Here is a 115343-nt window from a genome sequence, read left to right as displayed (position 1 = left end):
GCACCCGGGCGCCGTCGGCGACCCCGGTCCGCAGCCCGAGGTAGGGGTGGATCTCGACGTACGCCTCGGGCACGAGCCGGTACAGCTCGGGCACGCGACGCGTCTGCGCGCCCGACTGGTAGTGCTGGAGCACACGCCCCGTGACGAGGTAGGTGGGGGCGTCGGCGCGGACGTCGTCGGTGGGACCGAGGTGGTCGACCGTGACCATGCGGGCCCGCCCGTCCGGCGTCGGGAAGCCGTCGAGGAAGGCCCGGGGCGTCCCGGGGTGCTCCGCCCCGGTGGCGTCCCCGCCGGCGGGGCACGGCCAGAACAGGCCCGGCCCGCAGGAGGCCTCGTCGGCGTCGAGGCGCGCGTGCGACAGGCCCGAGTAGTCGGCCGGGCCGCCCCGGGAGGCGCGGGCGAGCTCGTCGAAGACCTCGGCGGGGTCGGTGGAGAAGGTGACGCCCGACCCGAGACGGCGGGCGAGCTCGGCAAGGATCCACAGCTCGGAGCGGGTCTCGCCCGGCGCGGTCGTCGCCCGGCGGCGGCGGATGACGCGGCCCTCCAGGGACGTCATCGTGCCCTCCTCCTCCGCCCACTGGGTGACGGGCAGGACGACGTCGGCCATCTGCGCGGTCTCCGACGGCACGAAGTCGCACACGACCAGCAGGTCCAGGGCCTCGAGCCGGTCACGGACCCGGTCGGCGTTCGGGGCGGAGACGAGCACGTTGGAGCCGTGCACGAACAGCGCCTGGGGGCCGCCGGGCGTGCCGAGCGAACCGAGGAGCGCGACGGCGGGCCTGCCCGGCCCGGGGATGGTGTCGGGGTCCACGCCCCAGACCTCGGCGACGTGCGCGCGCGCCGCGGGGTCGTCGATCTTGCGGTACCCGGGCAGCTGGTCCGACTTCTGGCCGTGCTCCCGCCCGCCCTGGCCGTTGCCCTGACCGGTGAGGCAGCCGTAGCCGCTGCCGACCCGGCCCACCAGGCCGAGCGCGAGCGCCAGGTTGATCGTCGCCGTCACCGTCGCGGTCCCCTGGGCCGACTGCTCGACCCCGCGCCCCGTCAGGAGGTAGGCGCCGCGCCCGCCGCGGGACGGCGAGGCCGCCGCCAGCCGGCGCGCCACGCGACGCAGCTCCTCGGCGGGGACGCCGCACACCGTCTCGGCCCGCTCGGGCCACCACGCGGACACCGACCGCACGACGTCGTCGTAGCCCTCGGTCCGCTCGGCGAGGAACGCCGTGTCCGTCAGCCCCTCGGCGACCACCACGTGCAGCAGCGCGAGCAGGACGACCATGTCCGTGCCCGGCACGGGCTGCACGTGGACGCCCTGGCCGTCCTCGGTGAGCCGCGCCGTGGCCGACCGTCGCGGGTCCACCACGACGAGCCCGCCGGCGTCGCGCGCCCCGGCGAGGTGCTGGACGAACGGCGGCATCGTCTCGGCCGGGTTGGAGCCGAGGAGCAGCACCGCCTCCGCCCCGCCGAGGTCCGTCAGGGGGAACGGCAGCCCCCGGTCCAGGCCGAACGCCCGGTTGCCGGCGGCCGCCGCCGACGACATGCAGAACCGTCCGTTGTAGTCGATGAGGGAGGTGCGCAGCACCGTCCGGGCGAACTTGCCCAGCGCGTACGCCTTCTCGTTCGTCAGGCCGCCGCCGCCGAAGATCGCCACCCCGTCAGGACCGTGCTCGGCCTGGATCGATCGCACCCGCCGGGCGATCAGGTCGAGCGCCTCGTCCCACGACGCCGCCGCGAGCTCGCCGTCGGCCCCGCGGACCAGCGGCGTCGTGATGCGGTCCGGCACACCCAGGACCGTCGCGCTGGTCCACCCCTTCTGGCACAGGCCGCCCGCGTTCGTCGGGAAGTCCCGCGGCGTGACGGTCACGGGCAGGGGCTGACGCCCGTCGGGGGCCGTGCTCGGCTCCCCGGCGGGCGTCAGCTCCATGCCGCACTGCAGCGCGCAGTAGGGGCAGTGGGTCTTCGCCGTGGTGGCGAGGGTCGTGCTCATACCCGAGCAGCCCCCATGACGCCGCCCCGGCGGGCGTAGACGACCCAGGTCACGACGGTCATGACGACGTAGGCCCCGATGATGACCCACAGGGCCGGGACGAGGGACCCGGTCGCCGTGGTCGACATCGCGAAGCCGCGCGGGATGAGGAACCCGCCGAAGGCTCCGACGGCACCGGCGATGCCGATGCACCCGGCCGCCGCCTTCGCCGTCGCCGCGCCGCCGCCGCCGACCTTCGCCACCCGGAACGTCGCCGGGATCATCCGGTAGACCGAGCCGTTGCCGACGCCGGTGGCGACGAACAGCAGCATGAAGGAGCCGAAGAACAGGGCGAACGACCCGCTGCCGAGCGCCATGATCGCGCCGAGCGCCCCGAGGATCATCACCGCGAAGGAGCCGATGGTGACCACGGCACCGCCGAGCCTGTCGGCGATCCAGCCGCCCGCCGGTCGGCTCAGCGAGCCGACCAGGGCGCCCATGAACGCCAGCGACAGGGTGACCTCGGGGAACTCCCGGGCGAGCAGCGTCGGGAAGGCGCCGGCGAAGCCGACGAAGCTGCCAAAGGTGCCGATGTAGATGAACGAGATGACCCAGGTGTGCTTCTCCCGTGCCGCCGCGCCGAACGACCGCGGGTCGGCCTTGGCGGTGCTCAGGTTGTCCATGAACCGCCAGGCGAGGAACACCGCGAGCACGATGAACGGGATGAACACCAGGCCGGCGTTCTGCAGGGCGAGGGCCGCGCCGCTGCCGATCACCAGCGGGACGACGAACTGGACCGCGGCGGTGCCGATGTTGCCGCCGGCGGCGTTCCAGCCGAGCGCCGCCCCCTTCTCCTTCTCGGGAAGAAGAACGAGATGTTCGCCATCGAGGAGGCGAAGTTGCCGCCGCCGAAGCCGGCGAGCGCCGCCACCGCCAGCAGCACGCCGAACGACGTCCCGGGCTGCTGGACGACCCACGCGAGGGACAGGGTCGGGATGAGCAGCAGTCCCGCCGAGATCATCGTCCAGTTGCGGCCGCCGAACACCGGCACGGCCAGGGTGTACGGGATGCGCATCGTGGCGCCGACGAGGGCCGGGAGGCTGATGAGCCAGAACATCTGGTCGGCGGTGAGGTCGAAGCCGGCCGCGGGGAGCTGCGGGACCACGATCGACCAGATCGCCCAGACGCAGAACCCGAGGAACTCCGCGAAGATCGAGACCACGAGGTTGCGCCGGGCGATCTTGCGCCCGCCGTTGCGCCAGAAGGTCGGGTCCTCCGGGTCCCAGTGGTCGATCCACCGTCCCGACCGCCGTACCGGTCCCTGTGCAGCGGCCTCGGTACCGGCGTCGAGCTGGGGCTCGACCACCGGCTCTGGTGTGGCAGTCCCACTCGTCGGAGCAACCATCGCCGTTCTCCATCCGTGCTCGTGCCCGGTCGGCGCCGGGCGGCTCGGGTCCCCGGCGGCGGCCGGGAACCGTGCCGGCTCGACGTCGGGCCGGTACGACGACAGTAGGAAGGGGGTGTTTCGCGTCACGGTGTCTCGGCGTGAAATCCCCATGAGGCAAAACTCTCACCCGCCCGGGGGTGGCTGTGAGAACTTCGCCTCGTCATGCAGGGCGGCGGCGCTTGGGGGTGGCCTGCCCCAGACACCCGGCCCGCAATATCGTCCCTACCTCACGCATGGCGCGAAACGAGTGTGAGAACGGTGCTGCACCGTCGTCACACCGACGTCCTAGGGTGACGATCATGGGATCCGGGACGCGCAGCATCGCCGAGCACCGTGCCGCGGCGCTCGCGCGCGTGGGCCCGGTCGACGTCGTCGAGGTGCGGCTCGACGACCCGGCCGCGACGGGTCTGACCCTTGCGGCCGACGTCGTCGCCGCGGCGCCGGTGCCCGCCTTCGACCACGCGGCGATGGACGGCTACGCGGTACGCCTCGCCGACCTGCCCGCCGACGGCACCACGGTCGAGCTGGCGGTCCTGGGCGACGTCCGTCCCGGCACGGTGCCCGAGGTTCCCGAGGTTTGCGAGCACGGTGCGGCGGGGACCACGGCCGGGGAGGGCGTCCGGGGCCGGCGCGGAGCCGTGCGGATCATGACCGGCGCTCCCCTGCCCGCGGGCTACGACGCCGTCGTCCCCGTCGAACGCACCTCGACCGGTCGGTTCGTCGCCGGCGGTCCGACGACGGAACGCGCCGTCACGCTCGCCCGGCAGCCGCGCGACCACGTGCGCCGCGCCGGCGGCGACCTGCAGACGGGCACCTTGATCGCCAAGGCGGGGACCCGGCTCGGGCCCGGCCTGCTGGCCACGGCCGCGGCCGCCGGCGTCGTCGTCGTGACCGCGCGGCGGCGCCCGCGCGTGGCCGTGATGTCCACCGGTTCGGAGCTCGCGGACCTCGGCACCACCGCCCCCGGCGCCGTCCCGGACTCCAACTCCGTCATGCTCGCCGCGCTGGCGCGCGCCTGGGGCGCCGACGTCGTGCGCACCGGAGCGGTGCCCGACGCCGCCGAGGCGCTGCGCACCGCCCTCGACGCCGCCTCCGGGCCTCCCGGGCCCCGCTCCCCGACGGACGCCGCCGCACCGCACGCCGTCGACCTGATCGTCACGTCCGGCGGGGTGTCCGCCGGGGCGTCGGACGTCGTGCGCGAGGTCCTCGCCGGGAGCGACGCCCACGACGTCGACGTCGCCACCGTCGCGATGCGGCCCGGCAAGCCGCAGGCCCTGGCCACCTGGCACGGTGTCCCCTGGATCGCCGTGCCCGGCAACCCGGTCAGCGCGTTCGTGTCCTTCGTCCTGTACGCCGCGCCCGCGATCCGACGCCTCGCCGGGGAACCGGCCGGCAGTCCCCCGCACGACGAGGTCGCCGCCGCCGCCGGATGGTCGAGCCCGGCCGGGGTCGAACAGGTCCTGCCCGTCACGCTCGGCCCGGACGGCGCCGTCCCGGCGGCCACCGACGGCCACCACCTCTCCGCGCTGCCCCACGCAGACGCCCTCGTCGTCGTGCCCGCCGACGTCACCGCCGTGCGCCCCGGCGACCACCTTGCCGTGATCCGTCTGCCGGAGCCCCGATGAGGTACGACGCGATCGTCCTCGCCGGGGGCCGCGCGACGCGCCTCGGCGGCACCGCGAAGCCCGGCGTCGTGGTCGGTGCCGCCACCCTGCTCGACCACGCCCTCGCCGCCTGCACCGGGGCCGAGCGCACCGTCGTCGTCGGGCCGCCCGACGTGGGACCCGTCCCGTCCGGCGTCACCCTCACCCGCGAGGAACCGGCCTTCGGCGGCCCGGTCGCCGGGATCGCCGCGGGCCTCCGCGCCCTCGACGCCCCGCACCGGCCCGCAGCGCCCGCCCACGTGCTGCTGCTCGCCGTCGACGTGCCCGGCGCCGTCGACGCCACCACCCTGCTGCTCACCGCCGCGGAGCACCGAACCCCGGCCGACGGCGTCCACCTCGTCGCCCGTGGGCGCGCCCAGTGGCTCACCGGGATCTACCGTCGCGGCGCGCTCGCGGGCGCGCTGCAGGGGCTCGACCCGCACGGCGCGCCCGTGCGCCGCCTCGTCGCCGGGCTCGACCTCGTGGAGGTCCCCGACGAGGCCGGCGCGAGCGACGACGTCGACACCTGGGAGGATGTGAGCAGGCTCGCCGCCCGCCACCCGAAGGAGACCACGTCATGACCGAGGACACCCCGACCGTGCTCGCCCGGTGGGTCGACGCCGTGGAGACCGAGCTCGGGCTGCCGCACGGGAGCATCGACGTCACCGAGGTGCTCGACCTGGCCCGGGACGCCGCGCACCACGTCGCCCGCCCGGCCGCGCCGGTCACCGCCTACCTCGTCGGGTACGCCCGCGGGCTCGCGGCCGCCTCCGACGGCGCCACCCACCAGCACGAACCTCCGGGCGGCACGGAACGCACCGGTCCGGCGGTGACCGCACCACCGGCAGGCGGCGACGTCTCGGCGCGTGCGAGCCGGCTCGCGCTCGGCTGGCCGACGAACCCCGCGGAGGCCGGATGAGTCCCGTCGACCTCGGCCTGCCCCGCGTCCCCGGCGCCGCCGCCCCGGCGAGCGTCACCCTGCCCGCGGACCGCCCCGCCACGGGTGGGCTCGTGGACCGCTACGGGCGCGTCGCCACCGACCTGCGCGTCTCGCTGACCGACAGGTGCAACCTGCGGTGCACCTACTGCATGCCCGCCGACGGGCTGCCCTCCCTGGCCCGCGAGAAGGTCATGTCCCGCGCGGAGATCGCCCGCCTGGTCGGCGTGGCGACCCGCGAGCTGGGGGTGCAGCAGGTCCGGTTCACCGGCGGTGAGCCCCTCCTGCGCAAGGACCTCGTGGAGATCGTGGCCGACGTCGCCGCCCTGGAGCACCGGCCCGAGATCAGCCTCACGACCAACGCCGTCGGCCTCGAGTCCCGCGCCCGCGCCCTGCGCGAGGCGGGCCTGGACCGGGTCAACGTCTCCCTCGACACCCTCGACCCCGACACGTTCGCCACGCTCGCACGCCGGCCGTTCCTGGAGCGCACGCTCGCCGGCATCGACGCCGCGGCCCGCGAGTTCGACCTGGTGAAGATCAACGCGGTGCTGGTGCGCGGCGTCAACCTCGACCATGCCGCCGAGCTGCTCGCCTGGTGCCTGGAGCGCGGGTTCGAGCTGCGGTTCATCGAGCAGATGCCGCTCGACGCCGACCACACCTGGGACCGCTCCGCGATGGTGACGGCCGCCGAGGTGCGCGGCCTGATCGGCGAGCGGTTCGCCCTGGCACCCGACGTCGAACCGCGCGACGGCGCCCCGGCGGAACGTTTCGAGGTCCGCTCGCGCGCCACGGGCGACCGGCTCGGACGCGTCGGCATCATCGCCTCGGTCACCGAACCGTTCTGCGGCGACTGCCGCCGCACCCGCCTGACCGCGGAGGGCGGCGTGCGCGACTGCCTGTTCGCGCACACCGAGTCCGACCTGCTCGGCCCGCTGCGCGCCGGGGCGTCGGACGCCGTGCTGGCCGACCTGTGGCGGACGGCGATGTGGGGCAAGGGCGCCGGGCACGGGATGGACGACCCGTCGTTCACCCAGCCGGACCGGACCATGAGCGCGATCGGAGGATGACGATGGCCGAACCGACCGTGCACGCAGCGGCCCCCGTGGCACGGGTGAGCGTCGAGGTGCGGTGCTTCGCGGCGTCACGCGCGGCGCTGGGGTTCTCCGAGCGGGACGTCACCGTCCACGGCGACGGCGACGGCGACGGCGACGGCGGCGGCGTGACCGTGGGCGACGTCGTCGCGCACCTGGTCGCAGCGGCACCCTCGGCCGAGCCCGTGCTCGCCCGCTGCTCCGTGCTGCTCGACGGCCGCCGCGTCGAGGCGTCCGAGGTCGTCCCGGACGGCGCGACGCTCGACCTCCTGCCGCCCTTCGCCGGAGGCTGAGCCGTCACGGTCGATCGGGGCGGCCAGGGTCACGCACGTGGCCGGGGACGGGGTGATCCGGTCGGCGGCGGACAGACCGCTGCAGCGTTGCGGGGCCCTGACGGCACCCTGCTGGTCGCGACGCCCCTCGGACGCTCTGCGATTGCGACCGACTGCGCCGAGCGGGAGGGTGGAGACCTGACGACGGAGGTCACGATGCGAGCACTACGTCTGCAGGCATGGCAGCAAGAACCGGAGCTGGTCGACGTGCCAGAGCCGACCCCCGGCCCCGGGCAGGTGGTGGTGAAGGTCGGAGCGTCCGGCGCCTGCCACTCGGACCTGCACCTCATGCACGACTTCACCGAGGGCGCGGTGCCGTGGAACCCGCCGTTCACCCTGGGCCACGAGAACGCCGGCACGGTCCATGCGGTCGGCGAGGGCGTGTCCTCGGTCGCCGAGGGGGACCGGGTGGTGCTGTACGGACCGTGGGGGTGCGGCGTGTGCTCGATGTGCACCCGCGGGTTCGAGACCTACTGCGAGAACCCGGCCGGTGCGCCGATCCCCGGAGGAGGTGGCGGACTCGGGCTCGACGGGGGCATGGCCGACTACCTGCTGGTCCCCCACGAGCGCTTCTGCCTGCCGCTGCCCGACGGCGTCGACATGACCGCGGGTGCGGCCCTGACCGACGCCGGGCTGACGCCGTACCACGCGGTGCGCCGCTCCTGGTCGAAGATGACCCCGGATGCGACGGTCGCGGTGATCGGCGTGGGCGGACTCGGCCACATGGCCGTGCAGATCGTCAAGGCGACGACGGCGGCCCGCGTCGTCGCCCTCGACGTCAAGCAGGAGGCCCTGGACCTCGCCCGCGAGCACGGCGCCGACGAGGTGCTGGTCTCCGACGAGCACGCCGCCGAGGCGCTGCGCGACCTGACCGGCGGCCGTGGCGTCGACGTCGCCCTGGACTTCGTGGGCGCGACCCCGACCCTGGAGACGGCCCGGAAGTCCACCCGGTCCACCGGCGAGGCGACCCTGGTCGGGCTCGCAGGCGCCGAGGTGCCGTTCTCGGTGTCCAGCCAGGCCTACGAGGTCAGCATGGCCTCGACCTACTGGGGCGGGCGTCACGAGCTCGCGGAGCTGATGTCCCTCGCGGCCCGTGGCGCCGTGACCGTGGAGCACACGACGTACTCGTTGGACGACGCGCTGCAGGCCTACCACGACCTGGCCGACGGCAAGGTGCGTGGACGGGCCGTCATCGTGCCCTGAGGACTCCCCCGGCCCGGCCCCGACGCCAGGATCGACGCACCCGCACCGAGATCGGCGCACGGTACGTCGATCCCGGTGCGGCTCTGTGGTTCTCGGCTACCGGGTGGCCTTGTGCGCGCGGATCACCTCGGCGGCCTGCGGCAGCACGTCGGCCAGGTCACCGACGACGGCGAAGTCGCAGATCTCGAAGATCGGCGCCTCGGGGTCGGAGTTGACCGCCACGATGACCTGCGAGGCCTGCATGCCGCCACGGTGGTGCGGTGCGCCCGAGATCCCGGCGCCGACGTAGAGGCGCGGCGCGATGGTGACGCCGGTCTGCCCGACGTAGCGGTCGAACCAGCCCTCGAACACGGCGTCGCGGGACGCTCCGACCGCCGCACCGAGCGCGTCGGCGAACTCCTCCACGGGGCCGAAGTCCCCGCCGGTGCCGCGTCCGCCCGCGACGACGATCGCCGCCTCCTCCAGGGTGGGTCGGTCCGACGCCCGCTCGACCACGACGCGCTGGGTCACCGTCGGCAGCGGGGCGTCGACGCTCACGGCGAACCCTTCCACCTCGGTGGCGACGGCGGTCTCGACGGGCTTCGGCACGACGGCGTTGGCCCGTACGGTGAGCACGGCGACGTCGGTGGTGACCACGCTCGCGGTGTCCCAGGACCCGGCGAAGACCCGCTTGGCCCCGACGACGCGCCCCTCGGCGTCCTCGGACACGCCCGCGGCGTCGATGACGAGGCCGGCACCGAGGTCGCGCGCGGCGAGCGCCGTGGCCTCCTTGGCACCGAACGTCGACGGCGCGAGCACCACGTCGGCGTCGGTGAGCCGCACGGCGGCGGCGAGCGTCGCCGCGACGACGGCGGGCAGGTGCCGGGCGTCGTCGCGGAGCTCGGCGGGCAGCTCGGCCTGGTGGACGGTCTCGACGCCGTACGCGCCGAGCTGGGCGAGGGCGTCGACGCTCGGGGACTCGAGCGTCACGGCCTCCACGCGGCCGAGGGAGCGAGCGATGGTCAGCAGCTCCAGGACGCTGGAGCGGACCTCGCCGGCCGGGTCGAGCAGGACGAGGACGGTGCGGTTCTGGGAGGGCACAGACATGTCGGCTGCTCCGTTCATACCAGGTCGTTGCGGATGAGGTACTCGGCCAGGGCCCGGCCGCCGGAGCCCTTGTCCTGGACGAGCTCGACCTCGGGCTTCTCCGGCCGGGGCGTGGCGGACGTCGTCGTCGAGCGGGCGGCGCCCGCACCGACGACGGCGGCGTCGATCCCGAGGTCGGCGGCGGACCACTCCTCGATCGTCCTGGTCCGCGCCGCCATGATCAGCTTGAAGTTCGGCATGCGGGGCGTGTTCGCCGTGTCCGCGACGGACAGCACCACGGGCAGCGCGGCGCTGAGCGTCTCGACCGCCTCGTCCGTGGCCCGCGTGATCTCCACGACGCCGTCGGCCAGCGCGATCTTCTTCGCGAACGTCAGCGAGGGGCGTCCCAGCTCGGCGGCCACCAGGGTGGGCACCACGGAGCCGAGCCCGTCGAGCGCGGCCATGCCGGTGACGACCAGGTCGACCGGGGCGTCCTGCTCGAGCCGGCGCACCGCCGCGGCGAGCGCCGCCGCGGTGCCGAAGTAGTCGGAGCCCGCGATCGTGTCGTCGGACACCCGGATCCCGCGGTCCACGCCCATCTGGAACGACTTGCGCAGCGCGATGTCGCCGTCGGGCGGCGCCACGGACAGCGCGACGATCTCGCTGGCGGCGCGCTCGTCCTCGTCGAGGCCGTCGAGGATGCGCAGCGCCGCCTCCAGGGCGTTCTCGTCGAGCTCGTTGAGGGTGCCCTCGCCCGGGTCCCGCACCACGCGACAGTCCTCGAAGCGGCGGTCTGCGTTGATGTCCGGCACGTACTTGACGAGAACGACGATGCGCACGGGGAACCTTCCGATCCGGTGCTCGACGGGTGGGCACGGCGGCCGCAGCCGCCTGGGCCGAGCCTACTCGCCGACGGGGCACCGGACCGGGGCGTCCCACCCACCGGTGTGAGACGACGATCACAGCACAGCGGGCGTCCCGAGGACCCGCCACGGGTGCCGCGCAGGACCCACCTTGCTGCACCGACGCCCTGCGGCGTGCAGGATGACCTCATGGAGGCCCGCCCGAAGGTCACGCCGCTGACCCGACCCAACCGCACCCGTAGCCACGTCCCACCGCTCGGTGTCCGCACCACGCCCGACGGAGGCATCGACGTCGCCGTGCTCGCGTCGCACGCGACCGGCGTGGACCTGTGCCTGATCGACGTGGTCGACGACGGCCTCGACGTCCACGACCCGGCCCGCTACCGCGAGCGCCGCGTCGCCCTGGACGGGCCGACGTACGGCGTCTGGCACGGGCACGTCCCCGGCGTCGGGCCCGGTCAGCGCTACGGGTTCCGTGCGCACGGAACCTGGGACCTGGAAAACGGGATGCGGCACAACCCAGCCAAGCTGCTCCTGGACCCGTACGCCCGCGGGTTCGTGGGCGACCTCGCCTACGTGCCGGCGACGCTCGGGGGCGGCGGGGACCCTGACGGCGGTCCGGACGGCCAGGACTCGCTGCCGTTCGTGCCGCACGCCGTCGTGCTCGGCGACCTGCCCGAGCCGCCCCCGCAGAGCAAGCCGCGCGTGCCCTGGGCGGACACGGTGGTCTACGAGGCGCACGTGCGCGGTCTGACGATGCAGCACCCCGACGTGCCGCCCGAGCTGCGGGGCACCTACGCGGGTGCGGCGCACCCGGCGGTGATCGCGCACCTGCAGGAGCTCGGTGTGACCACCCTGGAGCTGCTGCCGATCCACGCGTCCGCGGGCGAGCCGTGGCTGGTGGACCGCGGGCTCGACAACTACTGGGGCTACTCCACGATGGGGTTCTTCGCCCCGCACCCCGGCTACGCGACCCGCGCCGCCCAGGAGGCCGGGCCCCACGCGGTCCTGGACGAGGTGCGCGGCATGGTGCACCTGCTGCACGACGCCGGGATCGAGGTGCTGCTCGACGTCGTCTACAACCACACCTGCGAGGGCGGCGACGACGCGCTGCACCTGTCGTGGCGCGGGCTGGACAACACGCTGTACTACCTGCACGACGGCTCGACGCCGGCGCGTCTGGCAGACGTCACCGGGACGGGCAACACGCTGGACTTCCGCCGCCCGCGGGTGGTGCAGATGGCGCTGGACTCGCTGCGCTACTGGGCGGAGGTCGTCGGGGTGGACGGCTACCGGTTCGACCTGGCGGTGACCCTGGGCCGGGACCACGACGGCTTCACCCCCGACCACCCGTTCCTCGTCGCGCTGCAGACCGACCCGGAGCTGTCCGGGCTGAAGCTCGTGGCCGAGCCGTGGGACGTGGGGCCGGGCGGCTGGCAGACGGGACGTTTCCCGGCCCCCATGGCGGAGTGGAACGACCGCTTCCGCAACGCGGCGCGGTCGTTCTGGCTGGAGGCGCCGAAGGCGGGGTCGCACGGGGAGCCGATGCACGGGCTGCGCGAGCTGACCACACGGCTGGCCGGGTCGGCGGACTTCTTCGGCCCGTCCGACCCGCCGTTGATGCGCGGGCCGGTCGCGTCCATCAACTACGTCACCGCGCACGACGGCTTCACCCTGGCCGACCTGGTGTCCTTCGACCACAAGCACAACGACGCCAACGGCGAGGACAACCGGGACGGCACGGACGACAACCGTTCCTGGAACCACGGCGTCGAGGGCCACGCCCCCACGGGCGACGACGCCACCACCGAGCCGTGGTCCGCCGTCGTGCCGCTGCGGCGACGCTCGCAGCGCAACCTGCTGGCGACGCTGCTGCTCGCGGCGGGCACACCGATGCTCACCGCCGGCGACGAGATGGGGCGCAGCCAGGGCGGGAACAACAACGCCTACGCCCAGGACAACGAGATCTCGTGGATCGACTGGGGGCTGGACACCGCGGGCACGGAGCTGCTGGCCACCACCCGGTTCCTCGTGGCGCTGCGGGCCGAGCACGCGGCGCTGCGCGCCGAGTCGTTCTACCTGGGCACGCCCCGTCCCGGCGAGGAGCACACCGACCTGCTCTGGTACGACGACGCCGGTGCCGCGATGGACTCCGGCGCCTGGTCGGTGGACGGCCGACGCATCATCCAGATGCTGCGCCCCGGCCCGGACGACGGCGACGCGGACGTGCTGTGCATCCTGCACGGCGGGCTCGAGGACGCCGTCGTCACGCTGCCGGAGCCGCTGGAGGGCGCCGGCGCCTGGGAGCGGGTGTGGAGCTCGACCTGGGACTCCCCGGACGGCCCGGAGCAGGACGACGAGGACGACGAGCCCGGCACCTCGCGGGTGGAGTCCCTCAGCGTGGAGGTGTTCGTCGCACGTCGCTGAGTCAGGTCTGCCACACTGCCGCCATGGACGCCGACGTCATCGTCATCGGAGCCGGGCTCTCGGGCCTGGTCACCGCCACGGAGCTCACCGCCGCCGGACGGCGGGTCATCCTGCTCGACCAGGAGCCGGAGGCGTCCCTCGGCGGCCAGGCCTGGTGGTCGTTCGGCGGTCTGTTCCTCGTGGACTCCCCCGAGCAGCGCCGCCTCGGCGTGCAGGACTCCGCCGAGCTCGCGTGGTCCGACTGGTTGGGCTCGGCACGGTTCGCGCCCGGCGCGGAGGACGGCCAGGGCCCGGACCGGCACGGCTACACGTGGGCGAAGCACTTCGTCGAGGCCGCCGCCGGTGACCTGCGCCCCTGGCTGCACGCCAAGGGCGTGCGCTGGTTCCCGCTGGTCCAGTGGGCGGAACGCGGCGGGTACGCGTTCGGGCCCGAGCACGGCACCGGGCACGGCAACACGGTCCCGCGCTTCCACGTCACCTGGGGCACGGGGCCGGCGATCATCGCCCCGTTCGTCGACGCCGCCCTGCGCGCACGTTCCGCCGGCCTGCTGGACCTGCGCTTCCGGCGTCGCGCCGTCGAGCTGGTCGTCACCGACGGTCGCGTCACCGGCGTGCGCACCGAGATCCTCGCCGACGACGCCGCGTCGCGCGGTGCGCCGTCGTCGCGCGAGGTCGTCGGCACCGAGGAGCTGTCCGCGGGCGGCGTCGTCGTCGCCTCCGGCGGGATCGGCGCCAACCACGACCTGGCGCGCGCCCACTGGGACCCCGCCGCCGGGACCCTGCCCGCCCGGATGCTGTCCGGCGTCCCCGACTCCACCGACGGCCTCATGCTCGGCCACGCCGCGAGCGCCGGGGCCGCGCTGGTCCACGAGGACCGGATGTGGCACTACCCGGAGGGCATCGCCAACCACTCCCCCGTCTGGACGAACCACGGCATCCGGATCCTGCCCGGTCCCTCGTCGCTGTGGCTGGACGCCGACGGCCGCCGGCTGCCGGCCCCGCTGTTCCCCGGCTTCGACGCCCTGGGCGCGCTGCAGCACGTGACCCGGCGCGAGGACGACCACTCCTGGTTCGTGCTCAACAAGGCGATCATGGAGTCCGAGTTCGCGCTGTCCGGCTCGGAGCAGAACCCCGACCTGACCGGCAAGGACGTGCGCCTGCTCGCGCAGCGCGTGCTGCCGGGCGCCGTGGGGCCCGTGGCGCGGTTCGCCGCCGAGTCCCCCGAGTTCCTCTGGGCGCGGACGCCCGAGGAGCTCGCCGGGAGGATGAACGCCCTCACCGACGCCACACCGGGGTCGCGGGGGCACGTCGACCCGGCGGCGCTGGCTGCCGTCGTGGCCACCCGTGACGCGCAGGTGGCCTCGGGCCTCGGCAAGGACCCGCAGGTGGTGGCGACCCGGGCGGCCCGCGACTTCAAGGTCGACCGCCTGATCCGGGTGTCCCCGCCGCGCCCCCTCACGACCCCCAAGGACGGACCGCTGCTGGCCGTGCGCCTGTCGGTGCTCACCCGCAAGACGCTCGGCGGACTGTGGTGCGACCCCTCGGGCCGCGTGCTGCACGACGACGGCACGGTGCTCGACGGGCTGTGGGCCGTCGGGGAGGCCGCCGGGTTCGGCGGCGGCGGCGTGCACGGGCACCGCGCCCTGGAGGGGACGTTCCTCGGCGGCTGCCTGCACACGGGTCGCGTGACCGGGCGCGCGCTCGCCTCCGCCGTCTGACCCTCCCGCGCGGCAGCACCCCGTGCCACGAGGTGGTACCCCGCGAGCCGCACCACGACGCCACCAGAAAACCCGGACGGGCAGATTCCGGGCATGTTGCCCGCGCACCGACCGCGAGGCCTGACTAGTTTGGAGGCGTGACGTCCCCGCAACCCGCCCCGCCCGCACCCATCGGCCGCATCCCCGTGCTCGAGCTGTCCCCCGTCGTCGAGGGCGGACGCTGGCCGGCCAAGGCCACACCCGGCGAGGTCGTACCCGTCGAGGCCACCGTCTTCCGCGAAGGGCACGACGCCGTCGCCGCCACCGCCGTCCTGCTCGACCCCACCGGCCGGGTCCACTCCTGGGCCCCCATGACCGACGTGGCTCCCGGTCTGGACCGGTTCCGCGGCTACCTGCAGCCCGACGCCGAGGGCGACTGGTCGTTCCGCGTCGAGGCCTGGTCCGACCCGTACGCCACCTGGGCGCACGACGCCACGATCAAGGTCCGCGCCGGGCAGGACGTCGAGCTCATGCTCGCCGAGGGCGCCCGCCTCTTCGCCCGCATCACCGCCAAGGGCCTGCAGCGCCGCCGCACCGCGGCCGACGCCGAGCTCCTCACCCAGGTCGCCGACGAGCTCGCCGACACCACCCGCCCGCCGGAGGCCCGCCTCGCGATGGCCACCCGCTCCGCCGTCGTCGAAGCCCTGCACCGCATCCCCCTGCGCGACCGCACCACCGCCAGCGCCGCCTACCCGCTGCGCGTGCACCGCAAGCTGGCGCTCGCGGGTTCCTGGTACGAGATGTTCCCCCGGTCCGAGGGCGCGACCCTCACCCGGGACGGCACGTGGCGGTCGGGGACGTTCCTGTCCGCGGCCCGGCGCCTGCCCGCGATCGCCGCCATGGGGTTCGACGTCGTCTACCTCACCCCGATCCACCCCATCGGGACCACGTTCCGCAAGGGCCGCAACAACACCCTGGACGCGCAGCCGGGCGACCCGGGCAGCCCGTACGCCATCGGCTCGCCCGAGGGCGGCCACGACGCGATCCACCCCGACCTGGGCACCGAGCGGGGGTTCAAGGCGTTCGTCTCCGAGGCCCGGGACAACGGCCTGGAGGTCGCGCTCGACCTGGCTCTGCAGTGCTCGCCGGACCACCCGTGGGTGCGCGAGCACCCCGAGTGGTTCACGGTGCGCGCCGACGGCTCCATCGCCTACGCCGAGAACCCGCCCAAGAAGTACCAGGACATCTACCCGCTCAACTTCGACGTCGACCCGAAGGGCATCTACGCCGAGGTGCTGCGGGTGGTGCGGCTGTGGATCGACCGCGGTGTCACGCTCTTCCGGGTCGACAACCCGCACACCAAGCCGCTCGACTTCTGGGAGTGGCTGCTGGCCGAGGTGCACGCCACCGACCCGGACGTGATCTTCCTGTCGGAGGCGTTCACCAAGCCGGCGATGATGGCCACGCTCGCGCGCATCGGGTTCCACCAGTCGTACACGTACTTCACGTGGCGGAACACGAAGGACGAGATCGAGGAGTACCTGTCGCAGGTGTCGGGCGAGCAGGGGGCGGTGATGCGTCCGGCGTTCTGGCCGACGACGCACGACATCCTGCCGCCGTACCTGCAGGACGGCGGGGTCGCCGGTTTCGCGGTGCGCGCGGTCCTCGCGGCGACGGGCAGCCCGACCTGGGGCATCTACTCGGGCTACGAGCTCGTGGAGAACGTGCCGCGCCCCGGCGTCGAGGAGCAGATCGACAACGAGAAGTACGAGTTCCGCCCGCGGGACTGGTCGCAGGCCGACGACCTGGGGGTGGCGATGCTGCTCGGCAAGCTCAACGAGATCCGCCGCGGCCACCCGGCGCTGCAGCAGCTGCGCAACCTCACGGTCCACCCGACGACGAACGACCAGGTCGTCGCGTTCTCCCGCCGGGTGCGGGCCGAGCACCTGCCGGCCGCGGGCCGGCCCGGGGCGACGCAGGACGACGTCGTGCTGGTGATCGTCAACCTGGACCCGCACGAGGCCCAGGAGTCCACGGTGCTGCTGGACGTCGCGGCGCTCGGGCTGACGAAGCCCGACGACGTCGAGGACATGCCGTTCTTCACCGTCCACGACGAGCTCACCGGGCAGTCCTACCCCTGGGGCGAGCATCCGTACGTCCGGCTGGACCCGCTGGTGCAGGTCGCGCACGTGCTGCGCGTGGAGGGCCCGTGAACGCCGCGGCGGGCCCCGGCGGCGTGGACGTGCCCCGCCCGGTCACCCGGCAGATCCCCGTCCAGGCGCTCCCCCCGCGCCGTCAGCCCGAGCTCCCGGACCAGCCGCACCCGGGCCTCGACGACGATCCCGAGTGGTACCGCACCGCGGTGTTCTACGAGGTGCTGGTGCGGGCGTTCGGCGACTCGGACGGCACGGGCAGCGGGGACCTGCGGGGCATCCTGGACCGCCTCGACTACCTGCAGTGGCTCGGGGTGGACTGCCTGTGGCTGCCGCCGTTCTTCCCGTCGCCGCTGCGCGACGGCGGGTACGACGTCGCGGACTTCACGGCGATCGCCGCGCAGTACGGCACGCTGCAGGAGTTCGGCGAGCTCATCGAGGCGGCGCACGCCCGGGGCATCCGGGTCGTGATCGACCTGGTGATGAACCACACCAGCGACCAGCACCCCTGGTTCCAGGCGTCGCGATCCGACCCGGAGGGCCCGTACGGCGACTTCTACGTGTGGGCCGACGACGACTCCGCCTACCAGGACGCCCGCATCATCTTCGTGGACACCGAGTCGTCCAACTGGACGTTCGACCCGGTGCGCCGACAGTTCTACTGGCACCGGTTCTTCTCCCACCAGCCCGACCTGAACTTCGAGAACCCGAAGGTCGCCGAGGCGATGTACGACGTGGTGCGGTTCTGGCTGCGGCTCGGGGTGGACGGGTTCCGCCTCGACGCGGTGCCGTACCTGTTCGAGGAGGAGGGCACCAACTGCGAGAACCTGCCGCGCACGCACGAGTTCCTGCGCAGCGTGCGCCGGCTCATCGACACCGAGTTCCCGGGCCGGATCATGCTCGCGGAGGCCAACCAGTGGCCCGAGGACGTGGTGCACTACTTCGGCTCCGAGGCGGAGCCGGAGTGCCACATGTGCTTCCACTTCCCGGTGATGCCGCGCATCTTCTACGCGATGCGCGACCAGCGGGCGACGCAGCTGCTGGAGATCCTCGCGGACACCCCGGACATCCCCGCCTCGGGCGGCCAGTGGAGCACGTTCCTGCGCAACCACGACGAGCTCACCCTGGAGATGGTCTCCACCGAGGAACGGGCGGCCATGTACGGCTGGTACGCCCAGGACCCGCGGATGCGCGCCAACGTGGGGATCCGCCGTCGGCTCGCGCCCCTGCTGGACAACGCGCGCAAGGAGATCGAGCTGGCCCACGCGCTGCTGCTGTCCCTGCCGGGCAGCCCGTGCCTCTACTACGGCGACGAGATCGGCATGGGCGACAACATCTGGCTGCCCGACCGGGACGCGGTGCGCACGCCGATGCAGTGGACGCCGGACCGCAACGCCGGCTTCTCGACGGCGGACCCCGGCAAGCTCTACCTGCCGCTCAACCAGTCGTTGGTGCACCACTACCAGCACCAGAACGTGGAGGCGCAGCTCGCGCAGCCCACGTCGCTGCTGCACTGGGTGCACGGGATGCTGGCGGTGCGTCGCCTGCACCCGACGTTCGGCACCGGGCGGTTCACCGCCTGCGACGTCGACGACGGCGCGATCCTCGCGTTCACCCGCACCGGCGACGAGACGCTGGTGGTGACCGCGAACCTGTCGACGACGGCCCGGTCGGCCACGATCGACCTGCCCGGCCTGGCCGGGTGGGACCTGACCGACGTGTTCGGCGGGGGCCGGTTCCCCGCCGTCGGCCCCGACGAGCGGGTGACGCTCTCCTGGGGCTCGCGCGACTTCTACTGGCTGCTCGCCACCCCACCGGACGAGGACGACGAGAGGTAGCTCATGGTCGACGTGTCCGTGCAGGCCACAGGTCCTGACCCGAGCGTCGGGGATCTCCTGGCGACCTGGCTCCCCACCCAGCGCTGGTACCCCGGCACCGGGGACGTCGAGGTGGAGCCGTGGCTCGCCGTGACGTTCGACGACGGCGGCGCGCACGGTGCGTCGTCCGGCGCGTCACCGGCCGACGCCCTGGCCCCGACGTCCGAGCCGCACCTGGTGCTGTTCCTGGTGCGGCTGACCGGCCCGGCGCTGCCGGGCGGGCAGGTGGTCGCGCAGGTGCCGTTGGTGCTGGCGGACGCCGAGCACGTCTCGCTCGGCCACATCGGCACCGTGGCCACCCCCGCGGGCGACGTGGCGGTGCACGACGGCGGCGCGAACCCGACCGCGTGGCTCACGCTGCTGCACGCCATGGGCGTGACGGGCGACGACGACACCCTCACGGAGCGCGCGCGGGTGCTCGCGGGCGAGCAGTCGAACACCTCGGTCCTGCTGCCCGGGGTGCCGTCCCCCGCGGGCACCGGCGCCATGCTGAAGATCCTGCGCACCGTGGCCGACGGCCCGCACCCCGACGTCGTCGTGCCGCAGGCGCTGACCGCGGACGGCTGGGAGGGCGTGCCGCGCTTCCTGGGGGCGCTGGAGATCGACGGCGGCGACACGGTGCCGCTGCACCTGGCGATCCTGTCCGAGCTGGTCCCGCACGCCGAGGACGGGTTCGAGCTCGCCTGCGACCTGGCGAGCCGCGACGGGTCCTTCGCGGTGCACGCGGGCGCGCTGGGGAGGCTGGTCGCGGCGCTGCACGAACGGATGGCACGCGTCCTGCCGCCGGGTCCGTCGCTCGACGCGCACGCGTTCGTCACCGGCCTGCGCGGGCGCGCGGACCGCGCGGTGCGGGAGGCGGGTGAGCTGGCCGAGCGGTCCGCGGAGATCACGACGCTCCTCGACGCCGTCGAGTCCCGGCTCTCGGCGGCGCCCGTCCCCGTGGCGACCCAGCACGTGCACGGCGACCTGCACCTGGGCCAGACGCTGTTCGGGGACGACGTGTGGAAGGTCCTGGACTTCGAGGGCGAGCCCCAGCGGCCCGTCGCGGAGCGCACGGCACCGGACCTTCCCCTGCGCGACGTCGCGGGCATGCTGCGCTCGTTCGACTACGCGGCGGCCGTGGGCGGTGCGAGCGACCCGGCGGCGTGGCAGGCCGACGCCGTCGACGCGTTCCTCGCCGGGTACGCCGACGCGGCGACGCTCCCGCCCGGGCTCGACGAGGAGACCGCCCAGGTGGTGCTGCGGGCGCTCGTCCTCGACAAGGCGCTCTACGAGGTGGTCTACGAGAGCCGGCACCGGCCCCGCTGGCTGCCCATCCCGCTCGCGGCCGTGGACCGGGCGCTCGGCTGACCCCACGGCGTCCCGACGCCTCCTTGCGTGAGGGTGGGCCACCGGCACGGGCCCGTCAGGCCGGGCCCGTCGACCCGCGCACCCGCAGCCGTGGCGTCGCGTCCAGGAACGACCCCGGCGACGCGCCGTCCATCCGGTCGAACAACCGGCGTGCCACGTGGGCGCCGTACGCGGTCACGTCGTGGCTCAGCGCCGTGAGCTGCGGGTAGGCGGCCGTGCACAGCGGTGAGTCGTCCCACGCCACCAACGACACGTCCTGCGGGACCCTCAGCCCCAGCTCGTGGGCGACGCCCAGTCCCGCGAGCGCCATGGCGTCGCTGTCGAACACGACCGCCGTGACCCGCTGCGGGCCGGTCAGCAGCACACGGGTGGCGTGCGCGCCCTCCTGCGGGCTGAAGTCGGTGCGCTCGGTCCGTCCGGTGCCCCCGTGCGCGGCGACCTCGTCGTCGAACGCCGTGTCGCGCAGGCGCGTGTGCCCGAACGACGCGGTGCCCGACACCCGCCCGATCCGCCGGTGCCCGAGCGCCGCGAGATGGCGCACGCACTCGCGCACGGCGGCGCCGTCGTCGGTCCACACGGCGGTCGCCCCACCGGCGAGGCTCGGGTCCCCCACCACGACCGCGGGCAGCGCGTCCGGCCCGTCCAGCAGCGCCAGCCGCGGGTCGTCACGACGAGGGTCCACGACGACGACGCCGTCCACGCGCCGGGCGGCCCGCCAGCGCAGGTGGGCCGCGATCTCGGCGTCGACGTCGGCGACGACCTGCAGCAGCAACCCGTAGGAACGCCCGGACAGGACCTGTTCCAGGCCTGCCACGAACTGCATGTAGAAGGACTCGACGCCGAGGGTCTGCGGGGGGCGGGCGAGGATGAGGCCGATCGTCTCCGACCTCGCCCCGGACAGGGCGCGCGCCGCCTGGCTCGGCTGCCAGCCGAGCTCCGCGGCGATCGCCAGGATCTTCTCGCGCGTCTGCGCGGACACGCCCGGTCGGTCGTTGAGGGCGTACGACACCGCCCCGGTCGAGACCCCGGCACGCCGTGCGATGTCGGCGATGGTGATGCGGGCCATGCCTCACCCCTTCCCGGCAGGATCGTATGCCCTGGTCGGCGTCCCGGTCCCGGTGTCCTGGTCCCGGTGTCCTGGTCCCGGTGCCCGCCGCTGTCGCTGCTGTCGCTGTCGGCGTCCTGGCGCCCACCGGTCACCGCGGGACGCGTGTCGACCTCCCGCGCGGCAGCAGGGCGTGGAAGGGTGGGAGCATGACGCCCGCGCCACCTGCCGCCGATCCCGAGCTCCTCACCGCCGTCGCCCGGGGGACCTCGCACGACCCCCACGCGGTGCTCGGCCCGCACCTGCTGGCCGCCGACGACGACGACGGATCCTTCGCCGTCGTGCGTGTGCTGCGTCCCCTCGCGGACGAGGTCACGGTCCTGACCGACGGCCCCGACGGCCCGCTGGCGGTCCCCGCCACCCACGACGCCGCCGGGATCTGGTCGGCCGTCGTGGGCGCACCGGTCGACGCGGACGGGACGCGGCACGCGCCCGACTACCGGGTGCGCAGCCGCTACGGCGACGACGAGCACACGACCGACGACCCCTACCGCTTCCTGCCGACGCTCGGCGACGTCGACCTCCACCTGGTCGGCGAGGGCCGCCACGAGGAGCTCTGGCGGGTGCTCGGGGCGAACCGGCACGTCTACCCCAGCGCGCGGGGCGACGTCGTGGGCACCTCGTTCGCCGTCTGGGCGCCGAACGCCCGCGGGGTCCGGCTCGTGGGCGACCACAACCGCTGGAGCGGCGTGCACCCGATGCGCTCGCTCGGGGCGAGCGGCGTGTGGGAGCTGTTCGTGCCCGACGTCGGTCCCGGCTCGCGCTACAAGTACGAGGTGTGCGGGCCCGACGGCGTGTGGCGCGCCAAGGCCGACCCGCTGGCCCAGGCGACCGAGGTGCCGCCCGCGACGGCGTCCGTCGTGACGCACTCGACGTACGAGTGGGGCGACGGCGACTGGATGGCGCGACGGCGCGAGCGGGACCCGCACTCGGGGCCGATGAGCGTGTACGAGGTGCACCTCGGCTCCTGGCGTCCCGGGCTGGGCTACCGCGAGCTCGCCGACCAGCTCACCGCGTACGTCGTCGACCAGGGGTTCACCCACGTCGAGCTGCTGCCCGTGGCCGAGCACCCCTTCGGGGGCTCCTGGGGCTACCAGGTCACCAGCTACTACGCCCCGACGGCGCGGTTCGGCTCCCCCGACGACTTCCGGCACCTCGTGGACCGCCTCCACCAGGCCGGGATCGGCGTCATCGTCGACTGGGTGCCGGCACACTTCCCGCGCGACGAGTTCGCCCTGGCCCGGTTCGACGGGACGCCCCTGTACGAGCACCCCGACCCGCGGCGCGGCGAGCAGCCCGACTGGGGCACGTACGTCTTCGACTTCGGCCGGCGCGAGGTGCGCAACTTCCTGGTCGCCAACGCCACCTACTGGCTCGAGGAGTTCCACGCGGACGGGCTGCGCGTCGACGCCGTCGCCTCCATGCTCTACCTCGACTACTCGCGCGCCGAGGGCCAGTGGACCCCGAACGTGCACGGCGGGCGGGAGAACCTCGAGGCGATCGCGTTCCTGCAGGAGGCGAACGCGACCGCCTACCGGCGCAGCCCGGGCACGATGATCATCGCCGAGGAGTCCACGGCGTTCCCCGGCGTCACCCGGCCCACCAGCGCCGGCGGCCTCGGGTTCGGCCTGAAGTGGAACATGGGCTGGATGAACGACTCGCTGCGGTACGTCGCCAAGGACCCCATGTACCGCCGCCACCACCACGGCGAGCTGACGTTCTCCCTGGTGTACGCGTTCTCCGAGCAGTACGTGCTGCCCATCAGCCACGACGAGGTCGTGCACGGCAAGGGGTCCCTGCTGCGCAAGATGCCCGGCGACCGCTGGCAGCAGCTCGCCGGCGTGCGGACCTTCCTCGCCTACCAGTGGACGCACCCCGGCAAGCAGCTGCTGTTCATGGGTTCCGAGTTCGCCCAGGACGCCGAGTGGGACGAGTCCAGCGGCCTGGACTGGTGGTCCCTGGACGACGCCGGGCACCAGGGCGTCCACCGGTGCGTGCGCGACCTCAACGCCCTGTACCGCGCCACGCCCGCCCTGTGGGAGCGGGACTTCGACGGCGCGGGCTTCGGGTGGCTCGACGCCGACGACGCCGACCGCAACACCCTCGCCTACCTGCGACGGGCGGCGGACGGCTCGGCCGCCGTCGTCGTCGTCAACTTCGCCGGAGTGCCCCACGAGGGCTACCGCATCGGGCTCCCCCACGGCGGCACCTGGGTCGAGGCCCTGAACACCGACGACCTGCGCTACGGCGGGTCCGGGGTGGTCAACTCCGGGGACCTCACCGCCGAGCAGGTGGGCTGGCAGGGGCGGGAGCACTCGACCGCCGTGCGGGTCCCGCCGATGGGCACCCTGGTGCTGGTGCCCCGCTGAGTCGTCGCCCGGGCCCGATCAGCGGCCCGGGCGCACCCGGCGGCACGGGCCGCGCTCCACGGCGCGCACCCGCTCAGTACAGGTACATCGCGAGGTGGCGACGCGCCTTCGCGACCCGGGGGTCCCCGGGGCCGACGAGCTCGAACAGCTCCACGAGACGCTCGCGCAGACGCTCCTTGGCGTCCGCGTCCGCACCGGGGAGCATCTCCAGGAGGCGCGCGAGCGCGTCGTCGACCTTGCCGCCGAGCATGTCGAGGTCGGCCACCGCGAGCTGGGCGTCGACGTCGGCGGGCGCGGCGGCCGCGGCGGCACGCACCTGCTGCAGGTCCGCCCCACGCGTGCGCTGCATGAGCTTGACCTGCGCGAGACCGGCGACGGCGTCGGAGTCCTTCGGGTCCTGCTTGATGGCCCGACCGAAGGCGACCTCGGCCGCGTCCAGGTCGTCCCTCTCGATCGCGTCGTACGCCTCCTGGTGCAGCGGCGGCAGCGGCTCCGGCTCCGGCTCGGCCGCCGGCTCCTCGTCCGCGCCGGCCGACCCCGGTGCGCGCCCGGTGACACCGTTCTGCTCGGCGGCGGCGAGCACCTGGTCGAGCACGCCCCGCACCTGCTCCTCGGCCGCGGCGCCGGCGAACAGCGGCAGCGGCTGCCCCTGCAGGACGGCCACGACCGTGGGCACCCCCTGCGCCTGGAACGCGGCGGCGATCTGCGGGAAGGCCTGCACGTCGACGCGCCCGAGCAGGAACCGTCCGGCATACTCCTCGGCGAGACGCCCGAGCAGGGTCGCCAGGTCGGCGTTCGCCTGGTCCGTGGGCATCCACAGCAGCATGACGACGGGATACGTGGTCGAGTCCTGGACGATCTGCTGGAAGTTCTCGTCCGTCACCTCGACGACGAACCCCTGCGCGCCAGGCGCCCCGCCGGGCTCTCCCGGAGGAGGCGACTGGGGGCGGTTCAGGGCGGACAGATCGACGGCACCGCGCGTGCTGATGCTCGGCTCGGGCGTGGGGTTGCTCATGCGCTCATCCTACGAAGTGCGGGGCCGCTGCACGGAACCGGCCCCGCTGCGTCGTCACTCGCGGTCCGTGTTCCGCTTCTCCGGGATGCTGGTGTCGGCCGCCGTCGCGGTGTGCGTGTACCCGATCGGCTGGATCAGGGCGTCGGAGCCAGCCGGCGGGATGTAGAGCGCCACCTGGTCGGTGTACTCGACGTACAGCTCGTTGGTGGGGTCCTTGTCGCCGATCAGCGCCTTCTGCGTCGCGGTGACGGGAGCCAGCTCCGCGTCGTCCTCGCTCGTGAGGCGCACGTTGCCGTCCAGCGCACCCATCACCACCGCGCCGCCGTCGGACGTCCGGACCGCGACGAGCCCGGACATCGGGGCGTAGGCGACCCGGACGGACCCGTCGGCCTCCTGGAAGTCCTCGTCCTCGCGCAGGTTCTTCGCGTCGGCCTGGACCCGCTTGACCAGGTCGTCGGTGTCGCTCGGGAGCTCGAAGGCGGCTGCGTGCTCCGAGTCGTCCGTCCCCTTGCCCACGAGGTCCGCGTACTGGGCGAGCGCGTCCTGCGGGGTGGCGACGAGCGAGTCGTCGTCCGCGGCCACGGCCGCGCTCCCGATCACCTCGGGATCGGCGAAGTTCGGCAGGATCGTCCCCGGGATCAGCTGGACCCAGGTCCACATCCGGTAGTCCTCACGGGCCGAGTCCTGCCGGTAGGCCACCATCCGGTTGACGCCGAGGTCCTCGGTCCGGTCGGTGATGTTGATGCTGGTGCGCGGCCACGTCTGGGTGGTCGGCAGGACCATCAGCGCCGACGTCGACGGGATCTCGGTGACCCCCGACCCGTCCTCCTGCGCGTCGGCCAGGGCGATCTCCCCGGAGCGCACCTGCAGCGCCGGGCCCGTGACCCGGTCCTTCAGCTTCTCCGGGTCGAGCTCCTCGGTCGCGGCGTCGATCGACGCGGCGACGTCCTCGATGATCCCCGCCTCCTGCTCGACCGACAGCATCGGCCCGGTGTACTCCGGCGGGGCCTCGGGCTGGGGCACCTCCTGGGCGCACCCTGCCAGCACCACCACGAGCGTGGTCGTCCCGACAGCGGCGGACGTCCGCCGGATCACCTGGCGGCGGGTCTTGGCGTTCATCGGTTCCCCTCGTCGGTGTTCTCGTCGGTGCGGGAGGCGTCGGTGCGGGAGGCGTCGAAGCCCCACGTCTCGCGCCATGCGGCGCCACGGCGCGACGCCGGCGGCGTGCCGGTGGACGTCCCGGGCGTGCCCGGCTCGTCCTGCGGCGGCGCCGGCACCACCGGCGTCTGACCGGTGAGCGCGCGGAACGCACGGCCGACGCCGTTCGGCTCGGCGGCCCGACGCTCCTCCTCCCGCCGTCGCAGCTCGCGACGGGTCAGCGGACGCTCCTGGGCGGCGTCGGACGACGTGCCGGCGACCGGGTCCACGGGCGCGTCACCCGGGGTGCTCGGCCGGTCGGGCTGCTCGCCGGACTGCTCGGCGGGCTCCGGGTCTCCCTGTCCGCGACCACGCCCGAGCAGGGACCTGCGCGAGAAGCGCCCGGCCACGGGCACGGGCGCGGTGCCCGAGCCCTGCTCGCCGGCGGGGTCCGACGCGCTCCCGCCCCCCGCACCGGTCCCGGTGTCCGTGCCGTTGTCCGGTGACGGTGACGGTGACGCACCGGTGCCGGGGTCGGCGACGGCGGGCGCGCCCGCGGTGGGCGTGACCTGGTCCGCGTCGCCGGACGGGGCGGGTGCGGGAGCCGCGGGCGACCAGGCGGCCGTCGACGCGGAGGTCGCGGCGAACGGGCTCCGCGCGGCGGGTGCGTCGTCGCCGGAGCGGGCCGAGGACGCCGAGAACGGCGACGACGACGGCGAGACGGGCGCCGAGGCGGGCGACGACGCCGAGGCCGACGACGAGGCGGCGGCCGCGGCGCGACGACGGCGGCGCGACGACGCGAGCAGGGCCAGCCCCACGAGCAGCAGCGCCGCTCCGACCCCGACCGACGGCCACAGCAGCGGCGTGCCGACGTCGCGGTTCCAGGTGAGCTGCAGGGTGGGCGCGACGGGCACCACGGGCTCGGCCTCGGCGTCAGCGGCCTCGGCCTCGGCATCGGCATCGGCCTCGGCGTCTTCGGCGGCCTCGTCCTCGACGGGTGCGGCGCCCGTCCCGGCGGCCATGACCACCCACGGGCCGGACTGGTCGGTCCAGCGCAGCGAGACCTCCTCGGCCCGGGTGAGCTCGGACACCCACATGTCGGAACCGCTCGGGTCGAGGACCTCCGGCGTGGCCGGCTCCTCGGCGTCCTCCGCCTCGGCGTCCTCCGCCTCGGCGTCCTCGGCCTCCGGGTCCTCCGGCGCGGTCACGGCCTCGCTCGACAGGGTCTCCCAGTCGGTCATGCCGGTGACCCGGGAGTACGGGTCGTCGCCGATCCAGCCGAGGACGTCGACGTCGCGACCGACGACGAGCGTGACCTGCTGCCCCGCAGGGACGGTCGCCGTGACGGTCACGTCGGCGGCGACCATGCCCAGCACACCGGGGTCGGTGACCACCAGCGTGCCGTCCCCGGCCGGACGGGCCGTCGCGACGACGGTGTCCGACTCCTTCAGGACGGTCGCGGACGCGACCCCGAACGCGATGCCGACCAGTCCGGCAAGAACCAGGACGACACCGAGAATGCGTTGCAGCACCGAGTTTTCCCTTCGACGTGGACTTCTCAGGATAGGGAGGTCGAACAGCGCTCCCGACCGCTGAGGGACGTTGCGGGGAGCGGTTCACGAACCCTTCACGAGTCGGGGACGCGTCCCCCGAGCCTCCCACGCACAAGGTCCGCCAGGCGACCAGAACTGGTCCTGCGGTGTCGGGAGGCCGGGTCGCCGACTATCCTGACCGGTGCCGGGGCACCCACGACGTACGGAGGTCTCCACGTGTCCGACGAGCGCACGCTCTTCCCGATCACCATGCGCGGTTACGACCGCGCGGCGGTCGAGAACCAGATCTCCCGACTTGAGCAGGCCGTCGAGGAGGCCCGACGCAACGTCGAGGCCACCGACGCGCGAGCCATGCAGCTCTCGTCGGAGCTGGCCGAGGCGCACCGCCAGCTCAGGGAGAACGACAAGCCGTCCTACGCGGGGCTCGGGGCCCGCGCCGAACGCCTGCTCCGCTCAGCGGACGAGCAGGCCGCCGAGGTCCTGACGCAGGCCAACCAGCAGGCGTCCGACATCATGGCCCGGGCGAAGCTGGCCGCGGGCCAGGTCCGCCAGCGGGCGGAGTCCGAGGCGTCCGAGCTGCTCGGCAGCGCCCGCCGGGAGGCCGACGAGGTGCGGTCCACCACGGCAGCCGAGTCCGACGGCGTCCTGCAGAGCGCGCAGCGCCGGGCCGAGGAGCTGCTGGGATCCGCCGAACGGGAGGCCGCGCTGATCACCAGCACCGTCTCCGCCGAGGAGAGCGAGCGACGCGCCAGCCTCGAACGCGAGATCGGCACGCTGCGCTCGACGTCGGAGCGGGAGGTCACCGAGGCGCGCACCACGGCGGACCGCGAGATCGCCCAGCTCCGTGCGGCGTCCACGGCGGAGGCCGCGGCCCTGCGCGAGGAGGCGGAGCGCGAGTCGAACGCCCTCATGGAGCGCACGCGCAACGAGGCAGCCCGCATCGTCGCCGACGCCAAGCACCACGCGGCGGAAGCGGCGAACGCCGTCACGACCGAGCTCGAACAGCTCCGTGAGCAGGCTCGCAGCACGCTCGCGGACGCCGAGCTCGAGGTGGCCCGCATGCGCGAGCAGGTCGAGGCGGAGGCGGCCGACCGGCACGAGGTCGCTCGTGCCGAGACCTCGCGTCTCGTCTCCTCGGCGGAGGAGCACGCCGCCGAGGCCGAGAAGCGCGTCGCCGTCGCCCTGCAGCAGGCCGACCAGGTCCGCACGGAGTCCGACGCCTACGTCAAGGAGCTGCTCGCCGAGGCCAGGCGCTCGGCCGACCGGATCGTCTCCGACGCACGCACGTTCGCCGAGCAGACCGTCTCGGACGCGCAGGCCGAGGCGGAGCAGAGCCGCACGACGGCGTCCCGCCAGCTCGAGGACCTGACCCGGCGTCACGACTCGATCAACTCCTACCTGGAGGAGCTGCGCGGGCTGCTGGGCACCGAGCAGGCCGGCGACCAGGGCGGGCGTCGCCAGCCGACGTCGTCCGCGCCGTCGTCCTCCGCGCCGTCGGCGGCCTCGACCTCGTCCGCCGAGCAGGCTCCGTCCGCGGCCTCCGGCCCGACCTCCGGCCCGGTGCCGGTGACGACCGTCAAGGCACCCTCGCGCAGCGGCGTCGCCCAGACGCCGGCCCAGGCCGCCCGAGCTGCCTCGACGCCGTCGGCGGCGTCGGACGAGGGCGGGCAGGAGCCCGCGAGCCCCTCGTCCGACGACGAGACCCCGGCGGCCAGCAAGGCCTGACGCCTGCAGCCGGGCGCAGCACGGGCCGGCGTCCTCGATCCGAGGACGCCGGCCCGTTCGTCCGCCCGGACGGATCTCGCCCGTCCCTGCGCCCTGCCGTTCGACGCGGCAGGGCGCAGCAGCCCGTCCGCTCGCTCCGCGGGTCGGTCAGCGCCGGGTGGCGCGCCCGTGGAGGTCGAAGATCGCGGTGGCGACCGCGCCGGGCTCCTCGACGGTGCTCAGGTGAGCCGCGTTGGGCACCACGGTGAGCGTCACGTCCCGGGCCGCGGCCGCCATGTGCTTCGCGTCCTCGACGGGGGTGACGCGGTCCTCGGCCCCGACGACGACGGCGACCGGCCCGTCGAACTCCGTCAGCACGTGCGTCCGGTCGCCCCGGGCGGCCATCGCCCGCTGCGCCCACACCACGCCTGACGGGTGCTGGGAACGGACCCACGCCTCCACGGTCGGGTAGAGCGCCCGCCGCTCGAGCTCGCTGGTCGCCCCGAGGAGCTTGGCGGGCATGCCCATCACCGCGTCGAGGGTCTGGGAGTCGTGGACGGCACGCGCGACGTCGAGCCGCCCCGCACGTGCCTCGGCGGTGTCGGCGGTGGACTTGGTGTCGACGAGGCCGAGCCCGTGCACGAGGTCCGGGTGCCGCTCGGCCAGGGCGAGCGCCACGTAGCCGCCCATGGACAGTCCCACGACGACGACGTTGCCCTCCCCGTGGTGACGGAGGGTCGCGTGCACGGCGTCGGCGGCGGCCTCCATCGTCTCCGGGGTCTGCCCGAGGTCGCTGTGGCCGTGCCCGGGCAGGTCCACCGCGACGACGCGGACGCCCTCGGGGATCAGGTCCGCGACCGGCACCCACATGCGATGGTCCAGCGGGAACCCGTGCAGGAGCACCACGGGCACACCGGCCCCCTCACGCAGGACGTAGGTCGCCAGGTTCGTACCGGTCATCGTTCATCCTCTCGTCGTGGCGGTCGCGCTCTCGGCCTGCTCGACGTCTCCGTCGACCTCGGTGGGCAGCGGGTCGTGGCCGGGCAGGACGTGCTGGACGATCTCGTCCAGCACGCGTCGCACGGCCGGCTCACCGACCCACAGGTGCTTGGCGCCGTCGACCCCGATGACCTCGGCCTGCGGCACCCGGGCGAACCGTTCGCGTGCCTCGGCGGGCTGCAGGTAGTCGTCGTGCTCGGGGACCAGGACGACCAACGGCTTGCCGAACTCGGCCCAGCGGTCCAGGTCGGCGTCCGTGGCGCGGTGCAGCGGGGGCGACAGCAGGATCGCGCCCTCGATGCTCGGGTCCGCGCCGTGCTTGAGCACCAGCTCGGTCCCGAAGGACCAGCCGACCAGCCAGGGGCGCGGCAGCTCGCGGAACTCGGCGAGCTCGAGCGCGGCGGCGACGTCGTACCGCTCCCCCTCACCACCGTCGAACGCGCCCTCGGACGTGCCGCGCGGCGACGACGTGCCACGGGTGTTGAAGCGCAGGACGGCGAGGTCCGCGAGCGCCGGCAGCCGCCAGGCCGCCTTGCGGTAGACGTGCGAGTCCATGTAGCCGCCGTGGGTGGGCAGCGGGTGGAACGTCAGGAGGGTGGCCACCGGTTCGCGGTCGGCCGGCAGGGCGAGCTCCCCCACCAGGGTCAGGCCGTCCGCGGTGTGCAGGTCGACGTCCTCGCGTCGGGCGGGCAGGACGGTCAGCGAGCGGATCTGGTGGCTGGTGGCAGCGTCGTCGTTCATCTCCTCCACCCTAGTTCGCGTGCGCGGCCCCGCCCGGTGTGTGCCCGACGTGCGGTCGGGCGCACGGTCGGGCGCGCGGTCAGCGCAGCCGCTGGCGCCGCTCGAAGCAGGAGGAGTGCCAGTGGCGACGGTTCTCCACGCCGGCCTCGCTGCCGCGTCCGTCGTTCTCCCACGCGACGACGTGCGCCGCCCCGGGCGGGATCTGCTGGTGGCACACGGGGCACGTGTAGGCCTTGTCGCCGCCCCGCACGGTGCGGACCGTCCACTCGCCGTCGGCGGCGCTGACGTTCCGCACTCCCCCGCGGGCGCGGTCGAGGTCGAGGGGGGTGTGCTCGGCACCCCAGGGTCGTTTGCGGGAGGGTCGCGAGGACGGCATGCCTCCATTGTGACCACAGCGGCCGGGAACGCCCCACCAGGCACGACCGTTAGAGTGTCCCGGGTCCGTGTGCCGGACCGACCGTCTTTTCCCCCGTGATCGAAGGGTTCCCCGTGAAGATCCGCCACTCCGCCGGTGCAGCAGCGCTGCTCGCCGCCGCGCTCACCCTGACCGCCTGCTCCGACGGTGGGGAGGCCCCCTCCGAGGACGCCTCCGCGTCGGCCTCGGCCGAGGCCTCGGACTCCGCGACCACGGCACCCGAGCCGACCGAGGAGGACATCGCGGCGCTGGAGTCCGTCGAGGTCGAGGGTGAACCGGGCGAGGAGCCCACGCTGACGTTCAGCGACGTGAGCGTCTCGGTGCCGACGACCCGCGTGGTGACCGAGGGTGACGGCGACGAGCTCACCGAGGGCAAGCTCGTGACGATCCAGTACGCCGCCTACGACAGCGCCGGCGAGCGCCAGGGCTCCACGTGGGAGAGCAACGCTCCCGAGAGCTTCTCGCTCGGCGCCGAGGGCTACGACCTGCTGAACGGCCCGCTCACCGGCCAGAAGGTCGGCACGCGCATCCTGCTGGCGAGCCCCACGGTCGACGCCGAGCAGAACCCCACCACGGTGGTCAACGTCGTCGAGGTGACCGACGTCGCCGAGGCGCGTGCGATCGGCGAGCCCGTGGAGCCCGCCGAGGGGCTGCCGACCGTGACCCTCGCCGAGGACGGCGCGCCGTCGGTCGACATCCCCGAGGGCTACGAGGCTCCCGACGAGCTGGTGGCGCAGACCCTCATCAAGGGCGACGGCGCCGAGGTCACGGCGGACCAGTCGGTCACCGCCCAGTACACGGGGTGGACGCTCGACGGCGAGGTGTTCGACTCCTCGTGGGAGCGGGGCACGCCCGCGCAGTTCTCGCTCCAGCAGGTCATCCCCGGGTGGACGGACGGTCTGTCCGGCCAGACCGTCGGCAGCCAGGTGCTGCTCGTCATCCCGGCGGACCAGGCGTACGGCGCGAACCCGCCCGAGGGCAGCAGCATCGAGCCCGACTCGCCGCTGATCTTCGTCGTCGACATCCTCTCCGCCTCCTGACCACGAGGTAGCTCCCCCGGCCTGGGCAGGCCAGGTGGCGAGCACCGCGAGTCGGCACGCCCCCCGCACCGGGACCGGTGCGGGGGGCGTCGTCGTCGACGTGACGTCACGCTCCGCCTCGCCTAGGTTCGAGCCATGACGCACGACACGGCACGAGAGATCCTCACCTGGGCCGACTTCGGGACGGCGGTGCGCAGGCTCGCCGAACAGGTCGTGGCCGGCGGCTTCCGGCCCGACGTCGTGGTCGCGGTCGCGCGGGGCGGACTCGTCCCGGGCGGTGCGGTCGCCTACGCGCTGGGGACCAAGGGCGTCGGCACGATGAACGTCGAGTTCTACACGGACATCGGCAAGACCCTGGACGACCCGCGCGTCCTGCCGCCCCTCATGGACACCTCGGAGCTGCCTGGTTCGCGGGTGCTGGTCGTGGACGACGTGGCGGACTCCGGTCGCACGCTCGACCTCGTCATGCGGATGCTGGCCGCTCAGGGCGCCGAGGCGCGGGCCGCGGTGCTCTACACGAAGCCGCGGTCGATCTACCGCCCCGAGTACTCGTGGCGCGAGACAGACCGGTGGATCACGTTCCCCTGGTCCGCCGAGCCACCCGTCGACGGCGCGAACACCACCGTCGTCCCCTGACGCCGGCCGTCACCACGCCGGACAACGCCTCGCCGGACATCGCCTCGCCGACCATGCCCTCACGCCGACCGAACATGCCGTGGCGGCCCGTCCCGGACTCGGGACGGGCCGCCACGGCATGTTCGGCGCGCAGGGGGTGGCGGGACTCAGAAGTCCCAGTCGTCGTCCTCGGTCTCGACGGCCTTGCCGATGACGTACGAGGAACCCGACCCGGAGAAGAAGTCGTGGTTCTCGTCGGCGTTCGGGCTCAGCGCCGCGAGGATCGCGGGGTTGACGTCCGTCTCGTCCTTGGGGAACAGGCCCTCGTAGCCCAGGTTCATCAGGGCCTTGTTGGCGTTGTACCGCAGGAACTTCTTGACGTCCTCGGTGAGCCCGAGCTCGCCGTACAGCGACTCGGTGTACTCGACCTCGTTCTCGTAGAGCTCGAAGAGCAGCTCGAAGGTGTAACCCTTCATCTCCTCCTGCTCGGCCGAGGTGAGCTTGGCCAGCCCCTTCTGGAACTTGTACCCGATGTAGTACCCGTGGACGGCCTCGTCGCGGATGATGAGGCGGATCAGGTCGGCCGTGTTCGTCAGCTTGGCGCGGCTCGACCAGTACATCGGCGCGTAGAAGCCCGAGTAGAACAGGAACGACTCGAGCATCGTCGAGGCGACCTTGCGCTTCAGGGGGTCGTCACCGCGGTAGTAGCCGAGCACGATCTCGGCCTTGCGCTGCAGGTGCGGGTTGGCCTCCGACCAGGCGAACGCCTCGTCGATCTCCTTGGTGGAGATCAGCGTGGAGAAGATCGACGAGTAGCTCTTGGCGTGCACCGACTCCATGAACGCGATGTTGGTGTACACCGCCTCCTCGTGAGGCGTCAGCGCGTCCGGGATCAGCGAGACGGCGCCGACCGTGCCCTGGATGGTGTCCAGCAGCGTCAGGCCGGTGAACACCCGGGTGGTCATCGTCTTCTCGGCCCCGCTCAACGTGTTCCACGACTGGATGTCGTTGGACACCGGGACCTTCTCCGGGAGCCAGAAGTTGCCGACGAGCCGGTCCCAGACCTCCAGGTCCTTCTCGTCCTGCAGGCGGTTCCAGTTGATCGCGGTGACGCGGTCGATGAGCTTGAGCTGTCCGGTGGGTGACATGGCGGATCCTTCGAGACGTCGGACGGCGGCGGGGAGCTGGGGCGTCACAGCATGCAGCTGACGCAGCCCTCGATCTCCGTGCCCTCGAGCGCCAGCTGGCGCAGACGGATGTAGTACAGGGTCTTGATGCCCTTGCGCCAGGCGTAGATCTGCGCCTTGTTGACGTCGCGGGTGGTGACGGTGTCCGGGAAGAACAGGGTGAGCGACAGGCCCTGGTCGACGTGCTGGGTCGCCGCCGCGTAGGTGTCGATGATCTTCTCGTAGCCGATCTCGTACGCGTCCTGGTAGTACTCCAGGTTGTCGTTCGTCATGAAGGGCGCCGGGTAGTACGCGCGCCCGAGCTTGCCCTCCTTGCGGATCTCGATCTTGGCCGCGACCGGGTGGATCGACGACGTCGAGTGGTTGATGTAGCTGATCGACCCGGTCGGCGGCACCGCCTGGAGGTTCTGGTTGTAGATGCCGTGCTCCATGACCGAGGCACGCAGCTCGCGCCAGTCGTCCTGGGTCGGGATGTGCACGCCGGCGTCGGCGAACAGCTGTGCCACCCGTGCCGTCGCCGGCTTCCACTCGGCGTCGGTGTACTTGTCGAAGTACTCGCCGCTGGCGTACGTCGACGTCGCGAAGCTGCCGAACGCACGGCCACGCTCGATCGCGAGCCGGTTCGACGCCGCGATCGCGTGGTAGGCGACCGTGTAGAAGTAGATGTTCGTGAAGTCGATGCCCTCGTCGGACCCGTAGAAGATGCGCTCGCGGGCGAGGTAGCCGTGCAGGTTCATCTGCCCGAGGCCGATCGCATGGCCGGCCTCGTTGGCCCGCTTGATCGACGGCACGGACTCGATGCTGGTCTGGTCCGACACCGCGGTCAGGGCCCGGATCGCCGTGTCGATCGTGCGACCGAAGTCGGGCGAGTCCATCGTCTTGGCGATGTTCAGCGACCCGAGGTTGCACGAGATGTCCCGGCCGACGTGGTCGTAGGACAGGTCCTCGTGGAACGTCGAGGCGGTCGAGACCTGCAGGATCTCCGAGCACAGGTTCGAGTGCGTGATACGACCCTCGATCGGGTTCGCCCGGTTCACCGTGTCCTCGAACATGACGTACGGGTACCCGGACTCGAACTGCAGCTCGGCGATCGTCTGGAAGAAGTCGCGGGCCTTGATCGTGGTCCTGCGGATCCGGTCGTCGGCGACGAGCTCGTCGTACTTCTCGGTGATCGAGATGTCGGCGAACGGCTTGCCGTAGATGCGCTCGACGTCGTACGGGGAGAACAGGTGCATGTCGGCGTTCTTCTTCGCCAGCTCGAACGTGACGTCCGGGATGACCACGCCGAGCGAGAGCGTCTTGATGCGGATCTTCTCGTCCGCGTTCTCCCGCTTGGTGTCGAGGAACCGCATGATGTCGGGGTGGTGCGCGTGCAGGTACACGGCACCGGCGCCCTGGCGCGCCCCGAGCTGGTTGGCGTAGGAGAACGAGTCCTCCAGCAGCTTCATCACGGGGATGACGCCCGAGGACTGGTTCTCGATGTGCTTGATCGGCGCGCCGTGCTCACGCACGTTGCTCAGCAGCAGGGCGACGCCGCCGCCACGCTTGGACAGCTGCAGGGCCGAGTTGATGCCGCGCGCGATGGACTCCATGTTGTCCTCGATGCGCAGCAGGAAGCACGACACGGGCTCGCCGCGCTGCGCCTTGCCGACGTTGAGGAACGTGGGCGTCGCGGGCTGGAAGCGTCCGGCGATGACCTCGTCGACGATGTCGCGGGCCGTGGCCTCGTCGCCGTCGGCCAGGCCGAGAGCCACCATCGAGACGCGGTCCTCGAAGCGCTCCAGGTACTTCTTGCCGTCGAACGTCTTGAGCGTGTACGAGGTGTAGTACTTGAACGCGCCGAGGAACGAGTCGAAGCGGAACCCGGCGGCGTAGCACCGCTGGAAGAGCTCCTTGATGAAGGTCCGCGAGTACTTCGCGAGCACCGTCGGGTCGTAGTACTTGTTGTCGACCAGGTAGTCGAGCTTGGCGTCGAGCGTGTCGAACTCGATCGTGTTGGGCAGCACGTGCTGGCGGAAGTACGCCGCCGCCGCCTCGCGGTCCTTGTCGAACTGGATCTCACCGTCCGGTCCGTACAGGTTCAGCATGGCGTTGAGCGCGTGGTAGTCCAGCTCGGCCTGCTGCGACGGGACCTGCACGGCCTCCGGCTGCGCGGCCCCGGACGTGGTGCTCACGCCGAGATCAGTGACTGTCGTTGCCAAAATCGTCCCCATCCGTCTCGGACGCGCTGGGCGTCCTCGGTCGTGCCGAGCAGCTCGAAGGCGTACAGGTACGGGACCCGGCACTTCGCCGCGATGATGTCGCCGGCGATGCAGTAGGCAGCGCCGAAGTTGGTGTTGCCCGCGGCGATGACGCCACGGATCAGTGACCGGTTGTGCACGTCGTTCAGGAACTTGCGGACCTGCCGGGGCACGGCTCCGCCCTCGTTGCCCCCGCCGTAGGTGGGGACCATGAGGACGTAGGGTTCGTCGACCCTCAGGAAGCCGTCGGCCGGACGCAGGGGGATGCGGTGCACGCTCGTGCCCTGCTCCTCGAGACCGAGGCGCTGCACGAAACGGTGCGTGTTCTCCGAGACGCTGGAGAAGTAGACGAGCGAGCTCATGTCGCCCTCCCCCTCGGGACGTGCGGTGGTGCCGGCCCGGTCGCGGAGCGGGGTCCGCGGCCGGGCCGGAGATTCTCAGGCCGAGACGGCCTGCTGCGCCGCGACGGCGCTGATCTGGTCGGGACGGAAGCCCGACCAGTGCGTGTCGCCGGCGACGACGACCGGGGCCTGGAGGTACCCGAGGCCGCGGACCATCTCGAGGGCGGCGGCGTCCTCGGTGATGTCCACGACGGTGTACTCGACGCCCTTGCGGTCCAGGGCCCGGTAGGTCGCATCGCACTGCACGCAGGCCGGCTTGCTGTAGACCGTGACGCTCATGTCGTACTCCCCTGTCTCGCCACCCTGGGCGGTCGTCCGATGTCCGGTGAAGACTGTGTCGGCAGTCCGCCGGAGCTGCGTCGGACCGGCCTGCGGAGCCTCCTGCGAGGCCCCTCACCTGGAACGACACCGGTGGAACTACGCCGATGTGATTCAGTCCGGAGCCTGTGGCCCCGGCGTGCTCCAAACACTACACCTAGTGTCTGCCGCGCGCTCTCCCACGACATGTTGTGTTCACAACGGTGTGATTCCGCCCGTGGGATTCGTCCGTTTCGACGACTTCGGGCCTCTCGGCCGGGCCGCCACGACCATCGTCCCACCCGACCCCGACACGGTGGTCGTCCACCGCTGTGTGCACCGGTCGAGGGTCCTGCGAGGCTTGGGACGACGCCGCGGCGACGCCGTCGTCCACACCCGTGGACGACCGCTGTCCACAAGGTGTGGACGCCTCCGCGCGACGCCCGCCGGACGTCCCGGGAGGGCGTCGGCGACCCCGCAGGGTGATGTCTCAGATCTTCCTCACACGACGACGCGCCCGGCGTGTCGAGCACGTCGGGCGCGTCGGTCGGACCGGTCGGTCCGTGAGGTCCGGCCGTGGCAGGCGGGCCGGTCGGACCGGTGCCCGCCGGCGTGGTCAGTCCTGCGGACCGGCCTCGTACACGGCGGGGAGACGGCCGCTGCGCGCGAGCCGCGCGTACCAGTACGCCGAGTCCTTCCAGGTGCGCTCCCCCGTCGGGTAGTCGACGTGGAGCATCCCGAAGCGCTTGGAGTAGCCGTAGGCCCACTCGAAGTTGTCCATGAGGGACCACGCGAAGTAGCCGCGCACGTCCGCCCCGGCGGCGATCGCCTCGCCGACGGCGGCCACGTGGTCGCGCAGGTACGCCACGCGCGCGAGGTCGTGGACCCGCTGGATGCCGAGCGCGGGGTCCTCGACGACCTCGTCGGTGAACGACGCACCGTTCTCGGTGACGGCCAGCGGCAGGCCCGGGTAGGCGCGGTGCAGGTCGAGGAGCAGCTCCGTCAGGCCGGCGGGCTCCACGTTCCACCCCATCGCGGTGTGCGGGCCCGGCTGCGGCAGGAACTCCACGTCGTCCGCCGCGACCCACGGGGACGCCGCCGTCGTCTTGTGGCCGTCGGCGCGCACCGGCTGGCCCTCGCCCGAGAACCGGCCGACCCGGGTGGTCGAGTAGTAGTTGACGCCGAGCACGTCGAGCGGCCGGCGCGTGATCTCGAGGTCGCCGTCCAGGACGAACGACCAGTCGGACACGCTCGCGGTGTCGGCCAGGACGTCGGCCGGGTACGCGCCGTCGAGCAGCGGACCGAGGAACACGCGGTTGGCGAGGCCGTCGATCTGGCGCACGGCGTCGGCGTCCGCCTCGGAACCGGTGGCGGCCCGCAGCACGTGCAGATTGAGCGTGATGGAGCACCTGGCGTCCGGCAGGACCTCGCGGATCGCCTGCACGGCGAGCCCGTGCGCCAGGTTGAGGTGGTGCACGGCGGCGAGCGCCGACGCCGGCTCGGTGCGGCCGGGGGCGTGCACGCCCGACGCGTAGCCCAGGTAGGCGGAGCACCAGGGCTCGTTGAGGGTGGTCCAGACCTCGACGCGGTCGCCGAGCTCGGTGGCCATCGCACGGGCGTACTCGGCGAACGCGTAGGCGGTGTCGCGGTTGGTCCAGCCGCCGGCGTCCTCCAGCTCCTGGGGGAGGTCCCAGTGGTAGAGCGTGACGAACGGGGTGATGCCCCGGGCGCGCAGAGCGTCGAGGAGGGTGCGGTAGAACTCGACGCCCTCGGGGTTGAGGGGGCCGCTGCCGCCCGGCTGCACCCGCGACCAGGAGATCGACAGGCGGTAGCCGCCGACGCCGAGCCGGTCGAGGTGGTCGACGTCCTCGGCCCACCGGTGGTAGTGGTCGCAGGCCACGTCGCCGGTGTCACCGCCCTGGACGGCACCGGGGACCCGGGAGAGGGTGTCCCAGATCGAGGGGCCGCGACCGCCCTCGGCGGCGGCTCCCTCGATCTGGTAGGCCGCGGTGGCGGTGCCCCAGAGGAAGTCGTCGGGGAAGGTCCCGGCGAAGGGGGCCGGGGTCTCGACGCCGGTTGCGCGGCTCTCGGTGGTGCTCATCGGTGGTCTACCTCCGTAGGGGTCGGTCGGCGCGAGCGGCGTCGCGCGCTCAGTCGTGGGAGCGAACCCACGAATCGATTCGATCGTAACGTGCGGGCAGGTCGCGGATCCAGCCTCGGACCGGTGTCGGCGCGGTGGGTCCCGTGGACCGGGACTCAGAGCGTGATCGTCACCGAGCCGGCTCCCGTTGCCGACGTCGTCGACGTCGCCGGTGCACCGGCCCGCACCGACCACGCACCTGGCGCGTCCTCGGTGGACACCACGACCTCGCCGCCGTCCCGCCGGACCCGGAAGGCCACGACGGTGTCGCCGTCCCCCGTCGGGATCTCGGTGACGTCGTCGTACCCGTCCGGGATCTCGACGAGCCGCAGCTCCACGCCGTCCGCCCAGGCGTAGTCCGGCCGGTCCGTGCGCGCGCCCACCGGGAGCACCGTCCCCGGGCGCACGTACAGCGGGAGCGAGTGCACGTCGTGACGCTCCGTGACCCAGCGCGGCCCCACCACCTGCTCGCCGCTGATCAGCGAGGTCCAGGTGCCCTCGGGCACGTAGACCTCCACCGTCCCGTCCGCGGTGAAGACCGGCGCGACCAGCAGCGACCCACCGAGCATGTACTGGGTGTCGATGCCGAACGTGCTGCGGTCCTGCGGGAACTCCAGCACCATCGGCCGCATCAGCGGTGTCCCCGCCGCCGTCACCTCGCGGGCGGCCTGCGCCAGGTAGGGCATGAGCCGCATCTTCAGGTGGGTGAACTCCCGCGCGACGTCCACGGCCTCCTCGTCGAAGGCCCACGGCACGCGGTACGACGTCGACCCGTGCAGCCGGGAGTGCGACGACAGCAGCCCGAAGGCGAGCCACCGCTTGAACACGTCCGCGTCCGGCGTGCCCTCGAAGCCGCCGATGTCGTGGCTCCAGTACCCGAAGCCCGACATCGCCAGGGACAACCCGCCCCGCAGCGTCTCCGCCATCGAGGAGAACATCGAGTCGCAGTCGCCGCCCCAGTGCACGGGCATCGTCTGCCCGCCCGTCGTGGCCGAGCGGGCGAACAGGACCGCCTCGCCCGTGCCGCGCCGCCGCTCCAGCAGCCCGAAGACCGCCTCGTTGTAGGCCTGGGCGTAGTAGTTGTGCATGCGCTGCGGGTCCGACCCGTCGAACCAGACGACGTCGTCGACCGGGATGCGCTCGCCGAAGTCCGTCTTGAAGCTGTCCACGCCCTGGTCCAGCAGGCGCTCCAGGTGACCGAGGTACCACGCGGTCGCGTCCGGGTTGGTGAAGTCCACCAGGCCCATGCCGGCCTGCCACATGTCCCACTGCCACGTGCCGCCGTCGGCGGTGCGCAGCAGGTAGCCGCGGGCCGCGGCCTCGGCGAACAGGGGCGAGCGCTGCGCGATGTACGGGTTGATCCAGACGCAGACCTTCAGGCCGCGGTCGTGCAGCCGGGCCAGCATGCCCTCCGGGTCCGGGAACGTGCGCGGGTCCCAGGTGAAGTCGCACCACTGGTACTCGCGCATCCAGAAGCAGTCGAAGTGGAAGACGCTCAGCGGCAGGTCGCGCTCCGCCATCCCGTCGATGAACGAGGTCACCGTCTTCTCGTCGTAGTCGGTGGTGAACGACGTCGAGAGCCACAGCCCGTACGACCAGGCGGGCACCTGCGGCGGGCGTCCCGTCAGCGCGGTGTACCGGTCCAGCACCTCCTTCGGCGTCGGGCCGGCGATGACGTGGTACGTGAGGTTCTGGCCGGGCACCGAGAGCTGGACGCGCGAGTTGACCTCGGAGGCGACCTCGAGCGAGACCTTCTCCGGATGGTCGACGAAGACGCCGTAGCCGGCGCTGGTGACGTAGAACGGGACGTTCTTGTAGGCGAGCTCGCTGGAGGTGCCGCCGTCGGCGTTCCAGACGTCGATCTCCTGACCGTTCTTGACGAACGGGCCGAACCGCTCCCCCAGCCCGTAGACGCGCTCGCCCGGCGCCAGCGTCAGCTGTTCGTGCATCCAGCTGCCCCCGGCCACGGAGCTCACCGAGGCCACCGACTTCGGCAGCGACGACGTGACGACCCGCCCGGCGTGCTCGAAGTCCACCTGCCAGGGTCCGGTGCGGTGGACCCGCACGGTCAGCGCTCCCGTCTCGAGGACGCCCGCCGACTCGTCCACCTTGACCACCGGGCGGAACCCCTCGCGGGCGTGCAGGGCGAAGTCCGGGCCCCGGTGCACGCCGCCGCTGTGGTGCTCCACGCGCACGGTGACGACGCCGGGCGCCGGCGAGGAGTAGGTGAGCGTGAGCATCGGCCGGTTGAGCGTGTCACCGCGGTGCCGGATCACGCTCGTCGGCGCGTAGACGGTCATCGTGCCCGCGGCCTCGTCGACGCGGACGTCGTCCACCTCGACCGCGTAGAGCGGCACGAGCCCCGGGCGGGACATCCAGTAGCCGTCGGTGAACTTCATCGTGGGGTCGCCTTCTTGTCGAGGTCGCTGAGGACGCGGTGCGGTCGGGGGTGGTGGTGCGCGCACCGGCACGCACGAAACGTTTCGAACCGTGGGCGCGACGGACGCGGGGGGTGCGGCGGGCTCATCGCCCCGCCGTCCCGACCCGGTCGTCCAGCACGACGACACCGCCGGCCGGGACCTCGACCAGGTCCCCGCAGCGCGCACCGGTGAGGAGGTCGGTCCGGGCGCCGGGCACCGGCACGCTCACCGGCAGGTCCGTGTGGTTGAGCACGAAGGTCGCCGTACCGCGACGCACCGCCTCCACCCCCGGCAGGTCCGCCACGGCAGGCAGGACGCCGCCCACCCCGGCGCCGTCGAGGACCTCGCCCAGCACACGGCCGAGCAGCTGCTCGTCCGGGACGCAGCCCAGGTACCAGGCCTGCCCGCCGCCCGGCGGCACACGACGGGTCAGCGCCGGCCCGCCGTCCAGGTGCCCGCCGACGAACGTGGCCAGCACCTCGGCGCCGTCGGACCGCAGGAGCTCCCCGAACGTCGTGGCCCGACCCGGGGAACCGTCCGGGCACGCCGCGTCGAGCAGGGCCTGCAGCGGTGCGGCGAGCCGCAGCTCGACGCCGGCGTGGGGCAGCGGCACCCACTCCTCCCCGCTGACGCCCAGCACGTCGCGCAGCAGCGCCGGGAACCGTCCCTGGCGCACGTGCGCGTTCTCGTCGGCGACACCGCTGAACGGCCCGACCACGACGCTCGCACCCCGGTCGACGGCGTCCTCGACCCGGCGGGCCGCCGTCTTCGTCACCAGGTACGACTGCGGGACCAGGACGACGTCGTAGCCGTCGAGGTCGGCGCCCGGCGCGGCGAGGTCCACCGCGACGCCCGCCTGCCACAGCGGGCGGTACCAGGCCCTGAGCTGGTCCAGCACTCCGAGCCGCACCGTGGGGCGGGCCTGCTCCTCGGCGGCCCACCACGACGCCCAGTCGAAGAGCATCACGACGCGCGCCTCGACGCGGCCGCCCACGACCGACCGCAGCCGGTGCAGGTCCGCGCCGAGCCGCCGCACCCCGGCGTGCACCCGCGTGTCCGCCCCGGCGTGGGGCAGCATCGCCGAGTGGAACCTCTCGGCGCCGGCGCGCGAGGCCCGCCACTGGAAGAAGCAGACGCCGTCGGCGCCGCGGGCGACGGCCTGCAGCGACTCGCGCCGCGCACGCTCCGGGCTCTTGGGCGGGTTGTGCGCCCGCCAGCTCACCGCGGCGGTCGCCTGCTCCATGAGCATCCACGGTCGCCCGTCACCGAGGGAGCGCATGAGGTCCTGCACCAGGCCGGAGTCGGCCGGGGCCCAGGGGTCGGTCGGGTCGGGGTACTGGTCGTCGGCGACGACGTCGAGCTCCGGTGCCCACGACCAGTAGTCCACCAGGGGGAAGAACCCCATGAAGTTGGTGGTGACGGGCCGCACCGGGTCGACGGCGCGGATCAGGTCGCGCTGCTCGCGGTACAGCTCGAGCAGGAGGTCCGACGAGTAGCGGCGGAAGTCCAGCGCCTGCGTCGGGTTGACGTGGTACACCGTGCGCCGCGGCGGCAGGATCTCCTCGAACGCTCCGTAGTGCTGGGACCAGACCGTGGTGCCCCACGCCTCGTTCAGCGCCCCGATCGAGCCGTACCGCTCCTGGAGCCAGACCCGGAACCGCGCGGCGGACTCGTCCCCGAAGCAGACCTGGCCGAACTCGTTGCCGACGTGCCACATGCGCACGGCCGCGTGGCCGGCGTACCGGGCGACGAGGTCGCGGGTGACCGCGAGCGCGCTGTCGCGGTACACCGAGGAGGCCGGGGAGAAGTGGTTGCGCGACCCGGCGACCAGGCGCACCCCGTCGGCGTCGACCGGCAGCGTGTCGGGATGCCGGTGGCCCAGCCAGGCGGGCGGCGACGCGGTCGGCGTGGCGAGGTCGACGGCGACGCCCTGCGCGTGCAGCACGTCGAGCACCTCGTCCAGCCAGGCGAAGTCCCGCACACCGGGCGCCGGCTCGTAGCGCGCCCAGGAGAACACCCCGACGGTCACCAGGTTGACCCCGGCCTCGCGCATCAGGCGGGCGTCCTCACGCCACACGTCGGGGGTCCACTGCTCAGGGTTGTAGTCGCCGCCGTACAGGATCCCGAGATCGTGCGTCAGCGCGGCGAACCGGTCCGCCGGGACCGCCACGGGCTCCGTGGCACCCGCCGCGACGGCGCTCGCCGCGACGTCGTCCGTGCTCGGCACCGTCGCCTCCCTGTTCGATCAGCGGCCCCGCAGGACCGCACGTGGCTCGCGCCTCGGGGACCTCCGCCTCGCTGCGGCGGCCGTGCGTGACACCGTTCTGACCGGTCACTGTCGAAGCGCTTCGAACACGCTAGCCTGAGCCGATGCCAGGTGTCCAGCGCCGCCATCCGTCGCCCACCGAAGATCACCCGAGGGACGATCTGCACGTCCTACGCTACGACCGACCGGCGGCGAAGTGGGTCGAAGCGCTTCCGGTGGGCAACGGCCACCGCGGCGCCATGTGCGCCGGACGTCCCGGCACCGAGCACCTCTGGCTCAACGACGGCACGGCCTGGTCCGGGACGGCGGACCAGGACCCGCTGGCCGGGGTGCGCGCTCGCGGTGCGGCGCACCTCGACGCCGTGCGGGCCGCCGTGGCCGACGGCGACGTACGGTCCGCCGAGCGACTCCTGGCCCAGATGCAGACACCGTGGACGCAGGCGTACCTGCCGCTGGCCGAGACCGACGTCGCGGTGGTCGCCGCCGCCTCCGACGTCGACACCACCGGGGCCACCGGGGCCACCGGGCGGGCCGACACCCGACGGCACCTGGACCTGCGCACCGCGGTCGCCACCCATTGGTGGTCCGGCCCCGGCACCGGGGACGTCGTCGTCGAGACGTGGGCGGACGCCCGTGGCGGCGCCGTCGTGCACACCGTCCGCGCCGAGCGGCCGGTGCGGCTCACGGTGCGGGTCACCAGCCTGCTGCGCCCGGCCGTGCCCGACCCGGCCGCACCCTCGGGCGCGCGGGCGAGCGTGCCGGCGCCCGTGACCCTGCTGCACCGCGTCGAGCTCCCGGTGGACGTCCCGCCCGACCACGCGCCGCACTCCGGCGGCATCCGCTACGACGCGGCGCGCGCCCGCACGGGCACGGTCGCCGTGCGGGCGGTCGGCGACCCCGCGGCCGTCGTCAGCGACGGCGTCCTGCGCACCGGTGCCGCCACGGACCACGTCCTGCTGTTCGCCACCGCCACCACCGACCCGCCCGGCCCTGCGCCGGCCGCGACCGCCGCCGAACGCCTGCGGGCCCAGCTCGACGTGGCGTCCGGTCCCGGCGGGACGGTCGAGGTCCGCGAGCGCCTGCGGGCCGCGCACGTGGCCGAGCACCGCCGGCTGTACGACCGCGCCGAGCTGGTGCTGCCGTCACCGCCGGGCGCCGCCGCGCTGACGACGGACGCACGCGTCGTGGCCGCCGAGCGCCGTGAGGATCCCGGCCTGGCCGCGCTGGCGTTCCACCACGGCCGCTACCTGTTGATCTCCTCCTCCCGCCCGGGCGGGCTGCCCGCCACCCTGCAGGGGCTGTGGAACCCGTGGCTGCCGGGGCCGTGGAGCAGCGCGTACACGCTGAACATCAACCTGCAGATGGCCTACTGGGCGGCGGAGTCGACGGGGCTCGCCGAGTGCCACGAGCCGCTGCTGGACCAGGTGCGTCGGACGGCCGCGGGGCCGGGGGCCGAGGTGGCGCGCGAGCTGTACGGCACCCGCGGCTGGGTCGCCCACCACAACGCGGACGCGTGGGGGCACGCCGCACCGGTGGGCGCGGGCGTCGGGGACGCCTCCTGGTCGGCGTGGTCGATGGGCGGGCTGTGGCTGTCCCAGCACCTGGTCGAGCACGCGCGCTTCTGCCCGGACGAGCGGTCGCAGGTCGCGGCGCTGCGCGAGGCGTGGCCGGTGCTGCAGGGGGCGGCCCTGTTCACGCTCGACTGGGTGTGCACGGCGACCGACGACGACGGCGTCCTGCACGCCTGGACGAGCCCGTCGACGTCGCCGGAGAACCGGTTCGTCGCACCCGACGGGCGACCGGCCGCGGTGACGGTCAGCGCCACGATGGACGTGTTCCTGGTCCGCCGGCTCGCCGACGCGTGCCGGGAGGCGGCGGCGGAGCTCGGGCTCGACGTGCCGTGGACGGCGGAGCTGGCACGTGTGGCGGCGGCGCTGCCGGACCCTCGCCCGGGGCCCCGCGGAGAGCTGGCGGAGTGGGCCGCCGACCTGACCGAGGCGGAGCCGGAGCACCGTCATCTCTCGCACCTGGTGGGGCTCTACCCGCTCGGCACCGTGGACCCCGCGACGACGCCTCACCTCGCCGCGGCGGCGCGGCGCACCCTGGACCTGCGCGGGCGGGAGTCGACGGGCTGGTCGCTCGCCTGGCGGCTGGCCCTCTGGGCGCGCCTCGGCGAGGGGTCCCGCGCGCACGAGCAGGTGCTCCTGGCGCTGCGCCCCGCCGCCGACGGCCTCGGGCACCGCGGCGGGCTGTACCCGAACCTGTTCAGCGCTCATCCCCCTTTCCAGCTCGACGGGAGCTGCGGGCTGACGGCGGGCATCGCGGAGCTGCTGCTGCGGTCGCGCCGTGACGCGGACGGCGTCGTGCACCTGGACGTGCTGCCCGCGCTGCCCCCGGCCTGGCCCCAGGGGCAGGTCAGCGGGCTGCGGATCCCGGGCGGGGCCCGGGTGGACGTCGCGTGGCACGACGCCCGGATCACCCACCTGACGCTCCACGGTGCCGGCCGGGAGGTCGAGGTCGCGCTCCGCGCCGGCGGCCCGCCGCCCCTCCCGACGGCGCCGGGTCCGGGACGTGGTCGCGCCGAGCGGGACGGTTCGACGCGGTTCCGGGTGGGTCCGGGAGATATCTTGGCCATCGACCCGAGCATCCTGACGCCCCCGCACGCCGGACGTCACTCACCGAGGAGCTGACACGTGCCCACCATCGACGACGTCGCGAAGGCGGCCGGAGTGTCCGCGTCGACCGTCTCGTACGTCCTGTCCGGCAAGCGCTCGATCTCGGCGCCGACGCGCAAGCGTGTGGAGCAGGCGATCGCCGACCTCGGCTACCGCCCGCACGCCGGGGCCCGCGCCCTCGCCTCGAGCCGGACCAACGTCATCGGGCTCATGGTGCCGCTGCGGGCGGGTGTCGACGTGTCGGTCGTCATGCAGTTCGTCACCGGCGTGGTGACGCAGGCCCGCACGGCCGACCACGACGTCCTGCTGCTGACGCAGGACGACGCGGGCGGGCTGGAGCGCGTGGCCGCGGGGTCCATGGTGGACGCGATCGTCGTGATGGACGTCGAGGCCGCCGACCCGCGCATCCCGGTGCTGCGCGGCCTGCGTCAGCCGACGGTGCTGATCGGCCTGCCGCGGGATCCTGCCGGGCTGAGCTGCGTGGACCTCGACTTCGAGACCGCGGGGCGGCTGGGGGCCGCGCACCTGGCCGACGAGGGGCACCGCGAGATCGCGCTCCTCGGCCCGCCGCCGGAGGTCATGGCGCGGCACACCTCCTACGCCGACCGGGTGGTGCGCGGCTACCGCCGCACGTGCGAGGAGCGGTCGCTGGTCGGCGAGGTCGAGGCCTGCGAGACGACGCCCGAGGGTGCCCGCCGGGCGGTCGACGCGGTCCTGGACCGGGCTCCGGGCACGACGGGCTTCCTCGTCCACAACGAGCGCGCCCTGCCCCACGTGCTGGGTCGGCTGGCCGACCTGGGGCGCCCGGTGCCGGACGCGACCGCCGTGGTGGCGATCTGCCCGAGCTCGGTGGCGACCGCGCAGGCGGTGCCCCTGCCGAGCATCGACATCCCCGGCGAGGTCATCGGCGGCGTCGCCGTCGACATGGTCCTGGCCCGGCTCGATGGCGCGCGACCTGCGGAGTCACGTCTCCTGGCGCCGGTCCTGACGGTCCGCGGGAGCACGTCGGGCCGGTGACGGCCGCCGCCCCCGGCCCGGCCGACACGGCCGGGTAACGATCCGTCCCACCCGGGCACGGATCTGCCGGACAACGTTGCGCGACGGCACCCTGCGGTGATATCAATTTCGAAGCGCTTCGACAATGCCCGTCGAAGCGCGGACCATCACGAGGGAGTGACAGGTGAGCCTCACCCAGGGAACGCCCGCGGCGACGCAGGCGGCGACCACCGCGGTCGCACCCGAGGACGTCGGACGTCAGGAGCCCCGTCAGCGGCGCAGACGACGCCGCGGTGGCGCGACCACCAGCTCGAGGTCGTCCAAGACGATGTTCCTGCTGATCCTCCCGTTCCTGATCCTGATCTTCCTCTTCTCGTACCTGCCGCTCGCCGGCTGGGCGACCGCGTTCTACGACTACCGCCCCGCCCTCGGGATCGCCGGGAGCGACTTCGTCGGCCTCCAGTGGTTCGAGATGCTGGTGTCCTCCCCGACGCAGATGCGACAGATCGGCCAGGTGCTCACGAACACCCTGGCGATGAGCTTCCTGGGCTTCGCGACGTCGCTGCTGCCGGTGTTCTTCGCGATGCTGCTCAACGAGATCCGGGCCCCGTGGTTCCGCAACGCCGTGCAGACCCTCACGACGCTGCCGAACTTCATCTCGTGGGTGCTCGTCTACATGATCGCGTTCTCGCTGTTCTCGACCACCGGTCTGGTCAACTCCGTGCTCGGCGACTGGGGCCTCATCACGGCCCCGATCAAGTTCCTCGACACCGACCAGCACGTGTGGCTGACGATGCTGCTGTGGAGCCTGTGGAAGGGGCTCGGGTGGGGCGCCATCATGTACCTCGCCGCCATCACCTCGATCGACCCGGCGCTCTACGAGTCCGCCAGGATCGACGGCGCGAACCGCTTCCAGATCATGCGGTTCATCACCTTCCCGCACCTGATGCCCACCTACGTCGTCCTGCTCGTGCTCTCGATCGCGAACATGCTCAACAACGGGATGGAGCAGTACTTCGTGTTCCAGAACGCCTTCAACAAGGAGTACATCCAGGTGCTGGACCTGTACGTCTACAACATCGGGATCACGGGCAACAGCCTGTCGATGGCCACGGCGCTGGGCATGCTCAAGAGCCTGATCTCCGTCATCCTGCTCGTCTCGGCCAACGCGATCGCCAAGCGCGCCCGCGGGCAGTCGATCATCTGAGGCCGGGGAGCACACCATGCCTTCGACGACGAAGAAGAAGAAGACGTCCTCCTCGAAGCCGCGGCCCAGCCGCGGCGACATCCCGTTCGAGATCGTCAACTACCTGGGGTTCCTGCTGTTCGCGCTGCTGTGCGCGTACCCCTTCTACTACCTGATCATCAACTCGGTCAGCGCCAACGACCTCAGCGCGCTGGGCCAGGTCCGGCTGTGGCCCGAGGGGCTGCACCTGTCGAACTACGAGCAGGTGCTGGCGCTCGACGGCATGACCGCCGCCACCGTCGTCTCGGTGGCCCGGACCGTCATCGGCACGGCCTGCACGGTGCTGGCCTCGGCGTTCCTCGGGTTCATGTTCACCCAGGACCGGCTGTGGAAGCGGTCGCTGTGGTACCGGCTGACCATCTTCACGATGTACTTCAGCGCCGGCCTCATCCCGCTGTACCTGACGATGAAGTCGCTGGGTCTGACCAACTCGTTCTGGGTGTACATCATCCCGTTGATCGTGCAGCCGTTCAACATCATCCTCGTCAAGACGTACGTCGAGGCGATGCCGGCGTCGCTCCAGGAGGCCGCCGAGATCGACGGCGCGAGCACGCTGCGCATCTTCTTCCGGATCATCCTGCCGAACATGACGCCCATCCTCGCCACGGTGGCGATCTTCACCGCCGTGTCGCAGTGGAACTCGTTCCAGGACACCTTGCTGTACATCACCGACCAGAAGCTGTACTCGCTGCAGTACCTGCTCTACACCTACACCAACCAGGCGAGCAGCCTCGCCCAGGCGGCCCAGAACGCCCAGGGCAACCTCGGGTCCATCGTGTCGGCGGCCACCACGCAGACCCCGACGTCCATCCGCATGACGGTCGCCGTGCTCGTGGTGCTGCCGATCATCTTCATCTACCCGCTGTTCCAACGCTATTTCGTCAAGGGCATCATGCTCGGCGCGGTCAAGGGCTGACCTCGCACCATCGAAACACGAAGGGGTGTCATGAAATCCAGGAAGGCTGCGGCCGTTCTGCTCGCGCCGCTCATGGGAGCGCTTGCGCTCACGGCCTGCACGAGTCCGGAGGCCGAGGAGGACGCCACGCCGGTCGACGTCGCCCAGGACTGGTCGACCGCGGAGCCGATCACCGTGGACGTCTACGACTCGCTCGCGAACTACATGGGGACCCAGGGCGGCTGGTTCGGCAAGGTCGTCAAGGACAAGTTCAACATGGAGCTGAACATCATCGCCCCCAACGTCGCGGGCGGAGGTGACACCCTGTACAACACCCGCGTCTCCGGCGGCGACCTGGGCGACCTCGTCGTCGTCAGCAAGGGCCAGCAGATGGACGAGCTCGTCGAGGGCGGGCTGCTCCTGGACGCCTCGAACTACTACGAGTCCATGGCGAACGTCCAGCCGTTCGACGCCGCGGTCGAGTACCTGAACGACGGCAAGGACGGCGTCTACGGCTTCCCGACGGCGGTGTCCTCGATCAAGCCGACCGACCCGTCGGAGGGTCTCGAGCCGACGTTCGGCCCGTACCTGCGCTGGGACCTCTACGCCGAGGCCGGCTACCCGGAGATCGGCACCCTCGAGGACCTCCTGCCCGTCCTGAAGGACATGCAGGACGCCCAGCCCGAGGCCGACAACGGCCAGAAGGCGTACGCCGTCTCCCTGTTCAAGGACTGGGACGGCAACATGATGGTGATGGGCAAGCAGCCCACCACCCTGTACGGCTACGACGAGCTCGGCTTCGTGCTCGCCAAGGCCGACGGCAGCGACTACCAGAGCGTCATCGACTCCGACTCGGAGTACGTGCGCGCCCTGAAGTTCTACTTCGACGCCAACCAGATGGGCCTGGTCGACCCGGAGTCGACGACCCAGAACTACGACACGATGTTCACCAAGTACCAGAACGGCCAGGTGCTGCTGTCCTGGTGGCCGTGGCTGGGGCAGTCGGCCTACAACACCACCGAGAACATGGACGCCGGCAAGGGCTTCATGCTCGCGCCGATGGCCGACCAGGAGATCTTCTCCTACGGGGCCAAGGTCTACGGCGACAACACGATGCTCGGCATCGGCCACGACGCCGAGGACCCGGCACGTCTCGCCGCCTTCATCGACTGGCTGTACTCGCCCGAGGGCGTCAACCTCAACTCCTCGCAGACCGGCGCCGCGCCGGGACCGGAGGGCCTGACCTGGGAGCTCGGCGACGGCGGCGAGCCCGCCCTCACCGAGTTCGGCACCCAGGCGTTCCTCGAGGGCGGCGCGGACGTGCCCGCCGACTGGGGCGGCGGCGCGTACACGGACGGCGTCTCGGCACTCAACGTCTCGACCGTCCTGCCCAAGGACGTCAACCCGGACACGGAGTTCCCGTACAACTACACGTTCTGGCCGAGCTACCAGGAGACGGTCGCGAACCCGCTCACGGAGGACTGGAGCGGTCAGATGGGCGACGCCGCCTCGACGATGGAGTATCTCGAGGCCAACGACCAGCTGCTCGTGGCACCGGGTGCGAGCTACGCGGCCCCTGCCGACAGCGGCGAGATCGAGACGATCCGCAGCCAGGTCAAGGCCAGCATCATCGAGCACTCCTGGAAGATGGTGTTCGCCGAGGACGAGGCCGAGTTCGACTCGCTCCTGGCGTCCATGCAGGAGACGGCGAACGGTCTCGGCTACGAGACCGTCCTGGACTTCGACATGTCGAACGCCGAGGACCAGAACACCGAGCGCGAGGCCGTGGCGGCCGAGTTCGGCTGACCGGTCGTCGGCTGAGCGGTCGTCGGCTGAGCGGTCGTCGGGTGAGCGGTCGTCGGGTGAGCGGGGCCCTCGCCCCGCTCACCCGGACCGGGACACGGCAGACCGAAGGGCCTGGGCGATCCGCCCAGGCCCTTCGTCGTCCCGTGATCAGGGTGGTCAGGAGGCGTGCCACCGTGCCGTCCCGGCGTTCACTCCCCCGAGTGGGGGCTGATCGGCTCGAGCTCGGAGGGGTCGGCCTGACGTCGGCGGAACACGCTGTGCAGGATGAACGCGCTCACGTACGCCCCGAACGAGAAGCCGATCGTCGCCACGACGAAGGTCACCTGCGGCACCGCGAACATCAGGGCGCCGACACCGACGGGCAGCAGCACGAGCCCCGCCGTCCGGGCCGGTTCGACCAGCGGGAGCAGCAGCGCGTTGCGCACCGTGCGTCGCAGCGGCGCGTCGAACCACGCGACGAGTGCGAGCCCGTGCAGCACGGCCGCGCCGACGTAGCACGTGGCGACGACCGACAGCGCCCCGGCGACCGCCGTGAGGCTCCCGTCCATCGTGAACCAGAAGACCGCGCTGAACAGCAGCATCGCGGCCGGGATCCCCAGCACCGCGAGGACGGCGCTCCCCCGCCACAGGTTGGTCCGCAGGGCGCGCAGGTACCCGCGCACCAGGTCGCCCCGCTCGTCGTCGGCGTAGCGCAGGGTCACCTCGTACAGAGCCGCGGTGGCCGCCCCGATCGTGACGACGGGCAAGCACGTGACGAGGTACAGGACGTTGAGGACGACGAAGAGGACGAAGGTGGTGATCCCCTGGACGTTGCGACCGTTCGGGTCGATGCTCATGGCGTCGGCTCCACGACGTCCAGGCTCCCACGCCGGACCAGGTCGACGCTGGACGGTCCGGCCACGACCCGGTAGGTGCCTGCCGGGACGTGCAGGACGCCGTCGAGCACACCGGGCCCGTCCTGTCGCCACACGGCGAGCCGCGCGACGTCGAACGCGACCTCGACGACCTCCTGCGTCCCGGGCTCGAGCCGGACGCGCCGGTAGCCGAGCAGCAACCGCACCGGTGCCGGCACCCGCTCGTCCACGCACCCGAGGGAGTACAGCTGCACCAGCTCCTCGGCCGGGCGCGACCCGTCGTTGCGCACCGTGACGCGGGCGGTGACGACGCCCGGCGCGGTGCTCTCGCGCGGTTCGAGCGGCGGGTGCTCGCGCGTCGGCGCCGGCGCGGGCACCGCCGTCGTCGACAGCTCCAGGGCCGTGTACGAGACCGCGCCGTAGGTCAGGCCGTGCCCGAACGCGAAGGCCGGCAGCCCGTCGTCACCCAGCGGCAGATGCCGGTACGTCGCCTGCTGGCGCCGGGTGTCGTAGTCGAAGAGGTCGCCCGCCTGCTCCGGGCGGGCCGGCCAGGTCTGCGAGAGGCGTCCGCTCGGCTCGACCGCCCCGACCAGGACGTCGGCGAGACCGTGGCCCAGCTCCTGCCCGGCGTGGCTGCTCCAGACCACGGTGGGGGCGTCGGCGACGCCGGGCCCGAGCACGTAGGGGTAGCTGGAGACCAGCGCGAGCACCGCCCGAGGGTTCGCCTCGCAGGCCGCTCGCCACGTCTCGACGGCAGGGTCCGGCAGGTACAGGTGCGGCCGGTCCTGCGTCTCACGGCCGTTGAGGTGCGGGTCGTTGCCGACCGCGACGACGACGGCGTCGCACCGGGCCGCCACCTCGGCGACCCGTGCCGCACCGGAGGTGAGGACCCGCACGGCGAAGCGTTCGGCATCGTCCGGCGTACGACCCTCCGCGCACAGCACGCCCGTGCCGCGCTGGGTCCGCACCCACCGTCCCGAGCCGAGGTGGAGCAGCGACCAGGTGCCGTCGCCGTGGACGTGACGGCGGAAGCTCTCCTGCGCCTCCCAGCCGCCGACCCGGTCCGCGTCGGCGCGCAGCAGCCAGCCCGCCCCGGTGAGCAGCCCCCCGGACCCCTCGGCACGGAAGGTCAGTGCGCCGTCGCCCCAGTCGGTCACCGCGAACCGGGCGGCGGGGCCGGCGTGGTCGGCGTCCGCGACCACGCGGGCGCCGTCGTCGGACACCGCGACGTACCGGCCGGTGCCGGCGGCCCGCAGCGCCACCACGTCGCTGCCGGACGCGACCTCGACGTGGTCGGTGCCGAGGCGTTCGCGCAGGGCGTCGGCGAGCGTCACGGCGTACGGCGGCGTGCCGGAGTACCAGTCCGTCAGGACGGTGTCGGCGAGCGGGCCGACGACCGCGACGGACCGCGCGGCGGCCAGCGGCAGCACGCCCGCGTCGTTGCGCAGGACGACCACCGCACGGGTCACGGCCTCGCGGGCCAGCGTGCGATGCTCGGGCAGGTCGATCGCGTCCGCGCCGATGCCGGCGTACGGGTCGTCGCCGGGCTCGTCGAGCTCGCCGGTGAGGATGCGCAGCTCGAGCAGCCGCAGCACGGCGCGGTCGACGTCGTCGGTCGTGAGCAGCCCCCTCTCCAGGGCGTCCGTGACCCGGTCGATCGTGAGCGCCGAGTTCGCGTCGTCGTCGGTGAAGGAGTCCACGCCGGCCCGCAGGACGGCCGCGTTGCCGGACGCGCGGTCGGGGTGGGCGTGCTGGAGGGTCACCACCAAGGTCGGGGCCGCGGCGTCGGAGACGACCGCGACCGACTGCTCGGTCCACGACCGCAGCTCCGCGAGCAGCTCCGTCTGCAGGTGCGCGGGAACACCGTTGACGCGGTTGTACGAGGGCATGACGGCGGCGACGGCGCCTGAGGTCACCGGGTCGCGGAACGCGGGGAGCTCCTCCTCGTGCAGGATCCGGGCCGGCACGTCCGAGCTGGTGGACGACCGGTCCGTCTCGTTGTTGTAGGCCAGGAAGTGCTTGAGCGTGGGCGCCGTCTTCCACACGCGGTCGTGGTCGCCGCGCAGCCCGCGGCAGTACGCGGCCCCGAGATGGCCCGTGACGTGCGGGTCCTCGGAGTAGCCCTCCTCGTTGCGCCCCCACGAGGGGTGGCGCAGGGTGTTGACCACCGGGGCCCACACGTTGAGGCTCACGAGAGGGTCGGCGGCGTGCTTGGCGCGCACCTCCGTGGCGACGGCGTCGCCGACACGGCGCAGGAGATCGGGGTCCCAGGTCGCCGCCAGTCCCACCGGCTGCGGGAACACGGTGGCACGCCCCAGCCAGGCGACCCCGTGGAGGGCCTCGCACCCCGTGTGGAACGCTGCCAGACCCAGCCGGTCGACGGCAGGCGTGCGCTGGTGGAGCATGGCGACGCGCTCGGCGGGGGTGAGGCGTGACAGCAGGTCGCGCGCCCGCTCCGTGGCGGAGCGTCGGTGGTCACGGAAGACGGGCGCGTCCATGGGTCTCCTTCGGGCCGCGACGATGCGGCGCATCCGTGCGCGACGGGTGTCGAAGCGCTTCACCACACGCTAGCGACCCGAGGCCGTCCCCGGCAAAGCGGCCGGTCGGTGCCCTCAGCCGACGTCGAGGCCGGAGCGGACCACCCGACGCACCGTCAGGTCGGCGTCCGTCACCACCAGGTCCGCCCGCCGGCCGGCCGTCAGGCTCCCCACGTCGGTGAGCCCCAGGACCCCCGCCGGGACCGTCGAGGCGCTGCGCACCGCCTCCACGATGCCGATGCCCGCCGCCACCGTCGCCCGCACCACGTCGATCAGGTGCGCGGTCCCGCCGGCGATGGCCCCGCCGGCCGGGTGCTGCGGGTCGTCGACCCGGGCGACACCGTCGCGCACCGTTACCGCCATCGGGCCGAGCTCGTAGCGACCGTCCGCCATGCCCGCGGCCGCCATGGCGTCCGTCACGAGCAGGACCTGGTCGGCCCCGACCGTCCCGAACACGCTGCGCACCACCGCAGGATCGAGGTGCACGCCGTCGCCGACCAGCTCGACGACCAGGTCCCCGGCGGCCGCCGCCGCGAGGCAGGCCGGGATCGGGCCGCCCTGACGGTGGTCCAGCGGGCGCATCGCGTTGAACAGGTGCGTGGCGGTCATGCGCAGCCGTTCCGACGCCCCCCGGGCCGCCAGGTCGCCCGTCACCTGCGCCACCAGCGCCTCCGCCTGCTCCGTCGACGCGTCGGTGTGCCCCAGGGAGGGCACCACCCCCGCCTGGACGAGCGCCGCCGCCACTCCCCGGGACCCGGGACCCCCTCGACGTCCGGCGCCACCGTCATCGTGCGCAGGTGCCCGCGGGACGCCTCCACGAGCTCACGGACCAGCGTCACGTCACCCGCCACGAGGAGCTCCGCGTCGTGCGCGCCACGACGCTCCGGCGCCAGGAACGGTCCCTCGGCGTGGATCCCCGCGATCTCGCCCGCGTCGGCGAGGTCCGCGAGCAGGGCGGCCCGGGCCAGGAGCGTCTCGCGGTCGGCCGTCACCAGGGAGGCGAGCGACGTCGTCGTCCCGTGCGCACGGTGCTCGAGGACGGCGACCATCGCCTGGTCCGTAGACGTCACGTCCGGGAAGCTCGCCCCGCCGCCCCCGTGGTTGTGCAGGTCCACCAGGCCGGGCAGCACGTACGTGGTGGGCAGCGGCGCGTCCGCCCGGGCGACGGCGTCCCCCACCCCCGCAGCGGTGGCGTCCTCCATGGCGCCGACCCACACGATCCGGTCGCCGGCCACGACGACGGCGGCGTCCGTGAGCACCGCGTCGGGGGTGACCACGTCGCCACGGACGGCGAAGACCTCCGGCGGGGCAGGGATCGCACCCAGGACGGTGCTGGACGACGCCGAGGGATCGAGACTCATACGACCATCCTGCACCACCCGTGCGGTGCTCGGGTCGCGGTCGGTCGCGGCTCAGAAGAGACGGGAGTCCGGGTCGTCGACACCGCGCATCGTGTCGTAGTCGAGCACCAGGCACCGGATGCCCCGATCGGTGGCCAGCACGCGCGCCTGCGGCTTGATCTCCTGCGCGGCGAACACACCCTGGACGGGCGCCAGCAGCGGGTCACGGTTCAGCAGGTCGAGGTACCGCGTGAGCTGCTCGACCCCGTCGATCTCCCCGCGCCGCTTGATCTCGACGGCGACCGTGGCACCGCCGCCGTCACGGGCGAGGATGTCCACCGGGCCGATCGCCGTCATGTACTCGCGACGCACCAGCGTGTGCCCGGAGCCCAGGAGGTCGATCTGCGCCGCCAGCAGCTCCTGCAGGTGCGCCTCCACGCCGTCCTTGACGAGGCCGGGGTCCACGCCCAGGTCGTGCGCCGAGTCGTGCACGACGTCGTGCACCTCGATCTCGAGACGGTCGTCCGACTTCCGGTGCTGGACCGTCCACACCTCGGTGACCCCGCGACCGGCGGCCTCGGCGTCCGGTGCGGCGACCGCCATCGAGCAGGGTGGGCTCATCCAGTTCAGCGGCTTGTAGGAGCCGCCGTCGGAGTGCAGCAGGACGCTGCCGTCCGCCTTGACGACGAGCAGCCGCTTCGCGAGCGGCAGATGTGCGGTGAGCCGGCCCGTGTAGCGGGCCGAGCAGCGGGCGACGACTAGTCGCACGGTTCCCCTTCGGTTCGACTCAGACGACCAGGTCGCGACGTCCCGGCGGGGCGGACTCCAACCAGGACGCCAGGCCGGCGTACGCGCCGGACGACATCGTCAGCTCGAAGTCGACCCCGTCGTAGCGGCAGCGGACCAGGTACTGGTCCGGCTGACCGGCGAGGTCGAGCGGAGCCCGGCCGGTCACGGTCAGCCGGTCGCGGTACCAGGTCCGCGCAGGACGCGGCGACAACGACCAGCAGCGCCACCACTCGATCCGACCGACCGAGTAGTGCGCGATGCCGACGGACCACGACGCGTGCGGGATGCCGTCGGCGCGCGCGCTGCACGGGAACGACCCGACCCGCCGCGACAGCCGACGGAGCCGTGAGGCTCCCGTGACGACGGCAAGCAGGAGCACGAGAAGGACCGCGACCGCGACCCAGACCAGGTACTCCATGACGCGTCCCTCAGGCCGACGCGTTCTCGCGGTCGGCGGCCTCGTCGATCTCGTCGACGACGATCGTCACGACGTTCGAGTCGACCGAGACGAATCCCCCGCTCACGCGGGCCTCCACCACGGTCTGCCCCGGCGCGGTCGACACCTTGACGGTGCCGGGACGGAGCACGGCCAGCAGCGGGGTGTGGCCGGCGAGGATACCGATCTGACCGTCGGCGGACGGTGCGCTGACCTCACGCGCCGCACCGGACCAGACCTTGCGGTCGGCGGCGACGAGTTCGACGTTCAGCTCTGCCATGTCAGGCTCCAGGATTCTTCAGTCTCGAGGATGGGACGTCGTCCCGCCGGTTCACGGGTGGACCGGCGGGACGACGCTCCGGAATGCTCGGGTCCGAGGCTCAGGCCCCGTACTCCTTCTGGATGCGGGCCCAGTTCTCCTCGAGCATCTCGAGGCCACCGATGTTGTAGAAGGCCTGCTCCGAGATGTGGTCGAACTCGCCCTCGGCGATCTTCTTGAACGCCTCGATGGTCTCGCTCAGCGGGACGGTCGAACCGACGACGCCCGTGAACTTCTCGGCCATGTAGGTGTTCTGCGAGAGGAACTGCTGGATGCGGCGCGCACGCGCGACCAGCGTCTTGTCCTCCTCGGAGAGCTCGTCGACACCGAGGATCGCGATGATGTCCTGCAGCTCCTTGTTGCGCTGCAGGATCGACTTCACCTGCGTCGCCACCTCGTAGTGCTCCTGGCCCACGTACCGCGGGTCGAGGATGCGCGAGGTCGAGGTCAGCGGGTCGATGGCCGGGTAGAGGCCCTTCGAGGCGATCTCGCGGGAGAGCTCCGTCGTCGCGTCCAGGTGGGCGAACGTCGTCGCCGGCGCCGGGTCGGTGTAGTCGTCGGCGGGCACGTAGATCGCCTGCAGGGAGGTGATCGAGTGACCGCGCGTCGAGGTGATGCGCTCCTGCAGCAGACCCATCTCGTCGGCGAGGTTCGGCTGGTAGCCCACCGCGGACGGCATGCGACCCAGCAGCGTGGAGACCTCGGAACCCGCCTGCGTGAAGCGGAAGATGTTGTCGATGAAGAGCAGCACGTCCTGCTTCTGCACGTCGCGGAAGTACTCCGCCATCGTCAGCGCCGACAGGGCCACGCGCAGACGCGTGCCCGGCGGCTCGTCCATCTGGCCGAACACGAGCGCGGTCTTGTCGAAGACGCCCGCCTCGTCCATCTCGTGGATCAGGTCGTTGCCCTCACGGGTGCGCTCGCCGACACCGGCGAACACGGACACGCCGCCGTGGTCCTGGGCGACACGCTGGATCATCTCCTGGATGAGGACCGTCTTGCCGACGCCCGCACCACCGAAGAGACCGATCTTGCCACCCTGGACGTACGGGGTCAGCAGGTCGATCGACTTGATGCCGGTCTCGAACATCGTCGTCTTCGACTCGAGCTGGTCGAACGCCGGCGGCTTGCGGTGGATCGGCCAGCGCTCGGTGACCTCGAGCTTCTCGCCCTCGGCGAGGTTGAGGACCTCACCGGTGACGTTGAAGACCTTGCCCTTGGTGACGTCGCCGACGGGCACCGAGATCGGCGAACCCGTGTCGGTGACGACGGCGCCGCGGACGAGACCGTCCGTCGGCTTCAGGGCGATGGCCCGCACCAGGGAGTCGCCCAGGTGCTGCGCCGTCTCGAGGGTGAGCGTGAAGCTGCTCTCCCCCTCGCCCTGACCGGTCATGTCGATGTCGACGTGGAGGGCGTTGTAGATGTCGGGAATCGCGTCCTCGGGGAACTCGATGTCCACGACGGGGCCGATCACGCGCGCGACACGGCCAGTTCCCGGCCCGGTCGGGGCCGCGCCGAGTGGTGAGTCCACGGTGGTGGCGGTCATTGCTTGCCTCGCTTCGGAAGGTTCGGGTGTGAGTTCGTCGATCGACGGCGTCGGAACGTGGTCACGACGCCGCGAGGGCGTCAGCACCCGAGACGATCTCGCTGATCTCCTGGGTGATGTCCGCCTGGCGGGCCTGGTTCGCCAGGCGCGTGTAGGTACGGATGAGGTCTTCGGCGTTGTCCGTGGCCGTGTGCATCGCCCGCTGGCGCGAGGCCAGCTCGGACGCCGCTGCCTCGAGCATGAAGCTGAAGATGCGGCTGCGCACGTAGCGCGGCAGCAGTGCGTCGAGGACCTGCTCGGGGGACGGCTCGAAGTCGTACAGCGGCAGGGCGTCGTGCTCGCCCGGGACCGCGACGCCTTCGACGACCTCGAGGGGCAGCATCCGCACCACGCGCGGACGCTGGGTGACCATGTTGACGAACTGCGTGTAGACCACGTGCAGCTCACCGACACCGCCCTCGGCGGCCGGCGCGAGGAACGAACCGAGAAGGGTCTCGGCGATCTCCCCGGCGACGGCCGAATCCGGGCTGTCCGAGCCGTAGGACCACTGGCCCGCCAGCTCACGTCCCCGGTAGCCGTAGAACGACACCGCCCGCCGGCCCGCGGCGTAGAGGGAGACCTCCTTGCCCTGGGCCGTCAGCTTCGCCACGACCCGCTCCGTCTCGCGGATGATCGCCGCGGAGTACGAGCCGGCCATGCCGCGGTCCGACGCGATGACCAGGACCGCGACGCGGTTGGTGTCCTCGCGCTCGGAGGTCAGCGGGTGCTTGGTCGACGTGTGCGTCGCCACCGCCGAGACGGCACGGGTGATCGCCCGCTCGTAGGGAGCGGCCGACGCCGTGCGTCCGCGCGCCTTGCCGATGCGGGAGGCCGCGATCAGCTCCTGCGCACGGAACATCTTCTTCAGCGACTGCGTCGACTTGATCCGCTGCTTGTAGACGCGCTGGGATCCTCCGGCCATACGATCAGGCCTTCTTCTGCACGACGAGCTGCTCCTGCTCGGACTCCGCAGCCTCGCCCTCGCCGTCGTCCCCGCCCACGAGGGGGGAGCCGTCGGCCTTAAGGAAGCCGTTGCGGAAGTCGTCCACGGCGGCGGCGAGCGCGTCCTCGGTGTCCTGCTCGAGCTTGCCGGACCCGGCGATCGTGGAGAGCACCTCGGTGTTGCGACGCAGGTGGTCGAGGAGCTCCGCCTCGAACCGCTTGACGTCGGCGACCGGGACGTCGTCGAGACGACCCTTGGTGCCGGCCCAGATCGACGCGACCTGCTCCTCGACGGGGTACGGGGTGTACTGGGGCTGCTTGAGCAGCTCCATGAGCACCGCACCACGGGCGAGCTGACCGCGGGACGCGGCGTCGAGGTCGGAGGCGAACATCGCGAACGCCTCGAGCGAGCGGTACTGGGCCAGCTCGAGCTTCAGCGTTCCGGAGACCTTCTTCATGGCCTTGACCTGGGCGTCACCACCGACACGCGACACCGAGATGCCGACGTCGACCGCGGGGCGCTGGTCGGCGTTGAACAGGTCGGACTGGAGGAAGATCTGACCGTCGGTGATGGAGATGACGTTGGTCGGGATGTACGCCGACACGTCGTTCGCCTTGGTCTCGATGATCGGCAGACCGGTCATCGAGCCCGCACCGAGCTCGTCCGAGAGCTTCGCACAACGCTCGAGCAGGCGGGAGTGCAGGTAGAAGACGTCACCGGGGTACGCCTCGCGGCCCGGCGGGCGACGCAGCAGCAGCGACGTCGCACGGTAGGCCTCGGCCTGCTTCGACAGGTCGTCGAAGATGATCAGGACGTGCTTGCCGTCGTACATCCAGTGCTGGCCGATGGCCGAGCCGGTGTACGGGGCGAGGTACTTGAAGCCGGCCGGGTCGGAGGCCGGCGCCGCGACGATCGTCGTGTACTCCAGCGCGCCGGCGTCCTCCAGGGCGCCACGCACGGAGGCGATCGTCGAGCCCTTCTGGCCGACGGCGACGTAGATGCAGCGGACCTGCTTCGACGGGTCGCCGGACTCCCAGTTGGCCTTCTGGTTGATGATCGTGTCGATCGCGATCGCCGTCTTGCCGGTCTGGCGGTCACCGATGATCAGCTGGCGCTGACCACGGCCGACGGGGATCATCGAGTCGATCGCCTTGATGCCGGTCTGTAGCGGCTCGTGCACCGACTTGCGCTGCATGACGCCGGGAGCCTGGAGCTCCAGCGCGCGGCGGCCCTCCGTGGCGATGTCGCCGAGTCCGTCCATCGGGTTGCCCAGCGGGTCGACGACGCGACCGAGGTAACCCTCACCGACGGGGACCGAGAGGACCTCGCCGGTGCGGCGGACCTCCTGGCCCTCCTCGATGCCGGTGAACTCACCGAGGACGACGACGCCGATCTCGCGCACGTCCAGGTTCTGCGCGAGGCCGAGCGTGCCGTCCTCGAATCGCAGCAGCTCGTTCGCCATCGCGCCGGGCAGTCCCTCGACGCGCGCGATGCCGTCGCCGGCGGAGGAGACACGGCCGACCTCTTCGGTCACCGCGCCCTCGGGCTCGTAGGACTTCACGAAGCTGTCCAGCGCGGCGCGGATCTCCTCCGGCCGGATCGTCAGCTCAGCCATTGCTCTTCTCCTGTCGTGGCCGCATCTGCGACCGAACGTTCATCTGTGCCGACCGGCGGCCGGCTGGGCGTCAGGTAGGTCAGCCGGCCAGCCGGCGACGGGCGTCGGCCAGGCGGGCAAGCACGGTGGAGTCGACGACGTCGGCGCCGACCTGGATGCGCAGCCCGCCGACGACGGTCGGGTCGACCGTGACGTTGAGCTGCACGGGACGGCCGTAGGCACGCTCGAGGATTCCCCCGAGGCGCTCCTCCTGCGTCGAGGTGAGGACGGACCCGCTGGTCACGCTGGCGACGAGACGCTTGCGGCGCTCGGCCGCCACGTCCCCGTACCAGGACAGGGTCGCCACGAAGCGCCGGCCGCGAGGCGACTCGGTCGCCCGGCGGGCGAGCACCTGCGTGACGGGGTCGACCTTGCCGTCGAGCAGGGTGTCGACGAACGCCGTGCGGCGTGCGGCCGACGTCGACGTGTCGGACAGGACCTGCCGTGCCTCGCGCGCCCCGACGAGGGACCGGGTCAGGCGGAAGAGCTCGTCCTCCACCGTCTCCAGCACACCCCGGGACTCGGCCCCGGCCAGGACGGAGTCCAGACCGATCCGCTCGATCGCGTCGACGAGGTCGGCCTCGTCGGACCAGCGCGACCGCACCAGTCCCGAGACGACGTCGACGACCCGTTCGTCGAACCCGGTGAGCACGGTGGCCACGACGCGCGCCTTGTCCTCGCCCTTGCGCGAGGGGTCCGCGAGCGAGCGGCGCAGGGCGCCGGACCCGTCGAGCGCGCCCACGACGACGAACAGCTGTTCGCCGAGCGTGACCGACTCGGTACCCGCGGACCGCAGCACCGGCTCGAAGCGTTCCTGAGCCGCTGCCAGCGATGCTCCGCTCGTGCCTCGCATCAGCCCTCCTTGACGCTCGTCGTCGCCGACTGGTCGGCCTCGAGCTCGTCGAGGAACCGGTCGACCACGCGCGACTGGCGCGCGGAGTCGGCCAGCGACTCACCGACGATCTTCGAGGCGAGCTCGGTCGCGAGGGTGCCGACCTCGGCACGCAGCGAGACCGCTGCGGCCTGGCGCTCGGCCTCGATCTGGCGGTGCGCCGTCTCGACGATCCGCGCGGCCTCCTCGTTGGCCTTCGTCTTCAGCTCCGCGACGATGGCGGCGCCCTCGGAGCGGGCCTCCTCGCGGGTCTTCGCCGCCTCGGCACGGGACTCGGCGAGCTGCTGGTGGTACTCCGCGAGCGCTGCCGCGGCTTCCTCCTGCGCCTGCTCGGCCTTGGCCAGGCCGCCCTCGATCTTCGTGGTGCGCTCGTCCAGGACGGCCTGGAACTTGGGCAGCACGAGCTTGTAGAAGACGACGGCGATCACGATCATGATCACCGACGACCAGATGATGTCGTACCAGGCGGGGATGAACAGGTCGATGCCCTCGACCGTCCCAGTCCCTTCCGCCGCCACGTTCACCGGGGCGGCGGTGCGCGCCGCCGCCATCACGCGGCGGGGAAGAGGAAGCCGGCGACGAGGCCGAGGAGCGCGAGGAGCTCGACGAACGCGACACCGAGGAACATGGTGGCGCGGAGCTGACCGGCGACCTCGGGCTGGCGGGCCATGCCCTCGATGGTCTTGCCGATGAGGATGCCGAGACCGATACCCGGGCCGATGGCGGCGAGGCCGTAGCCGACAGCGTTGAGGTTACCGGTGACCTCGGCGAGGGTGGTGACGTCCACTGGATTTCCTTCCGTTGGGCGTCGGGCCGGTCGGCCCGACGTCGCTGACTTGCGTCTTGAGTTGGTACAGGGTGTCGGGACGAGGGAACTGACCTCAGGTCAGTGCTCCTCCTCCAGCGACAGGCTGATGTAGACCGCCGCGAGCAGGGCGAAGATGTACGCCTGCAGAGCGGCGACCAGGAGCTCGAAGGCCGTGAAGGCGAAGCCGCCGGCGAGGGTCAGGGCCGCGATGGGCTTGAGCGCCGCGGAGGCCTCGAGGACGAAGAAGTGCGTCGCCGAGAAGCACAGGACGAGCATGATGTGCCCGGCGATCATGTTCGCGGTGAGTCGCAGCGCGAGCGAGACGGGGCGGACCACGAGGATCTGCAGCAGCTCGATCGGCGTCACGATGATGTAGATGGGCCACGGGATACCCGGCGGGAAGAGGTTGCTCTTCAGATATCCGCCCAGGCCGTGCTTGCTGATGCCGACCCACCAGTAGGTCACGAAGACCCACAGGGCGAGCACGAGCGGCAGGCCGATCCGGGCCGTCCCGGCCATGTTGAGGAAGGGGATGATGCCCGTCAGGTTGAAGGCGAGGATCGACAGGAAGATCACCGTGAGCATCGGGACGAAGCGCTTGGCGTTCTCCTTGCCGAGGATCTGCTCGGCGACCTGGACGCGGACGAAGTCGAGCATCATCTCGATGGCGCCCTGGAAGCGTCCGGGGACGAGCTTCGCGCGACGTGCCGCGATGACGAAGACCGTCAGCAGCACCACCATCGCGATGATGCGGACGATCCAGATGCGGTCGATCTGGAAGATCGTGTCCTCGAAGAGGATCGCCGGAGGGAAGAACTCCTCGATGGACGGCGCGTGAAAGCCGCCCTCACCTTCGGAGGCGGCGAGCAGCATGGGGGTCGCTGACGTGAACAGGAGGACTCCCGGTGGTCGAAGGACGTTCGGCACACCACGCAGTTGCGGGGTACGCCGTCGGACCTAGCCGTCATGGATTCGCGGTTAGCCTACCGGATGATCGCGGGTGGTCGAACACGCCGTCGGCACATCACGGCCGGAATCTCGCGGCTTGTGAACAAGAGCACTTTCCGCGCGGCCCGTCAGGGCTGCACGTAGGGGATCCGAGCGCCCCTGACCGCCTGGTAGTCCAGGAGCGCCGAACCGACCGCCCCCAGGGCGAGCACCACGAACAGCACGTACGGGTCGTAGAAGTCCGCACCGCGCAGCAGCGCCAGCACGACGACCAGGACGACGACCTTCGCCAGCCAGGCCCCCATGACGACGGCGGCCATCGTCGTGGGCGGGCGGCCGATCGTGCGCTGCATCGACCAGATCGTCGTCGCGCAGAAGAACGCCGCCAGCGCCGCCCCGAGGAGCGCGCCCCAGACGCCCTGGACGCCCGCGACGAACCAGCCCACCGCGCACCCGAGGACGACGAGCCCGCCGACGAGGAGGAGGGTCGAGAGCATCGCCCTGCGCAGCATGGCCCGTTCCCCGGCCTGGACCTCCGAGAAGGTCCTGCCCTCCGAGGTGCCGTCGGGCGTCTGGTCGGGCGTCTGGCCGGGCGTGCCGTCAGGCGTCTGGTCGGACAACGTCCTGCTCCTTGGGGTCGGGGGTCGGGGACGACGGGTAGGAGGCACCGACCGTCGCGGCGACGGGGATCGTCCCGGACGCGACGTCGTCGTCGAGGAAACGCCCGCGGGTGCGCAGCGGGCCGAGCGTCAGCACGAGCGCCACGACGATCGCCACGCCCAGCCAGCTCACCACGATCTGCCAGCGCCACTCCACGAACGCGACCGTCCCGAACGCGAAGACGGCGGTCCACACGTACAGGATGAGCACGGCACGGCGGTGGGAGTGACCGAGGGCGAGCATGCGGTGGTGCAGGTGCATGCGGTCGGGGGCCATGGGCGACTTGCCCGCGGCCAGCCGGCGCACGACCGCCAGCGTCATGTCCAGCAGGGGCAGGAGCACCACGGCGAGCGGCAGCAGCAGCGGGATGAACAGCGGCGCCCGCTGGGCGCCCGAGACGGCATCGGTCACCGTCGCGTCGATCTGACCGGTCACGGAGATGACCGCGCCGGCGAAGACCAGGCCCAGCACCATCGAGCCCGAGTCGCCCATGAAGATGTGGGACGGGTAGAAGTTGTGCGGCAGGAACCCCAGGCACACGCCCACCAGGACCGCCGTCACCATCGTGGCGATGCTCGCGAAGTCCGTCGGGCTGGCCTGCTGCGTGAGCGAGTACGTGTAGAGGAAGAACGCCGTGCCGCCGATCGCCACGATGCCCGCCGCGAGACCGTCGAGCCCGTCGACGAAGTTCACGGCGTTCATCGCCACGACGACCACGAGGATCGTCACGAAGAGCGACAGCCGGGCCGAGGGGATCGTCAGGCCGCCGGGGGTCGGCAGGGTCGTGAGCTGCACCTGGTTCAGCGCCATGAAGCCGGCGGCGAGGATCTGACCGGCGAGCTTCGTCATCCAGTCCAGGTCCCACACGTCGTCCGCCCAGCCGAGCAGGCACACGATGGCGGCCCCACCGACGATGCCGAGCACCTGCGGGGTGGCGAACACCGGTTCCAGGAACGGCATCTGCGAGGCCAGCACCACCGCGACGACGATGCCGAGCAGCATCGCCAGGCCGCCCAGGCGCGGGGTCGGCATCAGGTGGACGTCGCGGGCCCGCACCGCGGAGATCGCGTTGGTCCGGCGCGCCACCCAGCGCGCACCGGGGGTCGCCAGGTACGTCACCGCCGCGGCGATGAGCATCACCAGGAGATAGGCCCTCACCCGGCGGGCTCCTCGTCGGCCTCGGCGCCGGCGCCGGGCGCCGGCTCGTCGACGTCGAGCACGGGCGCCACCTCACGGAGCCGGTCGAGACCGATCGCCCCCGCCCGCACGACCCGCAGGTGCGCACCGGTCGCGTCGACGATGGTGGAGGCGACGCCGCCCGGGGCCGTGCCGCCGTCGAGGTAGCAGGCCACCGGGTCGCCGAGCTGCTCGACGGCCTCGGCGACCTCGAGCGCGGCGGGGCTGCCGGTGCGGTTCGCGCTGGACACGGCCAACGGACCCGTGCGCCGCAGCAGCGCGAGCGCCGCCGGGTGGTCCGGCATGCGCAGCGCGACGGTGCCGTGGGTCTCCCCCAGGTCCCAGTGCAGGGACGGCTGGGCCGCGAGGATGATGGTGAAGCCGCCGGGCCAGAACGCCTCGACGAGGGCGCGCGCGTCGTCCGAGACCTCGGTGGCGAGGCCGTCGAGGGTGCGCACGTCCGGCACCAGGACCGGAGGCGGCATCTGCCGGCCGCGGCCCTTGGCCGCCAGGAGGGCCGCCACCGCGTCCGCGTCGAAGGCGTCGGCCCCGATGCCGTAGACGGTGTCGGTCGGGAGGACCACCAGCCCTCCCGGGAGATCGTGTTGACGGCCTCGTCGATCGAGGGGCCCCAGGTGGTCGCGTCGGTGACGTCGTGCACGCTGCTCACGCGCTCCAGTCTTTCACGGTTCGACGTCACACCGGAGCACGGCCGACGACCATCCGGGGTCGTCGGGTCAGGTCGTCGCGCGTGACGACGTCGACCAGGCCGGCGGCGGCTGCCGCGCCGCGTGCCCCGTCCGCCTGGACCTCGGCGTGCTCCATGACGAACAGTCCTCCCGGTCGCAGGAGGCGCCGGGCCGCCAGCGCGATGCCGCGGGGCACCTCCAGACCGTCCGGTCCGAGCCCGTAGAGCGCGACGGCCGGGTCGTGCCGGGCGACCTCGGGATCGCGCGGGACGGCGTCCGACGGCACGTACGGCGGGTTCGACACGACGACGTCGACCGTGCCGTCGAGGTGACCCAGCGCCGTGCGCGCGTCGCCGCGCACCAGCGTCACGACGTCCCGCGCCGACCCCTGTGCCGCGACGTTGCGCGCCGCCCACCCGTGCGCGACGGCGTCCAGCTCGACGGCGTGCACCTGCGCCCCGGGCACCTCGTCGGCCACGGCCAGCGCGATCGCGCCCGTGCCGGTGCACAGGTCCGCGACGACGACGGCGCCCCGGGCCGCCAGGACGGCCGCGGCCTCGTCGATCGCGACCTGGGCGACCTCCTCGGTCTCGGGCCTCGGCACGAAGACACCGGGACCGACCGCCAGCTCCAGGTGCCGGAACGGCGCCAGGCCGGTGAGGTGCTGCAACGGTTCGCGCCGCGCCCGGCGCGCGACGAGGTCGCGGTACGCCGCCACGTCGTCGGCCGGGACGGCGGGCGCGTCGAGGACCGTGCGCCGACGCACCTCCCCGCGCTCGACCCGCAGGACGTGCGCGAGCAGGATCTCCGCGTCGGTGCGCGGCGAGGGGACCCCGGCCGCGCCCAGCGTCGCCGTCGCGGCGCGCACGAGGGACCCCGGGCCGGCCGCGGCGACCGACGCGTCAGGCATCGCCCGCGGCGGCCAGGCGGGCGGCCTCGTCGGCGTCGATCGCGGACTGCACGAGCGCGTCGAGCTCCCCGGCGAGGACGTGGTCGAGGTTGTACGCCTTGTACCCCGTGCGATGGTCCGCGATGCGGTTCTCCGGGAAGTTGTACGTGCGGATCCGCTCGCTGCGGTCCACGGTGCGCACCTGCGAGCGGCGCTGCTCGGCGGCCTCCGCCGCCGCCGTCTCCTGCTGCGCGGCCAGCAGCCGGGCGCGCAGGACCCGCATCGCCTGCTCCTTGTTCTGCAGCTGCGACTTCTCGTTCTGCATGGACACCACGATGCCGGTGGGCAGGTGGGTGATCCGTACGGCGGAGTCGGTCGTGTTCACCGACTGCCCGCCCGGCCCGGACGACCGGTACACGTCGATGCGCAGGTCGTTCTGGTCGATCTCGACCTCACCCGGGTCGTCGACCTCCGGCAGCACCAGCACCCCGGCCGCCGAGGTGTGGATGCGCCCCTGGGACTCGGTCACCGGGACCCGCTGGACGCGGTGCACGCCGCCCTCGTACTTCAGGCAGGCCCACACGCCGTCGCCGGGGTCGGCGAGGTTCCCCCGGGTCTTCACCGCGACCTGCACGTCCTTGTACCCGCCGAGCTCGGTCGCCGTCGACTCCAGCACCTGTGTCGCCCACCCGCGCCGCTCGGCGAACCGCAGGTACATCCGCAGCAGGTCGCCGGCGAACAGCGCGGACTCGTCACCGCCCTCACCGGCCTTGATCTCCAGGATCACGTCCCGGCCGTCGTCGGGGTCGCGCGGGACGAGGACCCGGCGCAGGTGCTCGGCGGCGTCGCTCTCGGCCTGGCGCAGGTCGGGCAGCTCCGCGGCGAAGGAGGCGTCCTGGACCGCGAGCTCGGCCGCCGCGGCGGCGTCGTCCCGGGCGGACTCCCAGGCGCGGTACGCCCCGACCACACGGTTGAGCTCCGCGTACCGCCGACCGAGCGTGCGCGCCCGGCCGGCGTCGGCGTGGACCGCCGGGTCGGCCAGCGCCGCCTCGATCTCCGCGTGCTCGACGAGCAGCGGCCGTGCCACCGCGAAGTCCTGGGTCACGTCGTCTCCGGTCTCTGGTCCTGGCGGGTGCTGCCTCGCGGCGGGCGTCGGGCCCGCCGGTCCTCGCGGCCCCACGTGGTGGGACACGACAGCGCCGGTGGTCCAGCGTCCGACTGCCCCTGGAGAGGTTGTCGGGCGGACCACCGGCGCTGTGCGGGGGTGCTACTTCTTCTTGCCGTAGCGGGCCTCGAAGCGGGCCACGCGGCCACCGGTGTCGAGGATCTTCTGCTTGCCCGTGTAGAACGGGTGGCAGGCGCTGCAGACGTCGGCGCTGATCTTGCCGGACTTCTCGGTGCTGCGCGTGACGAACGTGTTGCCGCACGTGCAGGTCACCTCGGTGACGACGTACTCGGGGTGGATTCCGGACTTCATGATGCTCCTTGATGTGATGCCGCCGGGTCGCCTCGCAGGACCGCGAGCCGTGAACCGGCAGACCGACGAACCATTGTGCCAGAACACCGAACCGCTGTGAACGATTCCGCGCCCTGTCAGGTGTGACGTGCGAGTCAGATCGTCTCGCCGGGGCGGTCTGTGGTCAGACCGGCCGGCGTCGTCTTCTGGACCTGCAGGAGGAACTCGACGTTGGTCTTGGTGTCCTTCAGCTTGCCGAGCAGCAGCTCGATCGCCTGCTGCTGGTCGAGCGCACCCATGACGCGGCGGAGCTTGTAGACGATGCCCAGCTCCTCCTTCGACATGAGGATCTCCTCGCGGCGGGTGCCGGAGCCGTTGACGTCCACCGCCGGGAAGATGCGCTTGTCGGCCAGGTTGCGCGACAGGCGCAGCTCCATGTTGCCGGTGCCCTTGAACTCCTCGAAGATCACCTCGTCCATCTTCGAGCCCGTCTCGACGAGCGCGGAGCCGAGGATGGTCAGCGAGCCACCGTTCTCGATGTTGCGCGCCGCACCGAAGAAGCGCTTCGGCGGGTAGAGCGCCGCCGCGTCGACACCACCGGACAGGATGCGGCCGGACGCCGGGGCGGCCAGGTTGTAGGCACGCGACAGGCGCGTGATGGAGTCGAGGAGCAGGACGACGTCCTGCCCGAGCTCGACGAGACGCTTCGCACGCTCGATGGCCAGCTCGGCGACGATCGTGTGGTCCGACGCCGGACGGTCGAACGTCGAGGCGATGACCTCGCCCTTGACCGTCCGCTCCATGTCGGTGACCTCTTCGGGCCGCTCGTCGACCAGCACGACCATGAGGTGGACCTCAGGGTTGTTCGCCGCGATGGCGTTGGCGATCTGCTGCATGATGATCGTCTTGCCGGCCTTGGGCGGTGCGACGATCAGGCCGCGCTGGCCCTTGCCGATCGGGGCGACGATGTCGATGACGCGCGGCGTCAGGCGCGTCGCCTCGGGGTTCTCCAGGCGCAGCCGGTCCTGCGGGTACAGCGGCGTGAGCTTGTTGAACTCGGAGCGCTCGCGCGCCTCCTCGGGCGACATGCCGTTGACCGTGTCGAGGCGCACCAGCGCGGAGAACTTGTTGCGCGGGTTCTTGCTGGAGCCACCGGCCGGCGGCTCCTCGCCCTCGCGGGGCTGGCGGATGGCGCCGACGACGGCGTCACCCCGGCGCAGGCCGTTCTTCTTGACCTGGTTCATCGACACGTAGACGTCGTTCTCGCCGGGCAGGTAGCCGCTCGTGCGCACGAACGCGTAGTTGTCGTGGATGTCCAGCACGCCCGCGACGGGCAGCAGCACGTCGTCCTCGCGGACGTCCACGTCCTCCTGGACGTCCGGAGCACCCGGGCCGCGGCCGTTGCGGTTGCGCTTGCGGTCCCGGCCGCGGTCGCGACCACGACGACGCCGGGAACCCCGGTCGTCCAGGCCCGCACCGTCGCCACCAGAGCGGTCGTTGCCGGAGCGGCTGTTCCCGGACCGGTCGCCACCGGAACGGTCGTTGCCGGAGCGGTCGTTGCCGGAGCGCTGCTCCTGGCGTGCGCCCTGGCGCGGGTTCTGGTCGTCGCCGGAACGGTCGTCGGAGTCCTGCGACCGGTTCTCGGACGAGCGCCCGCCCTGGCGCTGGTTCCGCTCGCGCGGCGCGGCGACGGCCTCGGCCAGCTCGGCGAGACGCGCCTCGCGGTCGTCGCCCCGGGAGGACGACCCGTTGCGGTCGGACTGCGCGCCACGGTCGGGCTGGGCGGCCCGGTCGGGCTGCGCGGGTCCGGCAGGAGGCGTGGTGGTGGCCGGCGGCGCGTCGGCCGTCGTGCCGGTCGGGCGGGTGGCGCGTCGCTGACGGCGCTGCCCGGATTCGGTGGGGGCGTCCGTGCGCACGGTGGGCGCCTCGGAGACGGCGGCGGCGACCGGCGCGGCGGACGCGCCGGCGCGCTCGGTCCCGCCTTCCGCGGTCGACCGGCCACGCGCAGCCGGCGCGGCCGACCCGCCGGCGCCGCGGGTGCGGATCGCCTCGGCCAGGTCGTTCTTGCGCATGCGGCTCGTGCCCTTGACGCCCATCTTGGACGCCATCGCCTGCAGCTCGGCCAGCTTCATCGAGCTCAGGTTGTCGGTGGTGTTCGTCACGAAGGACCCTTCCCCCTCGTATGCGGCCTGGGGATACTTCCGTCAGGTCCGCCGGTGGCGGCGTCCGGAGCAGTGGCGCCCGGACGCGAACCTCGCATCAGGTGGTACGACGACGTCGACTGACGGGGTTGCTTTCGGCCTTCGACTCGGACCTGGACGGCGTGGAACGTGCCACCGCTGGCCACACATCTCCGCCGTACGACCACGCTGGGCGTGGCGACGAAAAGGGGGAGGATGCCTCGTGGTCGGTCCCGAAGGCTCAGGCCATGCTATCACTTCTGCAGACCGCCCCGACCGTGTCGATCCCTGGACGCAGGGCACGCCAGCCGGCCACCTCGTCGACCAGGTCCGCCAGGACCGCGTCGAGCGCGGGGGCCTGCTCGGCCGTCGACAGCACGAGCACCGTCGGCCCCGCCCCGGAGACGGTCGCGGCCAGGCCCTCGGCGCGCAGGGACCGGACGAGCTCGGCGGTGCCGGCCATGACCCCGGCACGGTAGTCCTGGTGCAGGCGGTCCTCGGTGGCGTCGAGCAGCAGCTCGGGACGCCGCGCGAGCACCTCGACCAGCAGCGCCGCGCGCCCTGCCGTGAACGCCGCGTCGGCGTGCGGCACCTGCGCCGGGAGCACGCCGCGCGCCCGGCTGGTCGCCAGCCGCACCTCGGGCACCAGCACGGTCGCGACGATCCGGGGGTCGATCTCGAGGTCGACCGCGCGCGGGCCCTCGGCACCCGACCACGCCAGGGTCGCTCCCCCGCGCAGCGCCGGTGCCGCGTTGTCCGGGTGCCCCTCGAACTCGGTGGCGATCGCCAGCATCGTGGCGGCGTCGAGCGCGCCCGGGTCCGCCAGCAGCCCGCGGGCCGCGACGACGCCGGAGACCACGGCCGCCGCCGACGACCCGAGCCCGCGTCCGTGCGGGATCTGGTTGACGCAGTGCATGCGCAGCCCGGTCAGGGGCGCGCCCGCGACCTCCAGCGTGTGCCGCAGCGCCCGGACCACCAGGTGGTCGGCGCCGTCGGGCACCTCGCCCGCGCCCTCGCCGTCGACCTCGACCGTGATGTCGTCGCTCGCGACGAGCTGCACCTCGATCTCGTCGTAGATCCCCAGCGCCAGGCCCATCGCGTCGAAGCCGGGGCCGAGGTTGGCGCTGGTGGCAGGGACCCGGACCCGCACGTGGTCGGCGCCGAGCCTCATGTCACTCCAGCCCGAGCGCGTCGGCGACGGAGACGACGTCGGCGCTGACCCGCGTGGGCACCACGTCCGACCCGTCCGGCGTGCGCAGCGCCCACTGCGGATCCTTGAGCCCGTGGCCCGTGACCGTCACGACGACGCGGGCACCGGCCGGGACGAGACCGCGCTCGGCACGGGACAGCAGGCCGGCCACGCCGGCGGCCGACGCCGGCTCGACGAAGACGCCCACCTCGGCCGACAGGATCCGGTGCGCCGCGAGGATCTCGGTGTCCGTGACCGCCTCGATCACGCCGCCCGACTCGTCCCGCGCCGCCTCGGCCTGGGCCCAGGACGCCGGGTTGCCGATGCGGATCGCCGTGGCGATCGTCTCCGGGTCCACCGGGTGGCCCTTGACGATCGGCGCCGCACCCGCGGCCTGGAAGCCCCACATGGCCGGGGTGCGCGTGGCGACCGCCTGCGGTGCCGCGCCCGGACCGTCCTCGCTGGTGGCGATGCCCGCGTACTCGCGGTAGCCCTTCCAGTAGGCCGTGATGTTGCCGGCGTTGCCCACCGGCAGGGCGTGGATGTCGGGGGCGTCGCCGAGCGCGTCGACCACCTCGAAGGCCGCCGTCTTCTGCCCTTCGATGCGGTCCGGGTTGACCGAGTTCACCAGCTCCACGGGGTACGCCTCGGCCAGCTTGCGGGCCACCACGAGACAGTCGTCGAAGTTGCCGTCGACCTGCAGGAGCCGGGCCCCGTGGGCCACCGCCTGGCTGAGCTTGCCCATCGCGATCTTGCCGTCCGGCACCAGGACTGCGCAGATCATCCCGGCCCGGGTCGCGTACGCGGCCGCCGAGGCGGAGGTGTTGCCCGTCGAGGCGCACACGACCACCTTGGCCCCGCGCCCCGCGGCGGCCGACATCGCCGTCGTCATGCCGCGGTCCTTGAACGAACCGGTCGGGTTCATGCCCTCGACCTTGACGTACACCTCGGCACCCGTGCGCTCCGAGAGCACCGGTGCGGCCACGAGCGGGGTACCGCCCTCGGCGAGAGTGACGATCTTCTCGGTGAGGTGCTCCGGAAGACGGTCGGCGTACTCGGTGATGACACCCCGCCACTGGTGGGCCGGCATGCTCAGACTCCCTCGACTCGCAGGACAGAGATGATGCGCCGGACGGGCGCGAGCCCCTCCAGCGCGGCGACCGTGGCCGCCAGCGACGCCTCGCGGGCCGCGTGGGTCGTGATGACCAGGTCGGCCACCGGCTCGGGCGTCCGGACCGCCCCGGGGGCGGGCTCCGACGCCGGCTCGGCGGTGAAGGTGTAGGCGGGCGTCTCGGCGACGCTCTGACGCACCGTGTCGATCGAGACGCCGTGGTCGGCCAGGACGCCGGCCACCTGGGCGAGCACCCCGGTGTGGTCCTCCACCTCGAGGCGGACCTGGTAGCGGGTCACCGCGGCGTCCGGCGGCAGCACGGGCAGGGAGGCGTAGGCCGACTCGAAGGATCCCTTGCCGCCGGTGAGCCGGTCCCGGGCGACCGAGACCAGGTCACCGAGCACTGCCGACGCCGTCGGCCGCCCGCCCGCACCCTGGCCGTAGAACATCAGCGGGCCCGCACCGTCGGCCTCGACGAAGACGGCGTTGAAGGCGCCCCGCACCGCGGCCAGCGGGTGCTCCGCGGGCACCAGCGCCGGGTGCACCCGCGCGGACACGCCCTCGGCGGTGTGCTCGGCGATGGCCAGCAGCTTGACCACGTACCCCGTGCGCCGCGCCCAGTCGACGTCCTCGGCCGTGACCGCGCGGATGCCCTCGCAGGCGACCTGGTCGATGGAGACGCGCGTGTGGAACGCGAGCGAGGCGAGGATCGCGGCCTTGGCCGCCGCGTCGAGGCCGTCGATGTCGGCGCTCGGGTCCGCCTCGGCGTACCCCAGCTCCTTCGCCTGCTCGACCGCCGCGTCGAGGTCGAGCGAGTTCGACGTCATCTCGTCCAGCACGTAGTTCGTGGTGCCGTTGACGATGCCGAGCACCCGGGTGACGTGGTCCCCGGCCAGGGACTCGCGCACCGGTCGCACGATCGGGATCGCCCCGGCCACGGCCGCCTCGAACGCGACGTCGACGCCGGCGTCGTCCGCGGCCTCGAAGAGGACCGGGCCCTGCTCCGCGAGCAGGGCCTTGTTCGCCGTGACCACGCTGGCCCCCGCGCCGATCGCGCGCAGGATGAGGCTCCGGGCCGGCTCGATGCCGCCCATCAGCTCGATGACGAGGTCGGCGCCGTCCACCAGCGCCTCGGCGTCGTCGGTGAGCAGGTCCGCCGGGATCCCGTCGCGCACCCGGGACGTGTCGCGCACGGCGATGCCCGCGAGCTCGAGCGTGGCACCCGCACGGGCGGCCAGGTCGCCCGTCTGGTCGAGCAGGATGCGTGCCACCTGGGTACCGACGACCCCGCAGCCGAGGAGCGCCACGCGCAGCACGCGCTCCTGGGGTGCGCCGGACGAGGCGGTCGCGCGGGCAACGGGAGCGGACACGTGGGTCACCTTCGATGTCGGGTCGGGGGAACGAGGGCCAGGATAGCCGCGCGGCGTGGCGGTCTGGCGCCCCGTCCCGCATGCTGTCGCCTCGGGTCGGCCGGCTCAGCCCTGGTCGAGCGCCAGCAGGTCGTCGAGCGTCTCGCGCCGCACCAGGACCCTGGAGGCGCCGTCGGCGACCGCGACGACCGGCGGACGCGTCAGGCCGTTGTAGTTGGACGCCATGGACCGCCCGTACGCACCCGTGGCCGCGACCGCGAGGAGATCACCGGCACGGACGTCGCCCGGCAGCATCACCTGGTGCACGACGATGTCGCCGCTCTCGCAGTGCTTGCCGACGACGCGCGCCAGCACGGGCGCCGCGTCCGAGGCGCGCCCCACGACCTCCGCGTGGTAGTCCGCCCCGTACAGGGCCGGGCGGATGTTGTCGCTCATGCCGCCGTCGACCGACACGTACAGGCGGGTGAACTCGCCGTCGTCGTCCGCCACCGTCACCGGCTTGACCGTCCCGACCGTGTACAGGGTCAGCCCGGCCGGACCGACGATCGCCCGGCCCGGCTCCACCGAGAACCGCGGCAGGGCGGTGCCGAGCTCGGCGCACACCGCCGCCACGGCCGCTGCGACGTCCCGGGCGACGGGTCCCGGCTCGAGGGTCTCCTCACCGGGCAGGTAGGCGATGCCGTACCCGCCGCCGAGGTCGACCTCCTCGACCAGGGCACCGGTGCGCCGCGCCAGGTCCGCGCGCAGCTGCAGCACCACCCGGGCGGCCGCCTCGAAGCCGGACGGGTCGAGGATCTGCGAACCGATGTGGGAGTGGATGCCCAGCAGGTGCAGCGACGCCCGGTCCACCACCGCCTCGAGGGCCACCAGGGCCGGCGACGTCCCGCCGTCCGGGGCGGGCGCGACGGACAGGCCGAACTTCTGGTCCTCGTGCGCCGTCGAGATGTACTCGTGGCCACCGGCGTGCACGCCGGTGGTGACCCGCACCATGACCGGCGCGACGACTCCGCGCCGGTCGGCGAGGTCGGCCACCCGCTCGACCTCCGCGAGGGAGTCGACGATGATCCGCCCGACGCCGGTGTCCAGCGCCGTGAGGATCTCCTCGTCCGACTTGTTGTTGCCGTGCAGGCCGATCTCCGACCCGGGCACGCCGGCGCGGAGCGCGACCGCGAGCTCGCCGCCGGACGCGGTGTCGACCCGCAGGCCCTCCGAGCGCGCCCACCGGGCGACCCCGATGGTCAGCAGCGCCTTGCCCGCGTAGTAGACGTCCAGGCCTGCGCCGACCTCGGCGAACGCCGCCTCGAACGCCTCCCGGTAGGCCCGGGCCCGCGCACGGAAGTCCGCCTCGTCCAGGACGTAGGCGGGTGTCCCGTGCTCGGCCGCCAGCGCGGCCGCCGTGACGCCCGCGACCTCGACCTCGCCGTCGGCCCGACGACGCACGCCGGACGACCACGGCGGCCCGGCGGCCCCCGGGCCGCCCGACGGCAGCGCCGTCGTACCCCGTCCGGTCGCCGCGCCCTGCCCCGCGACGCCGACCGGTGCGCCCTCGGTCGCGGCGCTCACATCCGCTCCGGTGCGCCGACGCCGAGCAGGTCGAGGCCGTTCGCCAGCACCTGGCGCACCGCGTCGTTGAGCCACAGACGCGTGCGGTGGGTGTCCGTGACCTCCTCGTCGGGGAACGGCGTGACACGGCACTCGGAGTACCACTTGTGGTAGTCGGCGGCGAGCGACTCCAGGTACCGCGCCACCCGGTGCGGCTCGCGCAGCTCGGCGGCCTGGGCGACGATCCGCGGGAACTCCGTCAGCTGACCGATCAGCGCGGCCTCGGTCTCGTGCGCCAGCAGCGCCGGGTCGAACGCGTCCGTGCCGTCCTCGCGCGTGCGGGCGACCGCACGGTCCGCCGCGTTGCGGTCCACCGCGCAGGTGCGCGAGTGGGCGTACTGCACGTAGAACACCGGGTTGTCGTTGCTCTGCTTGAGCAGCTCGTCGCCGGACAACGACAGCGGGGTGTCGGCCGGGAACCGTGCCAGCGAGTACCGCAGCGCGTCCGAGCCGATCCACTCGAGCAGGTCGTCGAGGTAGAGCGCGTTGCCGCGGCGCTTGCCCATGCGCTCGCCGCCGATGTTGATGAGCTGCCCGATGAGCACCTCGATGTTCTGCTCCGGGTCGTCGCCCGCGCACGCCGCGATCGCCTTGAGGCGGTTGACGTAGCCGTGGTGGTCCGCGCCGAGCAGGTAGATCTTGCCCGGGAACCCGCGGTCCTTCTTCGACAGGTAGTAGGCGGCGTCCGCGGCGAAGTAGGTGGGCTCCCCGTTGGCGCGGATGAGGACCCGGTCCTTGTCGTCGGTGAAGTCGGTGGTCCGCAGCCACACGGCACCGTCGACGTCGAACACGTGGCCCTGCTCCCGCAGCCGTGCGACGGCCTGGTCGACCGCGCCGGACTCGTGCAGCGTGCGCTCGGAGAACCACGTGTCGAAGTGCACGCCGAACGCGTCGAGCGTGCGCCGGATCGCCGCGAGCTGGGCCACGTAGCCGGCCTCGCGGGCGACGACGACGGCCTCGTCCTCGGGCAGGTCGAGCAGGTCGGGGTGCTGGGCGAGGACCTCGTCCGCACGCTCGATCACGTACTCGCCGGGGTAGCCGTCCTCGGGCGCGTCCTCGCCCTGGGCGCGGGCCAGGACGGACCGGCCGAACTTGTCCATCTGCGCACCGGCGTCGTTGATGTAGTACTCGGCCGTCACCTCCGCACCCGCGGCGCGCAGGATCCGACCCAGGGCGTCGCCGAGCGCCGCCCAGCGCGTGTGACCGATGTGCAGCGGGCCCGTCGGGTTCGCCGAGATGAACTCCAGGTTGTGGACCTGGCCCGCCAGGGCGTCGCTGCGCCCGTAGTCCGCACCCTCCTCGACGATCGTGCGGGCCAGCTCGCCCGCGGCGCCGGCGTCGAGCGTGATGTTGAGGAAGCCCGGCCCGGCGACGTCGACCGCCTTGATCCCCGGCGTCGCGCCCAGGCGCGAGGCGAGGTCCTCGGCGAGCGCCCGCGGCGTCGTGCCCGCCTTCTTGGCGAGCTGGAGCGCGACGTTGGTGGCCCAGTCGCCGTGCTCCCGCTGCCGGGGTCGCTCCACGTGGACCGACGACGGGACCGCGTCGGCCGGGAGGGCGAGGGTGCCGTCGGCCACGGCCGAGGCGAGGGCGGCGCTGAGTGCTTGCGAGAGCTGGTCGGGTGTCACCGGGCGATTCTATCGACCCCGTGACCCGACGACGGCGCGCAGGTGTGGGCTGGGCCGGGCCCGGCTGGGCTGGGCCGGGCGGCCCGCCCGGCGGGTTTACCGACCAGCGCACCGCCGGTGGTAGTCTCGGTGATCGTGCCGGGACACCACCTGTGGTGACGCGTCCGGCACCGCGCGCCTGTAGCTCAGCGGATAGAGCGTCTGCCTCCGGAGCAGAAGGTCGGGGGTTCGAGTCCCTTCAGGCGCACCAGCACGACGGCCCCGGTCCCCTCGGACCGGGGCCGTCGTCGTTCCCGGATGCTCGCTCCCGGGCGCCTGCCCCGGGTGCTCACCCCGGCAGCGCCGTCCCGGGGCCCCCGCCGCGCCGGGTACCCGATACCGACGTGGACGCCCCGACGTCGGCGGGTTAGGTTCGCCGGGTAGGCGCCGACGCAGGCGCCGGCCACCTCGCCGCGACCCGGAGCCCCCATGATCGACCACACCGTCCGCGTCTACCGACCCGACGAACCCCTCGCCCGCACCGACCAGCTCGCGTGGAAGATCGCCGAGGTCGCCACCGAGGACCTCGAGCCCACGCCGGAGGTCACCGACATGGTGATCAACCGCGTGATCGACAACGCCGCCGTGGCGACGGCCTCGCTCGGCCGCGCACCGATCCTCGCCGCCCGCGCCCAGGCCGAGGCTCACCCCGTCTCGCGCGGCGGCTCGGGTGCCACGATCGTCGGCTCCCGCGAGCGCACCAGCCCGGAGTGGGCCGCCTGGGCGAACGGCGTGGCGGTGCGCGAGCTGGACTACCACGACACGTTCCTCGCCGCCGACTACTCCCACCCCGGCGACAACGTCCCGCCGGTGCTCGCCGTCGCGCAGCACCTCGGGCGGTCCGGCCACGACCTGCTGCGCGGCATCGTCACGGGGTACGAGATCCAGGTGGACCTCGTCAAGGGCATCTGCCTGCACGAGCACAAGATCGACCACGTCGCCCACCTGGGCCCGAGCGCGGCGGCCGGCATCGGCACGCTGCTGGGCCTGAGCACCGAGACCGTCTACCAGGCGGTCGGGCAGGCGCTGCACACGACCACGGCGACGCGACAGTCTCGCAAGGGCGAGATCTCCACGTGGAAGGCGCACGCCCCCGCGTTCGCCGGCAAGCTCGCCGTCGAGGCCGTGGACCGGGCCATGCGCGGGCAGACCTCCCCCAGCCCGATCTACGAGGGGTCCGACGGCGTCATCGCGTGGATGCTGTCCGGCCCGGACGCCCGGTACACGGTCCCGCTGCCCGCCCACGGCGAGGACCGCACCGCGATCCTGGAGACGTACACCAAGGAGCACTCGGCCGAGTACCAGGCGCAGGCCTGGATCGACCTGGCCCGCCGCCTCGGCTCCGAGCACCCCGAGCTGCGCGAGCCGGGCGCCGTGCGGTCCGTGGTGCTGCACACCAGCCACCACACCCACCACGTCATCGGCTCCGGCTCCGGCGACCCCCAGAAGTACGACCCGACGGCCAGTCGCGAGACCCTCGACCACTCGATCCCGTACATCTTCACCGTCGCCCTGCAGGACGGCGCCTGGGACCACGTGGCCAGCTACGCCCCGGAGCGGGCCGGCCGCCCGGACACGATCGAGCTGTGGCGCAAGGTCACCACGGCCGAGGACCCGGAGTGGACGCGGCGCTACCACTCGCCCGACCCGGCCGAGAAGTCGTTCGGCGGTCGCGTCGAGATCGAGCTCGAGGACGGCTCCCGCGTCGTGGACGAGATCGCCGTCGCGGACGCGCACCCGCTGGGCGCGCGCCCGTTCGGGCGCGAGCAGTACGTCGCCAAGTTCCGCGCCCTGGCCGACGGCGTGCTCGCCCCCGAGGAGATCGAACGGTTCCTCGACGTCGCCCAGCGGCTGCCCGAGCTCATGCCCGACGAGCTCGGCGGGCTCACCGTGACGCCGATGGACGACCCGGCCTCGCGCGCCGGGACGACGACGGGGATCTTCTGATGCTCTACTCGACCCTCACACCGGCCGCGAAGCGCTCCGCGTTCCGCGAGCGCTTGCGCTCCGGCGAGCTCCTGCAGCTCCCGGGCGCGTTCAACCCGTTGTCCGCCCGGCTGATCGAGCGCAAGGGGTTCGACGGCGTGTACGTCTCCGGCGCCGTCGTCGCCGCCGACCTCGGCCTGCCCGACGTCGGCCTCACCACGCTGAGCGAGGTCGCGGGGCGCGCGGGCCAGATCGCCCGGATGACGGACCTGCCGACGCTCGTGGACGCCGACACGGGGTTCGGCGAGGCGATGAACGTGGCCCGGACGGTCCAGACGCTCGAGGACGCCGGTGTTGCGGGCCTGCACGTCGAGGACCAGGTCAACCCGAAGCGGTGCGGCCACCTCGACGGCAAGGAGGTCGTCGACGACGCCACGGCGCTGCAGCGCATCCGGGCGGCGGTGACCGCCCGGCGCGACGAGAACCTCCTCATCATGGCGCGCACCGACATCCGGGCCGGAGCAGGTCTCGAGGCCACGGTCGAGCGCGCCCAGGCGCTCGTCGACGCCGGGGCGGACGCCGTCTTCCCCGAGGCGATGCGCGACCTCGACGAGTTCGAGGTGGTCGCCTCCACGCTGGACGTGCCCGTGCTGGCCAACATGACGGAGTTCGGCAAGTCTGCGCTCTACACCGCGGCCCAGCTCAGGGACGCCGGCGTCGCGATGGTCATCCACCCGGTGTCGCTGCTGCGGCTGGCCATGGGCGCCGCCGACGAGGCGCTGGACACCCTGCGCGCCGAGGGGTCGCTCACCTCGCAGGTCGGGCGGATGCAGACCCGCGCCGAGCTGTACGACCTGCTCGACTACGCCGCGTACGGCACCTTCGACGCCGGCGTCTACACGTTCTCCCTGGACGATCACCACCACTGATCACCCGCGCCGGGTGCCACGAGCGCCCGCGCGTCATCCGAGCAAAGGAGCACCGATGACCGACTCCCCCGCCCCCGAGGTCCACCGGGGCCTGGCCGGCGTCGTCGCCGACACCACGGCGATCTCGAAGGTCGACCCCGCGACGAACTCGCTGCTGTACCGGGGGTACCCGGTCCAGGACCTCGCGGCGACGCAGCCGTTCGAGGCGGTGGCGCACCTGCTCTGGCACGGGGAGCTGCCGTCGTCGGCGGAGCTGGGTGCCCTCCAGCAGCGCGAGCGGTCCCTGCGGGCGATGGACGAACGCACCCGCCGGGCGATCGACGACCTCCCGCTGCACACCCACCCGATGGACGTGCTGCGCACCGCGGTGAGCCAGCTGGGCGGCCTGGACGAGACACTGCTGCGCGAGGACGGCATCCTCGACCCCGAGCTCAACCGGGACCGCGCGATCCACCTGTTCGCACAGCTGCCCGGCATCGTGGCCCACACCCAGCGCCGGCGGCGGGGCCTGGACCCGGTGCCGCCGCGCGACGACCTGGACTACGCCCGCAACTTCCTGTGGCAGACGTTCGGCGAGGTGCCCGACGACGCCGTCGTCGACGCGTTCCGGGTGTCGCTCGTGCTGTACGCCGAGCACTCGTTCAACGCCTCGACGTTCACCGCACGGGTCGTGGCCTCGACGCTCTCGGACGTGTACTCGGCCGTCACCGCGGCGATCGGTGCGCTCAAGGGGCCGCTGCACGGCGGCGCCAACGAGGCCGTGATGCACGCGTTCGCCGAGATCGGGTCGGCGGACCGCGCAGAGGCGTGGCTCGACGACGCCCTGGCGGCGAAGCGCAAGGTCATGGGGTTCGGCCACCGCGTCTACCGGCACGGCGACTCGCGGGTGCCGTCGATGAAGGCGGCCCTGGACGCCCTGGTGGCGCACTACGACCGCACCGACCTCGCCGACCTCTACGACGCGCTGGAGTCGGCGTTCGTGGAGCGCAAGGGCATCTACCCGAACCTGGACTACCCCGCCGGTCCGGCCTACCACCTCATGGGGTTCGACACCGAGACGTTCACACCGATCTTCGTGGCCGCGCGGGTCACGGGCTGGACGGCGCACGTCGCGGAGCAGCAGGGCGCCAACTCCCTGATCCGGCCCCTGTCGCAGTACGTGGGCCCGGAACGCCGCGAGGTCCCCGGCCGGTAGGTCGGGCGCCCGGCCCCGGTCCGGGCTCGGGACGGTTCACGTGACGTCGAGGGAGGTGTTCTCGCCGAAGTCGTCACGGAACCGCGGCCCGCTCTCGGCCAGCTCCTGAAGGTAGGCGGCGGCCCACTCGCCGTAGGGGTCGACGGCGAGGGACTCGTTGGAGAACCGGCGGTCGTCGGTGATCTCGGTGACGCAGAAGTCCGGGATCTGCAGCTCCGTCACGGGCCCGGACCGCTCGCACTCGGCGACGATCAGCGGGTGGTTCGCGCCACCGAACACGTCCACGGACCAGCCGTCGGCGCCCAGCCAGACGGCGTAGCGCGTCTTGACGACGCGGGCTCCCCCGCGCCGCACCAGCTCCAGGGCCACCAGGGGGTCGAGCTCCCGCTCGGCCTCGTACCGGGTGCCGCCGGTGGACGGGCCCTTGACGGTGACGGCCGAGAAGTCCACCCGGTCGCGCACCGCGTCCAGCACGTCGCGCGGGTCGCTGCGGGCGTCCAGGCGGCCGTCGACCCCGCCCGCCTGCACCCGGACGCGCAGCGCGTAACCGCCGTCGGACAGGAAGTAGGACTGCACGATGAGGGACGGCGCGTCCCGCAGCACGTCGGGGAGGCTGCGCACCAGGAACCGGCGCTCGAACTCGAAGTCTGTGTAGGCCGTGGACATGATCCGACACTACGACGCCGGGGCGCGGCGGCCGCGTCACCTCGCGGGACGGCTCAGTGCCAGGTCGAGACTTCCTCGACGCCGGGGCGGTACTCGAAGTGCCAGGGCTCGTACTTGCCGGACCCGCCACGCTGGGCCCACGGCGGGTTCTCCCAGCCGTAGCTCGGTGCGTTGTCCCACAGCCAGCCGTACACCTCGGCGCTGCCGGTCTCCTTCGAGCACAGGTCGATCGCCAGGCCCCAGCCGTGCATCGAGGTGCCCGGCGTCGCCGCGAGATATCCGCGGCTCGCCTTCACCGAGTACTGCGAGGACAACGAGCGGTAGCTGTCCACCAGGCACAGGTCCCGTCCGAACCGCGCCCGGAAAGCCTCGTTGAGCGCGCTGAGCGAGACGGCGGCGTCGGGACGCAGCGCCTCGCCGTCCTGCCACAGGGAGCACAGCGAGTGGTCGGACAGCTGCCCGTTGCCACCGGTGACGTCCGCGCTCGCGTCGCAGTCGGGCAGCGGGTCCCGCTCGACGGAGGAGCGGCTGGCGGCGACGACGGTGCGCTCGCGCGGAGCCGCCGCGATCGCGGAGGCCGTCGCCGGGGCCGTGGTGCCCTGCTGCAGGAGCGCCAGGGTGGACGGGCCCGACGTGGCGGGCTCGAGGTCGAACGGGGACGGGGCGTCGCCGTCGGCCGTGGCCGCCAGCGGGGCGGCGATGGTCGCGGCCGCCAACGAGCCGAGGACCGTCACCCGCGTCACCCAGGCGGGCCCGGCGGGAGCGGCGTGCGCACCCCGAGCACGACCTCGAGGGGTGCTGACGCGACGGGTCGGCTTCTTGCCGGACCGGGAGACGGCGGCCTCGCGGATCTCCCGACGGGAGCGCGGCGCGGGGGTGCCGTCCTGCGACGTCGCGTCCACTCCACCTCCCGTGTCCCCTCACCGGCACGACGGCCGGTCGTCCGTCATGACCAGGGACGACACGGCATGAGCACCGCGTCGCCACCGATCCGAGATGCACCCTAGCGGTGACCCGCCTCACGGCCAAGTCCCGTGTTGTTCAGAGATTGTTCACGCCGCGTCCGGGCTCAGCGACGGCGCTGCATCGCGTCACGGACCTCGCCCACGAGCTCCTCGAGGATGTCCTCGAGGAACACGACGCCCACCGTCCGGCCGCCGTCGTCGACCCGGGCCAGGTGCGCACCGGAGCGCTGCATCGCCCGCAGGGCGTCCTCCACCTCGTCCGACGGCGCGACGGTCGCCATGGCCCGCACCCGCCACGTCGGTACCGGGCGGGACCGGTTGCCGTTCGTCGCGTACAGCACGTCCTTGAGGTGCAGGTAGCCCACGAGCCGGCCCGTCCGGGTGCCGGCCATCTCCGTGCCCGCCTCCGTACCGTTGTCCACCATCGGGAAACGGCTGTAACCGGTGCGCGAGACGAGGTGCTCGACGTCGTCGGGCGTCGCCCCGGGCTCGAGCACGACCAGCGCGTCCACGGGGACCATGACGTCGCCCGCCGTGCGCGAGGAGAACTCGATCGCGCCGGTCAGCAGCCCCTGGTCGTCCTCGAGGACGCCCTCGGCGCGGGAGTGCTCGACGATCGACTGGACCTCCTCCGCCGTGAACGCGGAGGCCACCTCGTCCTTCGGTTCGACGCCCAGGAGCCGCAGCGCGTGGTTGGCCACCCAGTTCAGCGCCACGATGATCGGCTTGACGACCTTCGCGATGAGGACGAGCGGCGGGGCGAACCACAGCGCGGCGGTCTCGGGACCGGCGACGGCCAGGTTCTTGGGCACCATCTCGCCGAGGACGACGTGCAGGTACACCACGATGCTCAGCGCGATCACCAGCGCCACGGGATGGACGAGCTCGTCCGGGATGCCCATCTCCTCGAACGGCCCCTCCAGCAGGTGGGCCAGCGCCGGCTCGGCGATGATGCCCAGTCCCGTGGAGCAGACCGTGATGCCGAGCTGCGCGCAGGCCAGCATGAGGGAGACGTGCTCCATCGCCCACAGCACGACCTTGGCGCGCTTCTCGCCCGCCTCGGCGCGCGGCTCGATCGTGCTGCGACGCACGGACAGCACGGCGAACTCCGCGCCGACGAAGAAGGCGTTGGCGGCGAGCAGCAGCACACCGACCAGCAGTGCGGTCCCCGTGGTCATGCGGACACCTCCGTGACACGCAGGCGCTCGACCCGTCGCACGTCCACGAGCTCGACGCGCAGGCCGACCCCGTCGACCTCGATCTCGTCACCGGGTTCCGGCAACCTGCCCAGACGGTCCATGACCAGTCCGGCGAGCGTCTCGTAGGCGGCACCCTCGGGGACGCGCAGCCCGGTGGACTCCTGCAGCTCGTCGGGACGCAGCACGCCCGGGACGACCCACGAGCCGTCCGCCAGGGCGACGACGCCGCCGCGGCGACGGTCGTGCTCGTCGGCGACGTCGCCCACGAGCTCCTCGACCACGTCCTCCAGCGTGACGACGCCGGAGGTCCCGCCGTACTCGTCCACCACGACGGCCATCTGCAGGCCCAGGCCGCGCAGCTCGACGAGCAGCGGGCCGAGCGTGACGGTCTCCGGCACGCGCGGGGCGTCGGTCATCAGGGCTGCCGCCGGGACGTCGTCGCGCCGCTCGAACGGCACCCCGACGGCGCGGCGCAGGTGCACCAGGCCGACGACGTCGTCGCGGTCGTCGCCGATCACCGGGAACCGCGAGTGACCCGTGCGGTGGGCCAGCGCGATCACCTCGGAGGCGCTGGTGTCCCGGTCGACGACGGACACGCGGGTGCGGTCGGTCATGACGTCCCGGGCGGTGAGCTCGTCGAGCTCCAGGGAGTTGGCCAGCAGCCGAGCGGTGCCGGCCTCGAGCGTGCCCTCCATCGCGGAGCGGCGGACCAGCGAGATGAGCTCGGTCGCGGAGCGCGCGCCGGAGAGCTCCTCGCGGGGCTCGACACCGAGGCGGCGCAGGATGGCGTTCGCCGAGTTGTTCAGCACCGAGATCAGGGGGCCGAACACGACGGTGAAGACCCGCTGCAACGGCACCACGGCACGCGCGGTGGAGTGCGGCGTCGACAGCGCGAAGTTCTTGGGGATCAGCTCGCCGAACAGCATGGAGAACCCGTTGACGATCACCAGTGCCAGCACGGTGGCCAGCACGGCGGAGACGCCGGTGCCGAGCGCCGTGGACGCCAGCCCCTCACCCAGCAGGGAGAGCAGGGCGGGCTGCGCGGTGTAGCCGAGCAGCACGGTGGTGACGGTGATGCCGACCTGCGCGGAGCTCAGCTCCGTCGACAGGTGCTTGAGCCCGGCTCGGACGATGCGGTCCCGACGATCGGGCGCCCTCCGGCCGGGCGGAGGACTGTCCCCCTCCTCGTCGTCGGCACCCACCACGGCGGGGTCCAACGTCACGAGGGAGAACTCGCTCGCCACGAAGATCGCGGTACCTGCGGTGAGCAGGACACCGACACAGAGCATGATCACGTCGGTCACCACGGCGCGCCCCGCAGACCGGTATATCGACTGTCGTCCATCGTGGGGCCGATGCTATCCGGTCCCGGCGGGTGATGTCCCGTCCCGTCGGCGACACCGCCCGCCACGCCAGCGGATGCCCAGCGAAACCTCAGGAAGTACGTGCAAGATGGTTCCATGACCACCACAACGAGCGGCACCGGTCAGGGCCAGCAGAACGCCACGGTGCTCGTCGTCGAGGACGAGCCGGCCATCGCGACGGCCATCGCGCAGAGGCTCTCCGCCGAGGGATGGCGCGTCGAGGTCGCGCGCGACGGCCTCTCCGGCGTCGACGCCGCGGCCCGCCTGCACCCGGACGCCGTCGTGCTGGACGTCATGCTGCCCGGGATCGACGGGCTCGAGGTGTGCCGCCGCATCCAGGCCGACCACCCGACCCCGATCCTCATGCTCACGGCCCGTGACGACGAGACCGACATGATCATCGGTCTCGGTGTGGGCGCGGACGACTACATGACCAAGCCGTTCTCGATGCGCGAGCTGGTCGCCCGCGTCAAGGCGCTGCTGCGCCGCGTCGAGCGCGCCGCGCAGGCCGCCGCCCAGGCGCCCGCCGACCCGCCCCTGACCGCCGGCGACGTGACGATCGACCGCGCGCAGCGGCGCGTCCACCGCGGCGGGGACGAGGTCCACCTGACGCCCACGGAGTTCGAGCTGCTCGTCATGCTCGCCAGCGCCCCCAAGACGGTCCAGACCCGCGAGAAGCTGCTCGCGGAGGTCTGGGACTGGGCGGACGCGAGCGGCACCCGCACGGTGGACTCCCACATCAAGGCGCTGCGCCGCAAGCTCGGCCCGGAGCTGATCCGCACGGTGCACGGCGTCGGGTACGCCTTCGAACCACCGGCGGGCTGAGGTGTCGGGGCACGACGACGCCGTCCGACGTCCGGACCACCGGATCCCGGACGTGCGTCCGCTCGACCCGGTCCACTCCCTCAAGGCGAAGCTCGGGCTGCTGGTGGTGGCGAGCGTCACCGTCGCGGTCCTCATCACCTGGATCGGCCTGAACAACGGTCTCGGCCCCAGCCGGACGTTCCCGCTCGCGATCATCCTGTCGCTGCTGCTCACCCAGCTCCTCGCACGGGGCATGACGTCCCCGCTGCGGGAGATGACCGCGGCGGCACGGGCGATGGCCGACGGCGACTACGACATCCGCGTGCGCTCGACCAGCATGGACGAGGTCGGCCAGCTCGCCCAGGCGTTCAACACGATGGCGCACGACCTCGGCGCGTCCGACCGCACCCGGCGCGACCTCATCGCGAACGTCTCCCACGAGCTGCGCACCCCAGTCGCGGCGCTGCAGGCGCAGCTGGAGAACATGGTCGACGGCGTCACGGAGACGACCCCTGCCTCCCTCGAGCTCTCCCTGGAGCAGACGGAGCGACTGACGCGGCTGGTCACCTACCTGCTCGACCTGTCCCGGGTGGAGGCCGGGGCCTCCGCGCTGGTGCTCACGCGGTTCTCGGTGGGCGACTTCCTCGAGGAGTGCGCCGAGGCGGTGTCCATGGTCGACGCCGCGAAGGGCCTCACCTACGTGGTCGACGTCGCCCCCGAGGAGCTCGAGCTGCAGGCCGACGTCGAACGGTTGCGGCAGGTCGTGACGAACCTGCTGCAGAACGCCATCCGGCACTCCCCCTTCGGCGGGACGGTCCGCCTGGACGCCTACCCGTTCGGCGACGAGGTCGTCATCGAGATCGGCGACGACGGGCCGGGCATCGCCCCGGAGGACCGGGACCGGGTGTTCGAGCGGTTCGCCCGCGGGACGACGACGTCGCGAGGACCGAGCTCGAGCGGAGGCACCGGCATCGGGCTGGCCATCGTCCGGTGGGCGGTGGACCTGCACGGCGGTCACGTGGAGGTCGCGGACACCGACGGCGGCGCGACGATGCGCGTCGCCCTGCCGGCGGTGGCCCGCCCGGCGCCCGGCGTCTCCACGGAATAGTCGCCCCGGTCGGGTGAATTCCGTCACACCGAAACATCCGCGACCTGTCTCCGTGAGGTTCGCATGACGACATTCGACGCGTTGTCGCCCCCCGCTTTCCACCTCTATTACCCGCGCCACAACGGCCGGTGAGACGGGAGCCCGCCGAGTCCCCCGAGGGCGCGACGCGGTCTCTGCCGGTCCCCGTGGAGGGCCTACCCTTGTGAGTGTGTCGTGTCCGAGCCCGGGCGCGACAATCCGCAAGCAAGTGGGAAAGTGGGCGATCCGGGCGTGGTGTCCCCTAAGGCTGGGTCAGAGTCGATCAACGCCGAGAGCGCGTCGTTCGGAGCCAACGAATGGCTCGTCGACGAGCTGTACGAGCAGTACCTGAAGGACAAGAACGCGGTCGATCCCGCGTGGTGGGACTTCTTCGAGGACTACACGCCGGACGAGACGGACGGCACGTCGTCCGCCCCGAGCGCGCAGCAGGCTCCTGCGCCGGCATCGTCCGCCGCGAGCCCCGCGTCCTCCGCGGCCCCCGCCCCGCAGGACCCGGCACCGCAGGAGTCCGCGCCGCAGGCCGCGAGCACCTCCCGGGAGCCGGCCGCGTCGGCCGGCACCGCCGCGGCCGAGGTGGCGCAGCCGACCGAGCCCGCTCCGGTCCCCGCCGACCCCGAGGTCTCCGCCGTCGCGCCGGTCGCCGAGGCGCAGCCGTCCACCGCCCCGTACGCCGAGGTCGCCCGCAAGTCGGTGAAGTCCGACGAGGACGAGTCGACCGACGACGTCCAGAAGCTCCGTGGACCGGCCGCCCGCGTGGTGACCAACATGGAGGCGTCGATCGCCGTCCCCACCGCCACGTCGGTGCGCGCGGTGCCCGCCAAGCTCATGGTGGACAACCGCATCGTCATCAACAACCACCTGGCCCGCGGCCGTGGCGGCAAGATCTCCTTCACGCACCTCATCGGGTTCGCCCTGGTCGAGGCCCTCGCCGACATGCCGGTCATGAACGCCCACTACGAGGAGGTCGACGGCAAGCCGCACGTCGTCCAGCCGGCGCACGTGGGCTTCGGGCTCGCCATCGACCTCGCCAAGCCGGACGGCTCGCGCCAGCTCCTCGTGCCGAGCGTGAAGAAGGCCGACGAGCTCGACTTCGCCGGGTTCTGGTCCGCGTACGAGGAGCTCGTGCGCAAGGCCCGCGGCGGCAAGCTCGGCATGGACGACTTCGCCGGCACCACGATCTCGCTGACCAACCCCGGCGGCATCGGCACCGTGCACTCCGTGCCGCGCCTCATGCAGGGGCAGGGCACGATCATCGGCGTCGGCGCCATGGACTACCCGGCCGAGTTCGCCGGGGCCAACGACGAGCAGCTCGCCCGCATGGGCGTCTCGAAGGTCATGACGATCACGTCGACCTACGACCACCGCATCATCCAGGGCGCGCAGTCCGGGGAGTTCCTCAAGATCCTCAGCGGCAAGCTGCTGGGTCTCGACGGGTTCTACGACCGCGTGTTCGCCGCTCTGCGCGTGCCGTACGAGCCCGTGCGCTGGGTCCGCGACAACACCGTGGACGCCGAGGTCGAGGCCGCCAAGCCCGCCAAGATCGCCGAGCTCATCCACGCCTACCGCTCGCGCGGCCACCTCATGGCGGACACCGACCCGCTCGCCTACCGCCAGCGCAAGCACCCCGACCTGGACATCCAGAACCACGGCCTGACCCTGTGGGACCTGGACCGCAAGTTCCCCACCGGCGGGTTCGGCGGCACCCCCAAGGCGACGCTGCGCGACACCCTCGGGCTGCTGCGCGACTCGTACTGCCGCTCCATCGGCATCGAGTACATGCACCTGTCCGACCCGGCGCAGCGCAAGTGGCTCCAGGACCGGATCGAGCACGGGTACGCCCGCACCCCCCGCGAGGACCAGCTGCGCATCCTGCGCCGCCTGAACTCGGCCGAGGCGTTCGAGACCTTCCTGCAGACCAAGTACGTCGGCCAGAAGCGCTTCTCCCTGGAGGGTGGCGAGTCCGTCATCCCGCTGCTCGACGCGATCCTGTCGAAGTCGGCGGAGAACGGCCTCGACGAGGTCGGCATCGGCATGGCGCACCGTGGTCGGCTCAACGTGCTAGCGAACATCGCGGGCAAGAGCTACGGCCAGATCTTCAAGGAGTTCGAGGGCCAGATCGACCCGCGGTCCGTCCAGGGGTCCGGCGACGTCAAGTACCACCTCGGCACCGAGGGCACCTTCACCGCCGAGTCGGGTGCGACGACGAAGGTCTACCTCGCGGCGAACCCCTCGCACCTCGAGGCGGTCGACCCGGTGCTCGAGGGCATCGTGCGCGCCAAGCAGGACCGCATCGACCTCGGCGGGGACGGTTTCTCCGTGCTGCCGATCCTCGTCCACGGCGACGCGGCCTTCGCCGGCCAGGGCGTCGTGCCCGAGGTCCTCAACCTCGCCCAGCTGCGCGGCTACCGCACCGGCGGCACGATCCACATCGTCATCAACAACCAGGTCGGGTTCACCACCGGGCCGTCGTCGTCGCGCTCGACGACGTACTCCACCGACGTGGCCAAGGGCTACCAGGTCCCGGTGTTCCACGTCAACGGTGACGACCCCGAGGCGTGCGTGCGCGTCGCCGAGCTGGCCTTCGCCTACCGCGAGCAGTTCGACCGCGACGTGATCATCGACATGATCTGCTACCGCCGTCGCGGTCACAACGAGGGTGACGACCCCTCGATGACCCAGCCGCTGATGTACAACCTCATCGAGGCCAAGCAGTCGGTGCGCAAGCTCTACACGAAGAACCTCGTGGCCCGCGGCGACATCACCGTGGAGGAGGCGGAGCAGGCGCTCAAGGACTACCAGGAGCAGCTCGAGCGCGTCTTCACCGAGACCAAGGGCGGCGGCTACACGGCGCCCGACGACACCGAGTCGATCGCCGGGCTCGAGCGCCCGGAGTCGCAGCGCGAGGACGCCGGCACCATGGTCGGCTGGCAGACCGCCATCCCCCACGCCGTGCTGGAGCGCGTCGGTGACGTCCAGGTCTCCCCGCCCGAGGGCTTCACCGTCCACCCCAAGCTCGGCAAGATGCTCGAGCGTCGCCAGCTCATGGCGAAGGAGGGCGAGATCGACTGGGGCTTCGGCGAGCTCATCGCCTTCGGCTCCCTGCTCATGGAGGGCACCCCGGTGCGCCTGGCCGGTCAGGACTCTCGCCGCGGCACGTTCGTGCAGCGCCACGCCGTCCTGCACGACCGCTTCACCGGCGCCGAGTGGACCCCGCTGCTCTACCTGGCCGGCGACCAGGCCAAGTTCTGGGTGTACGACTCCTCGCTCAGCGAGTACGCCGCGCTCGGCTTCGAGTACGGCTACTCCGTGGAGCGGCCCGACGCCTTGGTGCTGTGGGAGGCGCAGTTCGGCGACTTCGTCAACGGCGCCCAGACCGTGATCGACGAGTTCATCTCGTCCGCGGAGCAGAAGTGGGGCCAGTCGTCGTCCGTGGTCATGCTGCTGCCCCACGGCTACGAGGGCCAGGGACCGGACCACTCGTCGGCACGTCCCGAGCGGTTCCTGCAGCTCGCCGCCGAGAACAACATGACGATCGCCCAGCCGTCGACGCCGGCGTCGTACTTCCACCTGCTGCGCAAGCAGGCGTACGACCGCCCGCGCCGCCCGCTCGTGGTGCTCACCCCCAAGCAGCTGCTGCGCCTCAAGGCGGCGGCGTCGGGCGTGGAGGACTTCACGACCGGCACGTTCGAACCGGTGCTCGGCGACGTCGGCGTGGCGGACGGCAGCATCGACGCCACGTCGGTCGAGCGACTCGTGCTGTGCACGGGGCGCGTCTACTACGACCTGCTGGCCGAGCGCCTCAAGCGCGGCGACGACAAGACCGCGATCGTGCGCCTGGAGCAGCTCTACCCGTTCCCCGAGGAGCAGGTGCGCGCCGAGCTGGCGAAGTTCCCGAACGCCGAGGTCGTGTGGGTCCAGGACGAGCCCCAGAACCAGGGCGCCTGGTCGTACCTGCACCTGGCGCTGCCCGAGGACCTGCCGCGGGTCAAGGTCATCTCGCGTCCCGCGTCGGCGTCCACCGCCGCCGGTACCGCCAAGCGCCACAAGGAGCAGCAGACCGTGCTCCTGGAGCAGGTCTTCACGCGCTGAGGCCGCATGAGAACGGCGAGGGCCGGGAGGAGGATTCCTCCCGGCCCTCGCCGTTCTCATGCCCAGGTCGTCCTCGTGTCCGCACGAGCCTCCGCACGAGCCTCTGCAGGAGACAGTGCGTCCCGACGGCGCGCGTCCCGACGGTGCAGGTCCGAACGCCGTCCGCGCCGGTCCTACCAGCGGTCGTGGACGTGCTCGCGGATCGACTCGTCGTAGAGGTCGCGCACCTTCGACCGGAACAGCGGGCCGAGCACGCCGACGTTCCCGGCCGCGGCGTTCGCGGCCGCCTGCTCCGGGCTGCGGGCTCCGGGGATCACGGTGCTGACCCCGGGCTGCTGCCACACCCAGGCCAGGGCGGCCTGGGCGGGGGTGACGTCCTCGGCCAGGTCCTCGGCGAGCGTCGTGAACCGGGCGGCGGCGTCGACCCCGACCTCGAACGGCACGCCCGAGAACGTCTCGCCGACGTCGAACGCCTCGCCGCCGCGGTTGAACGTCCGGTGGTCGTTCTCGGCGAACGTCGTCTCGGTGGTGTAGCGACCCGAGAGCAGCCCGGACGCCAGCGGGACGCGCGCGATGATGCCGACCCCTGCCTCCGAGGCCGCCGGGAGGACCTTCTCCAGCGGCTTGAGCCGGAACGCGTTGAGGATGATCTGCACCGACGCCACGTGCGGGCGGGCGATGGCGGTCAGGGCCTCGTCAGCCGTCTCCACGGACACGCCGTAGGCGGCCATGACGCCGTCCTCGACGAGCTGGTCGAGCGCGTCGAAGACCTCGTCGCTGGAGTACACGGGCGTGGGCGGGCAGTGGAGCTGCACGAGGTCGAGGCTTTCGACGCCGAGGTTCCGCCGGGACCGGTCCGTCCACTCGCGGAAGTTCTCGAGCACGTAGTTCTCCGGCACCTGGTCCACCCGGCGGCCCATCTTCGTGGCGACCGTGAGCGACTGGTCCTGGTGGTCCGCGAGGAACCGCCCGAGGGCCTGCTCGCTGCGACCGTCCCCGTACACGTCGGCGGTGTCGAAGAACGTGATCCCCGCCTCCAGCGCCGCGTCGAGCACCGCGCGCGACTCGTCGTCGCCCACCTCGCCCCAGTCGGCACCGAGCTGCCAGGTTCCCAGGCCGATCACGGACACCATCCGGCCTGTCCGGCCGAGCACCTGCTGTTCCATCTGTCCTCCGAGTTCAGGTCGACCTCCACACGGTACGCGTGACGCGCCGACTCGGCTCTCCGACTACGGTGTGACCGTGAACACGACCCTTTCGCCCGCTTCTCCGTCGGGCACCCAGTACCGCATCGTCGCCGGTGGGCACGCCGCGACCGTCACCGAGGTCGGGGCGATGGTCCGCGAGTACGCCGTCGACGGGCGTGACGTCTTCGTCCCCTTCGGCGCGAACGAGGTGGTACCGGTGCACAACGCGGCGGTGCTGGTGCCGTGGCCGAACCGGCTGCGCGACGGCCGCTACGCCGTCGACGGCCGCACCTACCAGCTGCCGATCACCGAGGTCGACCGCACGACGGCGCTGCACGGTCTCGCTGCCTGGTACCGCTGGGACCTGGTCGAGGCGGCTGCCGACTCGGTCACCCTCGAGCTCGCCCTGCCCGCCCAGAAGGGCTGGCCCTTCCAGCTCACGACGCGCATCACCTACTCCCTGGACGCCGCGACCGGCCTCGAGGTCCGTGTCCGCACGACGAACGTGGGCTCCGGGACGGCGCCGTACGGCGTCGGGTTCCACCCGTGGCTGTCCGCCGGTGGCGCCGACCTCGACGCGTGCACCGTGCGTCTCGACGCGGCCGAGCACGTCACGGTCGACGCCCGGCTCCTGCCGACGGGCGTGGTCCCCGTGAGCGGCGACGTCGACCTGCGCGAGACGCGGTCCCTGGCCGGTCTGGACCTCGACGACGCCTGGGTCGCGCCGCTGCGGGACCCGGACGGGCTGTCCTGGTGCCTGCTCGGCTGCCCGGACGGTCGGACGCCGGCGGTCTGGATGGACGGCTCGATGGACTGCTGGCAGGTCTGCTCGGCCGACCACATCGACGGGCACGAGCGGTTCGGCCTCGCCGCCGAGCCCATGAGCTGCTACGCCGACGCCTTCAACACGGGTGACCGGCTGGTCCGGCTCGCGCCCGGGGACTCGCACGAGGTCCGGTGGGGCGCGACCCTGCTGTGACCCGCGGAATCGGTTCAGCCTGATTTGTCACAAACGCTCCCGCTCCCCCTCCTGGACGGTGGGAGCGGGCGGCGGCGTGGGATCATGCGGTGCCGTACCCGCGCACGGGACAATGACGGCGCAACGAGCAACACGGCAGGGGATGGTGACGGGTGACCGACCGACAGGTGCGCATCTGCGTGGTGGGTGACGAGCTCAGTGCGGGCGTCGGGGACGCCCGGGCCCTGGGCTGGACCGGTCGCGTGCTGGCCCGCACGAAGTTCGAGCAGCCGGCCATGTCGTTCACCCTGGCCGTCCCCGGGGAGACGACGTCGGCGCTGAACGCCCGGTGGGAGGCCGAGACGGCACCCCGGTTCGGGCCGGAGTCCTCCTACGACAACCGGCTGGTCGTGGCGCTCGGTCGGCACGATCTCGACCCCGGCCTGTCGGTCGCGAGGTCCCGGCTCAACCTCGCGAACATCCTCGACGTCGCCGACAAGAACCGTCTGGCGACGTTCGTCGTCGGCCCGCCGCCGGGACGCCCGGAGGACGGCGGCCGCATCGCCGAGCTGTCGGCGGCGTTCTCCGACGTCGCGAGCCGGCGGCGGGTCCCCTACGTGGACACGTACACGCCGCTGGCCCACCACGAGCAGTGGGTGGCGGACCTGGCTACGACGGGCTCCACGTTCCCCGGGCAGGCCGGGTACGGCCTGATGGCGTGGCTGGTGCTGCACACCGGGTGGCACGCCTGGCTGGGCCTGCCCGGCGAGGCCGTCTGACCGGACGGTGCCGCCTGGCCGGGGCGAGCCCCGAGCGCCTGGCCCGGGTCCCGGTCCGAGCCCGGACCGGAGCCCGTCAGCCGCGCGTCACGACGACCCTCGACGAGGTGACCGCGGCGGTCAGGTAGGCGACGCTGCGACCCGCGACCGGGGTGTCGGCGTGGTCCACCGCCAGCACCCGTCCCGTGGACGGCAGCACCGTGCCGTCCAGGATCGCCTGCCCCGCCGCACCGCGGACCTTGAGGCTCACGGGCGTGCCCTCGTCGAGCCGCACCGTGACGTCGCCCGAGACGGTCTTGACGGTCACCATCGGCGTCGTGCCGACCGCGGTGACGGCGAGCGCCCCGGACACGCTGTGGGCGGACACGCGGCCGATCGCACCGTCGACGGCGAGCGCCCCGGAGACCACCTGGGCCGAGACGTCCCCGCTGTGGGCGGTCGCGGCGACGTCGCCGGAGACGGACTTGAGGTAGAGGGAGCCGCTGGTGCCCGCGGTGCGCACCGTGCCGGTGACGGTCTTGACGACGGTGCCGGTGGTGCCGGTCACGTCGGCGTCCCCCTCGACCGTCCCGACGTCGACCGCGGTCCCCGGCGGGACGGTGAGCCGCAGCACCGCGCGTTCGGAGCTGCTGCCGAGGTTCTTGACGCGCGCGACGAAGGCGTCCATCTTCGACGCCTCGTAGCCGATGCGCAGGCGGTCGCGGTCACGGGTGACCTGCAGCGGCTTCTCCGAGATCTCGGTGACGTCGAGCGTGGTCCGTGTGGTCTCGGGGTCGACGACGACGTCGACGCGGCCCGCCTGGACCCGGACCGACACCGCGCTCACCCCGTCGACGGTGATCGTCTGCGGGGCGGCGACCGCCCAGGTCTCGGTGCTCATGCGTTGCCTCCGTGCTGCCGCGATGCTGAGCCCGCCGCCCCGGTGTGGGACGATGGGGCGACCCGTCCACCTTCTCGTGAGGAGACCGCCATGAGCAAGCGCGGCAGCAAGCGTCGCGCCCGCAAGGGCAAGGCCGCTAACCACGGCAAGCGTCCCAACGCCTGAGGACGCCGGGACGTCCGCGTCCCGAACAGCGAGGGGCCGCCTGCTCGATGCAGGCGGCCCCTCGCTGTCGTTGCGGCGTGCGTCGTCACGTCGTCGCCCCGGTCAGCCTGAGATGGTCGTGATCTGGGCGCGGATGCGCAGGTAGAGCGTCTCGGGGGCCTGTTCGGAGCAGGACCGCTTGACGAGCTTCTTGACGAGCTCCTCCATGTCCAGCTCGGCCAGGCAGGGCGAGCAGTGCGCGACGTGGGCGCGCATGCGCAGCTCGTCGGCCTCGGTCATCTCCGAGTCGAGGAACTCGTACAGGTGCGTCAGCGCGTGCTCGCACTCGTTCTCGCCCTCGGCCGCCTCGTGCGGGATGGGGGTGACGTCGCCGCTCATGACTCTCCTCCGCGTGCCGCCGCGAGCCCCCGGTCCGCCGCGTAGTCGGCGAGGAGCTCTCGCAGCTGGCGTCGTCCGCGGTGCAGCCGGGACATCACGGTCCCGATCGGTGTTCCCATGATCTCGGCGATCTCCTTGTAGGGGAAGCCCTCCACGTCCGCGTAGTACACGACCATGCGGCGGTCCTCGGGGAGCTGGGCGAGGGCGTCCTTGACGTCGGAGTCGGGCAGCCGGTCGAGCGCCTCGACCTCGGCGGAGCGCAGGCCCTGCGAGGTGTGGGTCGCCGCACGGGCGATCTGCCAGTCCTCGATGTCGTCCGTGTGCGCCTGCTGGGGCTGACGCTGCTTCTTGCGGTAGGTGTTGATGAAGGTGTTCGTCAGGATCCGGTACAACCACGCCTTGAGGTTCGTGCCGGGCTTGTACTGGTGGAAGGCGGCGAACGCCTTCGCGAAGGTCTCCTGGACGAGGTCCTCGGCGTCGGTCGGGTTGCGCGTCATGCGCAGGGCGGCCGAGTAGAGCTGGTCGACGTACTGCAGGGCGTCGCGCTCGAACCGCGCGGCGCGCTCCGCGGCGACCTCCTGCGCGGGCGCGCGCTCGGTGTCCTCGCCGATCTCGGCGTCGGTGGCCTGGCCGGGGCGCTCGGGTTCGTCGCTCATCACCGTCGAGCCTAGACCCGTCGGCCACGCACCGCGGCGCGGATCCGACGACGACGACGCCGCCGGGGTCGCCGCCGGCGCCAGGGCGAACAGGGGAACCTCGCCCGCGGTGGCCGCGGGGGGTGTCAGGCAAGCTCTCACACCGGTCCACAACAGCACCCGGCTGGTCGTCATTCCCGCCGGGACGCCCGACCCGCCCGGGCCATCGGTAGGCACCGACGCCACCGTGGTGACACAGTGGGTCCATGCTGCTGCGACGCCTCGCCCGACCCCTGCTGGCCGTTCCCTTCGTCTACGACGGACTGTCCGCCGCGCTGCGCCCCGCCGAGCACACGGCTGCCGCGCGCGAAGGTTCCGACACCATCACCCAGGCGCTCGGCGTCGACCCCCTCGACGACACCCAGGTGTCGCTGCTGGTGCGGGCCCACGGTGCCGTCACCGCCGCTGCGGGCGTCCTGCTCGCCGTCGGGCGCGCCCCGCGCACGGCCGCCCTCGTCCTGGCCGCACTGACCGCACCGCTGGCCGTCGTCAACCAGCCCTTCACCGCCAAGGGCGACGCCCGTCAGGAGAAGACGGCGAAGTTCGTCCGCAACCTCGGCGCGGTGGGCGCTGCGGTCATCGCCGGGATCGACCTCGAAGGACGTCCCGGCGTTTCGTACCGCATCGAGCAGAAGCGGTCCGCCGCGTCCCGGTCCACGAAGCACGCCGTCGACTCCGCGACGAAGTCCGTCAAGCACACGGCCAAGAGCGCCGCGAAGGACGTCGAGCATGCCGCCAAGCAGGCCAAGGCGTCCGCCGAGAAGACGCGGGCGAAGCTGTCCTGACACCCCCGGGCCACGGCCGGGCGACCGGCATCGTCCACTACCCTCGGACCATGACGACTACGCCCGCCCGGACCAGCCTGCCCCTGTGGGACGCCCCGCTCGCGGAGGGTTCCCTGGACGCCGTGGTCGAGATCCCGGGCAGCAAGTCGTTGACGAACCGTCTGCTCGTCCTCGCCGCCCTCGCCGAGGGTCCCGGCACGCTGCGCGGCGCCCTGCGCTCGCGCGACGCGGACCTCATGATCGGCGCACTGCGCGCCCTCGGCACCACGATCACCGAGGGGGACGTCCCGAGCACCCTGCACGTCGAGCCCGGCACGCTCACCGGGGACGTCCGGATCGACTGCGGCCTCGCCGGGACCGTCATGCGGTTCCTGCCGCCGGTGGCGGCCCTCGCCCGGGGGACCGTCCGGTTCGACGGCGACCCCGAGGCCCGGGTGCGCCCCATGCTGCCCGTGCTGGCCGCGCTGCACGCCCTCGGCGTCACCGTCAGCGGCGACGGCCCCGAGCTCCCCTCCCACCTGCCGTTCTCCGTCCACGCCACCGGCAGGGTCGCCGGCGGCGCCGTGGACGTCGACGCCTCCGCGTCGTCGCAGTTCGTCTCGGCGCTCCTCCTCGCGGCCGCGCGCTTCGAGCGCCCGCTCATGCTGCGCCACATCGGTGCCACCCTGCCCAGCAAGCCGCACATCGACATGACCGTGGCCACGCTGCGCGAGGTCGGCGTCGAGGTCGACGACTCCCGTGACGGCATCTGGCAGGTCTCCCCCGGCCCGATCGCCGCCCGGGACGTCCGGGTCGAGCCCGACCTGTCCAACGCGGCCCCGTTCCTCGCGGCCGCTCTCGTCGCCGGCGGTACCGTCCGCGTGCCCGGCTGGCCGACGGCCACGACGCAGCCCGGCGCGCTCGTCCCCGGCCTGCTCGAACGCATGGGCGCCACCACCTCGCTCGACGGCGACGTCCTGACGGTCACCGGCAGCGGCCGGATCCACGGCGTCGACGTGGACCTGCACGCCGCCGGCGAGCTCGCCCCGACCTTCGCCGCGCTGGCCGCGCTCGCCGACTCCCCCAGCCGGCTGCGCGGGATCGCACACCTGCGCGGCCACGAGACGGACCGGCTGGCGGCGCTCGCCACGGAGATCACCCGGCTCGGCGGTCGGTGCGAGGAGACCCGCGACGGCCTGGTCATCACTCCCCGACCGCTCCACGGCGCCGTCGTGCGCACCTATGCCGACCACCGCATGGCGACCTCGGCCGCCCTGCTGGGCCTGCGGGTGCCGGGACTGCAGGTCGAGGACGTGGCGACCACCGCCAAGACCCTGCCCGGGTTCGACGGGCTGTGGTCGGCGATGCTGGCCGGGTCCGGGGCCCGCGCCTGATGGCCGCGCGGGCCCGCGACGAGCACGCGCGCTACGCGCGCCCCTCCAAGCACGGGTCCCGGCCCCGCACCAAGCAGCGCCCGGACCACGCGGACGCGGTCACCGGCCTCGTCGTGGGCGTCGACCGCGGCCGCTACACCCTCGTGGTGGACGACGGCGGCCCGGACGAGCGCGAGGTCCTGGCCATGAAGGCCCGCGAGCTCAGCCGCACCCGGACCGTGGTCGGTGACCTCGTCGACGTCGTCGGCGACACGTCCGGCCTGCCGGGCACGCTGGCACGCATCGTCCGCATCCAGGACCGCTCCTCCACGCTGCGGCGCACCGCGGACGACACCGACCCGTACGAACGGATCGTCGTCGCCAACGCCGACCAGCTCGTCGTCGTCACCGCCCTCGCCCGGCCGGAGCCCCGCACCGGAATGATCGACCGGTGCGTCGTGGCGGCCTACGACGCCGGGATGGACGTGCTGCTCTGCCTGACGAAGGCCGACCTCGCCTCCCCCGACGTCCTGCGCGCCCTGTACGAGCCGCTGGGCGTCGAGGTCGTCGTCACCCGGCGCGACGACGCGGCGTCGGTCGAGGAGGTCCGCGAGCGCCTCGTCGGTCTCCGGTCGGTCCTGGTCGGGCACTCCGGCGTCGGGAAGTCCACCCTGATCAACGCGCTGGTCCCCGACGCCGCGCGCGCCACCGGGGTGGTCAACGACGTCACCGGTCGTGGCCGGCACACGTCGACCTCGGCGGTGGCCCTGCGTCTGCCCGTCACGGCGGGCGGGAGCGACGTCGAGCACGACGGCTGGGTCATCGACACCCCCGGGGTCCGGTCGTTCGGGCTGGCGCACGTCGAGGTGGAGCACCTGCTGGCCGCGTTCGAGGACCTCGACGAGGTCGCCGCCGAGTGCCCGCGCGGGTGCACCCACCTCGACGACGCACCGGACTGCGCCCTGGACGAGTGGGTCGCGGGCTCCGACGAGACGGCCCGCGCGGCCCGTGCGGCCCGCCTCGCCTCGTTCCGTCGCCTGCTGACGGCCCGCACGTCGGCCGACTGACGGCCCTGCCGGTCCCGGTCCGCGCGCCTGCCTGCGCGGACGACGCCCGGACCGCTACCTTGTGAGCGTGGCCACCTTTCAGCAGACTCCCAGTCCCCAGGGTCGCGGACGCACCTACGAGGACGACCTGCGTCTCGCCCACGTGATCGCCGACCAGGTCGACTCGATGACGATGTCCCGGTTCCGCGCGGTCGACCTGCACGTCGAGACGAAGCCCGACCAGACGCCCGTGTCGGACGCCGACCGCGGGGCCGAGGAGTTCATCCGCGCCCAGCTCGCCCGCGCGCGCACGCGCGACGCGATCGTCGGCGAGGAGTTCGGCGAGGTCGGTGGTGGTTCACGCCGGTGGATCATCGACCCGATCGACGGCACCAAGAACTTCGTGCGCGGCGTGCCCGTCTGGGCGACCCTCATCGCGCTCGCCGACGGCGACGAGATCGTCATGGGGCTCGTCTCCGCGCCCGCGCTCGGCCGGCGCTGGTGGGCGGCCAAGGGCTCGGGCGCCTGGACGGGCAAGTCCATCGCGGCGGCCACCCGCATGCACGTGTCCGGCGTGACCGCGCTGAGCGACGCCTCGTTCGCGTACTCCTCGCTGGACGGCTGGGAGGAGCGCGACAAGCTCAACGGGTTCCTCGACCTGACCCGGGAGTGCTGGCGCACCCGCGGCTACGGCGACTTCTGGTCCTACATGCTGGTCGCCGAGGGAGCCGCCGACATCGCCGCGGAGCCCGAGCTGGAGCTGTACGACATGGCGGCCCTGGTGCCGATCGTCATCGAGGCCGGGGGGCGCTTCACGTCGCTCGACGGCCAGGACGGCCCGTGGGGCGGCAACGCGATCGCCACCAACGCGCACCTGCACGACAAGGCCCTGGTCTACCTGGGCTGACCCACCGGGTCGCGGCGGCAGCTCAGGGGCACGGGATCGTCGGGATCTCGGCCGGGGCGTACCAGAGCAGGTCACGTGCGGCGACGCGCTCGACGGCGTCGGCGAGCCGTTCGTCCTCGCCGTCTGCGCCCTCGCCGTCGTCACTGCCGCCGTCGTGCGGGCTGTCGGCGGCGGCCAGCACGGCACGGACGTCGTGGGCCGCCTCCGGCTCGTCGACGTGCACGGCCTCCACACGGGCACCGGGGACGTCGCGGACCACCGCCGTCCGGGACGGGGCCCCGTCGGGCTCGTGGTCGGTCGCGCCGGTCGCGACGGCGTCGTCGGGCACCTCGAGCGACACCACGACGCGCAGCGGCACGGTGGCACCCGCGGCGACCAGCGCGAGCGAGTCGTCGGCAGCGGCCAGGAAGGCCGCGTACTCCAGCTCCTCGTCGTCCGCGTCGGGCAGGGCGGCGACCAGCTGCGGGGTGACGGCGTGCGCCACCCGTGGCACCAGGTCCCAGCGCGCGGTCGGACCGGGCACGACGGCGGTCAGCTCGTCGAGGGTGGCGGGCACGTAGAGGCGCATGGCCACAGTCTGCCCCCTGGGGCGGGCCGCGTGCGGCCGGACGGTCATCCGGCGGCGACGACGGCCCGGCGGCGGACCCGCTCGGCCAGCCCGGCGAAGGCCGTGCGCAGCGGTGACGACGCCGTCAGGTCGGCGACGGTGCGCCCGGCCAGCACGGCGGCGTCCAGCGCGGGTCCGTCCTGAGGCACCAGGTGCGGGTCGTCGACGCCGGCGTAGCGGGCGAGCGCGTCCGTCACGGCCTGCTCGGGGTCGGGGCCGACGGCGCTGGGACGAAGACGGTTGACGACCACGATCCGTTCGCCCGTGACGGGCACCGGCACCTCGCCGAGCTCCTCGAGCGCGCGCACGAGCCGCTGGATGCCGATCGGGTCGGCCGTGCCGACGACCACCACGAGATCGGCCGCCTCGAGCGCGGCCAGGGTCGCCGCGTTCCGCTGGGGAGCCCGCGTGTCGTACATGAGCAGCTCGTCCGTCTCCACCAGGGGCCCGCAGTCGACCACCGTCCACTCCGCCAGGGAACGGGCGGTCGCCAGCACGATCTCGAGCGAGCTCGCAGGAAGCTCCGGCCACCGAGCGGCACGCGTGATCCCGGTGAGGACCCGGAGCCGGCCCTCCACGACGGGCGCGTGACGCGCCAGGGTGCTCACGTCGAGCGAGCCCTGGGCGGCCACGCGCGCCACCGCCGCGAGGCCCGGGGCGTCGTCGAGCAGCCCGAGCCGCGCCGCGAGGCACGATCCGTACGTGTCGGCGTCGACCAGCAGGGCAGCCTCCTGGACACGGGCCTCCGCCCCTCGTCGACGCCGGCGGCCACCGCTGCCGCCGTTGCCGCCGAGACCGGCGAGCTCCGCGGCGAGCTCGACCGCCGTCGTCGTGCGTCCCGGAGCACCGACCGGACCCCAGACGGCGACGACGGACCCGCGTCGCGCCGGTCCGCTCCCCGCGCCCGCGGCCAGCGCGGACAGGTCGATCTCGGAGGTGGCGAGCGGGTCGTCGATGGGTGCGGTGTCGCGGACGGCGTCGAGGAGCAGAGGGTCCGCCGCCCCGGCGACGACCGCCTCGACACCGAGGGCGCGCACCCGTTCCGGCGGGCCGTCGTCGGCGAGCGCCACGACCCGCACGCCGGCCGCGTGCAACCTGCCGACGGCCTCCCGGTCCAGCCCGGCGAGGTCGGCGGAGACGACCGCGACCGTGCCGGCGCCGGCCGCGGCCGCGGCGAGCAGCTCGGCGAGGTCCCCGCAGCGACGGGTGACCGTGGTGCCGGTGCCCGGCGCCTCCAGCCCCAGCACGACGTCGGTCTCCGTGGGTCCGTTCACCGCGCACAGCACGGTGGTCAGTCGCGCCATCAGCCGACCACCGGGACGACGGCGACGCTGCCGGGAGAACCGAGCGCGGACAGCACCGCCGGCAGGTCGTCCACCCCCACCAGGACCTGCAGGGTGCCCTGGCTGGCCACCACGAGGCCCGAGTCCGCGACGTCGACCTGTTCGACGACGACGCCCGACACGATCGGGGCGGGCTCCGCGGCGTCGCCCTCGCCCGTGTCCCCCTCCGGCACGAACCAGAGGTCGACGAGCGCCCCCGCCGTGATGCGTTCGGACAGCCCGGACGACACCGGTACCGCCACGGCGCGCACGTCGACCTCGTCGGCCGCACCCAGCGCTGCCGCGGCGACCAGCTCGCCGTCGGCGACCACGCGCAGGGCGACCTGCTCCGTCGGCAGCGCCTGGTCCGCCCGCAGGTACCGCGTCTCCTCGGCGCCGAGGTTGACGTCGACGACGCGCAGCCGGTCGGCGTCCACCGGTTCCCCGGGCGTGAGGGTGCCCGCGGCGACGTACACGGGCACGGTGCGGTCGGCGTTCGCGACCACCCACGAACCCAGCGCGACCGAGAGCGCCACGAGCAGGACGCCGACGACGAGTCGGGGGTCGCGCCAGGTGGGACGGCGCAGGCGCGGTGCCAGGGGTGCCGGGAGGGCGTCGTTGCTCAAGGGGCGGTCCTTCGGCTCGTCCGGCCGCGGCATCGCGTCCGGTGGGTCGGGTTTGTCCGTCGGGCGGCCCCGAGGCTAGCGAGGCCCGGCCCGGCGGCGGAGACCCCATCCATGATCCGGGACGGCGTCACGCAGGGACACCATCCGCCTACATCTGTGGATAACTGCCATCACCCGGCCCCCTGTGCCACCATGGCTGTCATGGCCAGTCGATTCCTCTCCCTCGCCGACGTGCAGGAGATGCTCAACATCTCCGCCGCGCAGGCCTACTCGCTCGTCCGCAGCGGTGAGCTGCCGGCGATCCAGGTCGGGCCGAAGAAGGTGTGGCGCGTGGAGGCGAGCAAGCTCGAGGAGTACATCGACCAGCAGTACACGCGCACCCGGGAGCGCATCGCGAGCGGCGAGGCCTGATCAGGCCTCGCTGACGCGCAGGAGCGCCGCGAACGGAACCACCCTGCCGGCGGGCCGCGCCCGCTCCGTCTCCTCCACGTCGAGGTGGTCCGCCCCCACCCGGGCGATCCGCCCGAGCGTCGTGCCGGCGGCCGTGCGCACCTGCACCCGCGCTCGGTCGCGCTGCAGCCCGCGCAGGGCACGGCCGAGGCCGAGGGCGTCCGCCCGCGACGTCGAGGGCGCGGCGTGGAGCCCGAGTCCCTGGATGCTCGCGAGGGCCGCGAACGGCACCAGGTGCTGGGTGCGCCCGAGCGGGGCGTGCCCGATGTGGGAGTGCCCGCCGGCCCGTGCGCCGTCGAGCTGGAACCAGGTCGAGGCGACGTGGACGGGCCGACCGTCCAGCATCTCGCCGTCCCGGAGCTCGACGCGCAGGGTGTGCGCCCCGCCGGCGCGGAGCCGGTCGGCCAGCACCACCGTGGCCTGCTCGGCCCGGGTCAGCTCGGCGACGGCGCCGTCACGCTCGGCCGCCTCCTCGGCCACCATCTGGGCCTCGAGGTCGGCGAACAGCAGGGCCCAGCGTGAGACCTCGGACGACGGCACGACGGCGTTCCCCTCCCTGCCTGCCGGGCGGCAGGCAGGGTCCAGGATGCCGTGCCCTGGACAGCGGGACCACACTGCGCTTCAATATCCATCACCCGAGCACACCAACTGCTATCAAACGGCATGATCGAGGCTCATCCGATGGAGGCTGACACGATGACCGCATCGACCGCACGACAGGTCGCGGCAGGATGGACGGGCCTGTGCGCCCTCGCCGCCCTGTCCGCCGGGGCTCTCTGGCTGCTGGGCCTCCGCCTGCTCGCCGTCACGCCACGCTCGGTCGCCGCTGTCGGGGCGGCGCGGATCGAGGACTGGGTCGAGCTCGCCGTGCTGGTCGGGGGCGTCGGCGTCGCACTCTGGCTCCTGGCCGGGTCGGTCGCCGGCGTCGTGGCCGCGGGCCGGGCACGGTGGCGGGGCAGCCCCGCCTCGGTCGAGGCGCTCGGCCGCTGGGCACCCGTGCTGGTGCGGCGGCTGGCCCGCGGCGCCGTCGGGCTCGGCGTCGGCGCGGGCCTCGCCCTGACCCCGGTCGCCGCGACGGCCGCCGACCTCCCCGCACCGCAACCCGCCACCGTCGAGGTCCTCGACCTCGGCTGGCAGAGCACCACGGCCGGGCAGGGCGAGAGCGTGGACCGGCCGCAGGACGTCGTCGCGCCCGTGGACCTCCCGAGCCCGCCCGAGACCGCGCCCGCCGCTGCCGAGACGGTGACCGACGCCTCGACCCGCACCACGGCGGAGCCCACGGGCGAGCCCACGGGCGAGCCCACGGCGGCGCCCGAATCCGCGGAGGCCCGTCAGACCGCGGGCGTGGGCGAGACCGCGGACGCGGACGCGGCCGAGACGCCGACCCGCGACACGACCAGCACGTCGGCCGACACGACCAGCACGACCAGCACGTCGACCGGCACCGAGGACGCCGAACGCCCGCTCGACGCCCAGCGCACCTCACGCACCGTGACGACCACGGACGACGAGCGCCCGGTCGAGGTCGTCGTGGTCCGGGGCGACACCCTGTGGGACATCGCCGCCCGGACCCTGCCCGGTGACGCCACCGACGCCCAGATCCTGCGCGAGACCGTCCGGTGGCACGAGGCGAACCGTGACGTCGTCGGCGACGACCCCGACGTCGTCCTGCCGGGGCAGATCCTGCGCGGTCCGTGACGTCCGCGTACCGCCGACACCCTCACCCGCCCGAGAACGGAGAGCCATGACCACCACAGCCCCCGAGCCCGCCCAGACCGGCGACCAGCGCACCGGTACCCCGCGCCCGGCGTCGGACCGCCCGCTGCGGGTGAGCGCCCCGATGACCCGGCGCCCGGGCGAACCCCCGCGGGCGACCCGCCGACCGGGGCCCGTGCGCAGGGTGCGGATCGGCGCCGCCCGGCCCCTGCCCAGGCCGGTCGCCGGGCGGGACGAGCCCCCCGTGGAGCCCACGACCTCGCGACCCGCGCCGGGCGACCCGACGGCGATGTGCTGCTCCGTGGTCCGCGCGGCCCTCGAGGTCCTGCGTGGCGAGCGGTCCGCCACGCAGGTCGCGCGCTGGGTGACCCCCGCGGTGCTGGAGCAGCTGCTCCAGCGCGCTCGCCTCGTGCGGGACGCCCGCAGCGCCACCACCACGGCACGCACGTCGCGGCCGGTCGCGGTACGGCGGGTCCGGATGGTGCGGCTCACGCCGGCGACCGCCGAGGCGACGGTCGTGCTGGACGACGACGGCCGTGTCCGGGCCGCCGCCGTCCGCCTCGAGGTCCACCGCGGCGCGTGGCGCGTCGCGGTGCTCGAGATCGGCTGAGATCAGGCTTCGTTGACCCCGTGGCAGAGCTTGTACTTCTTGCCGGAACCGCAGGGGCACTGCGCGTTGCGCGGGGTGCCGGGGAACGTCCGACCGTCGGCCTGGGGCGTGGTCGCCTCCCCGTGCAGCGCGCGACGTGCGGCGCGGGTGTCACCCGTGCGCGTCGTCGACCCGTCGTCGGACGGAGCGGTGTACTGCAGGTTCTGCGGCGGCTTGGGCGTCTCGAGGCCCTTGGCCACGAGGACCGGCTCGCCGGCCCCGCCGAACGCCGCGGGGACACCCGGCTCCTGGGGCTCCTGCGGCGTGGCGGGCTGCGGGACGGCCGGCTCCGCGGCGTCGGACGCGGTGCTCCCGCCGGCAGCCGAAGCCGCTGACGGCGTGACCGACCGCGCCGCGGCCGAGGAGGCCGTCGCCGTGGCCGAGGCGACCGTGATCGCCGGGGCGCCGTCCCCGGCACCCTGGGCGCCGTCGGGAGTCTGCACCTGGACCTCCAGGTTGAACAGGTACCCGATCGACTCCTCCTTGATGGACTCCGTCATCGCCTGGAAGAGCTGGAAGCCCTCGCGCTGGTACTCGATGAGCGGGTCGCGCTGGGCCATCGCCCGCAGGCCGATGCCCTCCTTGAGGTAGTCCATCTCGTAGAGGTGCTCGCGCCACTTGCGGTCCAGGACCGAGAGCACGACGCGGCGCTCGAGCTGACGCATCGCGGCGTCGCCGAGCGAGTCCTGCCGCGCGGTGTACGCCACGCGCGCGTCCGAGAGCAGCTCCTCGAGCAGCATCTCCTTGGTGAGCCGGTGGCGGCCGCCCGCCTCGTCGACGACGTCGTCGACGGTGATCGAGACGGGGAATACCGACCGCAGCGCGGTCCACAGCCCGTCGAGGTCCCAGCCCTCGGCGGTGCCGTCGTCCGCGGCGCCCTCGACGTACGCGGTCACCACGTCGGTGATGAAGTGCTGCACCTGCTCCTGCAGGTCCTCGCCCTCGAGGACGCGGCGACGCTCGTCGTAGATGACGGTGCGCTGGCGCGACAGCACGTCGTCGTACTTCAGGACGTTCTTGCGGATCTCGAAGTTGCGCGCCTCGACCTGGGACTGCGCGCTCTGGATGCCGCGCGTGACCATCTTCGACTCGAGCGGCATGTCGTCGGGGAACCCGGCCCGGCCCATCATCGACTCGGCGAGCCCCGAGTTGAAGAGCCGCATGAGGTCGTCCTGCATCGACAGGTAGAACCGGGACTCGCCCGGGTCGCCCTGACGACCGGAACGACCCCGGAGCTGGTTGTCGATGCGGCGGGACTCGTGACGCTCCGTGCCCAGCACGTACAGGCCACCGAGCTCCACGACCTCCTCGTGCTCGGCCTTGACGGACTTCTCCGCCGCCTCCAGCACCGCCGGCCAGGCCGCCTCGTAGGCTTCCGGGTCCTCCGTCGAGTCGTAGCCCTGGGCCGCCATCTGCGCCACCGCGGTGAACTCGGCGTTGCCGCCGAGCATGATGTCGGTACCGCGGCCGGCCATGTTCGTCGCCACCGTGACGGCGCCCTTGCGCCCCGCCTGCGCGACGATCGTCGCCTCGCGCTCGTGCTCCTTGGCGTTGAGGACGTCGTGCGGGACGCCGGCCTTCTTGAGCAGGGCCGACAGCCGCTCGGACTTCTCGACGCTCGTCGTGCCGACGAGGACGGGCTGGCCCTTGGCGTGCCGCTCGACGATGTCGGCGACCACGGCGTCGAACTTGCCGTCCTCGTTCTTGTAGACGAGGTCCGGCTGGTCGATGCGGATCATCGGCCGGTTCGTGGGGATCGGCACGACGCCGAGCTTGTAGGTGCCCTGGAACTCGGCGGCCTCGGTCTCGGCCGTACCGGTCATGCCGGAGACCTTGTCGTAGAGGCGGAAGTAGTTCTGCAGCGTGATCGTGGCGAGCGTCTGGTTCTCCGCCTTGATCTGCACGCCCTCCTTGGCCTCGATGGCCTGGTGCATGCCCTCGTTGTAGCGACGGCCCGCGAGGATGCGGCCGGTGTGCTCGTCGACGATCATGACCTCGCCGTTGAGCACGACGTAGTCCTTGTCGCGCTTGAAGAGCTCCTTGGCCTTGATCGCGTTGTTGAGGAAGCCGATCAGCGGGGTGTTCAGCGACTCGTACAGGTTGTCGATGCCGAGGTAGTCCTCGATCTTCTCGATGCCCGGCTCGAGCACGCCGACGGTGCGCTTCTTCTCGTCGACCTCGTAGTCGTCGTCGCGGGTGAGTCGCTTGGTGACCTTCGCGAACTCGACGTACCAGCGGTTCGAGTCGCCCGACGACGGCCCCGAGATGATGAGCGGGGTGCGCGCCTCGTCGATGAGGATCGAGTCGACCTCGTCCACGATCGCGAAGTTGTGGCCCCGCTGGACCAGGTCGTCCGGCGACCAGGCCATGTTGTCGCGCAGGTAGTCGAACCCGAACTCGTTGTTCGTGCCGTAGGTGATGTCGCAGGCGTACTGCGCACGACGCTCGGTCGGGTTCTGACCGGAGACGATGATGCCGGTGGTCAGCCCGAGGAAGCGGTAGACGCGACCCATCAGCTCGCCCTGGTAGCGGGCGAGGAAGTCGTTGGTGGTCACGACGTGCACGCCCTTGCCCGACAGGGCGTTGAGGTAGGCGGCCGTCGTGGCGACGAGCGTCTTGCCCTCACCGGTCTTCATCTCGGCGATGTTGCCGAGGTGGAGAGCGGCGCCACCGACGAGCTGGACGTCGAAGTGCCGGTGCCCGAGCGTGCGACGGGCGGCCTCACGGACGGTCGCGAACGCCTCGGGCAGGATCTCGTCGAGGGTCGCCCCGTGCTCGAGGCGCTCCTTGAACCGGGCCGTCTCCTCCTGGAGCTCCGCGTCGCTGAGCTCGGTGAAGCTCTCCTCGAGCCCGTTCACCTGCTCGGCCATTCCGTTGAGCTTCTTGAGGATCCGGCCCTCGCCGATGCGGAGGATCTTCTCGAGGATCGCAGGCACGCAACTTCTCCCGTGTCGGTGGTGCCCGGAGGCGTCCAGGCCCGTTCGGTGGCGGCGACAGGGCCGGACGTGCACGCCCTCGTCCCCGTCGCACCGTCAGTCATCCTATTCCCCCGCCCGACGCCGTGGGGACACCGGTTCGCGCCGGACGAACACGGGGTCCGCGACCAGGCCGGACGCCGGGTGCTCAGCGTCCGCCGGCCAGCACCTCGGCGGCGCGGTCGGCGAGCTCGGCACCTGCGGCGCCGTACAGGTGGAAGACGGCGTGCGCCCCGTGCCGCCGCAGCTCGGCCGCGTCGTCGTCGTACCGGGCGATCGCCGCGACCTGCCCGTCGAAGCCGGCGTCCTGCAGCCGTGAGAGCGCGATGAGGTTGGCGTTGTGGAACGGCATGGCGAGCACGGCCACCTCGACGTGACCGGCGCGCTTGACGCGCGCCCAGAACTCCACGTCCGTCGCGTCGGCCCGCACGACGTCGAACCCCTCGCCGCGTGCGGCCTCGACGCGGGCGGGGTCGTGCTCGACGCCGGTCACCCGCAGCCCGTACCCGTCGCGCAGCTTGGCGCAGGTCGCCGAACCGACCCGCCCGAGACCGAGGACCAGCGCGTCCGCGTCCCCGACGTCCACCAGGCGGTCGTCCGGGTGGAGGCTCGACGGGTCCTTGGCGGGCAGCAGGCGCGAGAGCCGGGAGGCGAGCTCGACGCCGCGACGGTTGACGATCGCGGAGATGACGAAGCTCGCGGCCACCGCCAGCGCGACGACGACCACCCAGTCCTCGCCGAGCAGTCCGGCGTCCGCGCCGACGGCCACCACGATGATCCCGAACTCCGAGAAGTTGCCCAGCACGAGCCCGCTGAGGAACGCGGTGCGGCGCCGCAGCCGCAGCACCCACAGCACCACGGCGAACACGGCCATCTGGACGGGGATCAGCAGGAGCAGGCCGGCGGCCATGGCCACGTGCTGGAGCTGCGGGGTCCCGTGCAGGCCGATCTCCAGGAAGAACCCGACCAGCAGGAGCTCCTTGAAGGTCATCAGGGAGCGCGACATCTCGCCCGCCCGCGGGTGCATGGCCAGCAGGGCCCCCATGACGAGGGCGCCGAGGTCGCCCCGCAGGCCGACGTGCTCGAACAGGTAGTACCCCGGACCGAGCGCGACCGCGACGCCGAACAGTGCCTGCAGCTCACCGTGGCCCACCCGGTCCCAGAGGGCGTGCAGGACCCGGCGGCCCGGCACCAGCAGGAGCAGCGCAGCGGCCCACGGGCTCGGCGGGTCGCCCTCGGCGACCGCCAGGAAGACGACGGCCACGAGGTCCTGCACGACGAGGATGCCGATGGCGATGCGTCCGTACAGACTGGTGGCGTCGGAACGGTCCTCCAGGACCTTCACGACGAACACCGTCGACGAGAAGGACAGCGCCAGACCGACGAGCGCGAGGGTGCCGACCGACTGGCCCGCCACCAGGCCGACACCCACGACGCCGAGGAGCCCCAGGAAGCCCACCGCCACGGCGATGCTGATCACCATGTGGACCGCCGTCGTCAGCCAGATCTCCGGCTTGACCAGGGAACGGACGTCCAGCTTGAGCCCGATGGTGAACAGCAGCAGCGCCACGCCGATCTCGGCGAGCACCTCGAGCCCCGGCATCTGGGGGACGTGCGCCGCACCCAGGGCGAAGCCCGCGGCGAGGAACCCGACCAGGGGCGGCAGCCGCAGGAGGGACGCCAGCACCCCGGCCACGAACGCCACCCCGACGTAGAGCGCAACGATGTCCATACCCACCTCCGAGGCGGAGTCTATGGTCGCTGCGCCCCTTCCCACCCGGGAGGTCCGGGCCGCGGACGTCGTCTCGGGCCGTGCCGTCAGGTCGCGCGCAGGGCGGCGGCGAGCGGCCCGGCCAGGTCACCGCCGACGACCTCGACGTCGTCCAGGCCGCGCCACCCGGCCAGGACGCGCAGCTCCGCGGCCAGCCGCTCGGGGGTGCCGGACGACGTCGAGGGCGTGCGATGGGCGGCCATCACCCGCAGGACGCCGGCGGTCCGGTCCGCCTTGAGGTCGACCATCGCGCCGAGCTCCTCGCCCTCCAGGAACGGCAGGACGTAGTACCCGAGCCGGCGCTTGGGTGCCGGCACGTAGATCTCGATGCGGTAGTGGACGTCGAAGAGCGCCTCCAGCCGGCGGCGCTCCCACACGAGCGGGTCGAACGGGCTCAGCAGCACCGCTGCGTCCGCGCGGCGCGGGACGACGGCGTCACGGTGGACCCAGGTCGCCTCCGGCCATCCGTCGACGGCGACCGGGACGAGGACGCCGTCCGCCACGAGCTCGGCGTGGGCGCGTGCCGCCACCGGTCCGCGGAGCCGGAAGTAGTCCCGGAAGCACCGCGCCGTGCCGATCCCGTGCGCCCTGGCCCCGAGCTCGAGCAGCGCCCGCACGGCGTCCTGCTCGGGCACGTCCGGTGCGTCGCGGACGGCCGGCGGCAGGACCCGTTCGGCCAGGTCGTAGCAGCGTTCGAACGCGGCGTTGCGCCGGGCCGACAGGACCTCGCCGGTGAAGAACAGGTGCTCGAGGCATCGCTTCGCCGTGGTCCAGTTCCACCCCCACTCCTCGCGGCTGCGAGGCGCGCTGCGTCCGGCCGCGACGAGCTCGTCGTGCACCTCGGTCGCGGTGACGGGCCCCCGGTCGGCCACGATCCGGCGGACCAGGTCGAGCTCGGTCCGGTGCTCCGCCGCAGCCGCCGCGATCCCGGTCCAGGCCTCGCGGGCGTAGGCACGACGACGCCAGGCGAGCAGCGGGTACGTCGACGCGGGCACGTAGGACGCGACGTGCGCCCACGTCTCGAGGATCCTGCGCGGGGCGATGCCGGCCGCACGGTCCACCAGCGTGACGTCGTAGGGGCCGAGCCGCGAGTACACGGGCATCAGGTGCGCCCGTGCCAGGACGTTCACGGAGTCGATCTGCAGCAGGTTGATCCGCTCGACGAGGCTGCTCAGGCGCCGCGCCGTCACCGGCGACGGCGTCCGGGGCCTGTCGAGCCCCTGTGCTCGCAGCGCGATCCGTCGCGCCGCGGACTTCGACAAGGTCTGCATGTCCCCACCCTGCCGTCGACCACCGACACCGACCACCTGCGCCGGCCCACGACTCCGGCCCGGTCAGGGGGCCCGCGCTTCCTCGCGCCGGGGTGCTACCGCACGGAGCAGCGTGCCACCTCGCGAGGTGGCACGCTGCTCCGGGTCTCTCAGGTCAGGTCGCTGACCGGTGCTGCTCCGCTGCACGTCGTGTCGAGCTCGATCACGCCGTACGTCCAGCCCCGTCGCCGGTAGACCGCCGCCGGCCGTGCCGACTCCTTGTCGATGTAGAGGAAGAAATCGTGGCCCACGAGCTCCATGCGCTCCACGGCCTCGTCCGTCGTCATCGGTTCACCCCGGTGCAGCTTCTGGCGGATCACCACGGGCGAGTCGCCCAGCTGGTGCTCCACCGCGTCCCCCGGCGTGGCCAGCGTGGCCTCCTGCTCGGGTTCCGGCTCCGCGGCCTGCACGTCGTCGAACGAGCGGACGTCGACGGCGGGCACGACGTCGGGTGTCCGGCGACGGTGGTCCTTGCGTCGGTCGCGCGAGCGACGCAGTCGCTCGTTGAGCTTGTCCATCGCGAGGTCCAGGGCTCCGAACCTGTCGTCCGCCGCCGCCTCGGCGCGGATGACGGGCCCCTTGGACCGGACGGTGAGCTCGACCCGCTCGCTCACCGATGCGAGCTTGGGGTTCTTCTCGTGCGTGACCTCGACGTCCACGCGGCGCGTGTTCGGTGCGAGCTGGGTGACCTTGGCAAGCTTGTCCTCCACGTGACGACGGAACCTGTCCGTCACCTCCGTGTGCCTGCCGACGACGGCGATCTCCATCGTGTAGCTCCACTTCTTCGGGTGGCCGCCACGTCCTCGGGCGGCCGGGTGCAGGGTCTGGGCACCATCGCTGGCACCGGTGCTGACACCACCTCCCGGGTGGCCGGAGCGCGTCCGACCCGCTCGTGGGATGCGCCGCCCTGGTCACCTGAGCGACCGGGACGCCGTCGGATCCTCAGCCTAGCCCGAAGGTGTCCGCACGGTGAACCGCTGGCGCAGCACCGGTTGCGAAGATCTCGTGAGGGGTCCCCGGCGGTGGCGTCGCGGCGAGCACCACGGCGCCCAGGACGTCCGCGCCGGCCCGCACCAGGGCACGTTCGGCGGCGGCGAGCGTGGCGCCGGTGGTCAGCACGTCGTCGACCAGGACGACCGCCCGACGGCGCCCCGCCGCCTCGAGGCACCGCCGGCGCACCGCGATCGCGGCGTCGAGGTTGCGCCCTCGGGCGCGCGCGCCCAGACCCACCTGGTCCCGCGCGGCCCCGCGTCGTCGCAGCATCGCGCCCACCTCGGCCCGCACCCCGGCGGCGACGAGCCCGCCGGCGACGCCCCGGGCCAGGACGCGCACGGGATCGCGACCGCGTCGTCGCGCCGCCGCACCGGTGGACGGGACGGGCACCACGACCACGGAGCCGCGCACCACCGGGCCGTCCCCCGGGCCCCGCGCCGAGCCCTGCGCCGGGCCCCGCGCCGGGCCACGGTCCGGGGCACGGACCGGGGCACGGACCGCTTCGCGGAGCAACGGGGCCGCCGACCGCGCAGCGCCCTGCACGGCGGCCACGAGCAACGGGTCGAGGTCGACCCGCCCGCGGTCCTTCCAGGCCACGACGACGTCGCGCACGCCCGCGACGTACGCGGTGGCGGCCCACGTCGGCAGCGGAGCGACGCCGTCGAGCAGGTCGAGCCGCCCGGCGTGCTGCTCGACGCGGCGAGGTCGTCCCAGGACGGCGGCGGCGCACGGGGCGCACCAGCGCACGTCCGGCAGACGGCAGCCGGGGCAGGCGACGGGCACGACGAGGCGTGCGAGGTCGGTGAGCACCCGGTCAGCGTGCCTGCGGGCGGCACCGCCCGCCCGTCCCGACCGCCCGCCTGTGGAGAGGACCGGGATGTGGGCGGGCGTCAGGGGCGCTCAGCCCGGGTAGGCGACCGCGAGCACGCCCTCGGCGACCGACGGCCAGAGCGCCGCACTCTGCCGCACCTGCAGCAGCCCGTCCTCACCGATGATCATGGGCGGCCGTGCGCCGACGCCCGCCGCCACGGCCGTCGGGGACGACGGCGAGGTGAAGAGGCGTGACGCCCCGGTGCCGGGCAGCCCGCCGACGCCGGCCAGGAAGACCGC

97 protein-coding genes, 1 tRNA gene and 1 pseudogene (2 of these 99 cut by a window edge) are annotated in these 115343 nt (G+C 72.9%); 37 read left to right on the top strand and 62 right to left on the bottom strand.

Annotation, left to right across the window (positions count from 1 at the left end; all coding sequences use genetic code 11):
* Together ACNHYB_RS15810 and ACNHYB_RS15805 are read right to left on the bottom strand one after the other, a co-directional pair.
* Positions 1-1981 carry the 5' portion of a molybdopterin oxidoreductase family protein gene (locus tag ACNHYB_RS15810; protein ID WP_418276317.1) on the bottom strand. The gene continues 257 nt to the left of window position 1, outside the view, so 1981 of the gene's 2238 nt are visible here — the first part of the coding sequence; it begins with the start codon at positions 1979-1981; the stop codon falls past the left edge of the window.
* A pseudogene (locus ACNHYB_RS15805) lies at positions 1978-3365 on the bottom strand (MFS transporter). The gene ACNHYB_RS15810 and the pseudogene ACNHYB_RS15805 overlap by 4 nt, the downstream one beginning before the upstream one ends.
* Positions 3366-3706: 341 nt before the next feature.
* On the opposite strand from ACNHYB_RS15805, the gene glp reads away from it, so the two are divergent.
* The 6 genes from glp (at position 3707) to ACNHYB_RS15775 (ending at position 8613) form a co-directional block, all read left to right on the top strand.
* The gene (gene glp, locus ACNHYB_RS15800; RefSeq protein WP_418276316.1) at positions 3707-5032 is read left to right on the top strand and encodes a gephyrin-like molybdotransferase Glp; all 1326 of its coding nucleotides are present in this window, start codon (positions 3707-3709) and stop codon (positions 5030-5032) included.
* Positions 5029-5631 carry a molybdenum cofactor guanylyltransferase gene (mobA, locus tag ACNHYB_RS15795; protein WP_418276315.1) on the top strand — a complete coding sequence of 201 codons (603 nt, stop codon included), beginning with the start codon at positions 5029-5031 and terminating at the stop codon, positions 5629-5631. The genes glp and mobA overlap by 4 nt, the downstream gene beginning before the upstream one ends.
* Positions 5628-5969 (top strand): DUF6457 domain-containing protein, encoded by a 342-nt coding sequence (locus tag ACNHYB_RS15790; protein WP_418276314.1) that lies wholly within the window; start codon positions 5628-5630, stop codon positions 5967-5969. Before mobA ends, ACNHYB_RS15790 begins: the two co-directional genes overlap by 4 nt.
* Positions 5966-7054, top strand: a complete 1089-nt coding sequence (gene moaA / locus ACNHYB_RS15785) for a GTP 3',8-cyclase MoaA (RefSeq protein ID WP_418276313.1) — start codon at positions 5966-5968, stop codon at positions 7052-7054. The genes ACNHYB_RS15790 and moaA overlap by 4 nt, the downstream gene beginning before the upstream one ends.
* Positions 7055-7056: 2 nt before the next feature.
* A complete protein-coding gene (locus tag ACNHYB_RS15780) occupies positions 7057-7371 on the top strand; it encodes a MoaD/ThiS family protein (RefSeq protein WP_418276312.1) in 315 nt (104 codons plus the stop codon).
* A gap of 195 nt (positions 7372-7566) precedes the next feature.
* A complete protein-coding gene (locus ACNHYB_RS15775; protein ID WP_418276311.1) occupies positions 7567-8613 on the top strand; it encodes an NAD(P)-dependent alcohol dehydrogenase in 1047 nt (348 codons plus the stop codon).
* Between the two features lie 96 nt (positions 8614-8709).
* Here the strand turns inward: ACNHYB_RS15775 and ACNHYB_RS15770 are convergent, their stop codons facing one another.
* Both ACNHYB_RS15770 and ACNHYB_RS15765 read right to left on the bottom strand, forming a co-directional pair.
* Positions 8710-9699: an electron transfer flavoprotein subunit alpha/FixB family protein gene (locus tag ACNHYB_RS15770; RefSeq protein WP_418276310.1), complete on the bottom strand. Its 990-nt coding sequence runs from the start codon at positions 9697-9699 to the stop codon at positions 8710-8712.
* A gap of 14 nt (positions 9700-9713) precedes the next feature.
* On the bottom strand, positions 9714-10517 hold the full coding sequence (locus ACNHYB_RS15765) for an electron transfer flavoprotein subunit beta/FixA family protein (protein ID WP_418276309.1): 804 nt from the start codon (positions 10515-10517) through the stop codon (positions 9714-9716).
* A 213-nt stretch (positions 10518-10730) separates the two neighbouring features.
* Here ACNHYB_RS15765 and glgX point away from each other — a divergent pair, with 213 nt between their 5' ends.
* The 5 genes from glgX to ACNHYB_RS15740 all read left to right on the top strand — a co-directional run bounded on the left by glgX (position 10731) and on the right by ACNHYB_RS15740 (position 20045).
* Positions 10731-12968 carry a glycogen debranching protein GlgX gene (gene glgX, locus ACNHYB_RS15760; protein ID WP_418276308.1) on the top strand — a complete coding sequence of 746 codons (2238 nt, stop codon included), beginning with the start codon at positions 10731-10733 and terminating at the stop codon, positions 12966-12968.
* A gap of 23 nt (positions 12969-12991) precedes the next feature.
* Entirely contained in the window at positions 12992-14686 is a 1695-nt protein-coding gene (locus ACNHYB_RS15755) for an FAD-binding dehydrogenase (protein ID WP_418276307.1), read from the top strand.
* Between the two features lie 137 nt (positions 14687-14823).
* Entirely contained in the window at positions 14824-16878 is a 2055-nt protein-coding gene (locus ACNHYB_RS15750; RefSeq protein WP_418276306.1) for an alpha-1,4-glucan--maltose-1-phosphate maltosyltransferase, read from the top strand.
* Positions 16875-18656: a maltose alpha-D-glucosyltransferase gene (gene treS / locus ACNHYB_RS15745; RefSeq protein ID WP_418276305.1), complete on the top strand. Its 1782-nt coding sequence runs from the start codon at positions 16875-16877 to the stop codon at positions 18654-18656. Before ACNHYB_RS15750 ends, treS begins: the two co-directional genes overlap by 4 nt.
* 3 nt (positions 18657-18659) lie before the next feature.
* Positions 18660-20045, top strand: a complete 1386-nt coding sequence (locus ACNHYB_RS15740) for an aminoglycoside phosphotransferase (protein ID WP_418276304.1) — start codon at positions 18660-18662, stop codon at positions 20043-20045.
* A 55-nt stretch (positions 20046-20100) separates the two neighbouring features.
* On the opposite strand, the gene ACNHYB_RS15735 is transcribed toward ACNHYB_RS15740, so the two are convergent.
* Positions 20101-21111: a LacI family DNA-binding transcriptional regulator gene (locus tag ACNHYB_RS15735; RefSeq protein WP_418276303.1), complete on the bottom strand. Its 1011-nt coding sequence runs from the start codon at positions 21109-21111 to the stop codon at positions 20101-20103.
* Positions 21112-21299: 188 nt separating this feature from the next.
* Here ACNHYB_RS15735 and glgB point away from each other — a divergent pair, with 188 nt between their 5' ends.
* Positions 21300-23519 (top strand): 1,4-alpha-glucan branching protein GlgB, encoded by a 2220-nt coding sequence (glgB, locus tag ACNHYB_RS15730; RefSeq protein WP_418276302.1) that lies wholly within the window; start codon positions 21300-21302, stop codon positions 23517-23519.
* A gap of 73 nt (positions 23520-23592) precedes the next feature.
* On the opposite strand, the gene ACNHYB_RS15725 is transcribed toward glgB, so the two are convergent.
* Genes ACNHYB_RS15725 through ACNHYB_RS15715 form a run of 3 tightly spaced genes read right to left on the bottom strand, consistent with a single transcriptional unit; the run spans position 23593 to position 27203 of the window.
* On the bottom strand, positions 23593-24534 hold the full coding sequence (locus ACNHYB_RS15725) for a co-chaperone YbbN (protein WP_418276301.1): 942 nt from the start codon (positions 24532-24534) through the stop codon (positions 23593-23595).
* A gap of 54 nt (positions 24535-24588) precedes the next feature.
* Positions 24589-25653 (bottom strand): hypothetical protein, encoded by a 1065-nt coding sequence (locus ACNHYB_RS15720; protein WP_418276300.1) that lies wholly within the window; start codon positions 25651-25653, stop codon positions 24589-24591.
* Positions 25650-27203, bottom strand: coding sequence for a hypothetical protein (locus ACNHYB_RS15715; RefSeq protein WP_418276299.1), 1554 nt, complete (start codon positions 27201-27203; stop codon positions 25650-25652). The genes ACNHYB_RS15720 and ACNHYB_RS15715 overlap by 4 nt, the downstream gene beginning before the upstream one ends.
* Before the next feature lie 237 nt (positions 27204-27440).
* Here ACNHYB_RS15715 and ACNHYB_RS15710 point away from each other — a divergent pair, with 237 nt between their 5' ends.
* The gene (locus ACNHYB_RS15710) at positions 27441-28949 is read left to right on the top strand and encodes a hypothetical protein (protein ID WP_418276298.1); all 1509 of its coding nucleotides are present in this window, start codon (positions 27441-27443) and stop codon (positions 28947-28949) included.
* Between the two features lie 147 nt (positions 28950-29096).
* Here the strand turns inward: ACNHYB_RS15710 and ACNHYB_RS15705 are convergent, their stop codons facing one another.
* The 3 genes from ACNHYB_RS15705 to ACNHYB_RS15695 form a co-directional block, all read right to left on the bottom strand.
* On the bottom strand, positions 29097-29888 hold the full coding sequence (locus ACNHYB_RS15705; protein ID WP_418276297.1) for an alpha/beta fold hydrolase: 792 nt from the start codon (positions 29886-29888) through the stop codon (positions 29097-29099).
* Between the two features lie 3 nt (positions 29889-29891).
* A complete protein-coding gene (locus tag ACNHYB_RS15700) occupies positions 29892-30668 on the bottom strand; it encodes an alpha/beta hydrolase (RefSeq protein WP_418276296.1) in 777 nt (258 codons plus the stop codon).
* A 79-nt stretch (positions 30669-30747) separates the two neighbouring features.
* Positions 30748-31044, bottom strand: coding sequence for a hypothetical protein (locus tag ACNHYB_RS15695; protein WP_418276295.1), 297 nt, complete (start codon positions 31042-31044; stop codon positions 30748-30750).
* A 95-nt stretch (positions 31045-31139) separates the two neighbouring features.
* Here ACNHYB_RS15695 and ACNHYB_RS15690 point away from each other — a divergent pair, with 95 nt between their 5' ends.
* The gene (locus ACNHYB_RS15690) at positions 31140-32123 is read left to right on the top strand and encodes an FKBP-type peptidyl-prolyl cis-trans isomerase (protein WP_418276294.1); all 984 of its coding nucleotides are present in this window, start codon (positions 31140-31142) and stop codon (positions 32121-32123) included.
* Positions 32124-32258: 135 nt separating this feature from the next.
* Complete coding sequence (locus ACNHYB_RS15685) at positions 32259-32759, top strand: phosphoribosyltransferase (protein ID WP_418276293.1); 501 nt, start codon at positions 32259-32261, stop codon at positions 32757-32759.
* Between the two features lie 146 nt (positions 32760-32905).
* Here the strand turns inward: ACNHYB_RS15685 and nrdF are convergent, their stop codons facing one another.
* The 7 genes from nrdF to ACNHYB_RS15650 all read right to left on the bottom strand — a co-directional run bounded on the left by nrdF (position 32906) and on the right by ACNHYB_RS15650 (position 43593).
* Positions 32906-33886 carry a class 1b ribonucleoside-diphosphate reductase subunit beta gene (gene nrdF / locus ACNHYB_RS15680; RefSeq protein WP_418276292.1) on the bottom strand — a complete coding sequence of 327 codons (981 nt, stop codon included), beginning with the start codon at positions 33884-33886 and terminating at the stop codon, positions 32906-32908.
* Positions 33887-33930: 44 nt separating this feature from the next.
* On the bottom strand, positions 33931-36138 hold the full coding sequence (gene nrdE / locus ACNHYB_RS15675) for a class 1b ribonucleoside-diphosphate reductase subunit alpha (RefSeq protein WP_418276291.1): 2208 nt from the start codon (positions 36136-36138) through the stop codon (positions 33931-33933).
* Positions 36096-36527, bottom strand: a complete 432-nt coding sequence (nrdI, locus tag ACNHYB_RS15670) for a class Ib ribonucleoside-diphosphate reductase assembly flavoprotein NrdI (protein ID WP_418276290.1) — start codon at positions 36525-36527, stop codon at positions 36096-36098. Before nrdI ends, nrdE begins: the two co-directional genes overlap by 43 nt.
* Before the next feature lie 75 nt (positions 36528-36602).
* Entirely contained in the window at positions 36603-36845 is a 243-nt protein-coding gene (gene nrdH / locus ACNHYB_RS15665; protein WP_418276289.1) for a glutaredoxin-like protein NrdH, read from the bottom strand.
* Positions 36846-37479: 634 nt separating this feature from the next.
* Positions 37480-38964: a GH1 family beta-glucosidase gene (locus ACNHYB_RS15660; protein WP_418276288.1), complete on the bottom strand. Its 1485-nt coding sequence runs from the start codon at positions 38962-38964 to the stop codon at positions 37480-37482.
* 155 nt (positions 38965-39119) lie between these two features.
* On the bottom strand, positions 39120-41402 hold the full coding sequence (gene yicI / locus ACNHYB_RS15655; protein ID WP_418276287.1) for an alpha-xylosidase: 2283 nt from the start codon (positions 41400-41402) through the stop codon (positions 39120-39122).
* 124 nt (positions 41403-41526) lie between these two features.
* Positions 41527-43593, bottom strand: a complete 2067-nt coding sequence (locus tag ACNHYB_RS15650; protein WP_418278082.1) for a beta-galactosidase — start codon at positions 43591-43593, stop codon at positions 41527-41529.
* A 200-nt stretch (positions 43594-43793) separates the two neighbouring features.
* On the opposite strand from ACNHYB_RS15650, the gene ACNHYB_RS15645 reads away from it, so the two are divergent.
* The 5 genes from ACNHYB_RS15645 to ACNHYB_RS15625 all read left to right on the top strand — a co-directional run bounded on the left by ACNHYB_RS15645 (position 43794) and on the right by ACNHYB_RS15625 (position 51307).
* Positions 43794-46379 carry a glycosyl hydrolase family 95 catalytic domain-containing protein gene (locus ACNHYB_RS15645; protein WP_418276286.1) on the top strand — a complete coding sequence of 862 codons (2586 nt, stop codon included), beginning with the start codon at positions 43794-43796 and terminating at the stop codon, positions 46377-46379.
* A gap of 3 nt (positions 46380-46382) precedes the next feature.
* Positions 46383-47381, top strand: coding sequence for a LacI family DNA-binding transcriptional regulator (locus tag ACNHYB_RS15640; protein WP_418276285.1), 999 nt, complete (start codon positions 46383-46385; stop codon positions 47379-47381).
* 163 nt (positions 47382-47544) lie between these two features.
* The gene (locus ACNHYB_RS15635) at positions 47545-48567 is read left to right on the top strand and encodes an ABC transporter permease (protein WP_418276284.1); all 1023 of its coding nucleotides are present in this window, start codon (positions 47545-47547) and stop codon (positions 48565-48567) included.
* Between the two features lie 16 nt (positions 48568-48583).
* Positions 48584-49522 (top strand): carbohydrate ABC transporter permease, encoded by a 939-nt coding sequence (locus ACNHYB_RS15630; protein ID WP_418276283.1) that lies wholly within the window; start codon positions 48584-48586, stop codon positions 49520-49522.
* Between the two features lie 72 nt (positions 49523-49594).
* Positions 49595-51307, top strand: a complete 1713-nt coding sequence (locus ACNHYB_RS15625) for an ABC transporter substrate-binding protein (RefSeq protein ID WP_418276282.1) — start codon at positions 49595-49597, stop codon at positions 51305-51307.
* Between the two features lie 188 nt (positions 51308-51495).
* Here the strand turns inward: ACNHYB_RS15625 and ACNHYB_RS15620 are convergent, their stop codons facing one another.
* The 26 genes from ACNHYB_RS15620 to ACNHYB_RS15495 form a co-directional block, all read right to left on the bottom strand.
* Entirely contained in the window at positions 51496-52143 is a 648-nt protein-coding gene (locus ACNHYB_RS15620; protein WP_418276281.1) for a YesL family protein, read from the bottom strand.
* A complete protein-coding gene (locus tag ACNHYB_RS15615; protein ID WP_418276280.1) occupies positions 52140-54659 on the bottom strand; it encodes a beta-glucosidase family protein in 2520 nt (839 codons plus the stop codon). Before ACNHYB_RS15615 ends, ACNHYB_RS15620 begins: the two co-directional genes overlap by 4 nt.
* A 114-nt stretch (positions 54660-54773) precedes the next feature.
* On the bottom strand, positions 54774-55361 hold the full coding sequence (locus ACNHYB_RS15610; protein WP_418276279.1) for an amidohydrolase family protein: 588 nt from the start codon (positions 55359-55361) through the stop codon (positions 54774-54776).
* Complete coding sequence (locus ACNHYB_RS15605) at positions 55349-56059, bottom strand: amidohydrolase family protein (RefSeq protein ID WP_418276278.1); 711 nt, start codon at positions 56057-56059, stop codon at positions 55349-55351. Before ACNHYB_RS15605 ends, ACNHYB_RS15610 begins: the two co-directional genes overlap by 13 nt.
* A 51-nt stretch (positions 56060-56110) precedes the next feature.
* Positions 56111-56806, bottom strand: coding sequence for an endonuclease NucS (gene nucS, locus ACNHYB_RS15600; protein ID WP_418276277.1), 696 nt, complete (start codon positions 56804-56806; stop codon positions 56111-56113).
* Positions 56807-56825: 19 nt separating this feature from the next.
* Positions 56826-57245 carry a DUF2550 domain-containing protein gene (locus ACNHYB_RS15595; protein WP_418276276.1) on the bottom strand — a complete coding sequence of 140 codons (420 nt, stop codon included), beginning with the start codon at positions 57243-57245 and terminating at the stop codon, positions 56826-56828.
* A gap of 10 nt (positions 57246-57255) precedes the next feature.
* Entirely contained in the window at positions 57256-57543 is a 288-nt protein-coding gene (locus ACNHYB_RS15590; RefSeq protein WP_418276275.1) for a F0F1 ATP synthase subunit epsilon, read from the bottom strand.
* Between the two features lie 100 nt (positions 57544-57643).
* The gene (gene atpD / locus ACNHYB_RS15585) at positions 57644-59128 is read right to left on the bottom strand and encodes a F0F1 ATP synthase subunit beta (protein ID WP_418276274.1); all 1485 of its coding nucleotides are present in this window, start codon (positions 59126-59128) and stop codon (positions 57644-57646) included.
* 61 nt (positions 59129-59189) lie between these two features.
* Entirely contained in the window at positions 59190-60089 is a 900-nt protein-coding gene (locus tag ACNHYB_RS15580) for a F0F1 ATP synthase subunit gamma (protein ID WP_418276273.1), read from the bottom strand.
* A gap of 4 nt (positions 60090-60093) precedes the next feature.
* The gene (gene atpA / locus ACNHYB_RS15575) at positions 60094-61725 is read right to left on the bottom strand and encodes a F0F1 ATP synthase subunit alpha (protein ID WP_418276272.1); all 1632 of its coding nucleotides are present in this window, start codon (positions 61723-61725) and stop codon (positions 60094-60096) included.
* 79 nt (positions 61726-61804) lie between these two features.
* The gene (locus ACNHYB_RS15570) at positions 61805-62617 is read right to left on the bottom strand and encodes a F0F1 ATP synthase subunit delta (RefSeq protein ID WP_418276271.1); all 813 of its coding nucleotides are present in this window, start codon (positions 62615-62617) and stop codon (positions 61805-61807) included.
* Entirely contained in the window at positions 62617-63207 is a 591-nt protein-coding gene (locus tag ACNHYB_RS15565) for a F0F1 ATP synthase subunit B (protein WP_418276270.1), read from the bottom strand. The genes ACNHYB_RS15570 and ACNHYB_RS15565 overlap by 1 nt, the downstream gene beginning before the upstream one ends.
* On the bottom strand, positions 63207-63443 hold the full coding sequence (locus ACNHYB_RS15560) for an ATP synthase F0 subunit C (RefSeq protein WP_068204457.1): 237 nt from the start codon (positions 63441-63443) through the stop codon (positions 63207-63209). Before ACNHYB_RS15560 ends, ACNHYB_RS15565 begins: the two co-directional genes overlap by 1 nt.
* Positions 63444-63542: 99 nt before the next feature.
* Positions 63543-64337: a F0F1 ATP synthase subunit A gene (gene atpB, locus ACNHYB_RS15555; protein WP_418276269.1), complete on the bottom strand. Its 795-nt coding sequence runs from the start codon at positions 64335-64337 to the stop codon at positions 63543-63545.
* Between the two features lie 203 nt (positions 64338-64540).
* Entirely contained in the window at positions 64541-65032 is a 492-nt protein-coding gene (locus ACNHYB_RS15550) for a hypothetical protein (protein WP_418276268.1), read from the bottom strand.
* On the bottom strand, positions 65013-66230 hold the full coding sequence (locus ACNHYB_RS15545; protein ID WP_418276267.1) for a glycosyltransferase family 4 protein: 1218 nt from the start codon (positions 66228-66230) through the stop codon (positions 65013-65015). The genes ACNHYB_RS15550 and ACNHYB_RS15545 overlap by 20 nt, the downstream gene beginning before the upstream one ends.
* A complete protein-coding gene (locus ACNHYB_RS15540) occupies positions 66227-66832 on the bottom strand; it encodes an L-threonylcarbamoyladenylate synthase (RefSeq protein WP_418276266.1) in 606 nt (201 codons plus the stop codon). The genes ACNHYB_RS15545 and ACNHYB_RS15540 overlap by 4 nt, the downstream gene beginning before the upstream one ends.
* Positions 66833-66944: 112 nt before the next feature.
* Complete coding sequence (gene prmC / locus ACNHYB_RS15535; RefSeq protein ID WP_418276265.1) at positions 66945-67847, bottom strand: peptide chain release factor N(5)-glutamine methyltransferase; 903 nt, start codon at positions 67845-67847, stop codon at positions 66945-66947.
* A complete protein-coding gene (prfA, locus tag ACNHYB_RS15530) occupies positions 67840-68931 on the bottom strand; it encodes a peptide chain release factor 1 (protein ID WP_418276264.1) in 1092 nt (363 codons plus the stop codon). The genes prmC and prfA overlap by 8 nt, the downstream gene beginning before the upstream one ends.
* 162 nt (positions 68932-69093) lie before the next feature.
* Positions 69094-69303 (bottom strand): 50S ribosomal protein L31, encoded by a 210-nt coding sequence (rpmE, locus tag ACNHYB_RS15525; protein WP_418276263.1) that lies wholly within the window; start codon positions 69301-69303, stop codon positions 69094-69096.
* A gap of 134 nt (positions 69304-69437) precedes the next feature.
* The gene (rho, locus tag ACNHYB_RS15520; RefSeq protein WP_418278081.1) at positions 69438-71414 is read right to left on the bottom strand and encodes a transcription termination factor Rho; all 1977 of its coding nucleotides are present in this window, start codon (positions 71412-71414) and stop codon (positions 69438-69440) included.
* Positions 71415-71703: 289 nt separating this feature from the next.
* Complete coding sequence (gene thrB / locus ACNHYB_RS15515) at positions 71704-72633, bottom strand: homoserine kinase (RefSeq protein ID WP_418276262.1); 930 nt, start codon at positions 72631-72633, stop codon at positions 71704-71706.
* A 1-nt stretch (position 72634) separates the two neighbouring features.
* Positions 72635-73741, bottom strand: a complete 1107-nt coding sequence (gene thrC, locus ACNHYB_RS15510) for a threonine synthase (protein ID WP_418276261.1) — start codon at positions 73739-73741, stop codon at positions 72635-72637.
* A 2-nt stretch (positions 73742-73743) separates the two neighbouring features.
* A complete protein-coding gene (locus tag ACNHYB_RS15505) occupies positions 73744-75132 on the bottom strand; it encodes a homoserine dehydrogenase (protein ID WP_418276260.1) in 1389 nt (462 codons plus the stop codon).
* Between the two features lie 105 nt (positions 75133-75237).
* On the bottom strand, positions 75238-76620 hold the full coding sequence (gene lysA, locus ACNHYB_RS15500; protein ID WP_418278080.1) for a diaminopimelate decarboxylase: 1383 nt from the start codon (positions 76618-76620) through the stop codon (positions 75238-75240).
* Between the two features lie 71 nt (positions 76621-76691).
* A complete protein-coding gene (locus ACNHYB_RS15495; protein WP_418276259.1) occupies positions 76692-78359 on the bottom strand; it encodes an arginine--tRNA ligase in 1668 nt (555 codons plus the stop codon).
* Between the two features lie 174 nt (positions 78360-78533).
* On the opposite strand from ACNHYB_RS15495, the gene ACNHYB_RS15490 reads away from it, so the two are divergent.
* From ACNHYB_RS15490 to ACNHYB_RS15475, 4 genes are all read left to right on the top strand, one after another.
* A tRNA-Arg gene (locus ACNHYB_RS15490) sits at positions 78534-78609 on the top strand.
* Between the two features lie 218 nt (positions 78610-78827).
* Complete coding sequence (locus ACNHYB_RS15485; protein ID WP_418276258.1) at positions 78828-80345, top strand: MmgE/PrpD family protein; 1518 nt, start codon at positions 78828-78830, stop codon at positions 80343-80345.
* A complete protein-coding gene (prpB, locus tag ACNHYB_RS15480; protein ID WP_418276257.1) occupies positions 80345-81253 on the top strand; it encodes a methylisocitrate lyase in 909 nt (302 codons plus the stop codon). The genes ACNHYB_RS15485 and prpB overlap by 1 nt, the downstream gene beginning before the upstream one ends.
* A 55-nt stretch (positions 81254-81308) precedes the next feature.
* Positions 81309-82448 (top strand): bifunctional 2-methylcitrate synthase/citrate synthase, encoded by a 1140-nt coding sequence (locus tag ACNHYB_RS15475; protein ID WP_418276256.1) that lies wholly within the window; start codon positions 81309-81311, stop codon positions 82446-82448.
* 36 nt (positions 82449-82484) lie between these two features.
* Here ACNHYB_RS15475 and ACNHYB_RS15470 read toward each other — a convergent pair whose 3' ends face one another.
* The 4 genes from ACNHYB_RS15470 to ACNHYB_RS15455 all read right to left on the bottom strand — a co-directional run bounded on the left by ACNHYB_RS15470 (position 82485) and on the right by ACNHYB_RS15455 (position 86567).
* The gene (locus ACNHYB_RS15470) at positions 82485-83114 is read right to left on the bottom strand and encodes a CYTH domain-containing protein (RefSeq protein WP_418276255.1); all 630 of its coding nucleotides are present in this window, start codon (positions 83112-83114) and stop codon (positions 82485-82487) included.
* A 53-nt stretch (positions 83115-83167) separates the two neighbouring features.
* Positions 83168-84016 carry a M15 family metallopeptidase gene (locus ACNHYB_RS15465; RefSeq protein ID WP_418276254.1) on the bottom strand — a complete coding sequence of 283 codons (849 nt, stop codon included), beginning with the start codon at positions 84014-84016 and terminating at the stop codon, positions 83168-83170.
* 167 nt (positions 84017-84183) lie between these two features.
* Positions 84184-85257: a hemolysin family protein gene (locus ACNHYB_RS15460; RefSeq protein ID WP_418276253.1), complete on the bottom strand. Its 1074-nt coding sequence runs from the start codon at positions 85255-85257 to the stop codon at positions 84184-84186.
* Positions 85254-86567, bottom strand: coding sequence for a hemolysin family protein (locus tag ACNHYB_RS15455; protein WP_418278079.1), 1314 nt, complete (start codon positions 86565-86567; stop codon positions 85254-85256). Before ACNHYB_RS15455 ends, ACNHYB_RS15460 begins: the two co-directional genes overlap by 4 nt.
* Before the next feature lie 171 nt (positions 86568-86738).
* On the opposite strand from ACNHYB_RS15455, the gene ACNHYB_RS15450 reads away from it, so the two are divergent.
* The 3 genes from ACNHYB_RS15450 to ACNHYB_RS15440 all read left to right on the top strand — a co-directional run bounded on the left by ACNHYB_RS15450 (position 86739) and on the right by ACNHYB_RS15440 (position 92682).
* The gene (locus ACNHYB_RS15450) at positions 86739-87467 is read left to right on the top strand and encodes a response regulator transcription factor (RefSeq protein ID WP_418276252.1); all 729 of its coding nucleotides are present in this window, start codon (positions 86739-86741) and stop codon (positions 87465-87467) included.
* Between the two features lie 52 nt (positions 87468-87519).
* Positions 87520-88554, top strand: a complete 1035-nt coding sequence (locus ACNHYB_RS15445; RefSeq protein ID WP_418276251.1) for a HAMP domain-containing sensor histidine kinase — start codon at positions 87520-87522, stop codon at positions 88552-88554.
* A gap of 270 nt (positions 88555-88824) precedes the next feature.
* The gene (locus ACNHYB_RS15440; protein ID WP_418276250.1) at positions 88825-92682 is read left to right on the top strand and encodes a multifunctional oxoglutarate decarboxylase/oxoglutarate dehydrogenase thiamine pyrophosphate-binding subunit/dihydrolipoyllysine-residue succinyltransferase subunit; all 3858 of its coding nucleotides are present in this window, start codon (positions 88825-88827) and stop codon (positions 92680-92682) included.
* A gap of 173 nt (positions 92683-92855) precedes the next feature.
* Here ACNHYB_RS15440 and ACNHYB_RS15435 read toward each other — a convergent pair whose 3' ends face one another.
* Entirely contained in the window at positions 92856-93848 is a 993-nt protein-coding gene (locus tag ACNHYB_RS15435; protein WP_418276249.1) for an aldo/keto reductase, read from the bottom strand.
* 76 nt (positions 93849-93924) lie between these two features.
* On the opposite strand from ACNHYB_RS15435, the gene ACNHYB_RS15430 reads away from it, so the two are divergent.
* Positions 93925-94848, top strand: a complete 924-nt coding sequence (locus ACNHYB_RS15430) for an aldose 1-epimerase family protein (protein ID WP_418276248.1) — start codon at positions 93925-93927, stop codon at positions 94846-94848.
* A 152-nt stretch (positions 94849-95000) separates the two neighbouring features.
* On the top strand, positions 95001-95606 hold the full coding sequence (locus ACNHYB_RS15425) for a GDSL-type esterase/lipase family protein (protein WP_418276247.1): 606 nt from the start codon (positions 95001-95003) through the stop codon (positions 95604-95606).
* A gap of 76 nt (positions 95607-95682) precedes the next feature.
* Here the strand turns inward: ACNHYB_RS15425 and ACNHYB_RS15420 are convergent, their stop codons facing one another.
* On the bottom strand, positions 95683-96486 hold the full coding sequence (locus ACNHYB_RS15420; RefSeq protein ID WP_418276246.1) for a DUF4097 family beta strand repeat-containing protein: 804 nt from the start codon (positions 96484-96486) through the stop codon (positions 95683-95685).
* A gap of 90 nt (positions 96487-96576) precedes the next feature.
* On the opposite strand from ACNHYB_RS15420, the gene ACNHYB_RS15415 reads away from it, so the two are divergent.
* The gene (locus ACNHYB_RS15415; protein WP_374108520.1) at positions 96577-96651 is read left to right on the top strand and encodes a 50S ribosomal protein bL37; all 75 of its coding nucleotides are present in this window, start codon (positions 96577-96579) and stop codon (positions 96649-96651) included.
* Between the two features lie 102 nt (positions 96652-96753).
* Here the strand turns inward: ACNHYB_RS15415 and rsrA are convergent, their stop codons facing one another.
* Positions 96754-97029 (bottom strand): mycothiol system anti-sigma-R factor, encoded by a 276-nt coding sequence (gene rsrA, locus ACNHYB_RS15410; RefSeq protein WP_418276245.1) that lies wholly within the window; start codon positions 97027-97029, stop codon positions 96754-96756.
* On the bottom strand, positions 97026-97859 hold the full coding sequence (locus ACNHYB_RS15405) for a sigma-70 family RNA polymerase sigma factor (RefSeq protein WP_418278078.1): 834 nt from the start codon (positions 97857-97859) through the stop codon (positions 97026-97028). The genes rsrA and ACNHYB_RS15405 overlap by 4 nt, the downstream gene beginning before the upstream one ends.
* Before the next feature lie 71 nt (positions 97860-97930).
* Here ACNHYB_RS15405 and ACNHYB_RS15400 point away from each other — a divergent pair, with 71 nt between their 5' ends.
* From ACNHYB_RS15400 to hisN, 4 genes are all read left to right on the top strand, one after another.
* Positions 97931-98509, top strand: a complete 579-nt coding sequence (locus ACNHYB_RS15400; protein WP_418276244.1) for a DoxX family membrane protein — start codon at positions 97931-97933, stop codon at positions 98507-98509.
* Between the two features lie 50 nt (positions 98510-98559).
* Positions 98560-99882: a 3-phosphoshikimate 1-carboxyvinyltransferase gene (gene aroA, locus ACNHYB_RS15395; RefSeq protein WP_418276243.1), complete on the top strand. Its 1323-nt coding sequence runs from the start codon at positions 98560-98562 to the stop codon at positions 99880-99882.
* Positions 99882-100928: a ribosome small subunit-dependent GTPase A gene (gene rsgA, locus ACNHYB_RS15390; protein ID WP_418276242.1), complete on the top strand. Its 1047-nt coding sequence runs from the start codon at positions 99882-99884 to the stop codon at positions 100926-100928. Before aroA ends, rsgA begins: the two co-directional genes overlap by 1 nt.
* 67 nt (positions 100929-100995) lie before the next feature.
* On the top strand, positions 100996-101814 hold the full coding sequence (hisN, locus tag ACNHYB_RS15385; RefSeq protein ID WP_418276240.1) for a histidinol-phosphatase: 819 nt from the start codon (positions 100996-100998) through the stop codon (positions 101812-101814).
* 22 nt (positions 101815-101836) lie between these two features.
* Here hisN and ACNHYB_RS15380 read toward each other — a convergent pair whose 3' ends face one another.
* From ACNHYB_RS15380 to ACNHYB_RS15370, 3 genes are read right to left on the bottom strand one after another with little or no spacing between them, the layout of a single operon-like run.
* Positions 101837-102382 (bottom strand): DUF6912 family protein, encoded by a 546-nt coding sequence (locus ACNHYB_RS15380; protein ID WP_418276239.1) that lies wholly within the window; start codon positions 102380-102382, stop codon positions 101837-101839.
* Positions 102383-102426: 44 nt separating this feature from the next.
* Positions 102427-103725, bottom strand: a complete 1299-nt coding sequence (locus ACNHYB_RS15375) for an AAA family ATPase (RefSeq protein WP_418276237.1) — start codon at positions 103723-103725, stop codon at positions 102427-102429.
* Positions 103725-104369 (bottom strand): hypothetical protein, encoded by a 645-nt coding sequence (locus tag ACNHYB_RS15370; protein ID WP_418276235.1) that lies wholly within the window; start codon positions 104367-104369, stop codon positions 103725-103727. The genes ACNHYB_RS15375 and ACNHYB_RS15370 overlap by 1 nt, the downstream gene beginning before the upstream one ends.
* A gap of 201 nt (positions 104370-104570) precedes the next feature.
* Here ACNHYB_RS15370 and ACNHYB_RS15365 point away from each other — a divergent pair, with 201 nt between their 5' ends.
* Positions 104571-104780, top strand: coding sequence for a helix-turn-helix domain-containing protein (locus tag ACNHYB_RS15365; protein WP_418276233.1), 210 nt, complete (start codon positions 104571-104573; stop codon positions 104778-104780).
* Here ACNHYB_RS15365 and ACNHYB_RS15360 read toward each other — a convergent pair whose 3' ends face one another.
* Positions 104781-105359 carry a hypothetical protein gene (locus ACNHYB_RS15360; RefSeq protein WP_418276231.1) on the bottom strand — a complete coding sequence of 193 codons (579 nt, stop codon included), beginning with the start codon at positions 105357-105359 and terminating at the stop codon, positions 104781-104783.
* A gap of 156 nt (positions 105360-105515) precedes the next feature.
* On the opposite strand from ACNHYB_RS15360, the gene ACNHYB_RS15355 reads away from it, so the two are divergent.
* Both ACNHYB_RS15355 and ACNHYB_RS15350 read left to right on the top strand, forming a co-directional pair.
* The gene (locus tag ACNHYB_RS15355; RefSeq protein WP_418276229.1) at positions 105516-106517 is read left to right on the top strand and encodes a hypothetical protein; all 1002 of its coding nucleotides are present in this window, start codon (positions 105516-105518) and stop codon (positions 106515-106517) included.
* 46 nt (positions 106518-106563) lie between these two features.
* Positions 106564-107145 carry an Rv3235 family protein gene (locus ACNHYB_RS15350; RefSeq protein ID WP_418276228.1) on the top strand — a complete coding sequence of 194 codons (582 nt, stop codon included), beginning with the start codon at positions 106564-106566 and terminating at the stop codon, positions 107143-107145.
* A 2-nt stretch (positions 107146-107147) separates the two neighbouring features.
* Here the strand turns inward: ACNHYB_RS15350 and secA are convergent, their stop codons facing one another.
* The 6 genes from secA to ACNHYB_RS15320 form a co-directional block, all read right to left on the bottom strand.
* Positions 107148-110120 (bottom strand): preprotein translocase subunit SecA, encoded by a 2973-nt coding sequence (gene secA / locus ACNHYB_RS15345; protein ID WP_418276227.1) that lies wholly within the window; start codon positions 110118-110120, stop codon positions 107148-107150.
* A gap of 187 nt (positions 110121-110307) precedes the next feature.
* On the bottom strand, positions 110308-111891 hold the full coding sequence (locus tag ACNHYB_RS15340) for a cation:proton antiporter (protein ID WP_418276225.1): 1584 nt from the start codon (positions 111889-111891) through the stop codon (positions 110308-110310).
* A gap of 86 nt (positions 111892-111977) precedes the next feature.
* Entirely contained in the window at positions 111978-113201 is a 1224-nt protein-coding gene (locus ACNHYB_RS15335; RefSeq protein ID WP_418276224.1) for a winged helix-turn-helix domain-containing protein, read from the bottom strand.
* 149 nt (positions 113202-113350) lie between these two features.
* On the bottom strand, positions 113351-114007 hold the full coding sequence (hpf, locus tag ACNHYB_RS15330; protein ID WP_418276222.1) for a ribosome hibernation-promoting factor, HPF/YfiA family: 657 nt from the start codon (positions 114005-114007) through the stop codon (positions 113351-113353).
* 175 nt (positions 114008-114182) lie between these two features.
* The gene (locus ACNHYB_RS15325) at positions 114183-115043 is read right to left on the bottom strand and encodes a ComF family protein (RefSeq protein ID WP_418276221.1); all 861 of its coding nucleotides are present in this window, start codon (positions 115041-115043) and stop codon (positions 114183-114185) included.
* A 90-nt stretch (positions 115044-115133) separates the two neighbouring features.
* A protein-coding gene (locus tag ACNHYB_RS15320; RefSeq protein ID WP_418276219.1) for an LpqB family beta-propeller domain-containing protein crosses the window boundary here: on the bottom strand, positions 115134-115343 show its 3' end. 1569 nt of this gene lie beyond the right edge of the window; the window shows 210 of its 1779 coding nt (coding positions 1570-1779); its start codon lies off the right edge, out of view; the stop codon is at positions 115134-115136.

Source organism: Isoptericola jiangsuensis (genome assembly GCF_048320105.1).
Classification (GTDB): Bacteria; Actinomycetota; Actinomycetes; order Actinomycetales; family Cellulomonadaceae; genus Isoptericola; species Isoptericola jiangsuensis_A.
The sequence above is the reverse complement of the archived record's forward strand: the minus strand, read 5'-3'. Positions and strand labels throughout refer to the sequence as shown.

Excerpts from the sequence above, each read along its gene's own strand:
- ACNHYB_RS15620 (WP_418276281.1), bottom strand. The coding sequence starts at position 52,143 with ATGAGCATCGACCCGAACGGTCGCAACGTCCAGGGGATCACCACCTTC.
- ACNHYB_RS15475 (WP_418276256.1), top strand. The coding sequence starts at position 81,309 with ATGACCGACTCCCCCGCCCCCGAGGTCCACCGGGGCCTGGCCGGCGTC.
- atpB (WP_418276269.1), bottom strand. The coding sequence starts at position 64,337 with ATGCTGCTCGCCGCCTCCGAAGGTGAGGGCGGCTTTCACGCGCCGTCC.
- ACNHYB_RS15420 (WP_418276246.1), bottom strand. The coding sequence starts at position 96,486 with ATGAGCACCGAGACCTGGGCGGTCGCCGCCCCGCAGACGATCACCGTC.
- ACNHYB_RS15485 (WP_418276258.1), top strand. The coding sequence starts at position 78,828 with ATGATCGACCACACCGTCCGCGTCTACCGACCCGACGAACCCCTCGCC.
- ACNHYB_RS15625 (WP_418276282.1), top strand. The coding sequence starts at position 49,595 with ATGGGAGCGCTTGCGCTCACGGCCTGCACGAGTCCGGAGGCCGAGGAG.
- aroA (WP_418276243.1), top strand. The coding sequence starts at position 98,560 with ATGACGACTACGCCCGCCCGGACCAGCCTGCCCCTGTGGGACGCCCCG.
- ACNHYB_RS15590 (WP_418276275.1), bottom strand. The coding sequence starts at position 57,543 with ATGGCAGAGCTGAACGTCGAACTCGTCGCCGCCGACCGCAAGGTCTGG.
- rpmE (WP_418276263.1), bottom strand. The coding sequence starts at position 69,303 with ATGAAGTCCGGAATCCACCCCGAGTACGTCGTCACCGAGGTGACCTGC.
- ACNHYB_RS15660 (WP_418276288.1), bottom strand. The coding sequence starts at position 38,964 with ATGAGCACCACCGAGAGCCGCGCAACCGGCGTCGAGACCCCGGCCCCC.
- thrB (WP_418276262.1), bottom strand. The coding sequence starts at position 72,633 with ATGAGGCTCGGCGCCGACCACGTGCGGGTCCGGGTCCCTGCCACCAGC.
- ACNHYB_RS15380 (WP_418276239.1), bottom strand. The coding sequence starts at position 102,382 with ATGCGCCTCTACGTGCCCGCCACCCTCGACGAGCTGACCGCCGTCGTG.
- atpA (WP_418276272.1), bottom strand. The coding sequence starts at position 61,725 with ATGGCTGAGCTGACGATCCGGCCGGAGGAGATCCGCGCCGCGCTGGAC.
- rsrA (WP_418276245.1), bottom strand. The coding sequence starts at position 97,029 with ATGAGCGGCGACGTCACCCCCATCCCGCACGAGGCGGCCGAGGGCGAG.
- ACNHYB_RS15705 (WP_418276297.1), bottom strand. The coding sequence starts at position 29,888 with ATGACCGGTACGAACCTGGCGACCTACGTCCTGCGTGAGGGGGCCGGT.
- ACNHYB_RS15365 (WP_418276233.1), top strand. The coding sequence starts at position 104,571 with ATGGCCAGTCGATTCCTCTCCCTCGCCGACGTGCAGGAGATGCTCAAC.
- ACNHYB_RS15700 (WP_418276296.1), bottom strand. The coding sequence starts at position 30,668 with ATGAACGACGACGCTGCCACCAGCCACCAGATCCGCTCGCTGACCGTC.
- nrdF (WP_418276292.1), bottom strand. The coding sequence starts at position 33,886 with ATGTCACCCACCGGACAGCTCAAGCTCATCGACCGCGTCACCGCGATC.
- ACNHYB_RS15695 (WP_418276295.1), bottom strand. The coding sequence starts at position 31,044 with ATGCCGTCCTCGCGACCCTCCCGCAAACGACCCTGGGGTGCCGAGCAC.
- ACNHYB_RS15460 (WP_418276253.1), bottom strand. The coding sequence starts at position 85,257 with ATGACCACGGGGACCGCACTGCTGGTCGGTGTGCTGCTGCTCGCCGCC.
- ACNHYB_RS15615 (WP_418276280.1), bottom strand. The coding sequence starts at position 54,659 with ATGGACGCGCCCGTCTTCCGTGACCACCGACGCTCCGCCACGGAGCGG.
- glgX (WP_418276308.1), top strand. The coding sequence starts at position 10,731 with ATGGAGGCCCGCCCGAAGGTCACGCCGCTGACCCGACCCAACCGCACC.
- ACNHYB_RS15645 (WP_418276286.1), top strand. The coding sequence starts at position 43,794 with ATGCCAGGTGTCCAGCGCCGCCATCCGTCGCCCACCGAAGATCACCCG.
- ACNHYB_RS15340 (WP_418276225.1), bottom strand. The coding sequence starts at position 111,891 with ATGGACATCGTTGCGCTCTACGTCGGGGTGGCGTTCGTGGCCGGGGTG.
- ACNHYB_RS15790 (WP_418276314.1), top strand. The coding sequence starts at position 5,628 with ATGACCGAGGACACCCCGACCGTGCTCGCCCGGTGGGTCGACGCCGTG.
- ACNHYB_RS15450 (WP_418276252.1), top strand. The coding sequence starts at position 86,739 with ATGACCACCACAACGAGCGGCACCGGTCAGGGCCAGCAGAACGCCACG.
- ACNHYB_RS15570 (WP_418276271.1), bottom strand. The coding sequence starts at position 62,617 with ATGCGAGGCACGAGCGGAGCATCGCTGGCAGCGGCTCAGGAACGCTTC.
- ACNHYB_RS15685 (WP_418276293.1), top strand. The coding sequence starts at position 32,259 with ATGACGCACGACACGGCACGAGAGATCCTCACCTGGGCCGACTTCGGG.
- ACNHYB_RS15400 (WP_418276244.1), top strand. The coding sequence starts at position 97,931 with ATGCTGCTGCGACGCCTCGCCCGACCCCTGCTGGCCGTTCCCTTCGTC.
- thrC (WP_418276261.1), bottom strand. The coding sequence starts at position 73,741 with ATGCCGGCCCACCAGTGGCGGGGTGTCATCACCGAGTACGCCGACCGT.
- ACNHYB_RS15630 (WP_418276283.1), top strand. The coding sequence starts at position 48,584 with ATGCCTTCGACGACGAAGAAGAAGAAGACGTCCTCCTCGAAGCCGCGG.
- ACNHYB_RS15780 (WP_418276312.1), top strand. The coding sequence starts at position 7,057 with ATGGCCGAACCGACCGTGCACGCAGCGGCCCCCGTGGCACGGGTGAGC.
- ACNHYB_RS15455 (WP_418278079.1), bottom strand. The coding sequence starts at position 86,567 with ATGCTCTGTGTCGGTGTCCTGCTCACCGCAGGTACCGCGATCTTCGTG.
- ACNHYB_RS15755 (WP_418276307.1), top strand. The coding sequence starts at position 12,992 with ATGGACGCCGACGTCATCGTCATCGGAGCCGGGCTCTCGGGCCTGGTC.
- hpf (WP_418276222.1), bottom strand. The coding sequence starts at position 114,007 with ATGGAGATCGCCGTCGTCGGCAGGCACACGGAGGTGACGGACAGGTTC.
- ACNHYB_RS15720 (WP_418276300.1), bottom strand. The coding sequence starts at position 25,653 with ATGAACGCCAAGACCCGCCGCCAGGTGATCCGGCGGACGTCCGCCGCT.
- ACNHYB_RS15375 (WP_418276237.1), bottom strand. The coding sequence starts at position 103,725 with ATGGCGCGACTGACCACCGTGCTGTGCGCGGTGAACGGACCCACGGAG.
- ACNHYB_RS15595 (WP_418276276.1), bottom strand. The coding sequence starts at position 57,245 with ATGGAGTACCTGGTCTGGGTCGCGGTCGCGGTCCTTCTCGTGCTCCTG.
- prpB (WP_418276257.1), top strand. The coding sequence starts at position 80,345 with ATGCTCTACTCGACCCTCACACCGGCCGCGAAGCGCTCCGCGTTCCGC.
- nrdH (WP_418276289.1), bottom strand. The coding sequence starts at position 36,845 with ATGAGCGTCACGGTCTACAGCAAGCCGGCCTGCGTGCAGTGCGATGCG.
- ACNHYB_RS15350 (WP_418276228.1), top strand. The coding sequence starts at position 106,564 with ATGACCACCACAGCCCCCGAGCCCGCCCAGACCGGCGACCAGCGCACC.
- ACNHYB_RS15775 (WP_418276311.1), top strand. The coding sequence starts at position 7,567 with ATGCGAGCACTACGTCTGCAGGCATGGCAGCAAGAACCGGAGCTGGTC.
- rho (WP_418278081.1), bottom strand. The coding sequence starts at position 71,414 with ATGAAGCTGGCCGAGCTGCAGGCGATGGCGTCCAAGATGGGCGTCAAG.
- ACNHYB_RS15740 (WP_418276304.1), top strand. The coding sequence starts at position 18,660 with ATGGTCGACGTGTCCGTGCAGGCCACAGGTCCTGACCCGAGCGTCGGG.
- prmC (WP_418276265.1), bottom strand. The coding sequence starts at position 67,847 with ATGCCTGACGCGTCGGTCGCCGCGGCCGGCCCGGGGTCCCTCGTGCGC.
- ACNHYB_RS15335 (WP_418276224.1), bottom strand. The coding sequence starts at position 113,201 with ATGCAGACCTTGTCGAAGTCCGCGGCGCGACGGATCGCGCTGCGAGCA.
- nrdI (WP_418276290.1), bottom strand. The coding sequence starts at position 36,527 with ATGAGCTCGCTCGTCTACTTCTCCAGCGTCTCGGAGAACACGCACCGT.
- ACNHYB_RS15470 (WP_418276255.1), bottom strand. The coding sequence starts at position 83,114 with ATGTCCACGGCCTACACAGACTTCGAGTTCGAGCGCCGGTTCCTGGTG.
- mobA (WP_418276315.1), top strand. The coding sequence starts at position 5,029 with ATGAGGTACGACGCGATCGTCCTCGCCGGGGGCCGCGCGACGCGCCTC.
- glp (WP_418276316.1), top strand. The coding sequence starts at position 3,707 with ATGGGATCCGGGACGCGCAGCATCGCCGAGCACCGTGCCGCGGCGCTC.
- ACNHYB_RS15770 (WP_418276310.1), bottom strand. The coding sequence starts at position 9,699 with ATGTCTGTGCCCTCCCAGAACCGCACCGTCCTCGTCCTGCTCGACCCG.
- nrdE (WP_418276291.1), bottom strand. The coding sequence starts at position 36,138 with ATGGGGACGATTTTGGCAACGACAGTCACTGATCTCGGCGTGAGCACC.
- ACNHYB_RS15605 (WP_418276278.1), bottom strand. The coding sequence starts at position 56,059 with ATGAGTCTCGATCCCTCGGCGTCGTCCAGCACCGTCCTGGGTGCGATC.
- ACNHYB_RS15735 (WP_418276303.1), bottom strand. The coding sequence starts at position 21,111 with ATGGCCCGCATCACCATCGCCGACATCGCACGGCGTGCCGGGGTCTCG.
- ACNHYB_RS15435 (WP_418276249.1), bottom strand. The coding sequence starts at position 93,848 with ATGGAACAGCAGGTGCTCGGCCGGACAGGCCGGATGGTGTCCGTGATC.
- moaA (WP_418276313.1), top strand. The coding sequence starts at position 5,966 with ATGAGTCCCGTCGACCTCGGCCTGCCCCGCGTCCCCGGCGCCGCCGCC.
- rsgA (WP_418276242.1), top strand. The coding sequence starts at position 99,882 with ATGGCCGCGCGGGCCCGCGACGAGCACGCGCGCTACGCGCGCCCCTCC.
- ACNHYB_RS15405 (WP_418278078.1), bottom strand. The coding sequence starts at position 97,859 with ATGACGACCAGCCGGGTGCTGTTGTGGACCGGTGTGAGAGCTTGCCTG.
- atpD (WP_418276274.1), bottom strand. The coding sequence starts at position 59,128 with ATGACCGCCACCACCGTGGACTCACCACTCGGCGCGGCCCCGACCGGG.
- ACNHYB_RS15355 (WP_418276229.1), top strand. The coding sequence starts at position 105,516 with ATGACCGCATCGACCGCACGACAGGTCGCGGCAGGATGGACGGGCCTG.
- yicI (WP_418276287.1), bottom strand. The coding sequence starts at position 41,402 with ATGAAGTTCACCGACGGCTACTGGATGTCCCGCCCGGGGCTCGTGCCG.
- ACNHYB_RS15725 (WP_418276301.1), bottom strand. The coding sequence starts at position 24,534 with ATGAGCAACCCCACGCCCGAGCCGAGCATCAGCACGCGCGGTGCCGTC.
- ACNHYB_RS15580 (WP_418276273.1), bottom strand. The coding sequence starts at position 60,089 with ATGGCCGGAGGATCCCAGCGCGTCTACAAGCAGCGGATCAAGTCGACG.
- ACNHYB_RS15565 (WP_418276270.1), bottom strand. The coding sequence starts at position 63,207 with ATGGCGGCGGCGCGCACCGCCGCCCCGGTGAACGTGGCGGCGGAAGGG.
- glgB (WP_418276302.1), top strand. The coding sequence starts at position 21,300 with ATGACGCCCGCGCCACCTGCCGCCGATCCCGAGCTCCTCACCGCCGTC.